We start from the raw sequence: 115,343 nt of genomic DNA, 5'->3' as shown, positions 1-115,343 counted from the left end.
ATGTTCTCGCCGTCGACGGTCGCGTTGATGACGGGGTACGCCTTCAGCGCCTCGGCGGCGGCCAGCGTGAAGAACGGCAGGAACGACAGCTTCGTTCCGGTGACGTTCTCGAAATCGCCCTTCACACGGTTGCGCAGCGCAGCGACCTTGGTCACGTCCACCTCGACGACGGTGGTGAGCTGCGCGGAGTTCTGCATGGACACGACAGCGCGGTCGGCGACGACCTTACGAAGGCGCGACATCGGCTGAACGGTTCCCCGCAACGGCGAGGTCTCGAGCTTCGTACTCGCCGCTGCCGCAGGAGTAGCGGCCCCGCCTCTTCCAGCGCTCAGCACGTCCTCCTTGCGGATGCGCCCGCCGACACCCGTGCCGGTCACTGTCGTCAAATCCACGCCCTGCTCGTTCGCGAGCTTGCGCACGATCGGCGTGACGTAACCCGATCCGGCGTGAGACCCGGATCCCTGTGGCGTCGGCACTGCTTCGGGCGCAGTCACGGCGGCAGCGGGCGCTGCGGCGCTCGCCGCCGTGGCCGGCGCTGCGGCAGGAGCCGGCTCCTCGGTGGCGGGGGCCAGCTGTTGCGGAACCGGTGCCTGTTCGACGAGAGCCGGAGCCGGCGCGGGCGTCTCCACCACGGTCGACGGCACCTCGGCCTGCTCGGACACCTGCGACTCCTGCACAGGCTCCGGTGCGGGCTGCTCAACGAGAGCAGCAGTCTGCTCAACGAGAGCAGCAGTCTGCTCAACGGGAGCAGCAGTCTGCTCAACGGGAGCGGCGGGCTGCTCAACGGGGGTCGCTGCTTCAGGTGCCGGTGCCCCGGCGCCCGCGCCTGAGCCGTCTCCGATGGTCACGAGCGCGGTCCCGACCTCGACGGTCTCGTCCTCCTGCACGAGGATCTGCTCCACGACGCCGGCGACGGGCGACGGAATCTCGGTGTCGACCTTGTCGGTCGACACCTCGAGCAGGGGCTCGTCGACCTCGACGCGGTCGCCCACCTGCTTGAGCCAGCGGGTGACCGTGCCTTCCGTGACACTCTCACCGAGTGCCGGGAGGCTGACGGATTCGCTCATGAGTAAGTCTCCTTCAGGAATGCGATTCGTTACGAAAGCTTATTGCAGTGGCTCGGGTGCGCCGCGGGAACTATCGCGGCATCGCCGCTCAGCGGTCCAATCGGATCGGACGCACGAGCACGCTCGCACGCCCCTCCCTCAATCGCCTCTAGAGGGTGTGCAGCGGCTTGCCCGCAAGGTAGAGGAAGGCCTCACCCAGCGACTCGTTCTGCGTGGGGTGCGCGTGGATGAACGGCGCGATGTCTTCCGGGTATGCCTCCCAGTTCACGGCCAGCTGCGCCTCGCCGATGAGTTCACCGACGCGCGCGCCGATCATGTGCACACCGACCACCGGCCCCTCGTTGACCCTCACGACCTTGACGGATCCGCTCGTACCGATGATCTCGCTCTTGCCGTTGCCGGCCAGGCTGTAGTCGTAGGAGGTGACGTTCTCCGTGCCGTACTCCGCCTCCGCCTTCGCCTGGCTGAGACCGATCGAGGCGACCTCCGGGTCGCAGTACGTGACCTTCGGGATGTTCACATCGTCGACCACGATCGGGTTCAGACCCGCGATCTCCTCGGCGACGAAGATGCCCTGCTGGAATCCGCGGTGGGCAAGCTGCAGTCCGGGCACGATGTCACCGACCGCGTAGACCCCGTCCACACCGGTTCGGAGCCGTTCGTCCGTGATGACGAAGCCACGGTCGACGGTGACGCCGGCCTCCTCGTAGCCCAGGCCGGCGGTCACCGGACCGCGACCGACGGCGACGAGCAGGAGCTCCGCATCCACTGTGTCACCGTTCTCGAGCGTGATGACCACGCCATCGTCGTTCTGGGTAACGCCCTGGAAACGCACGCCGAGCCGAAAATCAATGCCGCGCCTGCGGAACGCGCGCTCGAGCGACTTGCTGATGGACTCGTCCTCGTTCGGCACGAGGTGGGGGAGCGCCTCGATGATCGCGACCTCCGCGCCGAACGACTTCCACACACTCGCGAACTCGACACCGATCACGCCGCCGCCCAGCACGGCGACCTTCTTCGGCACGAAGTCGAGCTGCAGCGCCTGCTCGCTCGTGATCACGCGGCCGCCGATCTCGAGCCCGGGCAGCGAACGGGAGTACGAGCCCGTGGCGAGAATCACGTGCTCGCCTGCGTAGTCCACGTCGCCGACGCGCACCGTCTTCGGTGCGACGAGTCGCCCCTCGCCCTCGATCAGGGTGATACCACGCGCCTTGACGAGCCCCTGGAGACCCTTGTACTTCTTCGCGACGATGCCCTCGCGGTACGTCGTCACCGCCTCGATGTCGATGCCCTCGAGCGCAGTCTTCACACCGAACTTGGCCGCATCGCGCGCGGAGTCGGCGACCTCGGCGGAGTGCAGGAGCGCCTTCGTGGGGATGCATCCCCTATGCAGGCAGGTCCCTCCGACCTTGTCCTTTTCGATCAAGGCGACGGAGAAGCCGAGTTCGCTCGCGCGCAATGCCGCCGCGTAGCCTCCGCTCCCGCCTCCCAGAACAACGATGTCGAAGTTCTGCTCAGACACCCATTCACTCCTCGGGTCGGGATGGTGAACGGCACCATGCGAGCGTGCGTATCGGTTGCAAGGCGCCGTTGTATGGGCAGGCGTTCCTGCCCATACGACCCTACTACCGAGCTGCGAAGTCTTCGGTCAGCCCGACCAGCGTGCGAACCAGCACACCCGTCGCACCCTTCGGGTTGTAACCGTACGGCGTGCCGTCGTTCTGAGCGGAACCGGCGATGTCCAGATGAGCCCACGCGACGGCGGGCGCGTCCGGCTCGTCCGATGACTTGCCTACGAACTCGCGGAGGAAGACGCCGGCCAGCAGCATGCCTGCCGCACTGTTGCCGGGCGTCGCATTCGTCAGATCTGCAACCTCCGACCGCAGCCGCGCGCGAAGCTCCGACGGCAGAGGCATCGGCCACACGAGCTCACCAGCACGCTCCGCGGCATCCGTCACGCGCTTCACCACGCGCTCGTCGCCCATGGCCGCCGAATACCTGGTGCCGAGCGCGACGACCTCGGCACCGGTGAGCGTCGCGATGTCGATGACGACATCCGGATGCTCCTCCGTCGCCGCCCGAAGTCCGTCGGCAAGCACGAGCCTGCCCTCGGCATCCGTGTTGAGCACTTCGACGCGGGTACCGCCTCGAATCGTCAGCACATCGTTCGGCCGGATGGCTGATCCCGACGGCATGTTCTCAGCGATGCACATCCAGCCGGTGACGTGCACCGGCAGCTGCAGGCGAGCGGCCGCAATCACCACGGCGAGCACGGATGCCGCGCCAGCCATGTCGTACTTCATGCCCACCATCGAGGCAGGCGGCTTGAGCGAGAGGCCACCAGTGTCGAAGGTGATCCCTTTGCCGACGAAAGCGACATGCGCGGTCGCAGCAGCGGGTGCGTAATCGAGGCGCACAAGCCGAGGCGGCCGGGTCGACCCGCTGCCAACACCGAGGATGCCGCCGAAACCGTCGTCTGCGAGTTCCGTCTCGGTCCACACGCGCACATCGATGGGGAGCCCGGACGCCGCCGCCACAGCCGCACGGGCGAGTTCATCGGGGCTCTGCGCCGAAGGCGGAGTGTTCACCAGCTCCCTGGCCAGGCACACCGACCCGGCGAGCACCGTCGCACGGTGCTCGAGCGCTTCGGACGCAGGCGATGATCCGATGACGAGCGCCTCCGACGCCGGCGGGCGATCGCCATCGCTGCGTGGCCGGCCCTCGTACACGTAGCCGCCGAGCGCTGCGCCCTCCAGGAGCGCTGCGAGACGGCTATCGGTTGCGGCACCGGCCTTCCGACCAGAATCCGTTGCGGCCCCATCGATCGCCTCAGCGTGCGTGAAGGGCGCTTCGACGACGAGGCGCCGGTCTCCGGTCGACAGGCGAGCCGCCGTTCCGGCAGCCGCGCGAAGTGTGCTCTCGGTGACCTCGGAGCCCAGGCCCACAAGAACCACCGGCAGTTCGTCGATGATGCCGGCCGGGACCCGCACCAGCTGATCCGATGCGCCGGTGACCTTCAGCTGACCGAGCAGTTCGTCGTGCCCGCCATGCCCGAGCAGTTCAGGTCCCTCCTTGCCCGCACGCACGAACAGCACGAGCGCATCGCCGACTGCGGCTGCCGGTCGCTCATCGACGAGGTGGAGTCGAACGGCCGAGAACGGGAGCTGCGGTGCGGAGGACGAGTGCGCCGAGGTGCTGGACGAAGACATGGAACGAATCGTACGGCGCCGATCGACGCGTGTTCGCTACGGGCTTGCGCGACCCGCCGGGCCGGCCGGGACCCGCTGGCTAGCATGGATTTCATGCAGGATCCGCGTGAGCTCTACGACGTCCGGACGGCGCTCGACACCGTGCCGACCGGGCTCTACCTGGTCGCAGCCCTCACCGGCTTCGCCGATGCGGGCGGCGCCGTTTCGCAATTGAACTCCTACCTGCTCGAGACGCTCGACGCCGAGGAGATCGCTCGGTTCGACTCGGACGCCCTGCTCGATTACCGCGCCCGTCGCCCGATCATCACCTTCGAGCAAGACCATCTGACCGACTATCGGCCGGCGCAATTGAGCCTCTATCTCATGCGCGACGAGGTCGGTCAGCGGTTCCTACTGCTCACCGGATACGAGCCGGACTTCAAGTGGGAGCGGTTCAGCAGCGCCGTTCTCGACCTCGTGTCGCTGCTCAAGGTGCGTTCCACGATCTGGGTGCACTCGATCCCGATGCCCGTACCGCACACGCGTCCCATCGGTGTGACGGTGAGCGGAAATCGCGAGGGTCTCGCCGACGCCATGTCCGTGTGGCGTCCGACCACGCAGGCCCCCGCCACAGCGATGCACCTGATCGAGTATCGGCTGCAAGAGGTCGGCGCATCCACCATCGGATTCGTGCTGCTCGTGCCGCACTACCTGGGTGACACCGAGTACCCCGCTGCTGCAGTCGCCGCCATCTCGAACATCAGTTCAGCGACCGGCCTGATCTTCCCGACCGACAAGCTGCGCGAGAACGACAAGGAGTTCGTCGCGAATATCGACGAGCAGGTGGCCGGCAACCCGGAGCTGGAGCGCTTGGTCGGTGCGCTTGAGCAACGGCACGACGCCTACATGCAGGACAGCCCGCTCAAGTCCCCGCTCACCCACATCGACGGCGCCCTGCCCTCGGCCGACGAGATCGCGGCAGAGTTGGAGAACTTCCTCGCATATCGTCGCCGCGGCGACGAAGACGCTTGACGAAGTCCAGTCGCATCAGGGCCGAGTAGGCTGGTCGGCGCTCGTTTCGCCGATCGGATCCCTGCTTGCCCGCCACCTCGCCATCCAGCACGCAATCGTGGCGAGCGTGGCTGATCTGGGGCATCGGCGTCGCCGCATACATGCTTTCGGTCGCGAACCGCACCTCGCTCGCGGCCGTCGGCACGGATGCCGCCCATCGGTTCTCCGCTGATGCGTCGACGCTTTCGATGTTCGCCGTGCTGCAGCTCGCCGTGTATGGCGCCATGCAGCTGCCGATCGGCATCCTTCTCGACCGCCTCGGGAGTCGACCGATCATCACGGCCGGCATGGTGTTGATGGCCATCGGTCAATTGCTCATGGCAGTCTCGCCCAACGTGGGAATCGCCATCCTCGCCCGCATGGTGATCGGCGCGGGCGATGCAGCGGTCTTCCCGAGTGTCGTCCGTCTCATGGCCACGTGGTTCCCAGCACAACGCAACTCGCTGATGGTGCAGTTGACCGGCCTGGTGGGCCTTTCCGGACAGCTGCTCGCGCTCATCCCGCTCGCGGCGCTCGTGCATGCGACGACCTGGTCCATCGCCTTCGGCTCTGTCGCCGGCCTCTGTCTCCTCTTCGCCGTTCTCGTGTTCGCGCTCATTCGCAACCACCCGCCGGATGTCGCCGGCGACATCTCCGTCGACACGAGAACGGGAGCAGTACACGTTGTGACGTCGGCCGCAGACACGCGCGTCGGATTCCGTGCAGCGTGGTCGCATCCCGGCACCCGGTTGGCGTTCTGGTCGCACTTCACCACGGCGTTCGCGGGCAACGCGTTCATCTTGCTCTGGGGTGTTCCGTTCCTCACAGCCGGCGAAGGACTCAGCGCGCCGGCGGCCGCGGGCGTCACGACGGTCTACGTCGTCGTGGGGATGGTGCTCGGTCCGGTGCTCGGCGCGCTCTCGGGTCGGCTGCCGAACTCGCGTTCCCGCGCGCTGGTGCTGCCGTCGGTCTTCGCTCAGCTCGTGATGTGGCTGGTCGTGATCGCGTGGCCGACGCCGGCACCTGTATGGCTGTTGCTGCTGCTCGCAGTCGCCGTCGGGTCCGGAGGCCCGGCGTCGATGATCGCGTTCGACCACGCCCGCACGTTCAATCCCGGCCATCGACTCAGCACGGCCACCGGCATCACGAACACCGGAGCGTTCCTCGCTGGGCTCATCGCGATCTTCCTGATCGGTGCGACATTGGACCTGCAGGGCGCGGGCACCCCGTCGACGTACAGCCTCGACGCGTTCCGCATCGCGTTCCTCACCCAGGTGCCGTTGTGGCTCATCGGCATCTTCTTCATCGTGCGGGAACGCAAGCGCACGCGCATCCACATCGGCATGGATCAGCCGAGAGCGCCGCGGCGGCGCTGATGAGTGCTGGTGGGCCGGTGCCCACCGTCCATGGAGATGGCAGGGAGATAGCCGGGAATGGATGGTCGCAAAAGGGAATAGCCAGGGATGCGGGTCAGTTGAACCTAGTGCGCGTTGGAATCCTCGTCACCGTGGAGCCTTCCGGATGGTCATGGCTGGGCGGCGCTGAGTGCTTCGCATTCGTGCAATAATCGATGATTGGACCCGTTCATCTTCGGATTGCACCACCTGCACGATCGGCTGAGAGCCGACAGCGAGTAGTGGGCATAGCTTCCGGACTTGACATGGGTCCTCATAGTGTCCGCAAGCGACCCGCACCCCCTCGATCAGTACCGCACCGCGTGCCGCACGAGAGGGCTGGAAGGTGAACTCCATGGCAGCCAAAACCGCTGACACCCGTACGGTAGAGGAGCCCACGACCGACGCCGAGACGGCCAAGGCCGTGGCACTCGAGACGGCGTCCGCCAGGAACACGGCAGCGACGTCCAAGAGCACTGCGAAGACTTCCGCGGCGAAGCCTGCAGGCAGGGTGAAGACATCCGGCAAGGCGTCGGCCGCCAAGACGGCCGACGAAGGTGAACTCGATGGCGATGAGCCCGACGACGTCGAGCCGTCCGAGTTGGACGAGAGCGGAGCCGTAGACGAAGCCTCCGCGGGTGAGGCGGCCGAAGGCGGGACATCCGAGAGCACGACCACGCCCGAAGCCGCTGCCGAGACCACCGATGATTCCGGCGAGGCTCTGCCCACCGGCGCCATCGTGCTTCGTGCCGCCGACGAAGAAGACGACATCCCCGTCTACTCCGCCCAGATCACCGGCGCAACGGCCGACCCGGTCAAGGACTACCTGAAGCAGATCGGCAAGGTCGCACTGCTGAACGCGGCCGAAGAGGTCGAGCTGGCGATGCGCATCGAGGCAGGCCTGTTCGCCGAGGAGAAGCTCGGCGCGATGAACGATCAGGAGAAGCGCTCGCAGCTCGGCCGCGACCTCGGGTGGGTCGCCCGCGACGGCCAGCGTGCGAAGAGCCACCTGCTCGGCGCGAACCTGCGCCTCGTGGTGTCGCTGGCCAAGCGTTACACCGGTCGTGGCATGCAGTTCCTGGACCTGATCCAGGAGGGCAACCTGGGCCTGATCCGCGCAGTGGAAAAGTTCGACTACACCAAGGGCTTCAAGTTCTCCACGTACGCCACGTGGTGGATCCGCCAGGCGATCACACGCGCGATGGCCGACCAGGCCCGCACCATCCGCATCCCTGTGCACATGGTGGAGGTCATCAACAAGCTCGCCCGCGTGCAGCGGCAGATGCTGCAGGACCTCGGTCGCGAGCCCACGCCGGAAGAGCTTTCGCGGGAGCTCGACATGACCCCTGAGAAGGTCGTCGAGGTGCAGAAGTACGGCCGGGAGCCGATCTCCCTGCACACGCCGCTCGGCGAGGACGGCGATAGCGAGTTCGGCGACCTCATCGAAGACACCGAAGCGGTCGTTCCCGCGGATGCCGTCGGCTTCACCATGCTGCAGAAGCAGCTGGAGAGCCTGCTCGACTCGCTCTCCGAGCGGGAGGCCGGCGTCATCCGCATGCGATTCGGGCTCGGCGACGGCATGCCCAAGACGCTCGACCAGATCGGAGACACGTTCGGGGTGACGCGTGAGCGCATCCGTCAGATCGAGTCGAAGACCATGGCCAAGCTCCGGCACCCCTCGCGGTCGCAGTCGTTGCGCGACTACCTCGAGTAGGTCGCGCGTGAGGCGATTCTTCGCAATCCTGCTCGGCCGCCTCGCGCGGTTCGCCACACGGTTGAGGGGAGGCGGTTCAGCCTTCCCCGGATACCTCGTGCGCAAGGTGTGGCCGCGCTTCATCGAGGACGTCTCGGAGCAGTGGGGCCATGGCGTCGTCTTCGTTCTGGGCTCCAACGGCAAGTCGACGACCACGCACATGGTCTCCGAGTTGCTGCGCGCTCACGGGCTTCGCGTGTTCACGAATCCCAGCGGTGCGAACCTGCCCCAGGGGATCGCCTCGGCGATGCTCGCGGAGGTGGGCCTGACCGGCAGATTGCCTGCCGATGTGGCTGTACTCGAGGTGGATGAGGCGTTCGCCGTCGACCTCGCCAGGCTGCTCAGCCCGCGCACGGTGCTCATGCTGAACTGCCAGGTGGATCAGCTCTACCGCTTCTACGAGACCGAGCGCGTCGCGGACATGATGCTGGATGCCTCCGTGCTGGCGAGCGAGCACATCGTCACGAACCGTGAAGACCCGCTGCTGAGCCACGTGCAGACCCGTCTCGGGTCGAGGTCGGTACCCGATGTCTCGTACTTCGGGGCATCCGACGCCGTGCTCGCCAGCAGCAAACACGGCCTGTTGAACGCGCCCGACTTTCGCGACGGGGCGGCAGAAGCGCGACCGGCCGCGTTGGGCGAGGTGCGGTCGTTCGATGCACGCGAGGCGACCATCGCGATCGCGGACGATGTCGTGTCGGTGGAGCTTCCGGCGCGCGGGCTGCACTACGCAGTAGACGCGGCCGCCGCATCCGCCACCGCGTACCTCGTGCTGGGCGACGGGTTCGACCCGGACCGCGTCGTGCGAGCGTTCGGAAGCATGCGGCCCGCGTACGGCAGGGGAGAGGTCATTCCGTTCGGCGAAGAGTCCGTCGAGTTCATCATGTTCAAGAACGGGCCGAGCCTGCAGCTCAACCTGGACTCGCTGAGCACCCCGCCGCAGCAGGTCATGTTCGCCCTCGACGAGGGAACACCCGACATCTCGTGGATCTACGACGTCGACTTCGACTCGCTCGATCACGTGGACGTCGTCACGGGTGAGAAGGCCTGGCAGGTCGCTCTTCGGCTCGCGTACGCGGGTGTTCCGGTCACGACCGTCGAGCCGGATCCCGAGAAGGCGATCGAACTCATGCGCGCCCTGCCTGCACCGAGACATGACCGCAAGCTGTGGTTCGTGAACTACGAACAGATGATGCTGGCGCGCAAGTACCTCGGATTCCCGGACTTGGAGACCCGCCAGTGACGAACGCCTCCGCGGGAGTGCGGATTCTTCAGCTGTATCCCGGCGAACTCGGCGTGACCGGCGACGCCGGCAACGTCGACGTCCTCCGCGCACGACTCGAACGTTCTTGTGTGCCGGTCACGGTCGCTGAGCACCGTACCGGATCCGCTCTCGATCAGGAGCCGGACCTGGTCGTGATCGGCAACGGCCCGCTGTCGGCACTGCGCCGCGTGCACGAGGATGCCCGCGCACAAAGGGCGACGCTGTCCGAGTGGGCACAACACGTGCCCTTCTTCGCCGTGGGTGCCGGGCTGGAGCTCCTGTGCTCCCGCATCGAAGACGCCACCGGCACGCTCGATGGCATTGGTTTGATCGACGCCACCGCGCACCGCGGACGTGCGCGCCGCGTGGGCTACGCGATCGCGGAGGTCACCCACGGTGACGGAGCGACACGGCAGGTCACCGGGTTCGAGGATCAGGCGACGGAGTTCTCCGGCGTCGTCACGCCGTTCGCCACGATTGTGCGCGATGCGACGGGCACGGTGTCGCGCCCCGACGGTGTGCAGACACCGACGATCACCGGAACGCTGCTGCAGGGTCCGTTGCTCCCGCTGAATCCGTGGCTGGCGGACTGCCTCGCCGCAGCAGCAGCCCGGCACGCGAGAGTCACCTACACACCGGATGCATCGCTCGCCGAGTTCGACCGGCTCGCCGAGCGCGCCGCGGAGCGCATGCGCGCCCACGTATCGTCGGTGTTCACGACGATTCAGTGAACGGATCGATCCGCAAGCGGTACATCCGGCAAGCCCATCCGTCAAGCGAAGCGGGGAGCATCGAGTCCATGACGAAGATCACACTGCCGTGACCGCAGACTCCCGCCGCCTCTCAGTCCGCCTCGACACGCTCGCCGCCAACGTGCGCAGCTACCGCCTGGCCGCTCGCAGACTCATCGCGCGCGTCGATCACGACGGTTTCGGGCATGGGCTCGTTCCGATTGCCCGCGCCTGTCTCGAAGCCGGAGCCGATGTGCTGGCCATCGCAGATTTCGACGAGGCGCTTCGACTGCGGGACGCCGGAATCACCGCGCCGCTGCTGGCTTTTCGCGCCACGGGTGCGGCCGTGAACGGCCGCGGTGTGCACGCCGCGGTCGCCACCGGGCACGAGGTCGAGGCTGCCGCAACCCTCGGCGCGTCAGGCTCGCACATCGTGATCGACTGCGGGCGTGCTCCACGTGGCATCCGTCCCGATGACCGCGCCGCGTTCAATCGGATCGCCGAGGCACTGCCGCCTGTAGCACTCATGGGGCTGGCGGATGATCGCACGACGCACGACGAGGCATCCACGGCCCTTCGCGAAGCTGCGGCGCTCGCGCCCGGCCTGCCGGGTCACCTGCACGGCACCGAAGGCGTGCTCGCCGGATACGGCGCAGACGACGCGTATGTGCGGGTCGGGCGGGGACTGTACGGCATCCCGCTGCTCGACGGCACCCTGACGGGCGCGCCCGTGGCACGGTTGACGGGACAGGTCATGACGGTGAAACGCATTCTGGCCGGGGAGGGCGTCTCGTACGGCTACATCTACCGCGCCCCCGAGGACGGCACCATCGCGCTGGTCACGTGCGGGTACGCCGATGGTGTGCCCAGAAGCCTCGGCAATCACGCGACAGTGCTCGTCGGCGGATGCAAGGCCCGCGTGATCGGACGTGTCGCGATGGACGTGGTCGTGATCGACGTCGGCGACGCGGAAGTTCGCGCCGGCGACGAAGTGGTCTTCCTCGGCGACCCCGCGGCCGGGGAACCGAGCGTGAGGGAGTGGGCGTCGATCACCGGGTTCGATCCCGTAGAGATCGCTGCAGCAATAGGCCCCCGAGTGGTGCGGAGCTACACACGATGAGTGCAAGCCGAACGGACGTGGCTGCGCCACTGACGCACGCCAGGGTCGATCTCACCCGGTTCGATGCCAACCTGCGCGCGGTGCGTTCACGGGTGGCCCCCGCGGAAACGATGTTCGTGGTCAAGAACGATGCATACGGCCATGGCGCCGACGTGCTGGTGCCCCGAGCGGTCGAGCATGGTGTCCGGTGGATCGGCGCCCTTGATGTGGAGACGGCGCTGCGCGTGCGTTCCCTTGTCGGCGACAGATCACGGGTGTTCGCGTGGCTGCTCAGCTCTCGCGACGACTTGGCCGCCGCGCACGAAGCAGGGATCGATCTCGGTGTCGGCGATCGCGGCGTGCTCGAGGCGGCCGCATCGGCCGCGACGGCCCGACCGATCCGGGTGCACCTCAAGATCGACACGGGCCTCAACCGGAACGGCGTGCGCTTCGAGGACTGGCGACCGTTCGTCGTCAGGGCCGCCCAGCTGCAGGCGGAGGGACGGATCTCGGTCGACGGCGTGTGGAGCCACATCTCTGAAGCATCCGACGAAGACGACGATCAAGCCCGCGCCCGGTTCGACTCGGCGCTCGCCTCAGCCGAAGCCGTCGGGCTGGCTCCCGAATATCGGCACCTGGCCGCGAGTGCGGCGTCGTTTCTGCGCGCCGAATTCCGGTACGACCTGGTGCGCGTCGGCGCATTCGTCTACGGCATCGCGCCCGCTGGCGGCCCGCATGAGGCGGAGCTCGGCATCAGCCCGGTTATGTCATTGCGCACGCGAGTCGTCGACGTGCGCGATGGCGAGGCGATCCTTCCGGTCGGTGGGTGGCACGGTGTGCCTTCGAGCGTTGTCGGCAGCAGAGCCGCGAGGGTCGACGCCTCGACCGGTGCGGTCGGCGTCGGTATCCGGAGGAAGAGGCATCCGGTTCTCCGCATCGGGCGCGACTGGATGTCGGTTCAAGCAGGCGACGCGGCCACCGGCGACGAGGCGGTGCTGTTCGGACCGGGCGACGACGGCGAACCGACAGCGACCGAATGGGCGGAGTCGATCGACACCATCGGCGAGGAGCTCGTGCTCAAAGTGGATCGCCGCATCCCGCGCACCTATTGCGGCTGACGCCATGCGGAGCGACCACCGGCGCCCCGCGAGCGAACACCGACGCGGGCGAGCCGAACACGAGCACGGAGTCGAACCACGGAGTCCAGCACAGAGATGAAACGGGGTCCCCAGATCGAAGCGCCCTCACGCGGAAGCGGAGGGCGCTGTGGGTCGCCGGTGCGCTCTCAGGCGCGCTGATCTTCGAACAGACGTGACGTCTCGTCGTGCCAGTTCGTGGCGATGCTGGCGAGCTTCTCGTGGTGCTTCTTGGCGTGGTGGGCGCAGAACAGCAGCTCGCTGCCGTTCACGGTCACCCGTACGTACGCCTGAGCACCGCACGCATCGCAACGGTCTGCTGCGGTCAGCGCGGGACCCGTGGGGAGCTCGTCGGCACCGGGGGTGGCGACATGACCTGCGTAGTTCGACATGCTGAGCTCCTTTCTGAAAACCCGAACGCCCTGCGATTGGTTGTCTCCATACAAGCACGTCGACACCGTGAGCACGCTCCATCCGGGCCCATTTCGCTGTCCGCGTAGGCGGTCGACGACGATGACGTGCACAGTCGGGTGTCGGTGGCCGGAACGAGGATGAGCTCTCGATATTCTGAACGATGGCCTGGTACTCACACCCGTGGTATCCGGGCGCAACACGACAACTGGAGACCCCGTGGCGACGAACGACTACTCCGCCAGACACCTCTCGGTGCTCGAAGGCCTGGAGGCTGTCCGCAAACGCCCCGGCATGTACATCGGTTCGACGGACGCCCGCGGCCTCATGCACTGCCTCTGGGAGATCATCGACAACTCGGTCGACGAAGCCCTTGCGGGATACGGCTCCGGCATCGAGGTACTCCTGCATGCCGACGAGAGCGTCGAAGTGCGCGACGAGGCGCGAGGCATCCCGGTAGACATCGAGCCGAAGACCGGACTGTCCGGCGTCGAGGTCGTTTTCACCAAACTCCATGCCGGAGGCAAGTTCGGCTCCGGGTCGTACTCGTCATCCGGGGGGCTGCACGGAGTGGGGGCCTCTGTGGTCAACGCGCTCTCCGAACGACTCGATGTCGAGGTCGATCGCGCCGGCAAGACCTGGGCCATGTCGTTCCACCGCGGTGAGCCCGGCGTATTCGCCGACTCCGGAGAACCCAGCCCCAACTCTCCGTTCGCGCCCTTCGAGTCGGGCAGCGAACTGCGTGTCGTCGGGAAGGTGGCGAAGGGGGCGACCGGCACGCGCATCCGCTACTGGGCCGACCGGCAGGTCTTCGGCAGGAATGTCGAGTTCAGCGTCGACGATCTCGTCGGCCGGGCGCGCCAGACCGCCTTCCTGGTCCCCGGTCTCACGATCGGCATCACGGATGCCCGAACCGATGTGCCCGAACGCACCGACTTCACCTACGACGGCGGCATCAGCGAGTTCGCCGACTATCTCGCACCCGACACCGCGATCACCGACACGTGGCGCTTGACCGGATCGGGTACCTTCACGGAGACCGTACCCGTGCTGAACGACCACGGCGCCATGCTGCCCACCGAGGTTCAGCGGGAGTGCGAGGTGGATGTGGCTCTGCGCTGGGGTACCGGGTACGACACAGTCTTTCGAACCTTCGTCAACATCATCGCCACACCGAAGGGCGGCAGTCACCAGGCGGGCTTCGACCAGGGGTTGATGAAGTTCTTCCGTCAGCAGGTCGAGCAGAACGCGCGCCGTCTGAAGGTGACGGCGACGGAGAAGATGGAGAAGGACGACATCCTCGCCGGGCTCACCGGTGTTCTCACGGTGAGACTGCCCGAGCCGCAGTTCGAGGGCCAGACCAAGGAGGTGCTCGGCACGCCGGCTGTGCGCGCGATCGTCGCGAAGGTGGTCGGCGACGGGCTGACGGCTCGTTTCGGGTCGTCCAAGCGCGACGACAAGGCGCAGTCCGCGCAGCTGCTCGACAAGGTCGTCTCCGAGATGAAATCGCGCATCTCGGCCAGAGCGCACAAGGAGACGCAGCGACGCAAGAATGCTCTCGAGACCTCTTCTCTGCCTTCCAAGCTGGTCGACTGCCGCTCTACCGATGTCGCGCACAGTGAACTGTTCATCGTGGAGGGCGACTCGGCGCTCGGCACCGCACGCCGAGCAAGAGAAAGCGAGCATCAGGCACTTCTTCCGATTCGCGGCAAGATCCTGAACGTGCAGAAGGCATCGATCTCCGACATGCTCTCCAATCAGGAGTGCGCCTCGATCATTCAGGTGATCGGAGCGGGCTCGGGCCGCACGTTCGATCTCGATGCCGCGCGCTACGGCAAGGTCATCATCATGAGCGACGCGGATGTCGACGGCGCGCACATTCGAACCTTGCTTCTCACCCTGTTCTTTCGCTATATGCGTCCGATGGTCGAGGCCGGCCGTGTGTTCGCGGCGGTCCCGCCGCTGCACCGCGTGATCGTGATGAACCCCGGCTCGAAGCCGAACGAGACCGTCTACACGTATTCGGATCAGGAACTGCACGCGGTGCTCGCGGGCCTCAAGAAGAGCGGCAAGCGCTGGCAGGAGCCGCCGCAGCGTTACAAGGGTCTTGGCGAGATGGATGCCGACCAGCTCGCAACCACCACGATGGACCGCACCCATCGGCTCCTGCGCCGAGTGCGGCTGGACGACGTGGAGCGAGCCGCCGGTGTGTTCGAGATGCTGATGGGCAACGATGTGGCACCGCGCAAGGAGTTCATCATCTCCAGCAGCGACCAGCTGAGTCGGGAGCGCATCGACGCGTAGCCGGGAGCACACAGACACGTAGCCGGGAGCACACAGACACGTAGCCGGCAGCACCGGAAGCACGGCACCTGAAGCACCGGCAGCACATCACCGTGAGCACAGCACCGGCAGCACGTCACCGGCAGCACAAGACGCGTAACCGGCGTCAGCTCACCGCGGCTCCGATCGTCGCGATCACGGCGTCGAGCGGGACCCCGGATGCATCGCGCTTCGCTCCGCTCTCCGGCAGCGACCGTGGTGTGCCGTCGCCGGAGACTGCCAGCGCGGGGGCCTCACCCGCCCACGCCGCGGCAATCTGGTCCTCACCCTTCAGGAACCGCTGAGCACGTACACCGCCGGTTGCCCGACCCTTCGCGGGGAACTCCGCGAAGGACGAAACCTTCCCGGTTCCGGGGTTCGTGCCTGCAAGGGTGCTGGCGCTCGTGGCGATGGTCACGACCACGGCGTGGTCTGCAGCCTGCTGGGGCACGACATCGAACGAGATCGCACTCGCCCCGCCGGCAAGCTTGATGCCGGCCATGCCGCCGGCGCCTCGCCCCTGGGGACGCACGGAGGCTGCGGCGAACCGCAGGAGCTGCGCATCCGTCGTCACGAAAACAAGCTCGTCGGAGTCGGATGCCTCGCCCGCGCCCACGACGGAGTCGCCGGGTTTGAGCGCAATCACCTCGAACTCCGGCTTGTTCGCCCAGTCTCCAGGGGTAACGCGCTTCACGACACCCTGCGCGGTGCCGAGCGTCAGCGAAACGGCCGAGTCCGCCGCGACGACGGCCAGAACGCGTTCGCCCCGGTCTGTGAGGCCGATGTAGTCGGTTGCCCGCACCCCGGCACCCAACTGCACCGAATTCGGCGGCACGCCGGGAAGGTCGACGGGGGAGAACCGCACGATGCGGCCGCGATTCGTGACGGCGCCGATCTCGGAGCGACTCGTGGTCACGACCGAGGACCGCACAGCGTCATGCTTGCTGCGCCGAGACGGGGGAGTGATGCGCGGGACCGTTCCGTCGGCATCCGGCTGCAAGTCGACTCGCACGAGCCGCCCGGTCGCGGAGAGGAACACGCTGCACGGCACATCGGCCACCTCGAGAACGGCCTGTGCCTTTGCTCCGGTAGTCGCTCTCGACGGAGCGGCGGAGGTGAGCATCGTGCGCCGTGGCGTGCCGAACCGGTCCGCGACGTTGCCGAGTTCGGTCGAGACGACCTCCTTGATGCGGTCGTCGGACGCGAGTATCTGCTCCAGTTCGGCGATCTCTGCCAGCAACGTGTCCCGCTCGGCCTCGAGTTCGATGCGCGAGAACTTCGTCAGTCGGCGCAACCGCAACTCGAGGATGTACTCGGACTGCACTTGGCTGAGGTCGAACACCTGCATGAGGCGGCTGCGCGCCTGGTCGCTGTCGTCGCTGGTCCGGATGACCTGGATGACCTCGTCGATGTCGAGGATCGCAACCAGGAGGCCTTCCACCAAGTGCAGTCGCTCGCGCCTGCGCGCCAGCCGGTACCGGGAGCGCCGCGTCACCACCTCGATGCGGTGGTCCACGTACACCTGGAGCAATTCTCGCAGCCCCAGCGTGCGCGGGTTGCCGTCGACGAGGGCGACGTTGTTGATCGAGAAGCCGTCTTCGAGCGGGGTGTAGCGGTAGAGCTGGTCAAGCACCGCCTGCGGGCTGAACCCGGTCTTGATGCCGATCACTAGGTGAAGCCCTCTGCTGCGGTCGCTCAGGTCGGTGACGTCGGAGATGCCGGCGAGCTTCTTCGCGTTCACCCCGTCCTTGATCTTCTCGATCACCTTCTCGGGTCCTACGAGGTACGGCAGCTCGGTGACCACGAGCCCGGTCTTGCGCGCGGTGATCGGCTCGGCCGAGACCTTGGCCCGGGTTCGGAACGTCCCCCGGCCGGTGGCGTAGGCATCCTTCACTCCGTCCAGGCCGACGATGATGCCTCCACCTGGCAGGTCGGGCCCCGGCACGAATTCCATCAGCTCGTCCAGCGACGCATCAGGGTTGTCGAGGAGGTGTCGGGCCGCGCCGACGACCTCCACCAGATTGTGCGGCGCCATGTTGGTCGCCATCCCAACGGCGATGCCGCTGGCCCCGTTGACGAGCAGATTCGGGATCGCCGACGGGAGCACATCGGGCTGCGTGAGCTGGTTGTCGTAGTTCGGGACGAAGTCGACCTCGTCTTCGTCGATGCCCTCGGTCATCGTCAGTGCGGGGGGCGCCAGACGCACCTCGGTGTATCGGGCCGCGGCCGGTCCGTCGTCGAGCGACCCGAAGTTGCCGTGCCCGTCGATCAAGGGCAGCCGGAGCGTGAAGTCCTGCGCCATACGCACCAGCGCGTCGTAGATCGCGGCGTCGCCGTGCGGGTGCAGCTTGCCCATCACCTCGCCGGTGACGCGAGCGGACTTCACGTGTGCACGCTCTGGCCGCAGCCCCATCTCGCTCATCTGGTAGAGGATGCGGCGCTGCACAGGCTTCAAACCGTCGCGGGCGTCAGGAAGCGCCCGGGAATAGATCACCGAGTATGCGTATTCCAGATAGGAGCTCTGCATCTCGGTGGAGACGTCGACGTCTTCGATTCGCTCCGGGGTGGTGCTCTCCGCCGCAGCGGTTCGAGGCGATCTGTGGTTGTCTGCTGGGCTCATTCGTGCAATCTCGTGCGGGCGGAAACGGGGGACTCGCACACCGCCGGCGGGGAGGGATCCCAGTGCGCGCGGGTCTGCCAGACTGGCCGGGTGGGCTCAATGCTACCGGCCGGATTCCCGTCATCGACGAGCCTTGCCGATGTTCTGACCAGTTGCCTGTCCGCTGTCTCCGGAGCCCGTCCGACCATCCCTATTCCTCAGGTCGCCAGGGCGGCCGTGGTACTCGTCGACGGGCTGGGAGCCCAGTCGTTGCGGGCTCGCTCCGGACACGCACGCTTCCTCGGTCCGCGGCTCACCCGGGCAACCACCTTGGACTGCGGGTCGCCGACGACCACCGCCGCATCGATCGCCACCCTCTGCACGGGGCGGATGCCCGGCGAGCACGGCATCGTCGGCTACCGCGGTTACGAACCGACGACGGCGCGCGTGTTCAACCATCTCAGCGGATGGAACGGCGTGCCGACACCCGAGCGCTGGCAGCGCTGCGAGACGGTGTTCGAAACGGCTGCACGGCAGGGTGTCCCCTCGTACGCCGTCGGGCCGGAACGCTACCGTTCATCCTCGTATACCGCGGCCGTGCTCCGCGGCGCCGAATACGTCGCCGCCGACAGCATGGAACGCCGGGTGGAGGTCGTACGCGAGCTCTTCGATCGCGGCGGCAAGCGATTGGTGTACCTCTATGTTCCCGAGCTCGACGTGGCGGCTCATTCCAGCGGCTGGGAATCCGATGCCTGGCTCGTCGCGCTGGAAGAGCTCGACTCGGCGATGGCGCGGCTCGCCCGATCGCTTCGGCCCGGTGAGGGGGCGTTCGTCACCGCCGACCACGGGATCCTCGACGTGCCCGAAACATCGCACGTGCTCTACGACGCGGTCTCCCCACTGACTGAGGGAGTCCGACGGGTCGGCGGCGACCCGAGGCTGCTGCAGCTCTACCTGGGCCCGGATGCGACGGAGTCCGACGAGCAGGATCTGGCGGCCGCCTGGCGCCATGCGGAGGAGCACCGGGCCTGGATCGCCACCCGGTCGGAGGCGATCGACGCAGGATGGTTCGGCCCGATCGTGGACGCCGAAGTCGCACCGCGGATCGGCAACGTGCTGGTCGCTGCACGAGGCCGCATCGCGTACTACGACTCGACTCCGGAGGGAGCCAAGGGCCGGCGCATGGTGGGCCAGCATGGATCGTTCTCTCCCGAGGAGCGGAAGGTACCGCTGCTGCGTCTCGGTGCTTTCGAGTAGCCCGCGCTTTCGAGTAACCCGCCCTCTCGCACCGGCCTCAATAGTTCGGGTTTCGACCCTTCGAAAGGTTCAGGCCTGGCCACATTCGACCCGCGGTATCGACGCTTACGCCAGGTCGTCGTCCGTGCGCGCGCCGAAGACGATCTCGTCCCAGCTGGGCATCGACTTGCGGCCACGCTTCGCACCACGTACTGGACCCGTGCCTGATCGATCGACGGCCTGTGACAGCGGCGCGATCGGCGGCTCGACCAGCGACGGGACGCCCGTCGAGTCGAACGCGTCCAGCGGGATGTCGACCGCCTGTGGCTGAGAGTCGCGCTGGCCCGCCGCTTCTCGTTCGCCGCGTCGCTTGCGCAGCGCCTCGAGCAGATCCGCCGTCTGATGCACGTCTCTCGGCTCGTCATCGTCGGCGCGCTTGATCGCTTGGATGGTGATCGCGTTGTTCACATTCTGCGGCGTTCGTCCGGCAGACTGTTCTTGCCGCGTTCCGGAAGCGGGCGCATCGTCGAACGTGAAGGCCCCGCTGTCGAAGCGGGACTCATCAGGCACCGGCAGTACCGGTGAAACGGCGCGCAACCGCGGAATGAGCCCGGTCTGGAGTTCTCCCTGCTGGGAGAGGGTGTGCGCATCGGCGTTCGACGGCGCAAGCGCCATCTTGCGCGGCTCGAATGCCCAGCGTGCGTCGTGGTCGACGTCGTCGGCCACGAAACTGAGCTTGACCGTCCAACCGGTCTCCGGTTCCTTCCAACTGGTCCAGCGTTCACCCGTCGCGCCGACCGAGGCGAGTCGGTCCCGGATGACCGCGCCGAACGTGTCACCTTCGCTGAGCGGGTCGATCTCGGCGCCGGTGCGCACGGGAACGGCCAGCGCGGAGGCGACGACATGTTCGCGCTCGGCAACGATCGGGCCCTCGAAGCGCTCGACGTAGCCGATAGCCGCCCCGGTCAACGTCGCGACCTCTTCTGCCGACAGCCCCGAGCGGATGTGCGCCTGAATCTCCCGCGGCGACACCTTGGGCCCCGTCACCGGGTCGGGCTTGATCTGACGCAGCCGCGACTGCAGCATCTCGTCGATGGCGATGCGGAATCGCTCACCGCTGTCGTTCGCGGCGAGCAGTGCACCGTTCTCGATCCCGATGACCTTCAAATCCTGCATACGAAACGCCTCTTTCGACCTCGTTGCGTTCGAGCCAACCCTGCCATGGAACGGCGGCATTTCCTGGGAATAACCGGGGCGCGCCGCGAGTTGATCCGAGCGCACAACGGAAGGCCGAGAGAACCGGTCGTGGTCTGTTTGCTATTCCAGGACGACTGATGCAAACTATGCCCGCCGATTTCTTCGGATCGCATGAACAAGAAGTGGATGGGAATGGCAACCGATTACGACGCGCCGCGGAAGACCGACGACGACTCCGAGTCGATCGAGGCCCTCAAAGAGCGGGTTCCCGACAAGATGTCCGGGGTGGTTGACGTCGACGATGCCGACAACCCCGGCGGATTCGAGCTTCCCGGAGCAGACCTCTCCGACATCGATCTCGACGTCGTCGTACTGCCACCGCAGGCCGACGAGTTCACGTGCGTGAGCTGCTTCCTGGTGAAGCACCGCTCGCAGATCGATCACGAGACGAAGCTGGGGCCGATCTGCATGGAGTGCGCGGCCTGAGACTTCGTCAAGAATGAGGAGCCGGCGGCAGATTGTCGCCGGCTCTGTCGTTGAGCGCCCTCGCCAGTTCGGTCGGGCGCCGCGTGGAGAGCAGCCAGTACGGTGCCGGATCGTCCTCGTCGAGAATGGGGATGCGCACCACGTCGCTGACCCAGCCGCGGATCAGCAGCCAGGCACGGGCATCCAGCAGCCGTCCGCGCTGCATGGTGGCCTCCGTCCCCTCGAACGTCTCCGCCGCACCGAGGTAGCGGCGCTCGATGTGGGCACGTCCCGCCTTCAGCTCACCGGTCGTCACCTCGATCGTGGGTGATCCGGCGATCAATCCCGCCACGCATCCGGCGTAAAGCAGCACGGCGCACACGATTCCGACGGTCATGTTGATCGGGGCGAATACGATGATGCTGGCGGGGATCACGAGCGCTGTCGCGACGAAAAGCCAGGGGGCGGCCCAGAGCCGCTCTCGGTACACGGTCATACGTCTATTCGACCAGAGTTCTGCACTACCCTCGACACGTGATCGAATCCGTCGACGTGCTGACAACGGCGCTGGAGCCCCCGCGGTATGCGCACGACGACGACGCAGGTGCGGATCTCTGCTCAACGGATGCCGTGACGCTGAGCCCGGGAGAACGAGCGACGGTGGGCACCGGGGTCGCGATCGCACTTCCGGATGGCTACGCCGCGTTCGTGGTCCCTCGTAGCGGCCTCGCGGCACGGCACGGCATCACGATCGTGAACGCCCCGGGGACGGTGGATGCCGGCTATCGGGGCGAGATCCGCGTCACCCTGCTCAACACGGACCCGAATGCGGCGTACACGATCGCTCCGGGAGACCGCGTCGCCCAGCTCGTTCTGATGCCAGTGACGCGAGCCAGGTTCATCAGGGCGGAGGAGTTGCCGAAGAGCGTGCGCGGCGCGAACGGGTTCGGCTCCACCGGCTACACCGCACTTGAGTCAGGAGAGAACGCGTGAGCGACACAGGCGACATCGCCTCGGAAGAGTGGGAGAAGTCGGCGCCCGAAGACCGTGAGATCGAGGGTCCGTTCGACGACAGCGAGGCCAATCCGGTTCGTCCGTACATCGACCTCGGCGGCGTGAAGGTTCTGCCGCGCGAGGGTCTGCAGTTGCGGCTGGAGGTCGAGGAGGAGACGGGAAGAGTGGTGGCCGTCGGCCTCGACTACTCCGGCTCCACGCTGCAGGTGCAGCCGTTCGCCGCACCGCGGTCCAGCGGCCTGTGGCACGAGATCCGCGAGCAGATCGCCGACCAGATTCAGCACCAGGGCGGGCGCACCAGCGAACGGGACGGCGTTTTCGGACCGGAGCTCGTGGCCGAGATTCCCGTCGCCCAGCCGGGTGTTCCCGGAGAGACGCGCATCGCACGGTTCATCGGTGTGGACGGCCCACGGTGGTTCCTTCGAGGTGTGATCGCCGGTGACGCTGCGATCGATCCGGCCGCCGCGGCCGATATCGAGGACCTGTTCCGCAGCGTCGTCGTCGTGCGCGGGAATCAGCCCATGCCGCCACGCGACCTGATCCCGCTGCGCATGCCGGCGACACCGGGCGACTCCTGATCGTGAGCGAGCGCGACGATTCGGAGGTCGAGCGGGGGGACAAGGAGGCCGCGGCCGGCCTCGGCAAGGCGATAGCTCAGGCTGCGAGCGGGAGCGGGATCGGTGCCATCGCCGGAAACGATGCGCCGACCGGACGCGCTCTTTTCCGCGCGATGGGTGGTGTGCGCGGGCTCTGCGAGACCATCCTTCCCGGGCTGCTCTTCCTCGTGCCGTTCACCGTGCTCACGAGCATCCACGAGCCGTGGGCGCAGCAACTCGCCATGCCGGTCTCGCTCGGCGCCTCGGTGCTGGTCGCCGTCGTCTTCACGCTGATCCGCATCGTCACGAAGACGCAGATCACGCAGGCGGTCGCCGGGCTCATCGGTGTCGCCGCGTCGGCCATCCTCGCGTTGGTCACAGGCAACGCCGCGAACAACTTCCTGCTCGGCTTCGCCATCGACGCCGCATACGCGGCGGCGATGCTCGTGTCGATGCTCGTGCGATGGCCACTGCTCGGGCTCGTGATCGGGTACCTCATGGGCGACGGTGTCGCTTGGCGTGCTAACGCCGGCAAGCGACGCGTCATGCAGATTCTCACCGCATGTTGGCTCGCGCTGTTCGCTGCCCGCCTCGCCGTGCAGTTGCCGCTCTACTTCGCGGGCCTCACTGTGGCCCTTGGATTCACCAAACTGCTCATGGGCGTGCCGCTGTATGCCACGGTAGTGCTGGTTTCCTGGCTCGTTGCGCGCGCGCTCTACCCGCCGAAACCGGCGGCGGAATCCGCCGAATGACCCTTCACCCGCGACCTGTCCCAAGCATCCAGGAGCTCCGCAAACAACCTTGTGCTGGTGTTAGAGTTATCTCGACATCAAGATAGTTTTCCGCCGACGAAGGAGAGGTCAGCGTGTCAGCCGACAGCGTTTCCACAACGAACAGCTTTGGAGCACGAGACACCATCACGGTGGATTCGACGGACTACGAGATCTTCAAGATCGAGGCGGTTCCCGGCTACGAGAAGCTCCCGTTCAGCCTCAAGGTACTGCTGGAGAACCTGCTGCGCACCGAAGACGGCGCCAACGTCACAAAGAGCCAGATCAGCGCTCTCGGCAACTGGCAGCCGGAGGCGGAGCCCGACACCGAGATCCAGTTCACCCCGGCTCGCGTGGTGATGCAGGACTTCACGGGCGTTCCCTGCATCGTCGACCTCGCCACGATGCGCGAGGCCGTCAGTGCTTTGGGCGGCGACCCGGAGAAGATCAACCCGCTCGCGCCGGCGGAGCTCGTTATCGACCACTCCGTGATCGCGGATGTCTTCGGCACGCTCGACTCCTTCGAGCGCAACGTCGAGCTGGAGTACGAGCGCAACGGTGAGCGGTACCAGTTCCTCCGTTGGGGCCAGTCGGCGTTCGACGACTTCAAGGTCGTGCCGCCGGGAACAGGCATCGTGCACCAGGTCAACATCGAGCACCTGGCGCGCGTCACGTTCACCCGAGAGGTGGGCGGAAAGCTCCAGGCATACCCCGACACGCTGGTCGGCACTGACTCGCACACGACGATGGTCAATGGCCTCGGAGTTCTCGGCTGGGGTGTCGGAGGCATCGAGGCCGAGGCCGCCATGCTGGGCCAGCCGGTCTCGATGCTCATTCCGAAGGTGGTCGGCTTCAAGCTCACCGGGTCCATCCCGGCGGGCGTCACCGCTACGGACGTCGTGCTCACCATCACGCAGATGCTGCGCAAGCACGGCGTCGTAGGCAAGTTCGTCGAGTTCTACGGCGCGGGCGTCGCACAGGTGCCGCTCGCCAACCGTGCCACGATCGGCAACATGAGCCCGGAGTTCGGCTCCACAGCGGCGATCTTCCCGATCGACGACGTCACGCTCGAGTACCTGCGACTCACCGGTCGTTCCGAGGCGCAGGTGCGCCTCGTCGAGGAGTACTCGAAGGTTCAGCACCTCTGGCACGAGCCGTCCGCCGAACCGACCTACAGCGAGTACCTGGAACTCGACCTGGGCACCGTCGTTCCCTCGATCGCGGGACCGCGACGCCCGCAGGATCGCATCGAGCTCGATCGCGCCAAGGACCAGTTCAACACCGACCTGCACGACTATGCGCAGATCGACCACGACCTCGTCGACCTGACGATCGCCGAATCGTTCCCCGCGTCAGACCCGGGTGAGCTGTCCCCGGCCGATGCGTACAGCATCCACGCTCACCACCACCGCAGTCATGCACCGCACACGGCCTCGCATCCGACACCCGTCAAGTACAACGGGGACGAGTTCGTCATCGACCACGGCGCGGTCGCGATCGCCGCCATCACGTCGTGCACGAACACATCGAACCCCGAGGTCATGCTGGCCGCCGGGATTCTGGCACGCAATGCCTCCCGGAAGGGCCTGAAGGCGAAGCCGTGGGTGAAGACCACGCTCGCTCCGGGCTCCAAGGTCGTCACGGAGTACTACGAGAAGGCGGGCCTCACGGGATATCTCGAAGACCTCGGCTTCTACCTCGTCGGCTACGGCTGCACCACCTGCATCGGCAACTCCGGCCCACTGCCCGACGAGATCTCGGCCGCGGTCAACGACAGCGACCTCGCAGTGACCGCCGTGCTCTCCGGCAACCGCAACTTCGAGGGCCGAATCAACCCCGACGTGAAGATGAATTACCTCGCAAGCCCGCCATTGGTGATCGCCTACGCGTTGGCCGGATCGATGAACTTCGACTTCGAGTCGGATGCTCTCGGCGCCGATCAGGACGGCAACGACGTCTACTTGAAAGACATCTGGCCCGACGCCGCCGAGGTGCAGAAGACCATCGACGAGTCCATCAATCAGGACATGTTCACCCGTGAGTACGCGAGCGTCTTCGATGGCGACGAGCGCTGGCGTTCGCTTCCGACCCCGACCGGCTCGACGTTCGAGTGGGACGCCGAGTCGACCTACGTGCGCAAGCCTCCCTACTTCGATGGCATGACCGTGGAGACGACGCCGATCGCAGACATCACCGGCGCGCGAGTACTCGCAAAGCTCGGAGACTCCGTCACGACCGACCACATCAGCCCGGCCGGGTCGATCAAGGCGGACAGCCCCGCCGGTCACTACCTGAGCGAGCACGGAGTCGAGCGCAAGGACTTCAACTCGTACGGGTCACGCCGCGGCAACCACGAGGTGATGATCCGGGGAACCTTCGCGAACATCCGTCTGAGGAATCAATTGCTCGCGCAGTTCAACAACGGCAGTGGCGTGGAGGGCGGCTACACACGCGACTTCACCCTGGCGGATGGCCCCCAGTCGTTCATCTACGACGCCTCGGTGAACTATCAGAACGCCGGAACGCCCCTCGTGATCCTGGCGGGCAAGGAGTACGGATCGGGTTCTTCACGGGACTGGGCGGCAAAGGGCACGACGCTGCTCGGCGTGCAGGCCGTCATCGCGGAGAGCTTCGAGCGCATCCACCGGTCCAACCTGATCGGCATGGGTGTCGTACCGCTTCAGTTCCCGGCCGGGGAGTCCGCCGAGAGCCTCGGCCTGGACGGAACCGAGGAGGTCGCCATCGGCGGGCTCACCAGGCTCAACGAGGGCGCGACACCGAAGACGGTGCACGTCACCGCCATGCCGACCGCCCACTCCGCCGACGGCAAGCAACCCGTCGAGTTCGACGCGGTCGTGCGCATCGACACACCGGGCGAGGCGGACTACTACCGCAACGGCGGCATTCTTCAGTACGTACTGCGCAGCCTGGTCTGACCGCTCAGCACTGAGCATCAGCGAAGGGCCGGAATCCTGCGATTTCCGGCCCTTCGCGGTGCGTCTGACCCGGCGATGCTCCAGGGCGGTTGCGTAGACTCGTGGGTCAGAAACGAAAGGCGGCCGGCATGACCCTTCTCGAGACGATCCGAGGTCCACGCGACCTCGACGCTCTCTCGAAGGAACAGCTCGATCAAGTCGCGGCGGAGGTTCGCGAGTTCCTCGTCTCCAATGTTGCGAAGACGGGCGGTCACCTGGGACCGAACCTCGGGGTCGTGGAGTTGACGATCGCGATGCATCGTGTGTTCCATTCCCCGCACGATGCCATCGTCTTCGACACCGGGCACCAGGCGTACGTGCACAAGCTGCTCACCGGGCGCCAGGATTTCTCCACCCTGCGCCAAACCGACGGACTCGCCGGATACCCTCAGCGGTCGGAGTCCGAGCACGACATCGTGGAGTCCTCGCACGCCTCCAGCTCGCTTTCCTGGGCGGACGGCATCTCCAGGGCCTTCACGATGACGGGCCAGCGAGAGCGATATGTCATCGCCGTGGTGGGCGACGGAGCGCTCACCGGCGGCATGACCTGGGAAGCACTGAACAACATCAGCGACGACAACGACCGCCGCCTCATCATCGTCGTCAACGACAACGGCCGATCGTACGCCCCCACAATCGGTGGCATGGCGCGCTTCCTCAACACGGTGCGCACGCGCCGCGGCTACAAGAGCCTCTACCTCACGAGTCGGGCAGCGTTCGACAGGCTGGGCGCTCCAGGCCGCGCGGTCTATCGGGGAATGCGCGGCGGTCTGCACGGCTTCCTCTCCCGTTTCACCAACAACGAGGCTCTCTACTCCAACCTCGACATCAAGTACATCGGCCCCGTTCAGGGCCACGACATCGCCGCCCTGATGGAGGCGCTCGAGCAGGCGAAGAACTACGACGCTCCCGTCATCGTGCATGCGATCACGCAGAAGGGTCGCGGGTACGAACCCGCATTGCGCGACGCGGCCGACCAGTTCCACAGTGTCGCACCGATCGACCCCGAGACCGGGGAGCCGATCGCACAGGCCAGCGGTACTTCGTGGCCGTCGGTCTTCGCCGACGAGATCGTGCGGCTGGGGGAGAAGGATGCCCGGCTCGTCGGCATCACCGCCGCCATGCTGCGTCCGGTCGGGCTGCACCGCTTCGCTGAACGGTTCCCCGAACGCGTCATCGATGTCGGTATCGCCGAGCAGCACGCCGCCACCAGCGCTGCAGGAATGGCATTCGGCGGTCTGCACCCCGTCGTCGCCCTGTACGCGACGTTCATGAATCGCGCATTCGACCAGGTGCTGATGGACGTCGGGCTGCACAAGGCGGGCGTCACCTTCGTGCTGAGCAGCGCGGGCGTGACAGGGCCCGACGGGCCCAGCCACCACGGCATCTGGGACCTCGCGACGCTGCAGGTCGTGCCGGGTATCCGGATCGCGGCCCCGCGCGACGGCGAACGGTTGCGCGAAGAGCTCGGTGAGGCCGTCGCCGTGCAAGACGGGCCCACCGTGGTGCGCTACCCGAAGGGGACTGTTCCCGCGGAGATCGCTGCCGTGCGGCGCACCGCCGACGGCGTCGACATACTGCATGAGGACGACGCCCGCGATGTGCTCATCGTCGCTGTCGGCGCGATGGCATCCACGGGGCTCGACGTGGCACGGCGGCTGTCAGCGCAGGGCATCGGATGCTCCGTCATCGACCCGCGCTGGGTGGTGCCGGTCCCCCCGAGCGTCATGGAGTTCTCCGCGCGGCACCGTCTCGTCGTGTGCATCGAGGACGGCATCAGGGTCGGTGGCATCGGCACGCGCATCCGGCAGGATCTGCGCGAGGCGGGCGTCGACACGGCGGTCACCGAGGTGGGACTGCCGGACGAGTTCCTGGAGCATGGTGCCCGAGCAGACATCCTGGACCGCGCCCGGATGACGCCCCAGCACATCGCGCACGACGTGATGGGCATGGTGCTCGGCTCCAAGCTCCCGTACGCTCGCGGGGTCAGTGGGGACACCGGGGCGCAGCCCGTCGTGGTCCACGCGAAGGAGTGACGGCGTCGCGCGACGCGCATGACGTTCAGCGAACGACGTCGTAGCGCAGCCCGACCGCGCCGCTCGGGAAGTCGGTGCGCTCCTTGAGTCGCAGCCGGAGTACGTCGTCGAACGGCAGCAGCGGGGCACCGCCTCCCAGCACCACCGGCATGATCGTCACGACGAGCTCGTCCAACCTGCCGAGCCGCGCGAACTGTGCGACCACGTCGCCGCCACCCACCAGCCAGACGTCGCGGTCGCCCGCGGCAGCCGCGATGTCGTCGACGACGGATGCAGCATCGCCCGCATGGAAACGCACGTCACGTCCCGGCACGCCGGTCAGGTTCCTGTGTGTGAACACCCACGCCGGGACGTCGTACGAGTACGCGCCCGCTTCCTCGCCCAGGATGAACTCGTAGGTGGATGCGCCCATCACGATCGCACCCACATCGACGATGAACCGCTCGTAGCCCGCCGTGAACTCCTCGAAGCCGAACGCGGTCAGCCACCCGACCGCATTGTGCCGGTCTGCGATGTACCCGTCGAGGCTGGAGGCGACGTAGTAGCAGAAGCGTGTCATCCGCAGAACGTAACGCGGGCTCCCGACACCGGTTCGACAGGTGCCGCGAGCCCGCGTTATCGATGGATGACGCCCTACGCGCCGACGCCCTTGAGCACCGGGCGGTGGAACGTGCCGCCGAAAACCCGCTCGCTGGCACCCACCCTGTCGAGGTAGGGCGTGATCCCGCCCATCTGGAACGGGAAGCCGGCACCAAGGATCATGCAGAGATCGATGTCTTCCGCGGCCGCTACGACGTGGTCGTCCTCGAGCATGCGGTGGATCTCGTCCGCCAGGCCGTCCTGAAGTCGCGTCAGGATCTGTTCCTCGGTCAGCGGGTTGTTTCCCACGGTGATGACCTTCAGCGCTCCCTTGTCGAAGCCCTTCACGTTGCCCTTGCCGTCTTTCTCCAGCAGCTTGCCGTAGTCCACGAGCTTGTGCAGGTTATCGCTTCGATGGAAGCGGTCGGGGAATGCGGCGTGGTGCGTATCGAGCACGTGGGCACCCACCCGGAGTCCCACCAGGTCGAGCAGCACGGAGGGAGCCATCGGCAGGCCGAGCGGCGCGATCGCCTTGTCGACGGCCTCGAACGGCGTGCCACTGTCGACCGCGTACATCGCCTCACCGAGCAGCTTGGCCAGAACCCGGTTCACGACGAACCCGGGCGTGTCGGCCGTGATCACGGCGTTCTTCTTGAGCTTGGCCGCAGTGGTCATCGCTGTCGACAATGTGGCGTCATCCGTCTTCGACGCCTTCACGACCTCGATCAGCGGCATCACGGCGACGGGTGTGAAGAAGTGGAAGCCCACAAGACGCTCCGGATGCTCGAGCTTCGCACCGATCTGGTCGACCGAGAGGCTCGACGTGTTAGTAGCCAGCACCGCTTCGGGCGAGACGATCTTCTCGATCTCGGCGAAGACGTCCTGCTTGACGCCGAGTTCCTCGAAAACCGCCTCGATCACCCAGTCGCAGTCAGCGAACTCGCTCTTGTCGGTCGTGCCACGGACGAGTGCCCGCAGCCGGTTCGCCTCGTCGGAGTCGATGCGGCCCTTGCCGAGCAGCTTTTCGATCTCGTCGGTGATGTGGGCCACGCCCGTCTCCACGCGCTCCTGATCGATGTCGGTGATGACCACGGGCACCTGCAGTCTGCGCAGGAAGAGCAGAGCGAACTGGCTGGCCATGTACCCGGCGCCGAGAACGCCGATCTTGGTGACCCGCTTGGCGAGCTCTTTGTCGGGAGCACCGGCCGGCCGCTTAGCGCGCTTCTGCACCAGGTTGAAGGCGTAGATGGATGCCTGCAGCTGGTCCCCGGCGATGAGATCGGCCAGCGCATCGTCTTCCAGGGCGAAGCACGCCTGCTTGTCACCGCTCTTCGCCGCCTTCAACAAGTCGAGCGCTTTGAACGGGGACAGCGGAACCGTACCCAACTTGGATGCCACCTGGTCGCGCGCGATCTTGATGGCGATATCCCACTTCGCGAGGCGCTCCAGCTTGCCGGGCGTGTTCTTGCCCTCCACCTTCTCGGTGCCGTTCAGAACGGCGCCGACGAACTTGATCGAATCCTCCAAGAAGTTCACCGGGGCGAAGAGGCGGTCGGCGATGCCGAGTTCGAGGGCATCCTGCGCCCTCAGCATGCGGTTCTGCTTGAGCGGATTCTCGATCACGACTCGCAGAGCGTTCTCGATACCGATCAGATTGGGGAGCAGGAACGTGCCGCCCCAGCCGGGCACGAGGCCGAGGAAGACCTCGGGCAGGCCGATCGCCGCGGCGGAGGCGTCGATCGTGCGGTAGTCGGCGTTGAGCGGTAATTCCAGGCCGCCGCCCAGCGCGAGCCCGTTGATGAACACGAAGCTCGGCACACCGAACAACGCCTGCTTGCTGAGCACGAAATGGCCGAGCTGGGCCAGCCGCTTCGCGATGTCGCGGCTCGGCACCTCGGCGACCTTGGAGAGGTCGGCACCGGCCGCGAGGATGAACGGCTTTCCGGTCGTCGCCACTGCATGGATCTCACCGCGTGACGCACGCTGCGTCAGCTCGTCGTAGGTCTTGCCCAGTTCGAGCAGCCCGACCGGACCGAACGTGTTCGGGCGGGTGTGGTCGCGTCCGTTGTCGATGGTGACGAGGGCGAGCACCTTGCCGGATGCCAGCTTCACGTCGCGCACGTAGTTGTGCGTCACCACCTCGTCGTCGGCGAACGCCAGCAGGTCGGAGAAGTCGATCTTCGAATAATCGGTCACGCGCTTGCTCACTTTCCGTACTTCTTGTGGTGCGGGTTCTCCCAGATCACCGAGCCGCCCTGGCCGAGACCGACGCACATGGCGGTCAGGCCGTAACGCACCCCGGGGTGCTGTTCGAACTGGCGCGCGAGCTGGATCATCAGCCGCACCCCGCTGGCGGCCAGCGGATGACCGATCGCGATCGCGCCGCCCCACTTGTTCACCCGCGGGTCATCGTCGCCGATGCCGAAGTGATCGAGGAAGCTCAGAACCTGAACGGCGAACGCCTCGTTCAGTTCGAACAGGCCGATGTCGCCGATGCCCAGACCCGCGTTCTTCAGTGCGCGTTCCGTCGACGGAATCGGCCCGATGCCCATCACCTCGGGCTCCACGCCTGCGAAGGCGAACGACACCATACGCATCTTCGGCGAGAGGCCGAACTCCTTGGCCGCCCGCGACGAGACCAGCAGCGAAGCAGTGGCGCCATCGGTCAGGGGGGACGCGTTTCCGGCTGTCACGCGTCCGTGCGGGCGGAACGGCGTCTTCAGTGTCGCCAGACCCTCCATGGTGGTGTCGGGGCGCATGCCCTGGTCTTCGGTGGCCAGCCCCCACCCGGCCTCGCTCCGGTACGACACCGGCACCAGGTCCGCCTGGATGTCGCCGGTCGCGTATGCCGCGGCGAGCTTCTGCTGACTGCGCATACCGAACCGGTCGGATCGCTCCTTCGTCAGTTGCGGGAAGCGGTCGTGCAGACGCTCCGCGGTGTTGCCCATATTGAGCGCCGCCGGGTCGACAAGTCTCTCGGCGACGAATCGCGGATTCGGATCGACGCCTTGGCCCATCGGGTGATGACCCATGTGCTCGACCCCACCCGCGATGACCACGTCGTACTGGCCGAAGGCGATACCGGATCCGGTGGTCGTAACGGCGGTCATAGCGCCCGCACACATGCGGTCGATCGCGAAACCGGGCACCGTCGTGGGCAGCCCGGCGAGGATCGCCGCCGAGCGTCCGAGGGTCAGGCCCTGGTCGCCCTGCTGGGTCGTCGCGGCGATCGCGACGTCGTCAACCCTGTCCCTGGGCAGACCCGGATTGCGCTCGAGCAGTCCGACGATCGACTTCACCGCCAGATCGTCCGCACGAGTGTTCCAGTACATGCCCTTGTCGCCTGCCCGCCCGAACGGGGTACGTACCCCGTCCACGAACAGCACGTCAGCTCTTTCGGCCACTTCGCCTCCCCTTCCAGGTCACCAGAGGCCTCGCAGCAGGAGACACCTACGCCCGAAACCTCTTACGCAATAGATCCTAGAAACCGGGCCTGAGCACGGAGAATCGCTTGCGCGTTCCTACGAACCGGATTCCGACGACCCGACAGGGGATTGGCCCGCTTCGACAAACGCTGCGGCAACGATGCCCGCCGTGGCCCGCACCTGCCAGGGGCGGGCATCCGCGTCGCGCATCGCCGCGGCAATGGTCGCGGCGTCGACGCTTTCCGGCGGCGACCAGGCGAGGCGGCGAAGGGTCTCGGGGGAGAGGAGGTTCTCGACAGGCATCCGCAGTTCCTCCGCTCGTGCGATGACCGCGGCACGTGCCGCTCTCAGCCGCTCGTTGGCCTCCGGGTTGCGGTCGGCCCATGCACGGGGCGGTGGAATGCTGTCGCCGCCTGAACGCAGCACAGGAAGGTCGTCGGTGGTACGACCTCGGTTCACGGCATCCCACCACCGGTCGATCTCGGTGCGGCTGGCGCGCCCGGTGAACTCGCGCAGCGCCGCCAGGTCGCGCTTGCTCTCCGGCATGGCTTTGGCCACCGCAGTGATCGAGACATCCGGGAGCAGCCGACCGGGCGCGATGTCTTTGCTGCGGGCGAACTCGTCTCGGGCGTGCCAGAGCTCCCTTGCCACCGCGAGATTGCGCAGCCCGCGGATCGAGTGCACGCCCGACAGCCGCCGCCAGGGCTCGTTGCGTGCCGGCTTCGGCCCGCGCGCAAGCTCGTAGGCGAACTCCTCTGCCGCGATCTCCTGCTTCTCGTCCTTCAGCAGAAGCTCCTGCTCGGCCTCCATCAGGTCGACGAGAAGCTCCACATCCAGCGCTGCATACGTGAGCCATGGGGCCGGAAGCGGGCGCGTAGACCAATCGGCCGCCGAGTGCTCCTTCGCCAGATGGATGCCGAGCAGTTCCTCCACGATCGTGGCCAGCCCCACCCGCGGAAAGCCGAGCAGCCTGGCACCGAGTTCCGTGTCGAACACGGTCGCCGGGTCGAGCCCCACCTCACGTAGGCAGGCGAGGTCCTGGCTGGCGGCGTGCAGAATCCACGGCACGTCGCCGACCGCATCCTGCAGCGCAGAGAGTTCGCCGAGTGCGGGCGGATCGAACAGGAAGACTCCCGCTTGGCGCCGGAACATCTGTATGAGGTACGCGCGCTGCGAGTACCGGAATCCGGACGCGCGCTCGGCGTCCACACCCACAGGACCCGTGCCGGCACGCAGCGCATCCACCGCATGGCGGTATTCGGAAGGCGAGTCGACGACGTGGTACTCAGTCACGCGAGGTTCTCCGCTGGGTGAGGAGTCGAACCCCGTCAGGCAGCGGAGGGATGCCTGCGAGCATGCACAGCAGATCGCCCCACGCCTCGACGTGAGCGTGCATGTCGAAACCGCCGGGAGTCCACGATGCACGCAGTTCGATCTGTGCGCCGTCGCCCTGCGTGGCCAGTTCCCCGAAGCCGGTCGAGATCACCTTCGTCGCCGTACCCGACGGAGAGGTGTAATCTGCGCCACGCGTCTCGAGCGCATCGATCAGCCACGACCAAGCGACGTCGGCGAGGAACGGGTCGAGCCCGATATCCGTCTCGAGCGGAGCCTGTGCGAAGCAGACGACGCGAAACGTTCCGCCCCACTCTTCGGGTGCGGAAGGGTCGTAGAGCAGTACGAAGCGGCCGGTGCCGAGATCGGAGTCCCGGCCGTGCCTGACCGGGGCGATGTCGGCGGCCAGTGCGACGGCGTACGGCGCCAACCCTGCCGGCGCAGGGATCTCGTCGATACTCAGTTCCTTGCGAGCATCGGAACCACGCACGGAGTCGGCCGCGGCGGCGAACTCCGCAGGGATGCCGGGGGCCGCGGGTGTAGGGGACACCTTGGCAGACTAGAGTTTCGGCTCGGGAGTTGACCGAAGGCACGCCGCGTCGTTCGGCCACCTTCGCGCCGGAGGGAGAGTCGATGGGTCGGCCGACCAAGGTTCTGGTTCCGTTCGCAGTCGCCGGCGCCATCGGGGTCGCGGTCGCGGCCGGTTACGTCACGGCCGCGACGGTGGTGGCCAAGATGGTGGTGACGCCGACCAGGCGCAAACGCGACGATGTCGGCATCCGTGCCGTCGCATCCGATCTGTCCACACTCACGCTGACCGGCAGCGCGGACGCGCTCCGCGTTCCCGGTAGGTACGGGCTCTGGTTCTCGAGTGATCGCGGCTATGCGCGCATCGGCGACATCGTCGCGCTCGCAGACGACGGATCGGTCACGCGGAAGGTCGAGTCCGTCGTCTGGGGCGATCTGCACACGGCACGGAGCGGCCGGCTCAGCAGTTGGTACTACGCCTCACCCAGCGACCTCGGTCTTCCTGTCGAGAGCGTCGATGTGGCCGTCGACAACGGGACTGCTCCTGCCTGGCTCTTCCCCGCGGAGCGGTCGGCGGATCGGTGGGCCATCCATGTGCACGGGCGGGGCACTCAACGTCAGGAAACGCTCAGAGGCATCCCTGTGTTTCACGAGAAGGGCTTCGCCTCCCTCGTCATCAGCTACCGCAACGACGGCGACGCACCGGCCAGCCCAGACGGCCGCTACGGACTCGGGTCGACGGAGTGGAGGGATGTCGACGCCGCGATCGCCTATGCGGTCGCCCACGGCGCGCGCCACGTGGTTCTGGTCGGCTGGTCGATGGGCGGCGCCATCGTACTGCAGGCTTCCGTTCGCTCACCGCATGCGGACAGCGTGCGCGGGATCGTGCTGGACTCGCCGGTCGTGGACTGGTTGGAGACACTCGACTTCCAGGCCGGCCTGATGCGGCTGCCGCGTGGCGTTGCGCAGGGCGCGCTCGTGCTGCTCGACTCGGCGTGGGCGACCGGCGTGGTCGGGCAGGATGCCCCGGTCGGCCTCGCCGGACTCGACTTCACCGTGCGCGCCAACGAGTTGAGCACCCCGGTACTGCTGATGCACAGCGACGACGACGGGTACGTTCCGCCAGATGCTTCGTACCGGCTCGCCGAAAGCCGGCCGGACATCGTCACATTCGTGGGGTTCGGGCGGGCGAAGCACACCAAGCTCTGGAACTACGACCGCGATCGCTGGACGTCGGCTGTCTCGTCATGGCTCGACGAACTCATCGTGTCACTGGACCTGACGCAGGACCCGGCGTAACGCCGGTCCTGCGTCAGGCGCCGCCCTTCAGCCGCACCTGATGCTTGGTGCGGCCGAGCAGGGCGGTCATGCCGCGCACCCGCAGGGGCGAGACGGCTTCGGTGAGACCGAGTGCTTGCGGGTAGTCGTCGGGAACATCGAGCACCTCCGCGGCCGTGAGGCCCGCGAGACCCTGGGCGAGGATCGAGGCGAAGCCCCTCGTGGTCGGCGACTCCTTCGGAGCGGTCGCGAAGAGATGCACGATCCCTTCCTCGTCGACCTCGACGAAGATGAACACAGGGGACTGACACTCGACGACACGCTCGAAGAGGTCCGGATGGTCGCGATAGCGCTCCGGGAGCTCAGGCAGTTCGTTGGAGAACTCCAGCAGCAACTGCAGGCGGTCACGGAGTTCCAGCGCGAGGAACTCCTCCTTGATCTCCTGCAGCGTGGCGGGGAGCGTGGCGTTCGTCATCAGGCTTCTATTGTCTCAGACGGGTCCGGTTGTCGCAGTCGGGTCAGGCTGCCGGCGCTTCGCCGCGTTCTGCGCCCTTCACGATCGGCACTCGTACGGCGCTGCCCCATTCGGTCCAGGAGCCGTCGTAGTTGCGTACCTTGCTGAATCCGAGCAGGTGTGTGAGCACGAACCAGGTATGGCTCGAGCGCTCGCCGATCCGGCAGTACGCGATCACGTCATCGCCGTCCTTCAGGCCGGCTTCGCCCTTGTAGATCGCCTCGAGCTCGCCACGATTCTTGAACGTGGCATCCGGCGCCGCTGCGCGCGCCCACGGAACGGATGCCGCCGACGGGATGTGACCGGGGCGCAGCGCGCTCTCCGTGGGATAGCCGGGGATCTCGGTGCGTTCTCCCGTGTACTCCTCGGGTGAGCGCACGTCGATGAGCGGGCTGCTCCCGAGACGCGAGAGCACGTCTTCCTTGAACGCGCGCACCTTGGAATCGTCGCGCTCCACCACCGGATACTCCACCGCCTGCGTCGGCGACGCCTCGGTCGTGATCTCGCGGCCCTCAGCGATCCACTTGTCGCGCCCGCCGTCGAGAAGACGGACATCCTCGTGGCCGAACAGCGTGAAGATCCAGAGTGCGTACGCGGCCCACCAGTTGTTCTTGTCTCCGTAGATCACGACGGTGGTATCGCGGGTGATTCCCTTCTCTCCGAGCAGTTGGGCGAAGCGCTCGCCCGAGACGAAGTCGCGAAGCACCGGGTCGTTCAGGTCGGTGTGCCAGTCGATCTTGACGGCGGTAGGGATGTGTCCGGTTTCGTACAGCAGCACGTCTTCGTCGGATTCCACCACCGCGAGCCCCTCATCGCCGAGGTGATCTGCAAGCCACTCCGTGCTCACCAGCCTCTCGGGATGTGCGTACTCGGCGAACTTCGCGGAATCGTCGAATCCCAGGGTCATGGTTTCCTCCTCGTAGTAGGGATGCTGCATCATCAGGGCGGAAGCGCCTCGGGCTATCGCGGCTGCGCCGCTCAAAGGCTCAATCGGCTCGGCGATGCGAACAAGCTCGCATCACTCTCACCTCAATCGCCTCTATCCCGGCTGCGCCGCTCAAAGGCTCAATCGGCTCGGCGATGCGAACAAGCTCGCATCACTCTCACCTCAATCGCCTCTAGGCTTGACGCCACGTCCCTCACGCGAACTTACGCGCGACCGCCTGGCAACCGCAGGGGCTCTGTAAGACTTCGACACGTAAGGAACTGGATGGCCGCGCACGCGCTTCCCGCCGCCGATCGCCTCACCGAAGTGACGCCGTCGATCACGGGCCGCGAGATAGTCGCCGAGCTCGTTCCGCCGCCGCAGTTCCACACTGCCACGTTCGAGTCCTATCGTCCCGATCGGGACTTCCCTTCTCAGTCCGCCGCGGTGCAGACGCTCCGATCGTTCGCGCGCGCCTGGGAGCCGCCGCAGCCGGGCGGCTTCTTCGGCTGGGGTCGTAAGAAGATCCAGGAGCGCAAGCCGGGCGTGTACATCGACGGCGGCTTCGGCGTGGGCAAGACGCACCTGCTCGCCGCGTTGTGGCACGTCGCTCCTGCACCCAAGTACTTCGGCACGTTCATCGAATACACCGCACTCGTCGGAGCCCTCGGCTTTCAGCCGACGATCGACCTGCTGCGCGGCGCGAACCTGATCTGCATCGACGAGTTCGAGCTGGACGACCCCGGCGACACCATGATGATGACCCGCCTGCTCGGCGCGCTCGTCGGCACAGGTACGCGCATCGCCGCCACATCGAACACACCCCCTCAAGCACTCGGCGAGGGGCGATTCGCGGCTTCGGACTTCCTCAGAGAGATCCAGTCGCTGTCGTCGCACTTCGAGACGGTGCGCATCGACGGTCTCGACTATCGCAGGCGCGATGTCTCCGGTGCCGCTGCGACGGTCGATGACGGCACTCTGGAGCGGGTCGTCGAGGCGATCGCTGCCAGAGGGGAGAACGTGACGGCCGACCATTTCCGCGACGTCGTCGATCACCTGGCCACGGTGCATCCGTCGAAGTACCTCAAGCTCATCGCCGGTGTCGACGTCATCGCACTCGCCGACGTCGAGCAGCTTCACGACCAGATGGAGGCGCTGCGTTTCGTCGCCTTCGTGGACCGCGTGTACGACGCGGAGATCCCGATCGTCGCCAGCGGCGTGCCACTGAACGATGTCTTCGACGCCGAGATGCTGCAGGGCGGTTACCGCAAGAAGTATCTGCGTGCGGTTTCCCGACTCATCGCGCTGACCTCCGGCGAGCTCCCGCCGCACGACTGAATCCCCCCGTCTCACCGCGAGGACTGCGAAACACGCTGTTTACAACAGCACTTTCCCTGTAACGGGCGCGAAACACACGCACCTCTCTCACGAAATCTGCCGGCAGCAGACTGACGACACCTCACCTGGCATCCGGCACTCGGGGTCACGGTGATGGCGACACGATATTCGTTAGAGGGAGACCCCATGTTGTTGCACGCAGCGGCCGCCTACGACGCGCAGACGAGTGTCAACTCGCTGTGGCTGCTCGTCGCAGCAGCACTCGTTCTGCTCATGACACCCGGCGTGGCGTTCTTCTACGGGGGAATGGTCAAGGCCAAGAGCGTCATCAGCATGATGATGATGAGCTTCGGAGCCATCGCCATCGTGGGTGTTCTCTGGGTGCTGTACGGCTATGGGCTTGCGTTCGGCAAACCGCTCATTCCTGGATGGCTGGGCACTCCGGACTGGGGCCTGGCCAGCCTGCTCGGCAAGGACGGCACGACACCGGACCTGAACGGCCTCGCGTTCGCGGGATTCCAGGCCACATTCGCCATCATCACGGTGGCGCTGATCTCCGGCGCCATCGCCGACCGCGCCCGGTTCGGCCCGTGGATGGTCTTCGCCGGCATCTGGGTGACGCTCGTCTACTTCCCGGTGGCGTTCTGGGTGTTCAACCTCGGCCACGGCTGGATCGCGCACACGCTGCACGTCAACGACTTCGCGGGCGGCACGGCGGTGCACATCAATGCGGGCGCCGCGGGTCTCGCCCTGGCGCTCGTACTCGGCAAGCGGGTCGGGTTCCAGAAAGGCATGAGCAAGCCGCACAACGTTCCTCTCACCCTGCTCGGCGCAGCGCTCCTGTGGTTCGGCTGGTTCGGGTTCAACGCCGGTTCCGAGACAGCGGTCGATGGAGTCGCCGCACTCGCGTGGATCAACACGCTCGCCGCACCCGCAGCCGCGACCATCGGCTGGCTGATCGTCGAGCGCATCAAGGACGGCAAACCCACCTCGATCGGTGCCGCGTCCGGCGCCGTCGCCGGACTTGTGGCGATCACCCCGGCCTGCAACATCCTGACACCGTTCTGGGCGATCGTGCTCGGCCTCCTGGTCGGAGCGGTGTGTGCGTTCACGATCGAGATGAAGTTCAAACTGGGCTTCGACGACTCGCTGGACGTCGTGGGCATCCACCTCATCGGCGGCCTCATCGGAACGCTCTACATCGGCATCTTCGGCCTGACCCACGTGGACGGCGACCCGACGAAACCGTACTCGAGCCTGCTGTACGGCGGCAGCTTCCTGCAGCTCGGCGCGCAGGCCATCGGTGCGTTCAGCGTGATGATCTACTCGTTCGCACTGGCCTACGCCATCGGCTGGGCCATTCAGAAGACCATGGGCTTCCGGGTGAAGACCGCGGACGAGATCGCCGGCGTCGACACCATCGTGCACGGCGAGGAGGGCTACGTGCTCGAGAACGTGTGAGCGCGTGGACTACGCCCGACGAAGAAGAAGGACCCGCGTCTGCGGGTCCTTCTTCTTCGGTGTGGGTTACTTCGGTGTGGGCGATACCGGACTCGAACCGATGACCTCTTCCGTGTGAAGGAAGCGCGCTACCAACTGCGCCAATCGCCCGCGGGCATTCCATCGCCGGACGCCGCGGCTACCGATACTAGTCGACGATAAGGTCACCGCGCACATCGCCGAGCGCTCCGGGCGAGTCCCATTCGACGACACGCGCGACGGGCAACACGCGTCCCCGGTCGGTTTGAACATCGGATGGATGATCGGCTACAGTTTCAAGGCACGCAGAAATGCGGGCGAACGCGGATGTGGCGCAGTTGGTAGCGCATCACCTTGCCAAGGTGAGGGTCGCGAGTTCGAGTCTCGTCATCCGCTCGAGTGTGTGAGTCGGCCGCAGGCCGATGCATGGATGTGGGAAGCCACACACGAACCCACACGGTGGCGTGGCCGAGAGGCGAGGCAGCGGCCTGCAAAGCCGTATACACGGGTTCGAATCCCGTCGCCACCTCCACTCTCGACCTAGGTCGGATAAAGCAACAGCCTTCACAGGCGCGATTGGCGCAGCGGTAGCGCGCTTCCCTGACACGGAAGAGGTCACTGGTTCGATCCCAGTATCGCGCACTTACTAAATGCCAGATGAGGCCCGGTTTTCCGGGCCTCTCTTGGTTTCCGTGCCCACTATGTGCCCACTTCGGCGCATGTTTCCGTTTCCGCGCGCGGCGATCAGGCGGCCGGGAGGCTGTTCCGGAGCGATTCGAGGTCGACATGTGCCCACGGCTTGTCGCTCGGCTCGCAGCCGGTCACGCACCACGCCTGGAGGCCTCTGCCGATCGTCACCCGGTCGCGTCCGAAGTAGTCCGCCTGGCCGATCTTGACCGTGACGTTGAGGTAGTCGAACACCGCCCACTCGAGAGCGTTCTTTCCGAGGGCCGTCGCAGAGTGGCGCTCCATCGAGGCGCTGCACGCCGGGCAGAGGTACCCGCGCAGCGGCTCAGGGCGGCCTCTGCCGCCGAGCGTGGCAGCCTGACCGCTCCGCATCGTCCCCCACGGGGCAGCGTCCCTGTCGGTGACCCTCACGGCGCGCACGCCGCACAGCAGGCACCCCCGCATGGCCGCATGCACTCCTTCGCTCGCTGGTGGCTCCACGAGGGCGGCCGAGAACGACCGGGCGCGCAGGAACCGCGCGTAGGCAGCTCTCAGAGCGTCCATCCCGGCCTCTTCGAGGTGTCCCCAGCGCCCCACCGCCGTGGTGTCCGGCTGTACTCCCAGCCTGAGCACCGGCACGAAGCGGTCGGACCACTTCGCCGCTGATCCGATCGGCCCGAGGTTCTTCATCGCCAGGCGAAGCTCCCTGATCGGCGCCCGGTCGAGGTGGTCATCGATGCCCAGGGCCTCAAACACCATCAGCACGCAATCGATCACCTCGTCGCCATACGAGCGCGAGCCCAGGCTGTGCGCGAGCACCGGCCGGGCGTCCAGAATCGCCACGGCACGCCTCCGGCGCGCCTGGCAGGCGTCGCAGACCGCCATGGGAATCTCGACGCCGCCGAGTTCCCTCTCGAACACCTTCGTGCCCACTGGATACTCCATCCGGGTCGGCACGATCATCTCCGAGCGTGCCAGAGCATCCGTCACGTGTACCCCGCAGTCGCGGCAGGCAAGCACGGTGCGACCCGAGTCAGCCCACTTCCTCGGGGTGCCGATGCCGCCGATTCCACTGGTCTTCATCGCTGCTGGTGCCCTCTCTGGTGGTGCTGGACCTTCCGCCCCGGTTGAGCAGCCCTGAACGGCTCAGCGCTCCGAGGCGGAAGGGGCTTGTCCTGCGGCGTGAGCTTGGCTGCATCCGCGCTCTGCGAGCCGGACGGCTTCCGGGTCTGGCGGCGGCGGCTCTTCTTGCGGCTCATGGCTGCCTCACCACCACCGCTGTCCCGGCGCCAGCTTCGAGGCCAGCGCGTCGCCGACCTGGACGTTCTGCAGCGGCTGCTCCTGCTGCTCGTCGTCCGCCGGCGCGGCGGGCTGCTGCACCTGCGTGATGTCGCCATCCGCGACGATCCCGAGGATCTGGCCGTTCTGGTCGAACGCGAACTGCTCGCCCTTGCCGGGCTGCTGGACCTTCGCGGGGTCCGTCGTGCCGATGACCTGGCCCGCCTGATCAAACAGGACCAAGGGGGTGGCGCTGCTGGCTGCAAACCGCCCGCGTGTGAGGTGGACGCGGGAAGCGAGCGAGCGGGCCAGGTCATCGCTGGTCCTCCCACCCCGAGCGCCGTGGGCGGCGTCGGAGCCTCCACTCGGGGCAGGAGGAGTCGTGGACCTCCCACCGCGGGGGCCGGGCAAGTGGCTCCCCACGGCAGGAGGGGTCTGTGGAGCGCGGTTGTAGCTGCGCATGGTCATCTCCACTCGTGTGGGCTTCTGGATCGAGGAGAAGTCGGCAGGCTTGCCGCACCCGCAGTCATCGGAGGCAGCGGCGGAGAACGTCTGCGTGACAGAGCCGTCCCTGCCGACGCCGAGGTGCGCGGTGGGGGCCAGATGCTCCGGCACATCTGCCCGCAGACGGGCGTGGGCGCGCTGACGGGCCGCTCTGCGGCTCTCGCTCTCACCCCGGCGCACATCGTCCTCGTACACGCTCTCCAGGTCCTCCACGGCAGAGTGCGTGACACCCTGCGCGATCGTGGGGCGGGAGTTCGACGGGATTATCGGCTGGTCGTTGCTCATCAGGACTCCTCCGGGACGTGACGCGTGTACGTGCGCCGATGACGGTTCTGTGCATGGTGCAGCTCGACGTTGCGCACGGCACCGGCCCGGGAGGCAAGCTCTCCGAGCTCGACGGGCGGGCGCTGCTCACGAGCGGCCTGTGCGCCTGCCAGGGCGACGCCGAGGTCCCAGCGCGCGCCGCAGAAGCCAGCGACGGGCGGGTTGCAGTACTGATCGGGCGGTGTGCCGCAGACCGGGCAGGGGATCGAGAGCGTGGCGGCGATCCGGGCGGCCGAGTTGGTTGCGGACATGGGCAGGCCTCTCGTTCAGGCCCGGCCCTACTGCCAGCGGCGATCCTCACGCGCTCAGCCGTCGTCACGTGGTGCTAGTTGGCCCGATCCGGTATTACCCCGCCGAGAGCCCAGTGATTCCGTGGAGCGCTACGACTATCATATCTCAGAGGCGATACTGTTTTATGCCCGTTTCACGGAGGAGACCGGATGCCCGAGAAGGAGACCGAGGAGGCCGTGGAGCCTGCCGATCCTCGGCGCACTATGACCTTGACCGCAACGACGCAGAGCTTCAGCTACCAGCCGGCACTCCCGGTAGAGCATGGTCTATGGTCGCCCTCATCCCTTCGGGCGTTTGCCTCCTGGCGTCGAGTTCACTGACCAGTTTTCGTTCCCGTTTCTAAACGGAAAACGAAACGAACCGAGCTTCCGTTTCCGTTCGGCCGCAACACGTCGCTGCGCTCCGTGTCACGTCGCTGCGCTCCTGGATCACGCACACGTGCGGCGTCGTGTGGTGGTGCAGTGCAGTGCGGAGGTCGAAGACCGCAGCACGCACGCACCACCACACGCACGCCGTTCGTTTCGTGTGGGCCTAAGAAACGAAACGGCAAACGGACGGGCATCAGGTCTTGTTGGCGTTCATCCACGACTGCCACTGAGGACCCTTGAACCAGCCGTTCCCGCGCTTGACGATCACCCCGAGGTTCACGAGCGTGTCGCGCCGGTTCCCGAGGCTTGTGAAGTCCCCGCGCAGCGCGTCCCGTATGGCGGTGTACGACTTGCCCTCGTTGTCGGCGACCCACTGTGCCATGGCGATCATGTGATCCGTCTCCCTGACCACCCCGCGCCCGAATGCCTTCATCGGATCAGGAGCCTTCAAGAGCAGGGGGCCGCCACCTCCGAACTCGAAGTCCGCCACGGTTTCACCCTCATCGAGCTCGCCGTCCCGGTCCTTCGCTGCAGCGAGGTGGCCCTCGCCGGCAGTGCTCTTCGAAATCTTCGTGTCCCGCGACACGAGGAACATCGAGTCCGCAAGGGCGCCCTTCGCCTGCGAGCCGATGGGATCCATCGCCTTCGAGGGGTCGGCGCCGTGCGGAAGGTGGTCGATCATCGAGACCAGTGCGTCGGGCCACTGCTGCGCGAGCCGTCCGGGGAAGTGCTGGAACCACTGCGCAACGTCACTCATGTCGAGCGGATTCAACCGATAGGGTGCCATCGCAGCCTGCACGGAGTCGATCACAATAGCGGCCGGCCCCTGCATGCCGTAGAGCTCGATGAGTCTCCTCACTATGCCCTCGGAAAGCGGTCCGGTGGCCCTCACCCGCGCGATCAGCTTTCGACGAGGATCGTCAACATTGACCCCGAACTGATTGAACAGCCGATGCAGCCGATCCTTCGACCGGTCCTCGCTCATCTCGAAGTCGAACAGCAGGCTCGGGCGGCCCTGTTCGGCTAGTTGTACGAGCATGAGGTACTCGATCCAGGTCTTCATCGAGCCCCGACGGCCGAAGACGAACGAGACACCCGACCGGACGAGATGCTGCCCGGTGTCGAGCCGCAGGAATGCGGGCACGCGCTCGGGCTTGGTCGGGTCGTAGTCGGCCGCCGTGGAGAACTCCCACCGCGCGGCCTCTATCTCCGCGTCCTCCTCGGCGATCTCCTCATCGGCGACTCGCCTAATCCTGGCATCAAGCTTGCGCTGGTCCACCTGCTCCCTCAGTCGTGCGCGCTCGCGGTCGTGCTCGATCTCGTGCTGCCGCTCCCACTCGGACACCGCGTCGACCAGCTTGTATCTGGCCTCGCACTCCTCGTAGTCGTCGGCCTCGTTCACCCAGTCCTCGGGGTTGTTCCCACCAGCCCAAGACACGACCTCCATGGGCGGGATGGGGACACCCAGGTTCTTCAGCCGCTTGACGACGACGGAGTGAGCGAACGGGTCACCAGGCGCCTCACCTAGAGGGACGATCTCAGCGCTCATCCGTGCTCCACCCCTCAAGCTCATCGAGCGCGATCTCGTACGCCTCATCGTCGAGCAGGCGGCCCAGAGCGATGGTCTGGGACAGCAGCAGCAGCGCTTGAGCAGTCGACCCTGCGTCCGCGACCATGCTCTCGGGATCGGTTGCGATCGCGCGCAACCTCGAACGAAGGTCTCTCATCGGCTGCTCACCGCCTCAAGGTCATCGAGTACGGCCTGGTACGCCGTGCGCATCTCGTCGCGGATCAGGCGGGCTCTCGCCTTCCGGCTGAGGCGCGGCGGTGACGGCGGAGCGGGCCTGATCGAGTTGGCCAGCTCGATGGCGCAGTCCAGGCAGAACTTGGCGTTCGTAGGGACGCCGCACACCGCGCAGGTGCGCCGGGTGCGGGGGAGTGCGGCGCTCACAGGTCGCTCCCGTCGCTCGCCAGCCCCTCGTGGGCCTGTGAGGCGGGCTCGACCGGCACGTCCGCAAGCTCGGCCCGGACGCGCAGCGGCTGCGGCTCCGACAGGTCGACGATCCGCGCGTTCGGCCCGAACGGGGTCAAGGTGCGCGGCGCGACGGTCGGGATCATCTGCATGGCACGCATCACCTCGTCGAGGTCGAGGCGGACACCACGGGTGCCGGGGATGCGGTAGGCCGGGTAGAGACCACGGCTGATGTGGTTGCGGATCGTCCGAGGCGTGCAGGCGAGATAGTTCGCCAGGTAGGCAGGCGTCACCAGACGACGGCGCGGAGAAGGGTTGACAGTGGACATGGGATGACTCCTGAAGGAGCAGGCGCCCAACGAGGGCACGCTTCGTCATCCGTTCTGCTCAACCGGGTCCGGCTGCCGGTATCTGACCGGCGGCGACGTTAGCTGGCGAGGTCCACGCACCCAGACAACTGAACGGTCCGTCTCCGGGGGAGGTAGCGGCGGCAGTCCCTGACTCGCCTTCCGCTCGTTTCCAATTCTACCGGGTGGGCCAGGTGCCCGTCTACGGCTCTGAATGCCGCTGTGCGGCGTGCTGCCGCGCGTTTCCGAGCGGTGCAGCTTCCCGGCCGTCGGGTGGTTCACGAGCGCTCACGTTGCCGTTTCCAGTTCGGCGATCACGAAGGCCCAGACAGCACGATGCCCGTCCCTTCCAGGGGCGGGCATCGGATCGAGCGATCAGGCGTGCCAGTAATGGTTGGGGCTGACCGAGTAGTAGATCACCCAGATCAGTGGGATCACGAGCAGCACCGACGCGATGATCCAGCCAGTGAGGCTGTGGCCCTTCTGCTCACGGGTATAGCTGACCGGCATCTTGTTCGCCTTCCGGCCTGCATACTCGACCTGAACCGGTGCCTGCTGTGCCGGTGCAGGGGCAGCCGTCGGCGCGTAGCGATCAGTCCACTCCACGCCGTCCCACCACCGCTGGCGTCCTGCTCCGTCGTCGTACCAGCCTGCGGGCGTGCTCATGTATCTCTCCTTGTCGCGACCACCTGATGGGCAGGCCAGGTCGGGTATGAATCGCGATCACGATAGTGGTACACGGCCAGCCACAGCTACGACCGCACTGTCCCCAATACGGGTGCACCAGCACACCGAGCCCAGCCTCAGAGGAAGTCGAACAGGCCAGGCGCGGCCCAGTCGTCGGGCTCCGCCGGCTTCGCGTTCACGAGGACGAGCCCGGTCTGCATGATCCACATCGTCAGTCCGCCGAGCGTCACACCACGGAACGATCGGCCGCGCCACTCGCGCAGGTAGTGGTGGTGCAGGATCAGGCTGAGGAGCGCGTCATAGCCCGCCTCGCGGTGCCCGGCGGCGGCGTCCTTGCGCAGCGTGTAGTGGTGCGGGGCGCTCGGCATCGTGGAGGCGTAGACCCAGCGAGCACCGGCGACGAACTCGCGCGCGGTCGTCACGAGGGCGTCCGGCGCATCGAGCCGGTAGTGATCCGGTGCCCCTGCCATCGGCCTGAGCACCGGATAGCTCACTGGGCGTCCCTGCCCGCGTGATGCGCGTCGTACAGCGCTGAGAGACGGTTGGCGACCTCGGCGTCGCGGTCAGCCGCGATGTGCTGATACCTCATCGCCGCGCTCGCCGTGGAGTGCCCGAGGCGACCCATCAGCTCAGCCAGCGTCGCACCTGCAATCGCCGCGTTCACCGCTCCGGTGTGCCTGAGGTCGTGGAACCGCAGATCGGGCCGTCCGGCCTTCTCGCGGGCCGGGTAGAACACCCTTGCGAGGCTCGACTGCCGCAGATGCGCGGCCGGGTCGTTCTTCGAGGGGAACAGCAGGCCCTCGGCACCGGGCGCGGTGTGCTGCAGCAGGTGCTGGCGTAGTTGGGGGAGAAGGAACGGCGGCACATTGACGTCACGGACGCCGGCCGCCGTCTTCGGCGTGTCCACCACGAACTTGCCGTTCACGAGGGTGACGCCACGGCGCACGTGCACCACGCCGCGCTTCGTGTCGATGTCCTTGCGTCGAAGCTCGGTCAGCTCGCCGTAGCGCAGGCCGCACCATGCTGCCAGCAGCACGAGCATCCGATAGCGAGGCGGCATCGCGTCCGACAGGGCGTCGAGCTCGTCCAGCGTGGCAGGCTCGACGATGTGCTTGCGCTCGACGGCGCCAGCACCGCGGATTCGAGCCGGGTTCTGGGCGAGGCGGTAGTCGTCTACGGCGCTCGCGAGGATCGTTCGGAGCAGGCTGTACGCCTTCGCCCGGTACGTCGGCGTGTCCACGGCGGTCTTGTCGTACCAACGGTCAACGTCGTCCCGCTCGATGCTGTGGACCGCCCTCAGGCGGAACGTGGGGAGCAGGAAGCGATCGAGGAGGTCTTGGTAGCCCTCGCGGGTCTTGGGCTTCAGTGCCCGGCCCTTCACCTTGCGGTTCTTCAGCCACCGCGTGGCGTAGTCCTCGAAAGTCACCGCCATCGAGGCCGCGTGCTGCTGTGCCTGCCACACGCCGCGGCTGACGTCCGCCTCCTGCTGCGCGAGCCAAGCATTCGCGTCGCGCTTCGTCTGGAATGTCTGGGGCGCGGGGCGGCGCGTGCCGTCCGGAAACGAGAAACGTGCCTGATAGCGGCCGGATTTGAGCTTCCGGATGGTGCCCTCGGCGGCTCTCGGCATCGTTTCCGCTCCCTTCCGGCGTGCCCACTATGTGCCCGTTTCAGTTACACCTAGCTTACACCAGATGCCGCTAGATTCCATCTCAGAAATGGCCTCTGACCGGCTACTTCCGCACAATTCCGGGGGAGCGCAGATGACGCTAGATTCTCTTTCGATCCCAGTATCGCGCACAGAGATTCGCAGAAGAGGCCCGGAGTTCCTGGGCCTCTTCTGCGTTTCCCGCGTTTCATCCACGAGGCCGTTTTCATCCACGAGGCCCGCTCGAGGGTTGTCCCGCTCGGTCTCACTAACCCGGGATTCACTCGGAATCTGGATAGCCACCGATGATCGAACTCTCAGCCTGACTGACCGCGCCGCGCAGGTGAGCGCGACCGTCGGCGCATACCGTTGGATCCGACCACGAGGGGGAAAGCCATGGACGCACTGCTGACGACGCAGATCATCGGTGGGCCCGTTCCGTGGATCCTCTGCGTTCTGTCGGCCGTCTTCGTGCTTCTGCTCGTTCTGCGCCGACCAAGCTCACGCTGGATGATCCTCGCAGCTGCAGGCATTCTCGCGGGAGCGCTCATCGCGTTCGTCTTCGTGTTGATCGCCGACGCCACCGCGGCATTCGAGATCCCGCTGCCGACCGAGGTCGCCACATGGTGCATTGTGACCTTCGCCGCCGTGGGACTCGCCATCGTCAGTCTGTGGAAGACGCGGTGGAGGAGGCGGGCGATCGCGGTCGCGGCGATCGCAGTGTTCGCCATCACCGGCACCGTGCAGGTGAACGCTGTTTTCGGCCTCAATCCCACCGTCGGCGATCTGCTCGGCATCGTCGTGCGGCATCCGATCACGCTGCCCAAGGCGCACGCCACGTCGTCACCCACCAGCAACGAGCCCCTCGCCGCAACGTGGGTGGCACCGCACGACATGCCTGCCGTGGGAAAGGTGGGCACGGTCACCATCCCGGCTACCGTGTCGAAATTCCACGCCCGTGCGGCCGGGCTCTATCTGCCACCGGCGGCTCTGGTGAAAGACGCGCCGGCGCTGCCCCTGGTCATCATGATGATGGGATATCCGGGTACGCCGAATCCAGCCCCGATCTCCGCCGTCATGAACCAGTTCGCGAGCCAGCACAACGGGCTCGCACCGATCGTCGTGGTTGCCGACCAGATCGGACCAGGCGGCGACCCGGCCTGTGCCGATTCCGCAGCCCGCGGGAACGCCGCCACCTATATCAAGACCGACGTGCTCGACTGGGCCAAGTCGCACCTGCACATCATCCAGAACCCGCGATACTGGGTCATCGCGGGCTACTCCAACGGTGCTACGTGCGCCGTGAAGTTCGCGGCACAGGAGCCGGATGTCTTCCGCAATGTGCTCTCCGTGTCACCGGAGGAGTACCCCGGCATGCACTACTCGCAGACGGTCATCCAGTCGGTATATGCCGGTGACCGCGCCACATGGGAGGCGGAGAAGCCGGAGGCGATCCTCGGCGCGCATTCCGGTTCCTACTCCGGAGTCGATGCGGTGATCACGACCGGGGCTCTGGACACGGCCTTCGGCCCGGCGACCCGATCCCTCGCCGCCTCGGCAAAGGCTGCGGGAATGCAGGTAACGCTGTTGACCATTCCCGGAGTCGCTCACGTCGGCAAGAACCTCGCCGATGGGTTGACGGCCGGTTTCGCCCGACTCGCTCCGGTACTGGGCCTCGCGGCATCCTGCGACGGATGCTCCGAAGCTGCAGGCTGACGCCCAAGCGCGTGCGGGGGCTCGTCGGGCCCACCCCGATTCGCCCCTAAAGTGGAACGGCATCCCTTTTCACCCGCCTACCCATTCAGGAGTCGAAAGTGCCGGACGGTTTCGAGCTCTTTCCCGACCGTTCCGTTGTCGCCATGCGCGTCAACGGCGAGCTGAAGGACCTCAGCGTCACGCCGACGACGGACGACGTCGTTCCTGTGACCATCGAGTCGCCGGACGGCCTGAACATCCTGCGGCATTCGGCTGCGCACGTGCTCGCCCAGGCGGTGCAATCCATCAACCCAGAGGCGAAGCTCGGCATCGGCCCGCCGGTCACCGACGGTTTCTACTACGACTTCGACGTCGCCGAGTCCTTCACCCCAGACGACCTGAAGTCGCTCCAGAAGGCGATGGAGCGCATCGTGAGGCAGGGGCAGCGCTTCGTGCGGCGGGTCGTCACCGACGATGAGGCACGTGCCGAGCTCGCCGACGAGCCCTACAAGCTCGAGCTCATCGGGTTGAAGGGCGGCTCGGCATCCGCCGACGCGCTCGGGCAAGACAACGAAGAGGTCGAGGTCGGCGGCGGTGAGCTGACCATCTACGACAACGTCGATCCGAAGACCGGCGAGGTCGTCTGGAAAGACCTCTGCCGGGGCCCGCACCTACCGAACACTCGTCTGATCGGAAACGGCTTCGCCCTCACTCGGGTTGCCGCTGCTTACTGGCGGGGGAGCGAGAAGAACCCGCAACTGCAGCGCATCTACGGCACCGCGTGGCCCACCAAAGATGAGCTGCGCGCGTACCAGGAGCGCATGGCGGAGGCGGCACGGCGCGACCACCGCAAGCTCGGCGCCGAACTCGACCTGTTCTCCTTTCCGGACGAGATCGGCTCGGGACTGTCGGTGTTCCACCCCAAGGGCGGCATCATCCGCTACGAGATCGAGGACTACCTCCGCAAGCAGCTGCTGCGCAACGGGTACGAGCTCGTCAACACGCCGCACATCACCAAAGCGCACCTGTACGAGATCAGCAAGCACCTCGAGTGGTACGCCGACGGCATGTTCCCTCCCATGCATGTCGATGAGGAGACGGACGCCGACGGAACCGTCGTCAAGCCGGGCCAGGACTATTACCTGAAGCCGATGAACTGTCCGATGCACAACCTGATCTTCCGGGCCCGCGGACGCAGCTACCGAGAACTGCCCCTACGATTGGCGGAGTTCGGAACTGTCTACAGATACGAGAAGAGCGGCACGCTCTCCGGGCTCACCCGTGTGCGCGGACTCACACAGGACGACGCGCACGCCTATGTCGCGCCCGAGCATGTCAAGGCCGAGATAGCGACGCAGCTCGAACTGGTGCTGGACACCTTGCGCGGATACGGGCTCAGCGACTTCTATCTGGAGCTATCGACGAAGGACCCGGAGAAGTACGTCGGCGACGACGCGGTCTGGGAGGCAGCGACCGAGACCCTGCGTCAGGTCGCACTGGAGTCGGGGCTCGAGCTCGTGGACGATCCAGGGGGTGCGGCCTTCTACGGCCCCAAGATCTCCGTGCAGGCCAAGGACGCCATCGGCCGCACCTGGCAGCTCTCCACCGTGCAGCTCGACTTCTTCGAGCCCGAGTTGTTCGAGCTGGAATACACAGCGGCCGACGGCACGCGCAAGCGGCCGGTGATGATCCACCGCGCCCTTCTCGGATCGATCGAGCGCTTCTTCGCCATCCTGCTCGAGCACTATGCCGGCGCCTTCCCCGTCTGGCTGTCTCCGGTGCAGGTGATCGGAATCCCGGTCGCCGACGAATACACCCCGTATCTTGAAGAGGTTGCGCGCCGTCTTCGCGAGCACGACGTGCGGGTGGAAGTCGACCGTTCCGACGATCGCATGCAGAAGAAGATCCGGAACGCTACGACCCAGAAGGTGCCTTTCCAGCTGATCGTGGGGGAGCAGGACCGCTCTGGCGGTACCGTCAGCTTCCGGTTCCGTGATGGCTCGCAGCTGAACGGCGTTCCGATCGACGACGCGATCGAGCGCATCGTCCGGTCCATCCACGAACATGAGCAGGTCGTCACGGCATGGCCCGCCTGACGCTGGATTCGTATGATCCGGCGGAAGGCGATGACCTTCAGCGGGTTCAGCTGGACGATCCCTCGCTGCTCGCCGGTGTGCCAGACGAGTTCCAGCGCCTGTGGACACCCCATCGCATGGTGTACATCCAGCAGGGCCAGCGGGCACCGCACGCCGGCGAATGCCCGTTCTGCATGGCTCCCTCGCTGTCCGACGAACAATCGTTGATCGTGCACCGCGGCGTGCAGGCATACGCTCTGCTGAATCTGTTCCCGTACAACAGCGGACACCTGCTGGTCTGCCCATACCGTCACGTGTCGTTGTACGACGAGGCGACGCCCGAGGAGACCGACGAGATCGCGACCATCACGCAGACCGCGATGCGGGTCATCCGCTCCGTCTCACGGAACGATGGGTTCAATATCGGCATGAACCAGGGCGAGATCGCCGGCGCCGGCATCGCTTCTCACCTTCATCAGCACGTTGTGCCCCGGTGGCGCGCCGACGCCAACTTCCTGCCGATCGTCGCCAAGACGAAGGCACTGCCGCAGCTTCTCGGCGAGGTGCGGCAGGCCATCGCCGATGCTTGGCCGAACTGACACGGCAGACGAGAGCAGAGCACGCTGCGAGCTCTGCCGAGTCGATCGAGCCAGTTGAGCGCCCCGGGGGAGCACAGATGTCGGCTCGCCGGTCAGCGCACCTGCTGAACGCGGAACTGCATCCGAGGGTGTGCGAAGAACTCCTGCGATTCCACCAGTAGCAGCTCCCGGGAGCCTCGCTCGTTCGTGAGGGCGAGCAGGTCGTAGACGCTCGATACGGTGCGGCCGAGCGCATCGGCCGCACCCGCGCCCGATCGGTAGTGCGCGGTGAAGAGTGCGGCGGTCACGTCTCCGGACCCGTTGGCTTTCATCGGAATGAGCGGGGTCTGAACGATCCAGGCGCCATGTGCATCGACCGCGAGCATCTCGATCGTGTGCGGTTCCCGGTCGGGGCGCTCGACGCTGGTGACCAGCACGACGTGCGGGCCTGTCGCGCGCAGAGCGTCGACGGCGGCGAGTGTCGACTCAAGGGTGTCGGGCCGGGTGTCGGACAGGTATCCGAGCTCGAACTGGTTCGGTGTCACTATGTCGGCGGTGGGCACGACACGGTCGCGCAGCAGCACCGGAATCTCCGGTGCGACGAAGCACCCGGATTTCGCGTTGCCCATCACCGGATCGCATGAATAGATCGCGTTCGGGTTGGCGCCCTTCACGCGCGCGACGGCATCGAGGATGACGTCGCCGATCCCGTCGCTGCCCTGATAGCCGGAGAGCACGACGTCGATCTCCGGAAAAACTCCGCGGTCCTCGATGCCGGCGATGACCTCGGCGACGTCGGACGGAGCGATCAGCGGCCCCCGCCATGCACCGTACCCGGTGTGGTTCGAGAAGTTGACCGTGTTCACAGGCAGAACCTCGACGCCGATCCGCTGCAGAGGGAATACGGCGGCGGAGTTCCCGACGTGACCGTAGGCGACGGCGGACTGGATCGAGAGGGTCTTCACCGGTCGATCATGCCATGTCGGCGAAGGCCGGAAGCGCTCGGCAGGGCGGCAAAGGCGTTCGGTGGCCTTGCATAGAATGGACCCGATCTTTCACGAAACTTCAGGAGCACTGTGTCCGGGCATTCCAAGTGGGCCACCACGAAGCACAAGAAGGCGGTCATCGATGCACGCCGTGCCAAGTCGTTCGCCAAGCTCATCAAGAACATCGAGGTTGCTGCCAAGATCGGCGGCGCCGACCTCTCCGGCAACCCGACCCTGGTCGATGCCGTCCAGAAGGCGAAGAAGACCTCGGTCCCCAACGACAACATCGACCGCGCCATCAAGCGGGGCGCCGGCCTGACCGGCGAGAGTATCGACTACGCGACGATCATGTACGAGGGCTATGGTCCGAGCGGAGTCGCGCTGCTCATCGAGTGCCTCACCGACAACAAGAACCGTGCGGCGGCCGATGTGCGCACGGCGATGACCCGAAACGGCGGCACGATGGCCGATCCAGGATCGGTCTCGTACAACTTCCACCGCAAGGGCGTCATCGTGGTTCCCGGCGAAGGTACCACCGAAGATGATGTGCTGACCGCCGTGCTCGACGCAGGGGCTGAAGAGGTCACACCTCAGGGCGAGGGCTTCGAGGTGGTGACGGAGGCGAGCGACCTCGTCGCCACGCGCACTGCACTGCAGGATGCAGGCATCGACTACGACTCGGCCGACGTCGAGTTCGTCCCCCAGGTGAAGGTCGAAGGCGACGTCGAGACCGCCCGCAAGGTGTTCAGGTTGATCGACGCGCTCGAGGACTCCGACGACGTGCAGAACGTCTACACCAACCTCGACCTCAGCCCCGAGGTCCAGGCCGAACTCGAAGACGACGAGTAGAGCGACACCGTCTGCGGGTCGCGCGGACGGTCAGATGCGGAGAGACGCCGTGCGGGTGCTCGGGATCGACCCAGGGTTGACCCGGTGCGGCGTCGGCGTGGTCGACATCGCACCGGACAGACGTGCGACACTCGTCGCGGTCACGGTCATCCGGACCACGACGGATACGCCGCTCGAGCGGCGACTCCTGATCATCGGCGACGCTATCGCCGCGCTCATGGATCAGCATCGTCCCGACGCGATCGCCATCGAGCGCGTCTTCGCCCAGCACAACGTACGCACTGTGATGGGCGTGGCACAGATCAGCGGCGTCGCGCTGCACGCTGCGGCATCCCGCGGGCTTCCCGTCGGCCTGCACACCCCTACAGAGGTGAAGGCGGCGATCACCGGATACGGCACGGCGGAGAAGCGGCAAGTGCAGAATATGGTGGCCAAGGTTCTAGGGCTCGAACAGGTCCCCAAGCCGGCAGACGCGGCGGATGCCTTGGCCATCGCGATCTGCCATGCCTGGCGCGCACCTCTGGTCGCGGCCGACGCCGGCTCTTCGACCCTGACGCCGGCGCAGCAGGCGTGGCGCGCCGCCGAGAAGGCCGCGGGAGCCGCACCTAGGCTTGCGAGGTGATCTCCTCCCTTCGCGGAACCGTACTGCGGGCATCCGACGGCCTCGCCGTCATCGACGTCGGGGGAGTGGGATACGCCGTTCAGATCACGCCCGATCACGCCAGGGGGCTGCGGGTCGGCGAGGAGACGACGGTGCACACGTCGATGGTGCTGCGGCAGGAGTCCGTCGCGCTGTTCGGCTTTCCCGCCAGGGAGCACCTCGGGGTGTTCGATGCACTCATCGGCGTCTCCGGGGTCGGCCCGAAGTCGGCACTCGGCGTACTCGCGGCACTCTCACCCGACGAGATCGCGCTAGCTGTGGCCTCGGATGACGACGCAGCGTTTCGCAAGGTGAGCGGCATCGGCCCGAAGACCGCGAAGCTCATCGTCGTGTCGCTCACCGGCAAGCTCTTCGCGCCGGCCAAACCGGTCCAGACCGCAGCACAGATACCGCGCTCCGACGTGTCAGACAGCGTCGTCATCGCTCTCGTCGGGCTGGGCTGGCCGGAGAAGACGGCGACCGAGGTCGTGCGCGATCTGGTCGATGAACATGCCGAGCAGGAGCGCGACACGGTTCAGGCGCTGTTGCGGCTGGCACTGTCACGGCTCGGCCCGACCGCCAGGCAGCAGGCATGAGCGGCGATCTCACGGCTCCCGACGCGCAATCCGAGGCGGAACTGGCCTTCGAGGGGGCCCTGCGTCCGAAATCGCTCGCGGAGTTCGTCGGGCAGTCCAAGGTGCGAGGGCAGCTGCAGTTGCTGCTCACCGCCGCCCGCATGCAGGAGCGCACGCCCGACCACATCCTGCTCGCGGGCCCCCCCGGCCTTGGAAAGACGACGCTCGCGATGATCGTCGCACACGAGAGCGGCCGCACCCTTCGCATGTCGAGCGGGCCCGCCATCCAGCACGCCGGCGACCTCGCGGCGTTGCTGTCGTCGATCGTGCCGGGCGAGGTGCTGTTCATCGATGAGATCCATCGCATGGCCCGCTCGGCCGAGGAGATGCTGTACCTCGCCATGGAGGACTTCCGCATCGACATCATGGTCGGCAAGGGAGCGGGGGCGACCTCGATTCCGCTGGATCTCGCGCCGTTCACGCTCGTCGGCGCGACGACCCGCTCTGGGTTGCTGCCCAATCCACTGCGCGATCGCTTCGGATTCACCGCCCATCTCGAGTTCTACGACGACGCCGAACTCGAGCGGGTGCTCGAACGCGCCGCCGTGCTCATCGACTTCGAGATCGACAAGGACGCCGTGGCCGAGATCGCGGGACGATGCCGGGGCACGCCGCGCATCGCCAATCGCCTTCTGCGACGTGTGCGAGACTATGCGCTCGTTCACGGCGGGCAGGCGAACCGCGACGCCGTGCGCGCGGCGCTCGAGCTCTACGACGTCGACGAACTCGGACTCGACCGAATCGATCGAGCAGTGATGCAGGCTATCCTGACGCGTTTCGACGGCGGCCCGGTCGGTCTGAACACGCTGGCGGTCTCGGTGGGCGAAGAGGCGGATACGATCGAGTCGGTGGTGGAGCCGTTCCTCGTGCGGATCGGACTCATCACCCGCACGCCACGTGGCCGGGTGGCCACACCGGCAGCGTGGGACCACCTGGGAATACCGAGGAAGTCCCCTGCTGGCGCGCAGCAAGCCCTCTTCATCGATGACCTATAATCTTTAGTTAGCCTGCAGCCCCCATGCCAATGAGGTGGTTGTTACCCTTGCCCCTCATTTCCGGAAGGTTCCACGTTGGATCAGAACATCCTGACCATAGTCATGGTCGTCGTCCTGGCGGCCCTCATCTTCTTCATGTTCCGCAGCAGCCGCAAGCGGCAGAAGCAGGCATCCGAGCTGCAGAAGAAGGTCGTGCCGGGTGCCACCGTGATGACGAACTTCGGTGTCTTCGGCACGATCGTCTCCATCGACGAGGAGACCAACAAGGTCGAACTCGAGACGAGCCCCGGGCACATCCTCACCGTGCACCGTCAGACCATCGGCCGTGTGGAGACAGTCCCCGAGGACGCGAACGAGACCGCGACAGACGTTGCGGACACCGCGACCGAAACCCCCGCGGTCGAGACGAAGCCGCAGTTCGGGGAGCGGATCGAGGATGTCGACACCGCAGCGAAGAACGCCTCGTCGAAGAATATCGACGAGTAGTCCCTTCCTCCGTGCGGCGGCCGACGACGGCTGCCGCACGAGCATAGAAAGCTGAGTTCTCAGTGGCGAATTCGTCCCCGGTGAAGAGCGCCTCGCGGTCGCTGATCTGGCTCGGCGTGATCGTGGTCGCGCTCATGCTCGTACTCGGCGGCGGTGTGTTGTTCTCGAACGCGACCTGGCTGCCGAAGCTCGGCCTCGATCTCGAGGGCGGAACCGAGATCATCCTGACCCCGCAACTCGAGGGCGGTCAGTCGATCAGCAACGACGAGCTCAACCAAGCCGTCTCGATCATCCGGGAGCGCGTCGACGCGGCCGGCGTGTCCGAAGCTCAAGTGAGCACGCAGGGCAGCGACAACATCGTGGTCTCCATCCCCGGCACGCCCGACCAGGCCACGCTGAACCGCATCAAGTCCTCTTCGAAGATGGAGCTGCGGCCGGTGCTGCTCACGGGAGCCCCGACGAACACGTTCGTCGGTTCCAACGGCAAGACCACTCCGTACCCGTCGCCCGCTCCCACTCTGCAGGCCACGCCGACGGCGAAGCCCACGAACGGCAGCGATACTGCCTGGATCACTCCCGCCCTGCAAGCCCAGTACAACGCGTTCAACTGCTCGTCGCTGAAGGACGGCACCACGAACGTGGCTCCGGCCGACAAGCCGCTCATCACCTGCGACGACAAATCGTCGGCGAAGTATCTGCTCGGTCCGGTCGAGGTGCAGGGCTCTGAGATCACGAACGCCACGGCGGGGATGGCCACGGATTCGAGCGGCAACTCGACGGGGCAATGGGTCGTCAACCTCACATTCAACGGCCAGGGCACGAAGGACTTCGGCACGGTGAGCACCCGGCTGTACGGGTACTACAGCAAGAATGCCAACGACCCGCGCGCGCGATTCGCGTTCGTGCTCGACGGCAAGGTGTTGGAAGCGCCTGCCATGCAGGGCTCGATCACGAACGGCCAAGCGCAGATCAGCGGCAGCTTCACCCAGACCTCGGCGCAGACCCTCGCCGACCAGCTGAAGTTCGGCGCCTTGCCCGTCAGCTTCAAGGTGCAGAGTTCCGACACCATCTCCGCGACACTGGGCTCCACACAGCTCCTCAGCGGACTGATCGCCGGTGCGATCGGCCTGCTCCTCGTGGTCGTCTACACGCTCTTCCAGTACCGGCTGCTGGGACTCGTGACGATCACGTCACTGGTCGTGGCCGCGCTGCTCACCTATCTCGTGATCACGATCCTGTCGTGGCGCATCGATTACCGCCTCTCGCTCGCCGGCGTCGCCGGCCTGATCGTCGCAATCGGCTTCACCGCCGACTCGTTCATCGTGTATTTCGAGCGAATACGCGACGAGCTCCGTGACGGCAGAACACTCACCTCTGCGGTGGAGGCCGGCTGGAAACGCGCGAAGCGCACCATCTATGCGTCGAAGTCCACCAACCTGCTTGCCGCGATCGTGTTGTACGTGCTCGCCGTCGGCAACGTGCAGGGCTTCGCGTTCACGCTGGGCGTCACGACCGTGCTCGACGTGCTGATCGTCATCATGTTCACGCATCCAACCCTCCAACTGCTGGCACGGACACGCTTCTTCGCCAGCGGCAACAAATGGTCGGGACTGGATCCGGACGCGCTGGGTGCTGTCTATCGTGGAGCCGCGCAATTCCGCACGTCCACGACCGTCAGCGATACCAAACGCGCCGCGAGCAGCCGCGAGGCCACGAAGCGTCAGACGATCGCGGAGCGCAAGCAGGCCGAACTCGTCGCCGCCGGCGGCAGCAAGGCCGAAAAGGACGAGAAGGACTCCTGATGGCCGCCACACGCTTCCAGAAGTTCGGCAACGACCTCTATACCGGCGCACGCTCGATCGACTTCGTCGGCAAACGCAAGATCTGGTATGTCATCGCGGCCGTTCTCATCGTCGCGGCGGTGATCATTCCGATCGCCAAGGGCGGCTTCAACTTCGGCATCGATTTCCGCGGCGGTTCCCAGTTCACCGTCTCCGACGTCAAGACCACCGACCAGTCGCTCGCCGAGAAGGCGGTGCACGAGGTCAAGCCGAACGCCGTGGTGCAGGTCAGCGTCACCAACGGCACCGGCGGTCAGGGCATCCGCGTTCAGACCGATCAGCTGACGACCGGCCAGACGAGGTCCGTGACGAGCAACCTCGCGTCGGCCTACGGCGTTCCCGTCGCCGATGTCGCCTCGACCTTCATCGGCCCGAGCTGGGGAGCGGACGTCTCCAGACAGGCGATTCAGGGACTCGTCGTGTTCCTTCTGCTCGCGTTCATCGCGATGGCGTTGTACTTCCGAACGTGGAAGATGTCCGCCGCCGCGATCCTCTCGCTCTTCCACGACCTGATCATCACGGCGGGAATCTACGCTCTGGTCGGCTTCGAGATCACCCCCGCGACGATGATCGGCTTCCTCACGATCCTTGGATATTCGCTGTACGACACCGTGGTGGTGTTCGACAAGATCAGGGAGAACACCGGGCAGGACAAGGACGCGCTGAAACACACGTTTGCGGAGTCGGTGAACCTCGCCGTCAACCAGACTCTCGTGCGCTCGATCAACACCGCTGTCGTCGCGGCGCTCCCGGTGGCCGCGATCCTCTTCATCGGCGCGTTCGTTCTCGGAGCCGACACGCTGCGCGACATCTCGCTCGCGCTCTTCATCGGCATTCTGATCGGAACGTACTCGACGATCTTCATCGCAGCCCCCCTCTACGCGGACTTCCGACGTGGTGAGAAAGAGATCGTCAAACACGATCGCAAGGTTCTGGCGGCGAGATCGAAGTCACCGGTCACCGAGGTCGTCCCCGCCAAGTGACACACGAGCCAGGAGAGTCGGTCACGGCAGGCGAGGCGATCTCGCTCGTCGCATCCGGTGAACTGTGGCTGCTCGATGTGCGCGAGGACTTCGAGTGGAGCTCCGGGCACGCCTCGGCCGCCCATCACATCCCGCTCGGCGAACTGGGACCGCGGCAGGGCGAACTGCCCGACGACGTCACCATCGCGGTGATCTGCCACGTCGGTCAGCGCTCTCGGATGGTCACGGACGCCTTGGTCGATGCCGACTACTCGGCGATCGACATCGCGGGCGGCATGGTGGCGTGGCAGGCGTCCGGCGGCGATGTCGTCGGCACCGAAGCCGAGCAGGCACGGTAAGCGACGTGCGCTGTGGGCGGACCCGCCGACGCCGTCGGTATCGAGTCGCGATAATGAGACTCGGGAGGGGATGCTGATGGTCGATACGACAACACAGCAGACCGCCTCTCTGCGCCGCCTCGTGCCTCGGATCTTCTCCAGGGCCCAGCAGCCCGCTGGTGCGGTGGACACGCTCTTGAAGACCGTGCGGTTGCACCATCCCAAGGCCGATCTCGCCCTGATCGAACGCGCCTACACCGTCGCTGAACGTGCGCACGCCGGACAGACGCGGCAGAGCGGCGAACCTTACATCACGCATCCGGTCGCGGTCGCCCAGATCTTGGCCGACCTCGGCATCGGTTCGAAGGCGATCGCGGCGGCGTTGCTGCACGACACGGTCGAAGACACCGACTACGCGCTCGATGAATTGCGCGCCGATTTCGGCGATGAGATCGGCATGCTGGTCGACGGCGTCACCAAGCTCGACAAGGTCAAGTACGGCGAGAGTGCACAGGCCGAGACCGTCCGCAAGATGATCGTGGCGATGTCGAAAGACATCCGCGTGCTGATCATCAAGCTGGCCGACCGACTGCACAACGCGCGCACCTGGGGTTTCGTCCCACCGGCCACGGCGACCCGCAAGGCCACCGAGACCTTGGAGATCTACGCCCCGCTCGCGCATCGGCTCGGAATCCAGACGATCAAGTGGGAACTGGAAGACCTCTCGTTCGCGGTGCTGTATCCCAAGCTTTACGTCGAGATCGAGAATCTCGTCAAGCAGCGTTCTCCCGAGCGGGAACGAGTGGTGCAGCAGGTGACGGATTCCATCAACGACGACTTGAAGTCCGCCAAGATCCGCGGCAAGGTGGTCGGCCGGCCGAAGCAGTACTACTCGATCTATCAGAAGATGGTCGTGCGCGGACGCGAGTTCGATGAGATCTACGACCTGGTGGGCATCCGTGTCATCGTCAATTCGGTGCGCGACTGCTATGCCGTGCTCGGACAGATCCACGCGAGATGGACGCCGATGCCCGGCCGGTTCAAGGACTACGTCGCGACACCGAAGTTCAACCTGTACCAGTCGCTGCACACCACGGTCATCGGGCCGGAGGGCCGTGCGGTCGAGATCCAGATCCGTACCGAGGAGATGCACCAGCGCGCCGAGTTCGGCGTCGCGGCCCATTGGAAGTACAAGGAGCGCGTCGCCGGTGGCAAAGCCGACGACATCGGCAAGGTCGACACCGACATGGCGTGGCTCGCGCATATCTCGGACTGGCAGGCCGAAACGGCGGATCCGAGCGAGTTCCTCGACTCACTCCGATTCGAGATCGGTGCCAAGGAGGTCTACGTCTTCACCCCGAAGGGCAGGGTGATCGGGCTGCCCTCCGGCGCCACGCCCGTGGACTTCGCATACGCCGTGCACACCGAGGTCGGGCACCGCACGATGGGCGCCAGGGTGAACGGTCGTCTGGTGCCGCTGGAGTCACCGCTCTCGACCGGTGACGTGGTCGAAGTCTTCACGTCGAAGAACCCCGACTCCGGCCCGAGCCAGGACTGGCTCAATTTCGTGAAGAGCCCGCGGGCGCGCAACAAGATCCGGCAATGGTTCACGAAAGAGCGTCGTGACGAAGCGATCGAGCAGGGCAAGGATGCCATCGCCCGCGCCATGCGCAAACAGAATCTCCCGCTGCAGAGGTTGATGACGCAGGACTCGCTCGGCGAGGTCGCGGCGCAGATGAAGTACGACGACGTCTCCGCGCTCTACGCTGCGATCGGCGAGGGCCACGTCAGCACGCAGTCCGTGCTCGAGAAGGTCGTCGCATCACTGCAATCCGAGACGGAGAGCGACGTCACCGAGCTGCCGCCTCCAGCGCGGGTCCGCGGCCGCAGGCTGCGCAACAGCGACTCCGGCGTGCTTGTGCGCGGTGCGCCGGACATTCTCGTCAAACTGGCAAAGTGCTGCACTCCGGTGCCAGGGGACCCGATCGTCGGCTTCATCACCCGCGGCTCGGGAGTGAGCGTGCACCAGGCGGACTGCCACAACGTGCAGGACCTGATGCGCGAACCGGAGCGCATGATCGACGTCGAATGGGCCCCGTCGTCGAAGAGCGTCTTCCTCGTACAGATCCAGGTGGAGGCGCTCGATCGAGCCGGCCTGCTCTCGGATGTGACCAGGGTGCTCTCCGAGCACCACGTGAACATCCTCTCGGCGACGGTCTCCACCTCCAGTGATCGCCTCGCGCTGAGCCGGTTCGTCTTCGAGATGGGCGACACCACACACCTGGATCGGGTGCTCAACGCGGTACGCAGAATCGACGCGGTCTACGACGTGTACCGCGTCAGTGCCGGCTGAGATCGCACCTTCGATGTATGCGTCGGGCCGGTAGTCTGCCGGTCCCATTCCGCCAGCAGCCGAAGGGCACGGCCCTTGCCCGGCAGGTTCGGAGTCGTGGCGATCCGTCGTGCGCACTCGCCCGCGAGCCACGGATGACGATCGAGGATGCTCCGTGCCGCGACCCGGGCGTCCTCCCGCTCCACGAACGCCAGGTCGTACATGATGCGGGCCGGGACTGTGACACGAAGCCCTGCGATCTCCACGGAGTCGCCCGGCTCGTGCGTCATCTCCCGGAGCTCGAAGCGCGGTGACGGCGGGAACTTGACACGATCGGATCGCGGTACGCACATCGTGTGGATCGGCGGCGCAAGCGGCAGCAGCCCATGAACCCAAAGGGCGCTGTCGAGCTCGGCGATCATGCGTGTTCCGGCGACGCTCCGCAACGCTCTCGCTCGCAACCACGCGTTCTCGACCTCGTCGACGGGGGAGAACCGTTCGTCGATGGCGAACAACTCACCGTCGAGTCGGGCAGCGTGCAGCTCTGCCAGCGAGAGTGCGCCAGGGGCGAGTACGGATGCCATTGCGTGCGCCATGCCCCCATGGTCGCGCCACGCCGCCGACCATCGCCGTCGAACGCTGGCATCCGTGGAGAAGATGCAACGCTCGCCCTACGGTGGAGAACGCCGCGGCGGCAACTCAGGGTCGGAGAACGGTCAGTGCGGAATCACGCTCAGCGCAGTGCCGCCAGCCAGGCCTTGCGGGCGTCGAGCGCTTCTTGGGCCTGCGCGATCGCCCTGGCGTCACCGGATGCCTTCGCCGCTTCAAGTTCTTCTTCGAGCCTTGTGATGGCATCCGTCAACTGCGCAGCGAGTCCCTCGGAGCGTGCCTTCTTCTCCGGATTGCTGCGCTCCCAATGCTCGTCATCGAGCTTGCGCACGGCCGTCTCAACCTTGCGCAAGCGCTCCTCGACAGACTTCATCTGGTCACGGGGAACCTTGCCGATCGCGTCCCATCGCGTCTGGATGGACAGCAGCGTGGATCGCGCGGCCGTCCGATCCACGGCCTTCAGAAGCGGCTCGGCTTCCGTCAGCAGTGCCAGTTTCTGCTCCAGGTTGTGCTGGTATTCCTCGTTCTCGACTGCGTCGGACTCGGCCTTCGCCGCGTAGAGCACGTCTCCGGCAGCCTTGAACCTCGCCCAGAGTGCGTCGTCGTTCCGCTTGCCGGCGCGGCCCGCCCGCTTCCAGTCGTCGAGCAGCGACCGGTATTGCGGTACCCCGTCCGCCCCCAGCGGCGCGAGTGCCTCGGCGTGGACGATCAACTCCGTCTTACGTGCGCGCACGTCTCGGTGCTGCGAGTCCAGATCGGCGAAGAACGCCTTACGGTTGCGTTCAAGCGTCGTTCGCGCCGTTCTGAATCGCTTCCACAACTCGTTGGCGTCGCTCTTCGGAATGCGCGGGCCCTCGTGCTGGTGCTTCTGCCACGCCGAGAACAGCTCGTCGAGTCGCGCGCTCGCCTGCTTCCATTGCGTGGTGGCCGAATCTTCGGCCGCAAGCGCCTCGACGTGCTCGACGATCGCCGTACGCTCCGCGATGGCATGCTCAACGGCGGCCTTCGCCTCGGCCGACTGCTGCTCGGTGAGTTCCTCGACGGTACCGCCGAGCTTGGCGAGCCGCTCATCGAGTGCCACGAGATCGCCCACTGCATTGGCCGCTGCGACGGAGCCGCGCAACGTTGCGACGGCCTTCGCGACATCGGCGGCAGGAGCGCCACGGCGCGCCCGCTGCTCCAGGAGCCCGACTTGTCCGGCGAGGTCGGCATACTTGCGCTCGAAGTAGGCGATCGCCTCCTCCGCCGACGCATCCGGATACTCGCCGACGACACGCTCACCGTCCGCAGTGCGCACGTAGACCACGCCGGCCTCGTCGACACGACCCCACGGGTGCTGATCAGTAGTTGACACGAGCCTCACCTGTTCGAAGACGGCCGGGGGTGACCGTCGTTGCTGCCTATCAAGCCTATTGCACCGCTGAAGGCGCGCTCCTGGGTCGATACCAGGCCGTTACTGGAGCGTGAAGGAATCGATCTTCGGGCTGACGACGGGCTTGCCGTCGCTGCCGCCGCCCTGCACGCCCTTGTCTGTGACATCCGTCTTGAGCTCATCGAGTCCGCTCGTGACCGTGCCGATCACCGAGTAACCTCCTGCGCTGTCGTTCGGAATGGTCGTGTCGCCGTAGACGATGAAGAACTGACTCCCGTTGCTGTATGCATTGCCGCTCTGCCTGGCCATCGCGATGGTGCCGGCGGAGTACTTACCGTCGGCCGGCGCGTTCTCGATCGGGCCGAAGCTGTAGCCGGGGCCGCCCGTTCCGTCACCCTTCGGGTCGCCGCACTGCAGCACCTTGAACGTGGCACCGGTCGTGAGACGGTGACAGACGGTGCCGTTGAAGAAGTTCTTCTTGGCGAGCGAGATCATCGACGAAACCGCCTGCGGCGCCTTCGCCCCGTCGAGCGAGACGCCTAGCGGAATGCCGTTGACGGTGAGCGTTCCGGTCCAGGTGCGTCCATCGGCCAATGTCTTCGACGGCACGTCGCCCTCGTTCTTCCCGGTCGCGGCCGGAGTGGGCGTTGCGGTGGACGAAGCGGAAGCCTTCGGAGACGAGACAGGCTTGCCTGGTCCCGCCGCGAAGTAGGTCAGCTGAAGCACGACCGCCAGCGCGAGTACGACGACCACAACGCCTCCCGCGATCGCGTTGTCTCTCACGCGCCGCTTCTTCGTGTGCTCGTGCACGGCCTGACGCGCCTGATATGCGCGCAGGCGATCGCGCGACTGGCGCGCATCACGGTCGTTCTGCCTCTTCGGGGACACGGGCATCCTCCACTTCGGCGCGTCGGCAACGCCGAGTCAGGGTGTTCGGGGGCCGTGGCGGCCCGGGACCGAGGCCGGGCCGATCCCAGAAAGGAACTCTATCGCGGCTCCACGGCTCAACACACTCCATCGCCTCGGCCTTGCAAGCAAGCTTGCAGGGCTCTCGGCTCAGTCGCGTGTGATCGGCACCTTCTATCCTTGGACACATGCCGGGCACACAGCAGGGGCTTCGCGCGGGCGCCACCCCGCTGGCCGTGCGGATGCGTCCTCGCCGGCTCGATGAGATAGCGGGGCAGCGCCATCTGCTCACGCCCGGCTCCCCGCTGGTCGGCCTCGCCGGTGACACGACGGGGGAGCGCGGTTCGGTGTCGGTCATCCTGTGGGGACCACCTGGAACCGGCAAGACGACACTCGCTCAGGTCATCGCTCATTCCTCAGGGCGCCGTTTCGTCGAACAGTCCGCCGTCACCGCCGGCGTGCGCGACGTGCGTGCCGTGATGGAGGAGGCGAAGTCGAACCGCGACCTCTACGGCGTATCGACTGTGCTGTTCCTCGACGAGATCCATCGCTTCACGAAGGCCCAGCAGGACGCCCTTCTGCCTGGCGTCGAGAACGGATGGGTCATCCTTGTTGCGGCGACGACGGAGAACCCGTCGTTCTCGGTCATCTCTCCTCTGCTTTCCCGTTCCCTCCTGCTCACTCTCGAGCCGCTCTCCGATGACGACCTCGGAACGCTCATCGATCGGGCGGTGAGCGACGAGCGTGGGTTGAAGAATGCCGTGATCGTGGAGGCCGAAGCCCGCGCGGCCTTGATCCGACTCGCCTCGGGGGATGCGCGACGTGCACTGACAGCGCTGGAAGCGGCCGCCAACGCTGCCGTCGACAACGCACGCGGGAGCGAGGATGCGGAACGGGTCGATGAGGGGAAGGCCGCGGAGGACGCAGCGCCGGTGGTGACCGCGGAGCTCGTGGCATCCGCCGTCGACAGGGCATTGCTGCGTTACGACCGCAACGGCGACGAGCATTACGACGTCATCAGTGCGTTCATCAAGTCGGTGCGCGGGTCGGACGTGGACGCGGCGCTACACTACCTGGCTCGCATGATCGAGGCGGGCGAGGATCCTCGGTTCATCGCCCGCCGCATCATCGTGCTCGCCTCCGAAGACATCGGCATGGCCGACCCCGGCGCGCTCGGCGTTGCGGTGGCCGCCGCCGACGCGGTGCAGTACATCGGCATGCCTGAGGGGCGCATTCCACTGGCCCAGGCCGTGGTGCATCTCGCCACTGCACCGAAGTCGAACGCGGCATACATGGCACTGGATGCCGCGATCGCGGATGTGCGCGCCGGAAAGATCGGTCGTGTTCCGAAGCCATTGCGCGACGCGCACTACCCGGGCGCGAAACGACTCGGCCACGGCAAGGGTTACGTGTATCCGCACGACGACGAGCTGGGCGTGGTGCGTCAGCAATACCTGCCGGACGCATTGAAGGACTCGATCTACTACACCCCGACCGAGCATGGCCGTGAACGGGAGATCGCCGCGCGGCTCGCGAAACTGCGGCGCATCACGAAAGGCAAGTGACGCGACGCCCTGCTGGGCTCTGCTATCATTGTCGGGCCGAGAAGAAGGAATCCGTGCGGCTGCGGGCATCCTTCTCGACAGGGAAAAGCTCTGTAGCCGAGCATCCCCGGCCATCCCTCCCATTGCGAAAGCGACAGCGGCGTGCCTGGCAGCAGGTCGCCGTGGATGTCGATCTGACATGCGTCGCCGGATCAGCCAATGGCTGCCGCGGTTCACGCCGCTTCAGGCAGCACAAGCGAGAAGAACTACGAAAGGAAAGACGTGTCCTCACGTTCCCGCAGCAAGACCCGCCTCTCGCGGTCGCTGGGCGTCGCCCTGACCCCGAAGGCCGCTCGCATCATGGAGAAGCGTCCGTACGCTCCCGGTGAGCACGGTCGCACCAAGCGCAAGGCCGACAGCGACTATGCCGTACGTCTGCGCGAGAAGCAGCGCCTGCGCGCCCAGTACGGCATCCGGGAGAAGCAGCTCCGCATCGCGTTCAACGAGGCCCGCCGTACCCAGGGCCTGACTGGTGAGAACCTCGTCGAACTGCTCGAGATGCGTCTCGACGCTCTCGTGCTGCGCGCCGGCTTCGCCCGCACCACGTCGCAGGCGCGCCAGTTCGTAGTGCACCGCCACATCCTCGTGGACGGCCGGATCGTCGACCGCCCCTCCTTCCGCGTGAAGCCGGGCCAGCTCGTGCACATCAAGGCGCGTTCCGAGGGGACCGAGCCGTTCCAGGTGGCCGCTGCCGGTGGCAATGCCGATGTGCTCGCGAAGACTCCCGCCTACCTCGAGGTCGAGCTCGACAAGCTCCAGGCACGTCTGGTACGTCGTCCTAAGCGCGCCGAGGTGCCTGTGACGTGTGACGTGCAGCTCGTCGTCGAGTACTACGCAGCGCGATAGACGCGATTGGGCCGAGAGTCGAGCGAGTTCACTCGTTCGACCGAGGCGATTGAGCGTTTGAGCGGCGAAGCCGCGATAGCGCCGCGTGGTACGGCCGCGCTGCGGCCCGAAAGGGCACAGCCTACGCAGCAGGAACACAGGCGCGAGGCGACCGCTTCGGGCAACGTGCCGGTCGCACCTACTACGCTGGAGGGCGGGTCGTTCACGCGGCCCGCCCTTCACGTATATTCCCGAACAGGAATGGATGGTGCACCGTGTCAGGTGGAGACATCGCCGGCCTGATCGCCGCAGGCGTCTTCGCCGTATTGGTCGCACTGATGGCGATCCCGCTCGTGAAGCTGGGCAAAGTGTTCGATCAGACGACCGACTCCATCAAAGAGGTCAGTGACGGCCTCACGCCCATCCTCGAGGAGACGACGGAGACGCTCCGAGAGACCAACAAACAGCTCGCGAGGGTGGATGTCATCACCCGCAACGTGGAGGATGTCACCGGCAACGTATCGGCGCTGGTGGCACTCTTCGCTGCTACAGTCGGCGGTCCGCTCATCAAACTGGCCGGGTTCAGCGCTGCCGTGCGCGCTGCGTTCCGGTTCGGGCGGGGCGGTAAGGCCGGCAGCGACGTTCCGCGCTGAACTCCGGCGCCACGGTCCCGCCGATAACGCTCAATCCCGCTACCACGCTCACGACCACTAGGAGATCCGCAATGAAGAGCTTCCTCTGGTTCGTCGTCGGCATCGCCGCCGGCTTCGCGATCGCACACCAGGTGAACAAGACCGATCAGGGCAAGCAGTTCTTCGACGAACTGGACCGCAAGGCTCACGACTTCGGCGCTGCCGTCAGCGACGGCTATCGCAAGCGTGAGGCCGAGTTGCGCATCGCCATCGACCAGGCGGAAGACGTCATCTCCGACCTGTCCTGAGCACGCACCACACCGACCGAACGAACGGAACCATGCAGACCGCCCCACTGTCGACAGCCCCCCTGCAGACGGCAGAGATCCGTCGTCGCTTCCTCGACTTCTTCGCCGAGCGCGGCCACACGATCGTTCCGTCGGCGTCGCTCGTCAGCGACGACCCCACACTGCTCTTCACGATCGCCGGCATGGTGCCTTTCGTTCCCTATCTCACCGGCCTCGTTCCCGCACCGTACCCGCGTGCGGCCGACTCGCAGAAGTGCATCCGCACGCTCGACATCGACGAGGTCGGCAAGACGCCGCGGCATGGCACGTTCTTCCAGATGCTCGGCAACTGGTCGTTCGGCGACTACTTCAAGAAGGAAGCGATCCGGTACGCCTGGGAGCTTCTGACCACGTCGGAGGACGAGGGGGGACTCGGGTTCGACCCGAAGGATCTGTGGGTCACGGTCTTCGAAGACGACGACGAGGCGCGCGGATACTGGAAGGAGGTCGCCGGACTGCCGGATGACCGCATCCAGGGACTGGGCATGGACACCAACTACTGGTCGACCGGCGTCCCCGGTCCCGCAGGACCGTGTTCGGAGATCTTCTTCGACCGCGGGCCGGAATACGGCATCGATGGCGGTCCGGCCACCGACGACGACCGGTACGTCGAGATCTGGAACCTCGTCTTCATGCAGTACTTGCGCGGCGAGGGGAGCGGCAAGACCGACTTCGAGATCCTCGGCGAGCTGCCGAAGAAGAACATCGACACCGGCATGGGCCTCGAGCGAGTCGCATTCCTCAAGCAAGGTGTGGAGAACATCTACGAGATCGACCAGATCCGGCCGGTTCTCGACCGCGCCGCGCAGCTGTCGGGCAAGACCTACGGTGCACACCACGAAGACGATGTGAGAATGCGCGTGGTCGCCGACCACGTACGCAGTGCATTGATGCTGATGTCGGACGGCGTCACGCCCTCGAACGAAGGGCGCGGGTACATCCTGCGCCGACTCATGCGCCGCACCGTTAGGTCGATGCGCTTGCTCGGGGTGGAGACAGCCACCTTCCCGACGCTCTTCGCGGCGTCACGGGATGCGATGAAGTCCACCTACCCCGAGGTCGAGAACGACTACGCCCGCATCTCTCACCTGGCGTTCTCTGAAGAAGACACCTTCTTGCGCACGCTGGCCAGCGGCACCACCATCCTCGACACGGCGGTGGAGAACACGCGTTCCTCGGGCGAGTCCCAGCTCGCCGGCGACACCGCATTCCTGCTGCACGACACGTACGGCTTCCCGATCGATCTCACACTGGAGATGGCGGAGGAGGCCGGGCTGACCGTCGACCGTGCCGCCTTCGACATGCTGATGTCGCAGCAGAAGGCGAGGGCGAAGGCCGACTCGAAGGCGAAGAAGCGTCAGCTGGCCGACCTGTCGGTGTACAGCGAGCTGCGCGGCAAGGGCGAGACCGTCTTCACCGGATACGACGAGTTGCAGACCCAGTCGCGAGTGCTGGGCATCCTCGTCGACGGCGCACCCGTGCCACGGGCATCCGAGGGACAGCTCGCCGAGGTCATCCTCGCTGAGACCGCGCTGTACGCAGAGTCGGGCGGCCAGGATGCCGACCAGGGTGTCATCCTCGGCCCTGGCTACGAGCTCGAGGTGCTCGACGTGCAGAAGCCGGTCAAGGGGCTGATCAGCCACACCGTGCAGGTCACGCGAGGCGAGGTGGGTGTCGACGTGCCTGCGACGAGCGTGGTGGATGCGGACTATCGCAGGGGCGCGCGACAGGCGCACTCCGGTACCCACATCATCCATGCCGCGTTGCGTCAGGTGCTCGGGCCGAACGCGCACCAATCCGGCTCCTACAACAAGGCCGGCTACCTGCGCCTGGACTTCTCGTGGAATCAGGGCCTGTCCGCCGAGACACGGAGCGAGATCGAGGAGATCTCCAACAACGCGATCCGCGACGACCTCGAGGTGGTGACGCGGGAGCTGCCTCTGGATGAGGCTCGGGCGATGGGCGCGATGGCGCTGTTCGGTGAGAAGTACGGCGACGTGGTACGGGTCGTCGACATCGGCGGCCAGTGGTCGCGTGAACTGTGCGCCGGCACGCACGTGTCGTCGAGCTCCGAGATCGGCATGATCAACCTCATCAGCGAGTCGTCCGTCGGTTCCACCAACCGTCGCGTCGAATCGCTGGTCGGCATCGAGGCGTTCCGCGACCTCGCAGCAGAGCGCACCCTCGTATCGCAACTGAGCGGGATGCTGAAGACGCCGCGCGAACAGCTCCCGCAGCGCATCGACGACCTCGTCAGCAGCCTGAAGGCGGCAGAGAAGAAGATCGCGGGCTTCGAGGCGCGCGTCGTGCTCGATCGCGTCCCCTCACTCGTCGAGAAGGCGGAGCGCGTCGGTACCGTGCGCCTGGTCGCTCAGAGCGTCGGCACGCTCGGCTCCGCCGACGACCTGCGGATGCTCGCCACGACGGTGCGCGAACGCCTCGGCTCGGATGCGGCAGTCGTGGCGCTGGCGGCGGTGGCCGCCGAGCGTCCGATCGTGATCGTCGCGACGAACCAGGCGGCACGCGATGCCGGTGTGAAGGCCGGCCCCCTCGCGAAGCGCGCGGCATCCGTGCTCGGTGGCGGCGGGGGAGGCAAGGACGACCTCGCGCAGGGCGGCGGGTCCGATGCCGGCGCGGTCGAGGCGGCTCTGGCATCCGTGCATTCGGCGGTCGGATAACAGCGGCGTGCGCGCAGGGGTACGCGTCGGTGTTGACGTGGGGAGAGCGCGGATCGGCGTGAGCCGCAGCGATCCGGACGGGATGCTGGCGTTGCCTGTTGAGACGGTGCCACGCGCCGGCGACGGTAGCGACATCACCCGGATTCAGGAGCTTGCCACGGAATTCGGAGCCGTCGAGGCTATCGTCGGCCTTCCGCTCTCGCTCTCCGGCGCTCACACAGCGTCGACGGACGACGCGGTGGCCTTCGCCTCCCGGCTGGCCGACGTGTGCGGCATTCCGGTGCGGCTCGTCGACGAACGGCTGTCGACGGTCTCCGCCCAGTCCGCGCTCAGGGCGTCGGGGCGCAGCACTCGGAATTCCCGTTCCGTAGTCGATCAGGCGGCTGCCACGGTCATTCTGCAGCACGCACTCGACGCCGAACGTTCCACCGGCAGGCCCCCAGGCGAGCTCGCGGCCCCCAGCATTGGACCCTCATCGTGACGCAACCCCTCCCGCCAGGTACCCCTCCGTCGGAGCCGTCGCTCGACTCCGAGCGCGCTCCGCTGACCCGACGCGAAGCGCGTGAGCGCGAGGCCCGCGAGCGTGGCGCACAGGAGCGCTTGACTCGGGAGCCCGGTGCGCAGGAGCCCGGTGCGCAAGAACGCGGGGCTCAAGAACGCGGTGCTCAAGAACGCGGTGCTCAAGGGCAACAGGCGAGCTCAGAGCCGGAAGCAGCCCTCGAAGAGACCTTCTGGGGTGCGCTGGGCGACGACCGTGCCACCGATGACGACGAGGTGTCCGGCGGCGGACGCAGGGCACCCGGCCGAGGCGAGACGAAAGCATGGTCGAGCCTCGACTATCCGACGGATGCCCGTGGGCCACGACCCAGGAAGAAGCGCCGGCGGCTGGTCGTGGCCGTCGTCACCCTGGTCATCCTCGCTCTGCTCGGCGGCGCCGGCGCCTACGTCTGGAACGCATTCCAGCCCGAGGTGCGCAAGCTGCTGGCCCTGAGCGAACCGAACGACTACACGGGGTCGGGCACGACCCCCGTGGACATCACGATTCACGACGGCGACAACGGGTCCGACATCGCCGCGACCCTGGCGAAGGCCGGGGTGGTCAAGACCACCGACGCGTTCTACACGCTCCTGCTGCACACGAAGCCCGACCCGGTGTTCCAGCCGGGCGTCTACAAGGTGAAGAAGCAGATGAGCTCCAAGGCCGCACTGGCCGCACTGCAAGACCCGAAGAACAGACTGGAGCGCACCCTGACGATCGTGGAGGGTGACACCGAGGCGAGCATCCTTCCCGCGCTGGCCAAGACGACCGGCGTCCCGCTCGCCGACCTTCAGGCTGCCGCGAAGCCTGCAGACTTCGGGCTTCCTGCGCAGGCGCCGAACCTTGAGGGGTTCCTGTTCCCGGCGACCTACACGTTCGACCCTGGGGTCGACGCGAAGACCGTGATCAAGACGTTGGTCGATCGCTCGTTCCAGGCCCTGGACGCCGATGGCGTGCCGGCTGACAAGCGGTACAGCACCGTCATCCTCGCTTCCATCGTGCAGAAGGAGGCGGGCAGCGTCCCCGATATGGGCAAGGTGGCAAGGGTGTTCCAGAACCGTATCGACACGGGTATGGACCTGCAGTCCGATGCGACGGTGGCGTACGGCGCCGGCGTGAAGACTGTTTTCACCACGGATGCGCAGCGCGCGGACACCTCGAATCCGTACAACACCTACGCGCACCAGGGCCTCCCGGTCGGACCGATCTCGAACCCGGGAGACGATGCGATCAAGGCGGCGCTGAACCCGACGCCCGGACCATGGCTGTTCTTCGTGGCGGTGAACCTCAAGACCGGCGAGACCGTGTTCTCCCAGACCGAGCAGCAGCACGAGCAGGCCGTGCAGCAGCTCCAGGACTGGTGCAACGCGAGCCCGGCGAACGATGCTTACTGCAAGTGACGGGGGTCGCGAGCTGGCCGTGCTGGGCTCGCCGATCGCGCATTCGAAGTCGCCCGACCTGCACGATGCCGCATACCGGGTGCTCGGTCTGCCCTGGAGTTACGAACGGGCCGAAATCGCACCGGACGAGCTCGCCGACTTCGTGCACGACAGGCCGGATGCCTGGCGCGGACTCTCGCTGACCATGCCGCTCAAACAGTCGGTGCTGCCGCTCGTCGCCACACTCGATGAAACGGCACGGCTCACCGGCGCGGCGAACACGATCCTGTTCGATGCCGATGAGCATGGCGAGCGGATTCTGCACGGTTTCAACACGGATGTGGCAGGAATCGTGCGGGCGCTGGTCGCCGCCGGCACGTCGGCCGCGCGATCCGTGCTGGTCTGGGGAGGCGGCGCGACCGCAGCCTCCGCCATCGTCGCCTCCGCGGAACTCGGCGCCGCCGAGGCCATCGTTCAGGTGCGAGAGCCGGCTCGCGCCGAACATCTCGTCGCGCTGGGCAGAGCGGTGGGGCTCCGGGTGCTCATCGCACGCTTCAGCGATCGCGTTGCCAGACGGCCGGACCTGGTGGTCAGCACTCTTCCCGGGCAGGCCGGGGCCGGCGGAACGGCGGAGCGGCTGGTGCGTTCGAGCGCGGTGGAGCAGGCGGCACGGGAGGGCGTCCTGCTGCTCGATGTCGCGTACGACCCGTGGCCTACTCGAATCGTCGCGGAGTGGAACGCTGTGGCCAACGCCGCGCATACCCGGCCGAACGTGCTCTCCGGCCTCGCGATGCTCGTTCACCAGGCGCTCCTGCAGGTGCGGATCTTCGTGACCGGCGATCCGGAGCAGCATCTGCCCGACGAGCCGCGCGTACTCGCCGCGATGCTCGCGGCGGTCGGACTGGAGGCATCCGGTCGTCCCGTCTGAGGCGAATCCGCGCGTGGCGGCAGTGGCAGGCCGGCCGGTGCCTGCATGCCAGAATTGACGCATGCTTCGTTGGCTCACCGCAGGAGAATCGCACGGCCCTGAACTGGTGGCCATACTCGAGGGTCTACCGGCGGGCGTGCCCGTCTCGCTGGATGCCGTGCGTGCCGATCTCGCACGTCGCAAGCTCGGGTACGGCCGCGGCGCCCGCATGAAGTTCGAGCAGGACGAACTGGCGCTCTCCGGCGGGGTTCGTCACGGCTTCAGCATGGGCGGCCCGATAGCCCTGCGCATCGGCAACACCGAGTGGCCCAAGTGGGCTGAGGTGATGAGCCCCGAACCGGTCGACGCCGAGAAGCTGGCAACGGGCCGCGGTGCCGCACTGACCAGGCCGCGCCCCGGTCACGCCGATCTGGTCGGCATGCAGAAGTACGGGTTCGATGAAGCGCGGCCTGTTCTCGAACGGGCGAGCGCACGCGAGACGGCTGCACGGGTCGCGCTCGGCGCCGTCGCGAAGTCGTTCCTCGCCGAACTCGGCATCACGACCGTCAGTCATACGTTGGCGATCGGGCCGGTGCGCGTGCCGGAGGATGCGTCGCTTCCGAAGCCGTCCGACGTCGACGCCCTCGACGCGGATCCGCTGCGTTGCTTCGACGCATCCACCTCTGCACTCATGGTGGCCGAGGTGGATGCCGCGCACAAGGACGGCGACACCCTCGGCGGGGTCGTCGAGGTGCTCGCATACGGGGTTCCCGCCGGACTCGGCTCGCACGTGCACTGGGACCGCAGGATCGACGGGCGGCTGGCGCAGGCGCTGATGAGCATCCAGGCCATCAAGGGCGTCGAAGTGGGCGACGGGTTCGAGACGACACGACGGCGCGGAACTGCCGCTCACGACGAGCTCGTCACCGACGGTGAGACCATCTCGCGCACCAGTGACAAGGCCGGCGGAACCGAGGGCGGCATGACCACAGGGTCGCTGCTGCGCGTGCGAGCCGGCATGAAACCGATCGCGACGGTTCCGCACGCTCTGCGCACCATCGACGTCGCCACCGGAGACGCAGCGCCCGCACATCACCAACGCTCCGACGTGTGCGCGGTTCCCGCTGCCGGTGTCGTCGCCGAGGCGATGGTGGCGCTCGTGCTGGCGGACGCCGTGCTGGAGAAGTTCGGCGGGGACTCGCTGCCGGAGACGCAGCGCAACGTGCGCGCGTACCTCGACGCGATTCCCTCCGCCTTGCGTACCGAGACCGTGCGCGCGTGACAGTGGTGCTCATCGGTCCGCCTGCCGCCGGCAAGAGCAGGATCGGGAGGCGGCTCGCTCGTCGGCTCGACGTGCCGTACGTCGACACGGACTCGACGATCGTGCGAGATCACGGTCCGATCGCCCAGATCTTCGCCGATCGGGGCGAGTCGGAATTCCGTGCGCTGGAACGCGACGCAGTGGTTCGTGCGTTGGCCACCGGAGGAGTCGTCTCGGTCGGCGGAGGAGCGGTGCTCGATGAACGAACGCAGCACGACCTCGAGCGTGTCAGCGTCGTGCTGCTCACGGTCAGCGCTGAGGCGGTCGCCGCGCGTATCGACGATGGCAAACGGCCGCTGATACAGGGCATCGATTCATGGCAAGCGCTCGTGGCGGAACGGATGCCGCTCTACGAATCGCTCGCCGACTACCGGGCAGACACGTCACGGCGACCGATCTCCACAATCGTGGAGGAGATCGCTCGGTGGTGCGAACGAACGGAACGGAAGGACGCATGAGCGAGAACAGCGCGGCCCGGGATGCGGCAACGGAGACGACGATGCTGAAGGTGACCGGAGCGAACGAGTACGGCATCCGGGTGGGGCGAGGCATCCGTTTCGATGCCGACGAGTTGCTCGGCCCCGACGTACGTCGGGTACTGGTCGTGCATCAGCCGACGCTCGCCGCCGCCGCCGCAGAGCTGCGCGAGAGCCTGGCCGAGCGTTACGAGGTTCTGTTGGCAGAGGTCCCGGATGCCGAGGCCGCCAAGCGCGTCGAGGTCGCCGCGTTCTGCTGGCAGATCATGGGCCAGGCGGATTTCACGCGCAGCGACGCCGTGGTCGGCTTCGGGGGAGGGGCGGCCACGGATCTCGCGGGCTTCGTCGCCGCCACCTGGTTGCGCGGCGTGAAGCTGGTGCAGATTCCGACGACCGTACTCGGCATGGTCGACGCTGCCATCGGCGGCAAGACCGGCATCAATACGGCCGAGGGCAAGAACCTGGTCGGAGCGTTCTATGCGCCGGTCGGTGTGATCTGCGACCTCGACACACTCGAGGCTCTTCCCCGCAACGACGTGCTCGCCGGGTACGCAGAGGTGGTGAAGGCCGGGTTCATCTGGGCGCCGGAGATCCTCGGCAACGTGGAGCGGGACCTGGACGGCTCGACCGATCCGCACAGCCCGGTGTTCCGCCGCAACATGGAACTCGCGATCGACATGAAGGCGAAGGTCGTCAGCGAGGACTTCCGCGAAGCGGGGCTGCGGGAGATCCTCAACTACGGGCACACGCTCGGTCACGCCATCGAACACACCGAGAGGTACCAGTGGCGGCACGGAGCGGCCGTCTCCGTGGGCATGGTCTACGCCGCGGAACTCGCCAGGCTCAGCGGCCGGCTGCACGACGACGTCGTCGACCGGCACCGGAGCATCCTCACCTCCCTCACACTGCCGATCACGTATCCCACAGGCCGCTGGGAGACGCTGCTGGCGACCATGCGCCGCGACAAGAAGACACGCGGGAACACCCTGCGGTTCATCGTGCTCGACGACATCGCCCGGCCGACCATCATGCAGGCACCGGATCCCAGCCTGCTGTTCGCCGCTTACCAGGAGATCGGTTCGTGACTGCGCCGACGAACACCGCTCGGCGACTGCTACTGGTGAACGGGCCGAACCTCAACCTGCTCGGAGTTCGCCAACCGGAGATCTACGGCACCGAGACGCTCGCCGACGTCGTCTCGCTCGTCGAACGCACCGCCGCCGAGCACGGATTCGGCGTGCGGTCGGTGCAGAGCAACCATGAGGGCGTGCTGATCGACGCGATACACGCTGCCCGCGAGGACTGCTCCGGCATCGTCATCAACCCGGGCGGCCTGACGCACACCTCCGTCGTGCTGCGGGATGCCCTCTCCAGCGTCGCCTTGCCCGTCGCGGAGGTGCACATCTCCGACGTCAACGCACGCGAGGAGTTCCGTCGCTTCTCCTACGTTCGCGACGTCTCCGCCGTGCACGTGATCGGAGAGGGCGTGCCGGGGTACGCCACCGCCGTCGCGAAACTCGTCGAGGTGATCACGGGTCGCGCCGAGGGCTGAGATCCGTTCCAAGCGAACTCCCGCCGTCGCACCCGATAGAATCGGCTGATGGTCGGCACCTTCCAGGGTTCCTTGACCGTACGGCTTCCTCTTTCTCACCCCTTCGAAGGATCTTCACGCATGGCATCCGACACCGCCGACATCCGCAATGGCGCCGTCCTCAACATCGACGGCCAGCTCTGGACCGTGATCGAGTTCCAGCACGTCAAGCCGGGCAAAGGCGGAGCGTTCGTGCGCACCAAGCTCAAGAACGTCGTGAGCGGCAAGGTCGTCGACCGCACGTACAACGCGGGAACCAAGCTCGAGTTCGAGAACGTCGACCGCCGCGAGTACCAGTACCTGTACAGCGACGGTGACGGCTTCGTGTTCATGGACACCAGCGACTACGACCAGTTCACGGTGGCCGGCACGATCGTCGGCGATGCCGCCAACTTCATGCTGGAGAACCAGAACGTCACCATCGCGACGAACAACGGCAACCCGCTCTACGTCGAGATGCCGGCATCCGTCGTTCTCGAGATCACCTACACCGAGCCCGGGCTGCAGGGTGACCGCTCGACCGGTGGCACCAAGCCGGCCACGGTCGAGACCGGCTACCAGATCCAGGTACCGCTGTTCCTGGAGACCGGCACGAAGGTCAAGGTCGACACGCGCACCGGCGAGTACCTCGGCCGCGTCAACGATTAGGCACCAGCGACGGAATGAGTGCTCGAAGCAAGGCGCGCAAGCGCGCCATCGACATGCTGTACAGCGCCGATGTGCGCGGCATCCCGTATGCCCGGGCGCTCGCGGCCGAGGCAGAACGCGCCGCGCAGGAGCCGGCACGTGAGGCGTCGTGGCTGTACGCGCGTGAGATCGTCGATGGCGTCATCGATCACAGTGACGAGATCGACGAGCTGATCCAGACCTATGCCCAGGGCTGGACGCTGGACCGGATGCCCGCCGTCGACCGCGCGATCCTGCGGATGGGCGTGTGGGAGTTGCTGCACAACCCGTCGATCCCCGACGGTGTCGCGATCTCGGAGGCGGTCGAGCAGGCCACCATCCTCTCGACAGACGACTCCGCCAAGTTCGTGAACGGCCTGTTGGCCAAGATCGGGTCGGCCGTCGCGCACTGACGACCTCGGCCGGGCGGAGAACCCGTCGTTCGGCCCACGGAGCGTCGGTCCCCAGCGCATCGGCTCAACGGCGCATCACCCGGAGGAGAACTTCTGACATGAAACGCTCACTGGCACGGCGTTCGGGAGCAGCGCTGCTCATCATGGCCACCGGCATACTGCTCGCTGCGTGTTCCGCATCCGCACCCGCCGCGACGACAGGCGGCAGCCCGGAGCGTCAGACGACGAGCCTGCCCACCGGCGTGACCGGAGCCGCGGATTTCGACTCCGGCGCTCTCGTGGTGGGCGACGGCAAGACCACCGTCGACACGTACATCGACCCGATGTGTCCGTACTGCGGTGAGTTCGAACGGGCGAACGGTCGCGCGCTCGCGCAAAAGGTGAACGACGGCACGATCACGTTGCGCGTGCATCCGCTGAACTTCCTCGATCCGAACTCGCAGGGCACGAACTACTCGTCGCGGGCAGGGAGCGCGCTCACATGCGTTGCGGCATCCGACCCGAAGGCCACGCTGACCTACCTCTCGGCGCTCTACGATAACCAGCCGGAGGAGGGGTCGTCGGGCCTCACCGACGCGAAGCTCAAGTCTCTGGCGCACAGCGTGGGCGCGACATCCGCCGATTCGTGCATCACCTCGAATCGGTATGCGAGCTGGCTGACGCAGAACACGCAATCCGCGTTGAACGGCCCGATCCCCGGCGCAGACATTAAGACGATCAAGGCCACACCGACTGTGCTCGTGAACGGTCACAAGTACGGCGGCAGCATCACGGACACGAAGGCGCTGCTTGCTTTCATCGGCGACGGCGGCAAGTAGCGCAGTTCCATCGGAACGGCCGCTCCATCGCGCAGAGGACGAGCCCGCTTGCGGTCGGCCGGATTCATCGCAAGGGTCGTCGCGCCACGCGTGTGGATCCTCGACGCGCGCATGTCGGGAAGGGGAATGGCGGACCCAGCACCGGTTCGACAGAGGATCCAGCGTCCGTTCCAGGGCAGCTTCCAGCGGTCGCCCGAAGCACGTCGGACCTGGAATCGCTCTCGGCGACGTTCGTGTCGGAACCGAGTGCGTCACGTAGTGTCGGTTCGGTGATGGATGACCGGAGTGAGAAGGCCATGCTCGTCGGCTATCTGCAGTCGGCGCGGGATGCCCTGCTGTGGAAGCTCGACGGGCTCGACGAACGGCAGGTGCGATCGCCCATGACGCGCACCGGAACGAATCTGCTCGGCATCGTCAAGCACGTGGCCGGTACGGAATACGGGTACTTCGGAGAGGTCTTCGGCCGGAACGGCGGCATCCCCATGCCCTGGATCGACGAAGGTTCGGAAGACAACGCCGACATGTGGGCGACCGCGGATGAGAGCCGCGACTGGGTGCGGAATCTGTATCGCGACGTGCAGTCGTTCTCCAACGCCACGATCGAAGACCTCAGTCTCGACGCGCATGGCACGGTCCCATGGTGGCCAAGGGAACGCCGCGACGTCACCCTGCGCCAGATCGTCACGCACATGATCAACGAGACCGCTCGTCATGCGGGACACGCGGACATCGTGCGCGAGCTCATCGACGGCGCTGCCGGCCTGCGCAGCAACAACGCGAACCTGCCCGACCACGATGACCAGTGGTGGGCGCACTACCGGAGTCGACTACAGGCCGTCGCAGATGGATTCGGATCGTGACCACCGGACCCGAGCAACATCCAAACCAGTGCCGCCCAGAAGTTTGAACTGCAGAGTTGGTCACAAACCCCACCTCTTACAGCCACATCTGCAGTTCAACGCGGGTCATCTGGCGAAGCCCTGACGACTCGAGTGCTCAAGTGCGACCCGCACCACTGATAGGCTTGTGCGAGTTTGACAACCTTTAAGGCCGTCCTGTGAGGCGGGGAAGGGAGTCGGCATGAGCGCACGCAACGTGCTGCAGCAGGCTGACATCGCCCGGGCGTTGACTCGGATCGCACACGAGATCCTGGAGTCCAACCGGGGATCCGCCGATCTCGTGCTTCTCGGCATCCCCACCCGCGGAGTTGCCCTTGCCGAGCGCATCGGCGCCACGATCGCCCGCATCGAAGACCGCGCCGCGCCGCCGGTGGGGTCGCTCGACGTGACGATGTACCGCGATGATCTGTCGAAGCATCCGACTCGTGCGCCATCGCCCACGAGCGTGCCGGTCTCGATCGACGGCAAGACCGTCGTGCTGGTCGACGACGTGCTGTTCTCCGGACGCACGATCCGCGCGGCGCTCGACGCACTCAGCGACCTCGGCCGCGCCAGAGCCGTGCGCCTGGCGGTGCTCGTGGACCGGGGCCACCGCGAGTTCCCCATCCGTGCCGACTTCGTGGGCAAGAACCTGCCGAGCTCGACACGAGAGCGCATCAATGTGCGGGTCACCGAGGTGGACGGTGAAGACGCCGTCACCATCGACGGAGACATGACGCCGGATGCTGCACCCAGCGCAGACGAGATGGCACCAGGCCCCGACGACGCCCGCGCCGGCGACGCGGCCACGCCCGCCGCAGGCGCAGAGGGGGCGCGCTGATGCGACACCTGCTCTCCACGCGCGACCTCGACCGGGACACGGCGGTGCGCGTCCTGGACATCGCCGAAGACATGGCGGATGTCTCCACGCGCGAGGTCAAGAAGCTCCCGACCCTGCGCGGCAAGACCGTCGTGAACCTGTTCTTCGAAGACTCGACCCGCACCCGCATCTCCTTCGAGGCCGCGGCGAAGCGGCTGTCCGCCGACGTCATCAACTTCAGCGCGAAAGGCTCCAGCGTGTCCAAGGGCGAGAGCCTGAAGGACACGGCGCAGACGCTCGCGGCGATCGGCGCGGACGCGGTCGTCGTGCGGCACCCCGCATCGGGTGCGCCGCACACGCTCGCCTCCAGCGGCTGGATCGACGCAGGCATCCTCAATGCGGGCGACGGCACGCACGAGCATCCGACACAGGCACTGCTGGATGCCTTCACCATGCGCAAGCGCCTGTACGGCGCCGCCAGCCGCGGCAAGGACCTCGCCGGCCTGCGCGTGGTCATCGTGGGGGACATCCTGCACTCCCGAGTCGCTCGGTCGAACGTGTGGCTGCTCGACACGCTCGGCGCCCTCGTGACGCTCGTGGCGCCGCCCACCCTGCTGCCGGTGGACACGGCGCGGTGGCCGGTCTCGATCGGCTACGACCTCGACGGTGCGATCGCCGACGAGCCCGATGTGGTGATGTTGCTGCGCATCCAGGCGGAGCGGATGAACGCCGCGTTCTTCCCCAATACCCGGGAGTACTCGCGCACCTGGGGCCTCGACACCGAGCGTCTGGCCAGGTTGCGGCCCGATACGATGGTGATGCATCCGGGCCCGATGATCAGAGGTCTGGAGATCTCTGCCGCAGCCGCCGATTCACCGCGCTCGCTGGTGCGCGACCAGGTCGCGAGCGGCGTCTGGGTGCGCATGGCTGCGCTCTATCTGCTGCTGTCAGGCGATCGGGAGGTCGGTTAGGTGTCACGCGAACGGTTCTTCATCGAAGGCGCGATGCTGGTCGACGGCGACACTTCCCATGGCGACACCGCGCACGGCCAGCATGTGAACGGCAGACGCGCGGACATCCTCATCGCCGACGGAACGCTGATCGTCGGCGCGGATGCCCGCGCCGGATCGAAGGATGCCACGCACGTCGACGCCTCCGGGCTGATCGCCCTTCCCGGCCTGGTCGACCTGCACACCCACCTGCGCGAGCCCGGCTTCGAGCAGAGCGAGACGGTGCTCACCGGCACTCGTGCCGCCGCCGCCGGCGGTTACACCACGGTGTTCGCGATGGCGAACACGTCGCCGGTCGCCGACACGGCGGGCGTCGTCGAGCAGGAGCTGACGCTCGGGCTCGCCGCCGGGTATGCGACGGTGCAGCCGATCGGTGCCGTCACGGTCGCACTGGCGGGGGAGCGGCTGGCGGAACTCGGCGCCATGGCGGCATCCCGAGCACGGGTTCGCGTCTTCTCCGACGACGGCCTGTGCGTGGCCGACCCCCTGCTCATGCGCCGCGCGCTGGAGTACGTCAAGGCGTTCGACGGCGTGATCGCCCAGCACGCGCAGGAACCCCGGCTCACGATCGGTGCGCAGATGAACGAGGGCGCGCTCTCCGGCACACTCGGTCTCGCCGGCTGGCCTGCCGTTGCCGAGGAATCGATCATCGCCCGGGACGTGCTGCTGGCGGAGCACGTGGGAAGCCGGCTGCACGTGTGCCATGTGTCGACGGCGGGCTCCGTGGACATCATCAGGTGGGCGAAGGCGCGCGGCATCGACGTCACAGCCGAGGCGACGCCTCACCATCTGCTGCTCACCGAAGACCTCGTCGCCGGATACGACGCCCGCTACAAGGTGAACCCGCCGCTTCGCCGCGACGAGGACGTGCTCGCCCTGCGCGAGGCGCTCGCCGACGGCACGATCGACATCGTCGCCACCGACCACGCCCCGCACCCCATCGAGGCGAAGGACTGCGAGTGGGATGCCGCGGCCAACGGCATGGTCGGCCTCGAGTCCGCGCTCAGCGTCGTGCACCAGGCCGTCGTGGCCACCGGGCTGCTGGGCTGGGCCGACGTCGCCCGCGTGATGTCGCACACCCCGGCCAGGATCGGACGCGTGGATCGTGGGATGCCCGTGGCGACCGGATCGCGCGCCGACCTCACCTTGTACGACCCGAACCCGAGCGCGGTCTTCGGCCTCGACCGACTGGCCGGCAAGGGTGTGAACTCGCCGTACCTCGGCCGGGAATTGCCGGGCCGCGTGGTCTGGACGTTCCACGACGGCGCCGCAACCGTTCGCGACAGCGGCCTGATCGAGGTCGGCGAGGCGGCTCGGCTCGCCGCTGAGGCGGCGTCCCGAGCGAACGAGGCCGTCGCCGGCAGAGAGAGTGCCCTGCATGGATAAGCTCTGGCCCACCGCGCTGATCGCGATAGTCGTCGTGCTCATCTTCGTGGGGATGTGGGTCGGCTGGCGGCGCCGTGCCCGGCGCGACTCGGCGATCGAGGTTCCGACCGCGCTTGCCGAGCCGGGGGAGACCCTCCTCACGGTCAAGGCGCTGCACGTGGGAAGTACCCACCACGACCACCCGCTCGACCGCGTCGTCGGGCCGGGGCTGGCATTCCGCGCGAATGCGACGGTGACCGTGTCGGCCGGCGGCATCACCATCAGCGCACCGGGGGAGCGCAGCGTGGCGATCGCCGCGAACGCCATCCTCGGCGCCGGCACCGCCACGTGGACGATCGACCGCACCGTGGAGCGCGACGGACTCGTTCTCGTGGCGTGGCACAGCGGGGGTGGCAGCAGAGCGACGGATGCCGACGGCCCGGTCATCGACACCTACCTGCGCACCGCGGACGCGGTGGAGCAAGGGCGACTCGTGGCGGGCATCCACTCGCTCGCCGGCACTCCCGTGAACCCCGGCCAGAACGGCACACTCGGCGCCGACGACGTCGCCCCCGACACGACCACCGGAAGCGAGGCCTGACATGTCAGACGAAGAATTCGCCCAAGAAGGCGCACAGGACACTGCCGCGGAGGAGACGACGCCGCAGGAGGCGACCGAGACGACGCCGCAGGAGGTACAGGAGAGAGCAGCCGAGGAGACGGCGGCCGAGGAGACGGATGCGCAGGAGCGCAAGTCCGAACCGGCGCCCGCGTCACCGACCGGGGCTCCGAACGCACCTCACGTCGAGCCGGCCGCACCATCGGAGAGCGCCGTCGCCTCACGGCGCGAGCCTGCGGTGCTCGTGCTGGAAGACGGCACGCGCTACGAGGGCCGCGGATACGGCGCACTCGGCCGTACTCTCGGCGAGGCGGTCTTCGCCACCGGAATGACCGGCTACCAGGAGACGCTCACCGACCCGTCGTACGCGGGCCAGATCGTGCTCATGACCGCGCCGCACATCGGCAACACCGGCATGAACGACGACGACATGGAGTCGAAGCGCATCTGGGTCGCCGGGTTCGCCGTGCGCGAGCCGGCGCGTATCGTCTCGAACTTCCGTTCGCAGCGCAGCCTCGACGACGATCTGGCCGAGAACGGCGTCGTCGGGATCAGCGCCATCGACACCCGTGCCGTCACCAGGCATCTGCGATCGGCGGGCGCCATGCGCGCAGGCATCTTCTCCGGAGCGGATGCCGCGCTCAGCGCGCCCGAGCAGCTCGACCTGGTGCGCGGGGGCGCTGACATGCGCGGGCTGAACCTCTCCTCGGTCGTATCGACTCCGGAGCAGTACACGATTCCCGCCCAGAACGAGCGGATCGGTTCCGTCGCCGTGCTCGACCTCGGCGTGAAGACCAGCACGCTGAACTACCTCGCCGAGCGAGGCCTCGACGTCGTCGTGCTTCCCGAGAGCGCGACAGCGGACGACATCATGGCGCTCCAGCCGAGCGCACTGTTCTACTCGAACGGGCCAGGCGACCCGGCGGCATCCGATCAACATGTCGAACTCCTGCGCACCGTGCTGCGAAGCGGCATTCCGTACTTCGGCATCTGCTTCGGCAACCAACTGCTCGGCCGCGCCCTCGGCTACGGCACCTACAAGCTGCCGTTCGGGCACCGCGGCATCAACCAGCCTGTGCTGGACCGTGCGACAGGACGAGTCGAGATCACGGCGCACAACCACGGTTTCGCGGTCGACGCCCCGCTCGAGGAGATCAGCGAGTCCGCGGCCGGGTTCGGCCGTGTCGAGGTGAGCCACTACGACCTCAACGACAACGTCGTCGAGGGCCTGAACTGCCTGGACATCCCGGCGTTCAGCGTGCAGTACCACCCGGAGTCGGCGGCCGGCCCGCACGACGCGAACTATCTGTTCGACCGGTTTGCGCAGCTTGTGAGTGAGCACGAGCGAAGCACGTCGAGCAGCGGCGAAGCGGCGAATCGAGACCCGGCCGCACCCGGTGAGACCGACGACCAGGAGGAAGGCAACTGATGCCCAAACGCGACGACATCTCCAGCGTTCTCGTGATCGGCTCCGGCCCGATCGTGATCGGCCAGGCATGCGAGTTCGACTACTCGGGCACCCAGGCGTGTCGCGTGCTGCGCGAGGACGGCGTGCGCGTCATCCTCGTCAACTCCAACCCGGCGACCATCATGACCGACCCCGATTTCGCCGACGCCACCTACATCGAGCCGATCACCCCCGAGGTCATCGAGACGATCATCGCCAAGGAGCACCCCGACGCCATCCTGCCCACGCTCGGCGGCCAGACCGCGCTCAACGCCGCGATGGCGCTGTTCAAGGCGGGCACGCTCGACAAGTACGGCGTCGAGCTGATCGGTGCCAACGTCGACGCGATCGAGAAGGGCGAGAACCGTCAGATCTTCAAGGAGCTGGTGATCGAGTGCGGAGCGGATGTCGCGGCATCCCGCATCTGCCACACCATGGACGAGCTGCTCGCCGGAGCCGAGGAGCTCGGTTACCCGCTCGTGGTGCGCCCGAGCTTCACGATGGGTGGTCTCGGGTCCGGCTTCGCATACGACGAGGACGACCTTCGCCGCATCGGTGGAGCCGGCCTGCACGACTCCCCGACGCACGAAGTGCTCCTGGAGGAGTCGATCCTCGGCTGGAAGGAGTACGAGCTCGAGCTCATGCGCGACACCGCCGACAACACGGTCGTGGTCTGTTCCATCGAAAACGTCGACCCGGTCGGCGTGCACACCGGCGACTCGATCACGGTCGCTCCGGCATTGACCCTCACCGACCGCGAGTACCAGCGGCTGCGCGACATCGGCATCGACATCATCCGTGCCGTCGGTGTCGACACCGGCGGCTGCAACATCCAGTTCGCCGTGAACCCGGAGGACGGGCGCGTCATCGTCATCGAGATGAACCCCCGGGTCTCTCGCTCGAGTGCACTGGCCTCGAAGGCCACCGGCTTCCCGATCGCGAAGATCGCGGCGAAGCTCGCGATCGGCTACCGGCTCGACGAGATCCCGAACGACATCACGAAGGTCACGCCGGCGAGCTTCGAGCCGACCCTGGACTACGTGGTCGTGAAGGTTCCGCGGTTCGCGTTCGAGAAGTTCCCGGCCGCAGACCCCACGCTGACCACCACCATGAAGTCGGTCGGCGAGGCGATGGCGATCGGTCGCAGTTTCACGAGCGCCCTGCAGAAGGCCTTGCGCTCGTTGGAGAAGAACGGGTCGTCTTTTCACTGGGGAGAGGAGCCGAGGAGCATTCAGGAGCTGCTGCAGACATCCGTCACCCCGACCGACGGGCGCATCGTCACCGTGCAGCAGGCGCTGCGCAAGGGCGCAAGCGTCGAGGATGCCTACCTCGCCACCGGCATCGACCCGTGGTTCCTCGACCAGATCGCATTGATCAACGAGGTGGCCGACGAGATCGCCGGCGCCGGCATGCTCGACACCGAGACCATGCAGCTGGCGAAGGATCACGGCTTCTCGGATGCCCAGATCGGCCAGCTGCGCGGCTTCGGCGAGGCCGAGGTGCGCGAGGTGCGGCACATCCTCGGTGTGCGCCCGGTGTACAAGACAGTCGACACGTGCGCAGGCGAATTCCCGGCGCTCACGCCGTACCACTACTCGAGTTACGACCAGGAGACCGAGGTGGAGCCGAGCGAGAAGCGCAAGGTCGTCATCCTCGGCTCCGGACCGAACCGCATCGGGCAGGGCGTGGAGTTCGACTACTCGTGCGTGCACGCGTCGTTCGCGTTGCACGACGCCGGGTTCGAGACGATCATGATCAACTGCAACCCGGAGACCGTCTCCACCGACTACGACACCAGCGACCGGTTGTATTTCGAGCCGCTCACACTGGAGGACGTGCTCGAAGTCATCCACGCGGAGGCGCAGTCCGGCGAACTCGTCGGCGTGGTCGTGCAGCTCGGCGGCCAGACCGCACTGGGCCTCGCGAAGGGGCTCGAGGCGGCGGGGGTGACCATTCTCGGCACGTCGCCCGGCGCGATCGACCTCGCGGAGGAGCGCGGGCTGTTCGCCGAGATCCTGGAGAGCGCCGGCCTGCTCGCACCCCGTAACGGCACGGCCTACGACGTCGTCGGCGCGCAGGCGGTCGCCGCCGAGATCGGCTTCCCCGTGCTTGTGCGGCCGAGCTACGTGCTCGGCGGCCGTGGCATGGAGATCGTGTACGATTCCCCTTCGCTCGAGGACTACTTCGAGCGCGTCGCCGACCAGGCGATCATCGGCCCCGGCCATCCGCTGCTCGTCGACCGGTTTCTCGACGACGCGACCGAGATCGACGTGGACGCGCTGTACGACGGAGACGAGCTCTACATCGGCGGCGTCATGGAGCACATCGAGGAGGCGGGCATCCACTCCGGCGACTCCAGCTGCACGCTGCCGCCCGTCACGCTGGGCCGAGCCGAGATCGATCGGGTGCGCGAAGCCACATTGAAGATCGCCGAGGGCGTCGGCGTGCGCGGCCTGCTGAACGTGCAGTTCGCCATCGCCGCCGGGGTGCTCTACGTATTGGAGGCCAACCCGCGGGCCAGCCGCACGGTGCCGTTCGTGTCGAAGGCGCTGGGCATACCGCTGGCCAAGGCGGCCAGCCGCATCATGGTGGGCGAGTCGATCGCCGCGCTGAAGGATGCCGGTCTGCTGCCCGTGCAGGACGGCTCGGTGGTTCCGCTCGACGCTCCGATCTCGGTGAAGGAGGCCGTGCTCCCGTTCAAACGCTTCCGCACCCGCGACGGCCAGATGGTGGACTCGGTGCTCGGTCCCGAAATGCGCTCGACCGGCGAGGTGATGGGCATCGATCGAGACTTCCCGCGCGCGTTCGCGAAGAGCCAGACCGCTGCATACGGCGGGATGCCGTTGAGCGGCACCGTGTTCGTCTCGGTAAGCGACCGCGACAAACGGTCGATCGTGCTGCCCGCGCTGCGGCTGGCGCAACAGGGTTACAAGCTGGTCGCCACCGAGGGAACGACGGAGGTGCTGGCCCGCAACGGCATCGCGACCGAGAAAGTGCGCAAGTTCAGCGAGGCCGCAGACGAAGGGCAGCCGAGCATCGTCGACCTGATCAACCGGGGCGAGATCGACATCGTCGTCAACACCCCGAGCGGACGCTCCGCGCGTGCTGACGGCTACGAGATCCGCGCTGCTGCAGTCGCCGCCGACATCGCCCTGTTCACCACTATCGCCGAGCTCAGCGCGGCCGTCGCCTCGATCGACGCGATCCGCGAGGGCTTCGACGTCAGGTCGCTGCAGCAGTACGCGATCGACCGAGCGGAGCGGGCGTGACCGTCGCAGACGGCAACGCGGAGGCGACGCGGGAGGCCACAGAGGATGCTGCTACGAGTGGCGGTTTCGGCGCGCGCCTCAGCACCGCGATCCGGGGGCACGGCCCCCTCTGCGTAGGCATCGACCCGCACTCCTACCTGCTGGCCGACTGGGGGCTGAGCGATGACGCTGCCGGCGCGCGCGAGTTCGGTCTGCGCGTGGTCGATGCCGCCGCCGGCCGGATCGGGATCGTCAAGCCGCAGGTGGCGTTCTTCGAACGTTTCGGGGCGGCAGGCTACGCGGCGCTGGAAGACGTGCTGACCGCCGCACGGCGGACAGGGCTGCTGGTGATCGCCGACGTGAAGCGCGGCGACGTCGGAAGCAGTGTCGAGGCGTACGGCGAGGCGTGGCTCACGCCCGGCGCGCCGCTGGAGGTCGACGCGATGACGACCTCCGCGTTCCAGGGCGTCGGATCGCTCGCCTCGCCCGTCCGGCTCGCCGCCCGAACGGGCAAAGGGCTCTTCGTGCTCGCGGCGACCAGCAATCCGGAAGCGGCAGTCATCCAACGATCCCGCGATGCGGATTCGGGACGGTCGGTGGCCCGTGCCATCATCGATGATGTGACGGAGCAGAACGCGGCGATCGGCGAGGCGATCGGACCGATCGGCGTCGTCCTGGGCGCCACCCTCGACCTGCCCGCCTTCGGCATCGACGTCGCCTCCGCGGTCACGCCCGTGCTGCCCGTGCTCGCTCCCGGCTTCGGTCACCAGGGCGCCCGATACGAGAACGCCGCGCGAATCTACGGCGAACTTGCACGGATGCTCGTGGTCAGCGAGTCGCGCAGCATCCTCTCCGCCGGTCCCTCCGGTCTCACCGACGCCATCGCCTCCCGCGCAGCGGAGGCGCGATCCGCCCTTGTCTGATCCCGTCCACCTCGAACCCGTCGGCGCGGAACGCACGCGCTGCAGCAACCTCTGACACCATGCCCGACTCAGCACTCCGTCCCGCCCGCATCCGACCGCCCGAGGTCGACCGCGTCGCAGCCTCCCGCGCCGCCGTGGCCGCCCGCCGCGCCCGCGCCGCGGTGAAGTCCGACCTGTCCAAGGGTGCACGGTCGCCCGTCGAGGTGCTCGAGAAGGCGACAGCGGATCCCGCCGGCCCCGAGGGCACGTTGCGCATCACCGACTTCCTGATGAGTCTGAAGGCCATCGGCGCGACGAAGACGGCAGACATCCTGTCCCGGCTCGATATCGCGCCCGTCAAGCGTCTCGGCGGTTTGGGCAAACACCAGCGCACGAGGCTCCGCGAGTTCCTGGTCGAGCGTTTCGAGCGTGCCGCAGGCCATCGCACCCGGCTCACGGTTCTGGCCGGACCCACCGCCGTCGGAAAGGGCACCGTCGCCAGGCACATCAGGGAGCACTACCCCCAGGTGCTGCTGTCGGTGTCGGCTACCACGAGGCATCCGCGTCCGGGGGAGGTCGATGGGGTCGACTACTACTTCGTCGACGACGCCGAGTTCGATCGCATGATCGCCGAACACGAACTCCTCGAGTGGGCGAAGGTGCACAACAGCCATCGCTACGGCACTCCTCGCGCGCCGATCGAACGCGCGCTGGCCGACGGCCGCAGCGTTCTGCTGGAGATCGACCTTCAGGGTGCACGGCAGGTGCGGGCCGCGATGCCCGACGCCGTGCTGGTCTTCCTCGCCCCGCCGAGCTGGGACGAACTGGTGCGACGCCTCATCGGCCGGGGCACCGAATCGCAGGCGGAACAGCATCGCAGACTGTCCACCGCCAAGATCGAACTGGCGTCGCAGGACGAGTTCGACGCGCGGGTGGTGAACAGCACCGTGGCCGACGCCGCACTTCAGGTCGTAGACTTGATGAAGGTGCGCGCGCGCCGATCGCGTCGCGCCGCAACGTCATCCGGCCGCTGAACGTTTCTCAGTACAGCCCGCCTGCGCGGCGGGGCCCCAACGTCACGGCTCGGGTCCTCCTCGTGGGGAACAGGGCACGACCAGCGGCCGCAATCGAAGGAGTATTCATGTCAACAGCAGCCAAGGGCATCATCGACCCGCCGATCGACGAGCTGCTTTCGCGCGTCGAGTCCAAGTACGCGCTGGTGATCTTCGCGTCGAAGCGCGCACGTCAGATCAACGACTACTACGCCGATCTGCACGAGGGCAGCCTGTTCGACAACGTCGGCCCGCTCGTGGACTCCACGATCGACGACAAGCCGCTGTCGGTCGCCCTGCACGAGATCAACGACGACAAGCTCGTCAGCCGTCCCACGGGCGAGTGAACCGGGCCGAGCGGACGCGGCCGAGTGAACCCAGCACTGTGAACCCAGCCCGGTGAACGAGTGACGACAGTCGAGTGACCACAACCGAGAGTGCCGCCACGAGCACGCCGTTGACGATCGTCGTCGGCGTGACCGGCGGCATCGCCGCATACAAGGCGGTGTCGGTCATCCGCTCGTTCGTGCTTCTCGGACACGACGTGCATGTGATCGCGACGGATGCCGCGCTGCGCTTCGTCGGAGCGCCCACTTTCGAGGCGATCAGTCGCAACCCGCTGAACACCGACCTCTATGAAGGGGTCTCCGAGGTGCGCCACGTCGGGATCGGCAAGCGCGCCGATCTCGTCGTGATCGCCCCCGCCACGGCCAACACGATCGCGAAGCTCGCGAACGGGCTGGCCGACGACCTCCTGACGAACACCGTGCTCGCCACGGAGGCACCGGTGCTCATCGCGCCGGCGATGCACACGGAGATGTGGCGGCATCCCGCCACCCAGGCCAACGTGCAGACCCTGCGCCTGCGCGGCGTCGCCGTCGTCGGACCGGGTGTCGGCCGGCTCACCGGATCGGACTCCGGGCCCGGCCGCATGGAGGAACCGGACGCGATCGTTGCGGCCGCCATGGCGCTGACTGCCCGGCAGCAGGGTCGGCGCGACCGGACGGCATCCGGACAGGACTCGCGCAGCCATCGGGACCTCGCGGGGCACCGCATCGTGATCACGGCAGGTGGCACCAGGGAGCCGCTTGACCCTGTGCGGTTCCTCGGCAATCGCTCAAGCGGCAAGCAGGGCGTGGCGCTGGCTGTCGCGGCACGCGACAGGGGAGCGGATGTCGTGCTGATCGCCGCGCATCTGGACATACCTGCTCCCGACGGCGTCGAGACGCGCACCGCCTCGACTGCTCTCGAGTTGCAGCGTGCCGTGACGGATGCCGCCATCGACGCGGACGTGGTGGTGATGGCCGCCGCGGTCGCGGACTTTCGGCCAGAGACCACTAGCGAGGCGAAGATCAAGAAGGAGAACGTCGGCGACGGACTCGAGCTCTCGCTCGTCGCGAACCCGGACATCCTCGCCGAGCTCTCCGCGCAGAAGCAGCCCGATCAGACCGTCGTGGGATTCGCCGCCGAGACCGAACGCGACCCGCAAGCACTGATCGAGCTGGGCAGGCGCAAGCTCCAGCGCAAGGGCTGCGACTACCTGGTCATCAACAATGTGGGCTGGCACACCGGGTTCTCCACCGACCACAACGAGGTCGTCGTGCTCGATTCCGACGGCGATATAGTGATGGAGGCCTCCGGCACCAAGGCGTCGGTGGCCGATCGTATTCTCGACGTCATCACCTCCGCCTGACCCGCGACCAGAACGTGGATGGGGCGTGGGGCGCCGTTCCCGAGCGCTTCGCCACCAGCCAAGCGCGACAGCGCCCTGAGGATCAGCTGGAGCACTCATGACATCCCTACGTCTCTTCACTTCCGAGTCGGTGACCGAGGGGCACCCCGACAAGATCTGCGACCAGGTCTCCGACGGCATCCTGGACGCTCTTCTCGCGGTCGACCCGCACAGTCGCGTCGCCGTGGAGACCCTGGTGACCACCGGCCTGGTGCATGTGGCGGGAGAGGTCACCACCAGCGGGTACGTCGAGATCCCGACCATCGTGCGCGACATCATCACCTCGATCGGCTACACGTCGTCCGACGTGTGGTTCGACGGGCGCTCGTGCGGCGTCTCCATCTCGATCGGCGGGCAGTCGCCCGACATCGCCCAGGGTGTCGACGACGCCTACGAGGCGCGCGAGGAGGCATCCGTCGATCTGCTCGACCGTCAGGGCGCCGGTGACCAGGGGATCATGTTCGGCTACGCCACGACCGAGACGGCCGAGCTCATGCCGGTGCCGATCTGGATCGCGCACCGGCTCGCCGAACGGCTGGCCGAGGTGCGCAGGGCGGGCGAGCTGGACTTCTTGCGTCCCGACGGAAAGACGCAGGTGACGATCGGCTACGACGGCATCGTGCCGCGCACCATCGACACCGTGGTGCTCTCCACGCAGCACTCGCCTGCGGTGTCGACACAGCGGCTGCGCGCCGACGTGGCCGAGCATGTCATCCGTCCGGTGCTGGAGAGGGTCGAGCTCGATTCACGCGACGTCAAACTGCTGATCAACCCCACCGGCCGGTTCGAGATCGGCGGCCCGCAGGGCGATGCCGGCCTCACCGGGCGCAAGATCATCATCGACACGTACGGCGGGGCATCCCGGCACGGTGGCGGGGCGTTCAGCGGCAAGGACCCGTCGAAGGTGGATCGCTCCGGCGCGTATGCCATGCGCTGGGTGGCCAAGAACGCTGTCGCCGCGGGGCTGGCGGACCGTCTGGAGGTGCAGGTCGCCTACGCGATCGGCACCGCCTCGCCGGTCGGGCTCTATGTGGAGACGTTCGGTACTGGGCATCTTCCGGATCAGCGCATCACCTCGGCGATCCGCGAGGTGTTCGACCTGCGGCCGGCTGCGATCATCCGCGATCTCGACCTGCTTCGACCGATCTATGCCAAGACCGCAACGTACGGGCACTTCGGCCGGGAGCTGCCCGACTTCACCTGGGAGCGACTGGACCGCGTCGACGATCTGCGGTCGGCCGCCGGAATCTGAGAAGGGTTCCGATGGCCGACTCGCGCGTGGCGCGGGTGATCGTCGACACGCCGCTACCTCAGCTCGACCGGCTGTTCGACTACGCGATCCCTGAGCGACTCCGCGAGCAGGCTGTGCCCGGGGTGCGTGTGAGCGTGCCACTGCGGTCGGCGGGCAGGCTTGCCGACGGCTATCTGGTGGAGGTGACCGATCACGCCGACTTCGAGGGCGAGTTGAGCGAGCTGGACTCCGTGGTGTCCGCCGCACGCGTCCTCACACCGCAGACGGCACGGCTGGCACGACGCGTCGCCGATCGTTCGGCGGGCAGCGCCAGCGACGTGCTGCGGCTGGCCATACCGCCGCGAATGGTGCGTGTGGAGAAGGCGTGGCTGGCGAGCGAGCATCCGCCGGCCGCCGACTCGTCCAGCGCACCGAAGCAACCCGTTCGCGGTTACCGGAACGAGCTGGCGAAAGCCGTGGACGACGGTGGGCGCGTGGCGGTGGATGCCGTGCCTCGAGTGGTGCGCACGGCAGGCGGCGAGTGGGTGGGTGCGTGGGCGGTGACGCTGGCGGAGCTGGCCGTCCGCTGCCTGGCCTCCGGGCGAAGCGCCATCCTCGCGGTGCCCGACTACCGCGACCTCGATCAGCTCCAGGCAGTGCTGACCGAGCTGGTCGGACCGGACATACTGGCACGATCGGATGCCGCACAGCCCAAACAAGACAGATACCGGACATTCCTGCGGTGCCTCGAGCCACGTGCGGTCGTCGTGATCGGCAACCGCTCCGCCGTCTACGCACCGGCGCACCGGCTCGGCCTCATCGCGCTGTGGGACGACTCCGACCCGCTGCACGCCGAGCCTCTCTCCCCCTACGCGCACGCCAGGGACGTGGCGCTCGTGCGCGCAGAGGAGGAGGGCTGTGGCCTTGCTTTCGTCGCACACACCCGGAGCCTGGAGGTGCAGCGCCTCGTCGAGCTGGGCTGGCTGACCGCCCACTCGCCCGAGCCGCGTGTCGCCCCTCGCGTCGTGGTGACGGCCGCGCAGTCCGGTGACGCCGCGCCGTCGCGTGTCCCGGAAGGCGCGTGGCGGGCTGCCGCGGAGGGACTGAAGCACGGACCTGTGCTAGTGCAGGTGGCGCGACCGGGATACGCGCCGATGCTGGCGTGTGCGCAGTGCCGCGAGGCGGCCAGATGCAGGCGGTGCGGGGGGCCGCTGGGACTCGACCGCGCCGGTGCAGCGCCGTCGTGCCGCTGGTGCGGTGCCATCGCGACGGGGTGGGCGTGCTCGCACTGCGGGGGAACCCGGGTTCGGCTCGTGACCCGCGGCAGCTCACGCACGGCCGAGGAGCTGGGCCGGGCGTTCCCCGGCACTCGAATCGTGGTCTCCGACGGCGAGCGCAGGGTGACGGCCGTCGACGAGCGTTCCGCACTGGTCGTGGCGACCCGCGGCGCCGAGCCGATCGCGCCGGGTGGATACCGCGCCGTGCTGCTGCTCGACGGCGACCGGATGCTCGCCCGCGAGTCCCTCAACGTCGCGGAGGACTGCCTGCGCTGGTGGTCGAACGCGGCCTCGCTCGCCGCACCGGGGGCTCCCGTCGTCCTCGTCGGCGTGACCGGCCCGCTCGCCCAGACGCTGGCGACGTGGCGTCAGTCGACGTACGCGGGGGAGCAGCTCGCCGACCGGCGTGCGCTGCGGTTCCCGCCTGCCGTGCGGGTGGCGACCGTCACCGGTACGGCGAAATCCGTCGGCGAGGCGATCGCCGCGCTCCAGCCTGGAACTTTCGTCGACGTGCTCGGACCGACCCAGGAGCAGCAGGGCGTCGAGGGCGAACGCGGGGCGGCATCGCGGACGGCACGCACACATCCGGACGCCGTTCGAGCGATCGTGCGGTTCGACTACGCTCACGGGGCCGAGGTCGCAGCCGCCTTGCGGTCGGCAGTGGTGCGCGCTGCCGCGAAGGGGCGCAGACCCCGCGGCGATCGCGGGTACCGGCCCCCGCCTACACTCAGAGTCAGGCTCGACGACCCCGAAATCTCGTAGAGACGATGGAGGTGAGAGCCGCGTGAGCTTGCTCACGCGGCTCTACCGATTGCGTCTTCGCGCGGCGGAGCCGCGAGAGAACCAGAACCCGCGGAGCCGCAATCACCTAGCCGCGACCCGCGTAAGGAGCGCCCATCCGATGAGGATCGTGTTCGCCGGAACCCCGACCGCCGCGGTCCCCACGCTGCGCATGCTGGCCGCCGGGGCACACGAGGTGGCGATGGTCGTCACCCGGCCGGATGCCCCGCTGGGCCGCAAGCGCGTGCTCACACCATCGCCTGTCGCCGGAGTCGCCGACGGGCTCGGGCTCCCGGTGCTGAAGACTGCGCGGTTGGATGACGAGGCGACGGAGAGCATCCTGCACACCGGTGCGGAGCTGGGCGTGGTCGTCGCCTACGGCGGTCTTGTGCGCGAGCCGCTGCTTTCCGCGCCGCTGCACGGATGGATCAACCTGCACTTCTCGCTGCTGCCCAGGTGGCGGGGAGCCGCCCCGGTCCAGCGTGCTCTGATCGCCGGCGACGAGCGCACCGGCGCCGCAGTGTTCCGGCTCGTTCCCGAGCTCGACGCCGGAGACGTGTACGACACGCTGGAACGCCCGATCGGCGCCGACGAGACCGCTGGCGACCTGCTGAAGTCTCTCGCGATCGACGGAGCCGAGCTGGTCGCTCGCGTCGTCGACGAGATCGCGCACGGTACGGCCATCGCCTCCCCGCAGACCGGGGAGTCGACGCTCGCCCCGAAGCTCACCATCGACGACGCACGCATCGACCTCGCACGCGACGCATGCGAGGTGTACGCACGGCTGCGCGGTGTGACGCCGGAACCCGGTGCGTTCTTCACCGTCGACGGCACGAGGGTGAAGGTGCTGGCGGCCACTCGATCCGCGTCGGAGCCGCTGCCGCCGGGGGCGCTCCGGGTGCTCGGCGGTCGCGCGCACGTGGGCACGGGCACGGCTCCGCTGGAGCTCGTCACCGTGCAGCCGGCCGGCAAGCGCGCCATGGCTGCCGCCGACTGGCTTCGCGGCCTGCCAGTAAGTACGGGCGTCGACGTGGCCGCACCGGCCACCGGTGAGGAGGCGGCGTCGTGAACGACCGACCGACCAGGCAGGCATCCGCTCGCTCCATCGCCTTCGACGTGCTCAGAGCAGTCGACGAGTCGGATGCCTACGCCAACCTGTTGCTGCCGGTGCGCCTCGAGCGCGCCCGTCTTCCGCATTCCGACGCGGCGCTCGCCACCGAGCTGACGTACGGCACGCTGCGCCTGCTCGGCTACTACGACCGGGTCATCGAACTCGTCGCCGGCCGCACCACCGACAGCATCGACGGGCCGGTGCTCGACGCGCTCCGCCTGGGCTGCCATCAGTTGCTGACGTTGCGCACACCCAGCCACGCCGCCGTGAACGAAACGGTGGAGCTGGTGCGCTGGGCGGCGTCGCGTTCGGCCGTCGGCTTCGCGAACGGCGTTCTCCGCTCGATCGCGCGCGTGAGGCCGGATGTCTGGCGGCAGCGCGTCGCCGACCGTGCACGCAACGACGACGACCGCCTGTCCGCACTCGAGTCGCATCCGGCGTGGATCGTTCGCGCGTTCCGGCACGCGCTGGCAGCCGAGCACCGGGAGGCGGAGCTCGAAGAGCTGCTGACGGCGGACAACGAGGCGCCTCGAGTGAACCTGGCCGCACTGCCCGGACTCGCCGCGCGCCCGGAGGACTCCGACCTCGACCGTTATTCGCCGATCGGATTCGTCTGGAAGGGCGGGGACCCGAAGACGATCGTCTCTGCGACCGATGGTGCCATCCGCGTGCAGGACGAAGGCTCCCAGCTCGCCGCGCAGGTGTTCCTGCACGCGCGGGACATCGAGCCGGGGGAGCGCTGGCTCGATGTGTGCGCGGGGCCGGGAGGCAAGGCGGCCGTCCTCGCCGCTGCTGCGAAGGCATCCGGGGCCCGGCTCGTGGCGAACGAGCTCGTGCCTGCGCGTCTTGACCTGGTTCGGCGTGCTGTGGCCCCCGCCGCATCCGTCGTGACATTCACCGAGCACGACGGAACGACGATCGGAGCCCGGGAGCCGGAGCGGTACGACCGCGTGCTGCTGGACGCGCCTTGCACCGGCCTTGGCGCACTGCGCAGACGGCCGGAGGCACGGTGGCGCAAGACGCCCGGCGATGTGCCCGAGCTCACCAGACTGCAGGCAGCACTCATCGACTCTGCCGTGCAGGCGCTGCGCCCTGGCGGGCTGCTCTGCTACGTGACGTGCTCTCCGCATCTGGCTGAGACCCGCGTGCAGGTCAGCGACGCGCTGAAGCGGCATCCGGCTCAGTTGCGCGAACTGCCCACACAGGACGTCGTGCAAGGTCTCGCGGTGCATCCGCTCGAACTCGCAGGCGACCCGGCACAGGTGCAGTTGTGGCCGCATCGCCACGGAACCGATGCCATGTTCATCGCCCTGCTGGAGAAGCTATAGCGCGGCTGCGCCGCTCGCAGGCTCAATCGGGTCGGTCACACGAGCAAGCTCGCACGACGCTCCCCTCAATCGCCTATAGCGCGGCTGCGCCGCTCGCAGGCTCAATCAGGTCGGTCACACGAGCAAGCTCGCACGACGCTCCCCTCAATCGCCTATAGCGCGGCTGCGCCGCTCGCAGGCTCAATCAGGTCGGTCACACGAGCAAGCTCGCACGACGCTCCCCTCAATCGCCTATAGCGTGGGAGCATGCCGCGCATCAACCCCAGCATCCTGGCCGCCGACTTCGTGAACATGGAGCACGAGCTGGGCCGGATCGCCTCGGCCGACCTGGTGCATGTGGACGTGATGGACAACCACTTCGTGCCGAATCTCACGTTCGGTCCGCAGATGGTGGAGCGCGTCCACGACGTCTCGCCCATCCCACTCGACGTTCACCTGATGATCACCGATCCCGAGCGCTGGGCGCCCGGTTATGCGGAACTGGGCGCGTACTCGGTCACGTTTCACGCCGAGGCGACCTCCGAACCCGTCGCGCTCGCACGTCGGCTGCGCGACATCGGTGCGCGGGCGGGCATCGCCCTCAAACCGGGGACTGAGCCGGATGCCTACCTCGACGTGCTCGCGGAGTTCGACCAGGTGCTCGTCATGACGGTCGAGCCCGGCTTCGGCGGTCAGAGCTTCATGCGCGAGACGATGCCGAAGCTGCGCACGCTGAGGGATGCAGTCGCCGCGCGCGGTCTGGACGTCTGGCTGCAGGTGGATGGCGGCATCACGGAGGAGACGATCGTCACGGCCGCAGAGGCCGGCGCCGACACATTCGTCGCCGGATCGAGTGTGTTCCGCGCCGACCATCCGACTGCCCAGATCGACCTGCTGCGCGAGCGGGCCTCCCACGCGCACTATCGAGGCTGACGCCGTTCACTGGCGGGTTCGGCCCGGCGTGCGAAGCGGGCTCCCAACGCGCTCACCCCAATCGCCACTAACCTGGTGTGGTGAAGACCTTCGACGACCTGTTCGGCGAGCTCCAGCACAAAGCCGAGACCCGTCCGGAGGGGTCCGGTACTGTGCGCGAGCTCGACGCAGGCATCCACACCATCGGCAAGAAGATCGTCGAGGAGGCCGCCGAGGTATGGATGGCCGGCGAATACCAGAGCGACGACGAGACCGCAGAGGAGATCTCGCAGCTGCTCTATCACCTCCAGGTGCTCATGCTGGCCAAGGGTCTGACGCTGCAGGACGTGTACCGACATCTGTGACCGGCAGCCGCCCATGCCGATGACCGACACTCGACACACCACGAGGAAGACCTGCACTCCATGCTGAAGATCGCTGTGCCCAACAAGGGCTCGCTAGCCGACACCGCCGCCCAGATGCTGGCCGAGGCCGGCTACTCGGGCCGCAAAGATCCCAAGGAGCTCATCGTCGCCGACCCGGCGAACGACGTCGAGTTCTTCTATCTGCGTCCCCGCGACATCGCCACGTACGTCGGAAGCGGCGCGCTCGACGTCGGCATCACCGGCCGTGACCTGCTGCTCGATTCCGGATCGCCGGCCAGGGAGATCGACGAGCTCGGTTTCGCGTCTTCTACGTTCCGGTTCGCGGGTCCTGCCGGCCGGTTCACCGACCCGGCGGGTCTGGAGGGCCACAGGGTCGCGACCAGCTACGACGGCCTGGTGGGCGCATACCTGCGCGAGGCAGGCGTGTCGGTGACGCTCGTGCGATTGGACGGCGCCGTGGAGTCTGCGGTGCGCCTCGGCGTCGCGGATGCCGTCGCCGACGTCGTCGAGACCGGCTCCACGCTGCGCAAGCAGGGTCTCGAGATCTTCGGGCCGGTCATCCTGCAGTCACAGGCCGTACTGATCGCCGCCCCCGACGGCGCCGCGCGGGCAGAGAACGATGCCTCGGCGCAGAACGAGCGGGCATCCGGCCTCGGCACACTGCACCGCCGCCTTCAGGGCGTCATGGTGGCCAGGCAGTATGTGCTCATCGACTACGACCTGCCGTCGCACCTGATCGAGCGGGCGGTCGCCCTCACTCCCGGCGTCGAGTCGCCGACGATCTCGCCGCTGCGCGACTCGGGCTGGGTCGCGGTGCGCGCCATGGTGCCGCGCACCGCGACCAACCGTGTCATGGACGACCTCTACGAGCTCGGCGCCCGCGCCATCCTGGTGACCGCGATCCACGCGGCCAGGCTCTGAGGCGGGAGGGGACATGTCGCTGGCGATCCGCGTCATCCCATGCCTCGACGTGGCCGACGGGCGCGTCGTGAAGGGTGTCAACTTCGCGAACCTGCGCGACGCGGGCGATCCCGTCGAACTCGCGGCAAGGTATTACGAGCAGGGCGCCGATGAGCTCACCTTCCTCGACGTGACAGCGACCGTCGAGCGCCGTTCCACCACGTACGACATGGTGCGCCGCACGGCCGAGCAGGTGTTCATCCCGCTGACCGTTGGCGGGGGAGTGCGCTCGAGTGACGACGTCGCCCGTCTTCTCGGCAGCGGCGCCGACAAGATCGGCGTGAACAGCGCGGCGATCGCCCGGCCGCCGCTCATCGCCGAGATCGCACAGCGGTTCGGAGCCCAGGTTCTCGTGCTCTCGCTCGACGTGAAGCGTTCGCCGCTCACCGAGTCCGGTTTCGTGGTGACGACCCACGGCGGCCGTACCGAGACCACCATGGACGCCATCGCCTGGGCACGCCAGGCCATCGATCTCGGTGCCGGCGAGCTGCTGGTGAACTCGATCGACGCGGACGGCACCAAGCAGGGCTTCGATCTCGAACTGGTGCAGCGGATGCGTGAGGCCAGCAGCGTACCCGTGATCGCCTCGGGCGGCGCTGGAGCGCTCGAGCATTTCGCTCCAGCGGTGCGTGCCGGGGCGAACGCGGTGCTCGCCGCCAGCGTCTTCCACGATGGGCTGATGACGATAGGCGACGTGAAGGATGCCCTGCAGGCTGCGGGCGAGGAGGTGCGGCGGTGACCGATGGCGACGTCATGGCCCGGGGGGAGCCCGAGCAGGCCGATCAGCCGGAGCAACGCAGGCGACGGGCCTCCACGATCCTCGATCGCGTGCGCTTCGACGACAAAGGACTGCTGCCGGCGGTGATCCAGCAGTGGGACACCCGCGAGGTTCTCATGGTGGGCTGGATGGATCGCGAGGCGTTCCTCCGCACGATGAGCGAGGGCAGGGTCACGTTCTGGTCCAGGTCGCGGCAGGAATACTGGCGGAAAGGGGACACATCCGGACACGTGCAGTACGTGCGCGGCGCCGCACTGGACTGCGACGGCGACACGCTGCTGGTTCGCGTCGAGCAGGTCGGAGCAGCGTGCCACACCGGAACCCACAGCTGTTTCGACGCGGACCTCCTCGACCCGATGGTGATCGACGCCCCCGCCGATCACGTACGGCGGGCGGCCTCACCGAACGAGCGGAGTCGACCATGAGCATCCCAGGCACCACCACGCGCGAGCAGTTCGACGAGCTGCTCGGCACGCGGCGTGTCATCCCCGTCGCCCGAGAGCTCTTCGCCGACGGCGAGACACCGGTGGGCATCTACCGCAAGCTCGCAGGCGGCAGGCCCGGCACATTCCTCCTCGAGTCGGCCGAGCAGGGCGGAATCTTCTCCCGCTATTCGTTCGTGGGCGTCGCGGCGTTCGGCATTCTCACACAGAACGGCGACGACGCGCAGTGGCTGGACTATGGGCTGGCCGCCCCCGCCGCATTCGGGGCCGAGGCCGCCTCCCGCCTTTCAGCGACGCCATCGCTCGAACTGCTCGCGCTACTGTACGAGCGCTGGCGCTCCGAGCCTGTCGCGGGGTTGCCTCCGCTGACCGGCGGACTGGTCGGCTTCATCGGCTGGGAGGCCGTTCGGCAGCTGGAACGGCTACCCGACCAGCCGCCTGCCGAGTTCGACGTTCCAGGGCAAGCGCTGTGCTTCGTCGCAGACCTCGTCGCAGTCGACCACCGCTTCGGCACGGTACAGCTCATCGCGAACGTGCTCGCTCCCGAGGCGGACGCGGACGTGGCGGATGAGAACGGGGTGGATGAGAACCGGGCGGATGCGCGCTGGGCGGATGCGCGCTGGGCGGATGCGCAGGCAAGGCTGGACCGCATGCAGGCGGCATTGTCCAAGCCGGCCGAAGCGCATCTGGAGCACGCGGACTTCTCGGTCGAGCCGTCCGTGGTCTCGCGCACCAGGCGCGAGGACTTCCTCGCCTCCGTCGAGACGGCGAAGGAGCGCATCAGGGCCGGCGACATCTTCCAGGTCGTCGTGTCGCAGCGGTTCGAGCTGGCGACAGTGGCCGATCCGCTCGACGTGTACCGGGTGCTGCGCAGCCTCAACCCGAGCCCCTACATGTACCTGCTGCAGCTCGAACGGCCGGGCGGAACACCGTACACGGTCGTCGGGTCATCCCCGGAGGCACTGGTGAAGGTGCAGGAGCGGCGGGCTTACACGCATCCGATCGCCGGATCCCGGCCACGTGGAGCGACACCGGAGGAAGACGCCGAACTGGAATCGGAGTTGCTCGCCGACGCGAAGGAACGCGCCGAGCACCTCATGCTCGTCGACCTCGCACGAAACGACGTCGCCAGAGTGTGCGTCGCCGGCACGGTCGAGGTGACCGAGTTCATGCGCGTCGAGCGGTTCAGCCACATCATGCACATCGTCTCGTCCGTCGAGGGCGACCTGCGCGACGACGCAACGGCGGTCGACGTGTTCCGCTCGACGTTCCCGGCCGGCACGCTCTCCGGTGCACCGAAACCGCGCGCGCTGGAGATCATCGATGAGCTCGAACCGGCGCAACGCGGCGTGTACGGAGGTGTCGTCGGCTACTTCGGCTTCGGGGGCGACGCCGACCTGGCCATCGCAATTCGCACCGCCACCATCATGGACGGTGTGGCCCGCGTGCAGGCCGGTGGCGGCCTCGTCGCCGACTCGGTGCCGGAGAGCGAGTTCGTCGAGTCGCAGAACAAGGCGGCCGCGCCGTTGCGCGCCGTGGCCATCGCGAACGCATTGGAACGCGTGGTCTGACATGGCAACCAGCACCCGACTCGCAGGTCGCCTCAAGTACGGCACGATGCTGCTGGCCGTGCTCGTCTGCGGCCTGGTGCTCACGGCATCGACGCAGACCTGGTACACGCTGCACCTCACGGCGGCGTCCGGTCATGCCGGCACATTGACCGTGACCGGCTCGCAGGCTGCACCGGCGATCGCCGCGCTCTCCCTCGCCGGCGTCGCGTTCGCCGGCGCACTCGCGCTGGCCGGCCGCATCCTTCGCTACGTGCTCGCGCTGCTCGGCCTGGTGCTGGCCGCCGGCATCATCGGGTCGACGATCTCCGCGATGGCAGACCCGGTCGGCACAGGCATCAGCGTGGTGAGCAAGGCCACGGGCATCGCAGGCGATACCAGCGTGCGCGCGATCGTCTCCCACGCGGATGCCTCGCCCTGGCCCGCCCTCGCCCTGGCCGGCGGCATCGCGCTCGCGGTCGCCGCGCTCTGCGTCGCGGTGACCGGCCACCTGTGGCCGGTGACCTCACGCCGCTATGGCGCCACGGAAGACGCCGCACACCCCTCGACGAGCGGGTCAGCCGAACCGGATGCTCCCGAGGATGAGGACACGCTGTCCTCTGCGGATCGCCGCGCCAGGGCGCGCGACGCCGCGATCGACGACTGGGACGAACTCAGCCGCGGCGACGATCCCACGGAGGACGGGCAGGCGCCCCGCCGTTCGATAAGATGAGGGTGTCCCACTCGCCAGTACCGAAAGAGAGTCATGAGCGCTGAGTCCTCGGATCCGGGCCACGGCCACTCGCCTGCCGCATGGACGGCCGTCATCATCATGGTGATCGCCTTCATCGTCGGGGTGTTCGCCTTCTGGTTCGACCAGCCGTGGGTCGTCGTGGCCTGCGGGGTCGTGGTGGTCATCGGCCCGATCGTCGGCCTCATCATGGCCAAGGCCGGGTACGGCGTGAACGGGCCGAAGTATCAGCCCAAGGGTCACTGAGTGCTGCTGAACGAACTCGTCGGCGGATCGGTGGCGGATGCCCGCACTCGCGCCGCCGAGGTACCACTCGACGCCGTCGCTGCGGCCGCTGCGCAGGCGGCTCCGGCGCTCGACGCGCCGGCGGCGCTCGCTCCCGCCGAGCGGGTGAAGATCATCGCCGAAGTGAAGCGGGCGAGCCCGTCGCGCGGCCGGCTGGCGGACATCCCGGATCCCGCGGCGCTCGCGTCGCTGTATGAGCGGGGTGGCGCGAGCGCCATCAGCGTGCTCACCGAGCAGCGCCGGTTCCTGGGATCCCTCGACGACCTCAGAGCAGTGCGCCGGTCTGTCGGTATCCCTGTGCTGCGCAAGGACTTCATCGCCGACCCGTACCAGGTCTATGAGGCGCGTGCAGCCGGTGCCGACATCGTGCTGCTCATCGCGGCAGCCCTCGACCAGCCGACGCTCGTTCAGCTGCACGAACTGACGCTGGGACTGGGCATGAGCGCGCTGGTCGAGACGCACTCCGCCGAAGAGATCTCCCGCGCGGTCGACGCCGGTGCGGCGATCGTAGGCGTGAACGCACGAGACCTCGACACGTTCGAACTCGACCGCGACCTGTTCGGCTCGCTCGCCGACCGCATCCCGTCTGGCATCATCCGGGTGGCCGAATCGGCGGTGCTCGGTCCGTCAGATGTCGCCCACTACCGCGAAGCGGGAGCAGACGTAGTGCTCGTCGGCGAGGCGCTCGTCACGGGTGACCCGATGGCACGCCTCACCGCATTCCTCTCAGCGCCCATTCCCGACGGGAAGTGACCATGGCCCTACGCGAGACGAACGGTCCCGACTTCGGCGACTACGGCGGCAGGTACATGCCCGAGTCGCTCATCGCCACGCTCGACGAGCTCTCCGCCGAGTACGAGGCCGCCAAGCAGGACCCGGCCTTCGCCGAGGAGTTGGCGCGCCTGAACGCCACCTACACCGGCCGCCCTTCGATCATCACCGAGGTGCCGCGCTTCGCCGAGCACGCGGGCGGCGCACGTGTCATCCTCAAGCGCGAAGACCTCAACCACACCGGCTCGCACAAGATCAACAACGTGCTCGGCCAGGCGCTTCTCGTGCGCCGGCTCGGCAAGACACGTCTCATCGCGGAGACCGGGGCCGGCCAGCACGGTGTCGCCACCGCGACCGCCGCCGCCCTGTTCGGCATGACGTGCACGGTCTACATGGGTGAAGTGGACACGAAGCGCCAGGCGCTCAATGTCGCGCGTATGCGGCTGCTCGGCGCCGAGGTCGTTCCGGTGAAGACGGGTTCGCGCACCCTGAAGGATGCCATCAACGAGGCGTTCAGGGACTGGGTCGCCAACGCGGAGAACACTCACTACCTGCTCGGCACCGTCAACGGCCCGCACCCCTTCCCCACAATGGTGCGCGACTTCCACAAAGTGATCGGCGAGGAGGCCAGGCAACAGGTGCTGGATCTGACCGGCCGGCTTCCTGACGCCGTCGCCGCGTGCGTGGGCGGCGGCTCGAACGCGATCGGCATCTTCCACGCGTTCCTCGACGACGCCGACGTGCAGCTCTACGGTTTCGAGCCGGGGGGCCACGGCATCGCCAGCGGCAAGCACGGTGCCACGCTGAGCCACGGCACCCCCGGCATCCTGCACGGCACCAAGACCTACGTGCTGCAAGACGAAGACGGCCAGACGATGGAGTCGCACTCCATCTCCGCCGGCCTCGACTACCCGGGCGTGGGTCCTGAGCATGCCTGGCTGCGCGACATCGGACGCGCCAGTTACCTGCCCGTCACCGACGACGAGGCGATGCAGGCCTTCCGGCTGCTCAGCCGCACCGAGGGCATCCTGCCGGCCATCGAGTCGTCGCATGCGCTTGCCGGCGCGCTCGAACTGGGCAAGAGGCTGGGACCGGATGCGCTCATCCTGATCAACCTTTCGGGTCGTGGAGACAAAGACGTCGAGACCGCCGGAGCATACTTCGGCGTGCTCGACGACGCGGCCCTGCTCGACGAAGATGCCCGTCTCGCTGAAAACGCCCAGCACACGGATGACGACGCGAACGGTGCACAGCGATGAGTGCGGAGGCGACGCACTCGCGGGTGCAGACCGCGGTCGAAGCGGCGCGGGAGACGCGTGGCGGTGCCCTGATCGGATACCTGCCCGTCGGCTTCCCCGATCTCGACACGAGCATCGACGCCGCTGTCGCGCTCGCCGAGAACGGCGTCGACGTGCTGGAGCTCGGCCTGCCGTACTCGGACCCCGTCATGGACGGTCCGGTCATCCAGGCTGCGACTCAGCAGGCGCTGCAGAACGGTTTCCGCGTGCGCGACGTCTTCACGGCTGTGCGTGAGATCCGCTCCCGAGTGGATGTTCCGGCGCTCGTCATGACGTACTGGAACCCGGTCATGCAATTCGGCGTCGATCGTTTCGCCGACGAACTCGCCGCAGCCGGTGGCAGCGGGCTCATCACACCTGACATCACTCCGGACTCCGCCGCCGACTGGATCGCCACCAGCGATCGGACCGGCCTCGATCGCGTGTTCCTCGCCGCTCCCACGTCGAGCGACGAGCGGCTGCACCTGGCGGGCGACGCCTCCCGCGGATTCGTGTACGCCGTCTCCACCATGGGCATCACCGGGGAGCGAGCAGACGTGGATGCCGCGGCCCGCACGCTGGTCTCGCGCCTGCGCACCGCCGGCGCCACCACCGTGTGCGTCGGCATCGGCATCTCGACGGGACAGCAGGTGCGCGAGGTGCTGGGGTACGCCGACGGCGCCATCGTCGGATCGGCGCTCGTGCACGCGCTGGCCGACAGCGGAGTGGCAGGTGCGGCCGCCACCGCAAGAGCCCTTGCAGAAGGCACACGCCCCGCGAACTCTTAGACTAGGTTGGCGCGAGATCCGGGTGGACTCGCGCGCCGAACCGGACGACACCCGTCGTCTGAACGAAAGGGAACCCGACAGGTGATCGCACCGCTCAGCATTCCGAGCCCGCCGATAGCATGGCAGTCGATCCCGATCGACATCTTCGGTCTGCACTGGGACATCCGGCTTTACGCGCTGATCATCCTGGTCGGCATCATCATCTGCACCATCTGGACGTCTCGGCGTCTGACTCGACGCGGCGGCGAGCCGGGCGTCGTCATCGACTTCCTGATCTGGGCGGTAGTGCTCGGGCTCATCGGAGCCCGCCTGTACCACGTGTTCACGCACCCGCACGACTACTTCTACCCGGGCGCCAACCTCTGGCGGGTGTTCTTCATCTGGGACGGCGGAAACGCCATCTTCGGCTCACTGATCGGCGGCGCGCTCGGCGCGTTCATCGCCAGCAAGCAGACCGGTGTGCGCTTCCTCTCGTTCGCGGATGCCCTGGCACCCGGCATCCTGCTCGCTCAGGCCATCGGCCGTCTCGGCAACTACGTCAACCACGAGCTCTACGGCCTTCCGACCAACCTCCCCTGGGGGCTGCAGATCGAGAGCACCAATGCCGCGTTCCCGACCGGGCTCCCGGCCGGAACGCTCTTCGAGCCGCTGTTCCTGTACGAAATGATCTGGAACGTCGCCGGCGTACTGGTTCTGCTCGCTCTCGAGAAGCGGCTTCACTGGCGCTGGGGCAAGATGTTCGCCGGCTACCTGATGTGGTACGGGCTGGGACGCAGCTACCTCGAGTCCATCCGCATCGACCCGAGCGAATACTCGTTCCTGAGCATCCCGTTCAATGTGTGGGCGGCCTTCCTCGCGTTCGTACTCGGCCTGGTGCTGTTCATCGTGCAGTCCCGCAGGCATCCCGGCGTCGAGACGAGCGTGTACCTCCCCGGCCGTGAGTGGAAGCGGTCCGGTGACGCGGTAGACTCGTTCGACACCGATTCCGATGAGGACACCGTCGATGACGACGCCTCTGCGACGAGCAATTCGAGCGAATCGAGTGAAGCCAAGGCCGAAGCCACAAGCTCTGCCGGCTGACCCCAACGACAACTGACTGAACAGGTACCACGGCACACCCGTACAGCCACGTTTCGAGTGTCACCCCCACCACCGGAGGGCGACGCACGAACCCTCTCCCTGTCCACGGGCCGACGTCGTCCCTCTCCCCGATCGATGTGAGGACGGTATCCATGGCGCAGCGCACCCCGTTTTCCCGGTTCAGCACGGTTCCCGATGCCCAGGGTCTTTACGACCCGAGCGCCGAACGCGACGCGTGCGGCCTGGCGATGGTCGCCACCCTTCGGGGTACCGCCGGTCACGACATCATCGACAACGCGCTGAACGCACTGCGCCATCTCGAACACCGCGGCGCGGTCGGCTCCGACGCCGGAACGGGTGACGGTGCCGGCATCCTGACCCAGATCCCTGACGCCTTCCTGCGCGCCGTCGTCGACTTCGAACTGCCGCAAGCAGGCAAGTACGCAGTCGGCAACGCGTTCCTGCCGTTGGAGCACTCCGAGCGCACACCGGTCAAGTCCGCGATCGAGCGCATCGCAGACGAAGAAGGGCTGCGCGTGCTCGGCTGGCGCGAGGTGCCGGTGCGACCGGAGACGATCGGCACCCTCGCCCGTCAGGCGATGCCCGCCGTCGAGCAGCTTTACGTCGACACCGAGCGCACCACCGAGAACGGATCGCACCTGTCCGGTATCGCACTCGACCGCCTCACGTTCCGGCTGCGCAAGCGGGTCGAGCGAGAGCTCGACGTGTACTTCGCGTCGCTGTCGGCCCGCACGCTGGTCTACAAGGGCATGGTCACGACGCTGCAGCTGGAGCCCTTCTACCCCGACCTGAGCGACGAGCGGTTCGCCTCGAAGCTGGCGCTGGTGCACTCCAGGTACTCGACGAACACCTTCCCGTCGTGGCCGCTGGCGCAGCCGTTCCGAATGATCGCGCACAACGGTGAGATCAACACCGTGCAGGGCAACCGCAACTGGATGCGCGCACGCCAGTCTCAGCTGCACAGCGACCTGCTGGGCGAGTTGAATTCGCTGTACCCGATCGTGACCCCCGGAGCGAGTGACTCGGCGTCCTTCGACGAAGTCGTCGAGCTTCTCACGCTCAGCGGCCGGTCGCTGCCGCATGCCGTCATGATGATGGTGCCGGAGGCGTGGGAGAAGCAGACCGAGATCGATCCGGCACGCCGCGCGTTCTACGAGTACCACTCGATGCTCATGGAGCCGTGGGACGGCCCCGCCGCCCTCGTCTTCACCGACGGCTCGCTCGTCGGGGCGACGCTCGACCGCAACGGACTGCGCCCCGGACGTTACCTGATCACCGACGACGGGCTGGTCGTGCTCGGCAGTGAGACAGGCGTGCTCGACATCGATCCGAGCCACGTGGTGCGCAAGGGGCGGCTACGTCCGGGCAAGATGTTCCTCGTCGACACCGTCGAGGGGCGCCTCATAGAAGACGACGAGATCAAGTCGTCGCTGGCCTCGGCCCAGCCGTACGGGGAGTGGCTGGATGCCGGCCGCATCAACCTCAAGGACCTCCCGGAGCGCGAACACATCGTGCACACGCCCGCCTCTGTGACGCGCAGGCAACGCACGTTCGGCTACACGGAGGAGGAGGTGCGCATCCTGCTCACCCCGATGGCGAAGACGGGCGCCGAGCCGCTCGGCGCCATGGGCTCCGACACACCGGTCGCCGTGCTGTCGAAGCGACCTCGACTGCTCTTCGACTACTTCACGCAGCAGTTCGCGCAGGTCACCAACCCGCCGCTCGACTCGATCCGTGAGGAGGTCGTCACCTCGCTGAGCCTCGGGCTCGGGCCGGAGCGCAACCTCCTGGAGCCGGGGCCGGAGCACACCAGGCAGGTGGTGCTCGACTTCCCGGTGATCGACAACGATGAACTGGCGAAGATCCAGCACATCGACCCGACGCCGGGGCAACGTACCACCGTGACCGTTCGCGGCCTCTACCGGTTCGACGCCGGTGCCGATTCCATGCAACGCCGCCTCGACGAGATCTGCGACGAGGTCAGCGAGGCGATCCTCCATGGCGCCAAGTTCATCGTGCTCAGCGACCGCGACTCCAACAAAGACCTGGCACCCATCCCGTCGCTCCTGATGCTCTCCGCGGTGCACCACCACTTGATCCGCACGGAAGACAGGCTGAAGGTCGGCATCGTGGTCGAGGCCGGCGATGTGCGCGAGGTGCATCACGTCGCGCTGCTGATCGGGTACGGAGCGAGCGCCGTGAACCCCTACCTGGCGATGGAGACCTGCGAAGATCTCGTGCGCAGCGGCATGCTCACCGGTATCTCTGGCGAGAGGGCCGTGAAGAACGTGATCAAGGCACTCGGCAAGGGCGTGCTCAAGATCATGTCGAAGATGGGCATCTCGACCGTGTCGTCGTATGCCGGTGCACAGGCATTCGAGGCGATCGGGCTCGCCCAGCGGCTCGTCGACCAGTACTTCACCGGCACCACCTCCAAGCTGGGCGGGGTCGGCATCGACGTGATCTCGGCCGAGAACCGGGCACGCCACCGCTCTGCGTATCCGGAAGAGGGCGCGGTGGTCGCGCACGAACGCATGACCACGGGCGGCGAGTACCAGTACCGACGTGACGGCGCGCCCCATCTGTTCAACCCCGAGACCGTCTTCCGGTTGCAGCACTCCACCCGCACGCGCCGATACGACATCTTCCGCCAGTACACGAAACTCGTCGACGACCAGTCGGAGCAGCTCATGACGCTGCGCGGCATGTTCGCATTGCGCACGGGCATCCGTCCGGCGGTCCCGATCGAGGAGGTCGAGTCCGTCGCCTCGATCGTGAAGCGGTTCTCCACGGGCGCCATGAGTTACGGCTCGATCTCGCGCGAGGCGCACGAGACGCTGGCGATCGCCATGAACCGGCTCGGCGGCAAGTCCAACACGGGCGAGGGCGGCGAAGACATCGACCGACTGCTCGACCCGGAGCGGCGCAGCGCCGTCAAGCAGGTGGCATCCGGCCGGTTCGGCGTGACGAGCATGTACCTGACGCACGCGACCGACCTGCAGATCAAGCTCGCGCAGGGTGCGAAGCCCGGCGAGGGCGGCCAGCTGCCGCCTGCCAAGGTGTACCCGTGGGTGGCCCGCACCCGGCACGCGACCGCAGGAGTCGGCCTCATCTCTCCTCCGCCGCACCACGACATCTACTCGATCGAAGATCTCAAGCAGCTCATCTACGACCTCAAGCGGGCGAACCCGGATGCCCGGGTGCACGTGAAGCTGGTCAGCGAGACCGGTATCGGGGCGGTTGCCGCCGGAACAGCGAAGGCGCTGGCCGATGTCATCCTGGTCTCGGGGCACGATGGTGGAACGGGCGCCAGTCCGCTGAACTCGCTCAAACACGCGGGAACGCCATGGGAGCTCGGCCTCGCCGAGACGCAGCAGACGCTCATGCTGAACGGCATGCGCGACCGTGTCGTTGTGCAGGTCGACGGCCAGCTGAAGACGGGCCGCGACGTGATCGTCGGCGCGTTGCTGGGCGCCGAGGAGTTCGGATTCGCCACCGCACCGCTGGTGGTCTCGGGATGCGTCATGATGCGCGTCTGTCACCTGGACACGTGTCCGGTCGGGGTGGCCACCCAGAACCCGGTCCTGCGCAGCAGATTCAGCGGCAAGCCCGAATTCGTGGTCAACTTCTTCGAGTTCATCGCGGAGGAGGTGCGCGAGTACCTGGCCGCGCTGGGCTTCCGCTCGATCGAAGAAGCGGTCGGCCACGTCGAACTGCTCGACGTCGACCGCGCCGTCGACAACTGGAAGGCGTCCGGACTCGACCTCGCCCCCGTGCTGCACGGACCGCAGTTCCCCGAGGATGCCCCGCGCAGCAACCGCCGGAGCCAGAACCACGAGATCGAGAAGCACTTCGACAACCGGCTCATCGAGCGGGCAGCCGATGTGTTGGAGCACGGCGGTCATATCGAGCTGACGCTGCCGATCCGCAACACGGAGCGAGCGGTCGGAACCCTGCTCGGTCACGAGGTGACGGTGCGGCACGGCGAGCACGGCCTGCCCGACGGGTCGATCGACCTGACGCTCACCGGATCGGCCGGCCAGTCGCTCGGCGCATTCCTCCCCAGCGGGATCACCCTGCGGCTCGAAGGCGACTCCAACGACTACGTCGGCAAAGGCCTCTCCGGAGGGCGCATCATCGTACGCCCCGATCGATCGAGCGTGTTCCCGGCCGAGCGCAACGTGATCGCCGGCAACGTGATCGGCTACGGAGCCACGCAGGGCAGCATGTTCATCCGTGGCACCGTCGGGGAACGGTTCCTCGTACGCAACTCCGGAGCCACCGCCGTCGTCGAGGGTGTGGGCGACCATGCACTGGAGTACATGACGGGCGGGCTCGCGCTGATCCTCGGCACGACGGGCCGCAACCTCGGCGCCGGAATGTCGGGCGGCACCGCCTACGTGCTCGACCTGCGCGAAGAGCGCGTCAACCGCGAGGCACTCGCAGCGGGAGAGCTGGAACTCTCCATGCTCGGCAGCGGAGACATCGAGATCGTGCGCGACCTGCTCGAGCAGCACGTCGCCGAGACCGGCTCGAACGTGGCCAAGGCGCTGCTGACCGACCTGGAGGCGGCATCCGCTCGCTTCACGAAGGTGCTCCCTCGCGACTTTGCAGCGGTGCTCGAAACACGCAGGAACGCCGTCGACGAGGGACTCGACCCCGACGGCGACGTCGTCTGGAACCGGATCCTGGAGGTGACCGGCGGATGACGCTGTCTGACCCTCAGGGCTTCCCGCCCGCCTCGGAAGGGGTTTCTCATGGCCGACCCTAAGGGCTTTCTCAAGGTCACGGAACGGGAGCTGCCCAAGCGGCGGCCGGTCTCCGTGCGCCTGATGGACTGGAAAGAGGTCTACGAGGCGGGAGACCCTGCGCAGCTGCGCCGTCAGGCGGGCCGCTGCATGGACTGCGGCATCCCGTTCTGCCACCAGGGATGCCCGCTCGGCAACCTCATTCCGGAATGGAACGACCTGATGTGGCGCGGCGAGGGCCGCCAGGCCATCGAGCGGCTGCACGCGACCAACAACTTCCCGGAGTTTACCGGCCGTCTGTGCCCTGCCCCGTGCGAGGACTCCTGCGTGCTCGGCATCAGCCAGCCGGCGGTGACGATCAAGCAGATCGAGCACGACATCATCGACCAGGCGTGGTCGAACGGCTGGGTGCAGCCGCATCCGCCGCAGCGGCTGACCGGCAAGACGGTCGCCGTCGTCGGATCCGGCCCCGCGGGTCTCGCCGCCGCCCAGCAGCTCACCAGGGCCGGGCACACGGTGGCGGTGTACGAGCGCGACGACCGCGTCGGCGGTCTGCTGCGCTACGGCATCCCGGACTTCAAGATGGAGAAGAAGCACATCGAGGCGCGGCTGGCGCAGATGACCGCCGAGGGCACCCGCTTTCGCGCCGGTGTCGACATCGGCGTCGACATCAGCTGGCCCGACCTCAAGGCTCGCTACGACGCGGTGGTCATCGCAACAGGCGCCATGGTGCCGCGCGATCTGCCGATCCCCGGCCGTGACCTCGCCGGCGTGCATTTCGCGATGGAATACCTGGTTCAGCAGAACCGTGTCGGCGCCGGCGACTCGGTGCCCACGCAGATCACGGCGGAAGGCAAGCACGTCGTGGTTCTCGGCGGCGGCGACACCGGCGCGGACTGCATCGGCACCGCGCACCGGCAGAAGGCGGCATCCGTCACCAATCTCGCCATCGGCAAGCAGCCGCCCGACGAGCGCCCGGAACATCAGCCGTGGCCGACCACGCCAACGCTCTTCGAGGTGCAGACAGCTCACGAAGAGGGCGGCAGGCGTGAGTACCTCGCCTCGACCGTCGAATTCGTGGGCAACGAAGTGGGCGAGGTGGTGGGCATCAGGGTCGCAGAGACGGAGTATCTGGATGGCCGGCGCGTGCCCAAGGCAGGCACCGAAAGGGAGATCCCTGCCGACCTGGTGCTCCTGGCACTGGGTTTCACCGGCCCGGAGCAGGAAACGCTCGGCGAGCAGTTCGCCGTTCCGTTCGACCAGAGCGGCAATGTCGTGCGCGACGACGACTACCAGACGCAGGAGGCCGGCGTGTTCGTTGCGGGTGACGCGGGCCGCGGCCAGTCGCTCATCGTGTGGGCCATTGCAGAGGGCCGGGCTGCGGCGGCAGCGGTCGACCGGTATCTTGAAGGGGAGACCGCGCTCCCTTCGCCCACCAGGCCGACCGACCGCGGCATCTCGATCTGACGCTCGTCGCACCCGCACCGATCTCGGTGCCGATCAACTGCGCACGCGCAAGCAACCATGGAGTACGAAGAATAAGCATGAGACGAGCCAAGATCGTCGCCACGCTGGGCCCTGCAACGTCCAGCTACGAGAACATCCGCGCCATCATCGATGCCGGCGTCGATGTCGCCCGCATGAACCTGAGCCACGGCACCTATGACGTGCACGAGGCCGTCTACGCCAACGTGCGACGCGCGGCAGACGACTCGGGCCGCGCCGTGGCCGTGATGGTCGACCTGCAGGGGCCGAAGATCCGTCTCGGCAAGTTCGAGGGCGGACCGTACGAACTGGCCGAGGGCGACATCTTCACCATCACGACGGAGGATGTGCTCGGCGACAAGGAGCTCTCCTCGACCACGTTCAAGGGTCTGCCCAAGGACGTGAAGCCGGGCGACCCGCTCTTGATCGACGACGGCAAGGTCGCACTGCGCGTGCTGGAGGTCGACGGCCCTCGGGTGAAGACGCAGGTCATCGTGCCCGGGCCGATCTCGAACAACAAGGGCATCAATCTGCCCGGTGTCGCCGTCAACGTTCCGGCGCTGAGCGAGAAGGACGAGGCAGACCTGCGCTGGGGCCTGAAGCTCGGTGCCGACTACATCGCGCTGTCGTTCGTGCGCAACGCGGACGACGTGAGGCGCGTGCACGAGATCATGGACGAGGAGGGCCGGCGGGTGCCGGTCATCGCCAAGATCGAGAAGCCGCAGGCCGTCGACCACCTCGACGAGATCGTCGACGCCTTCGACGCCATCATGGTCGCCCGCGGCGACCTCGGCGTGGAGCTGCCGCTGGAGGCCGTGCCGATCGTGCAGAAGCGGGCCATCGAGATCGCACGTCGCATGGCGAAGCCGGTCATCGTTGCTACGCAGGTGCTGGAGTCGATGATCACCAGCCCGCGGCCGACCCGGGCCGAGGCATCCGACTGCGCCAACGCCGTGCTCGACGGGGCAGACGCCGTCATGCTCTCGGGCGAGACGAGTGTGGGGGAGTACCCGGTCGTCACGGTGCAGACGATGGCGCGCATCATCGAGTCCACC

At 67.1% G+C, this 115,343-nt stretch carries 102 protein-coding genes and 4 tRNA genes (1 of these 106 running past the window's edge); 78 read left to right on the top strand and 28 right to left on the bottom strand.

Annotated features, from left to right (window positions below; all coding sequences use genetic code 11):
- The 3 genes from sucB to ACYVDK_RS05050 all read right to left on the bottom strand — a co-directional run.
- Nucleotides 1–1,067, bottom strand: the 5' portion of a protein-coding gene (gene sucB, locus ACYVDK_RS05060) for a 2-oxo acid dehydrogenase subunit E2 (protein ID WP_460518850.1). 451 nt of this gene lie to the left of the window's left edge; only the first 1,067 of its 1,518 coding nucleotides appear in the window; the start codon lies at nt 1,065–1,067; its stop codon lies beyond the left edge, outside the window.
- A gap of 148 nt (nt 1,068–1,215) precedes the next feature.
- Nucleotides 1,216–2,589 (bottom strand): dihydrolipoyl dehydrogenase, encoded by a 1,374-nt coding sequence (gene lpdA / locus ACYVDK_RS05055; RefSeq protein ID WP_460518848.1) that lies wholly within the window; start codon nt 2,587–2,589, stop codon nt 1,216–1,218.
- Nucleotides 2,590–2,692: 103 nt separating this feature from the next.
- Nucleotides 2,693–4,276 (bottom strand): leucyl aminopeptidase, encoded by a 1,584-nt coding sequence (locus tag ACYVDK_RS05050; protein ID WP_460518846.1) that lies wholly within the window; start codon nt 4,274–4,276, stop codon nt 2,693–2,695.
- 93 nt (nt 4,277–4,369) lie between these two features.
- Between ACYVDK_RS05050 and ACYVDK_RS05045 the strand changes: the two genes are divergently transcribed.
- The 7 genes from ACYVDK_RS05045 (at nt 4,370) to ACYVDK_RS05015 (ending at nt 12,664) form a co-directional block, all read left to right on the top strand.
- Nucleotides 4,370–5,287 (top strand): proteasome assembly chaperone family protein, encoded by a 918-nt coding sequence (locus ACYVDK_RS05045; RefSeq protein ID WP_460518844.1) that lies wholly within the window; start codon nt 4,370–4,372, stop codon nt 5,285–5,287.
- A 140-nt stretch (nt 5,288–5,427) separates the two neighbouring features.
- On the top strand, nt 5,428–6,681 hold the full coding sequence (locus ACYVDK_RS05040; protein WP_460518970.1) for an MFS transporter: 1,254 nt from the start codon (nt 5,428–5,430) through the stop codon (nt 6,679–6,681).
- Nucleotides 6,682–7,054: 373 nt separating this feature from the next.
- Nucleotides 7,055–8,413 (top strand): RNA polymerase sigma factor, encoded by a 1,359-nt coding sequence (locus tag ACYVDK_RS05035; RefSeq protein WP_460518841.1) that lies wholly within the window; start codon nt 7,055–7,057, stop codon nt 8,411–8,413.
- A gap of 7 nt (nt 8,414–8,420) precedes the next feature.
- The gene (locus tag ACYVDK_RS05030) at nt 8,421–9,695 is read left to right on the top strand and encodes a MurT ligase domain-containing protein (RefSeq protein WP_460518837.1); all 1,275 of its coding nucleotides are present in this window, start codon (nt 8,421–8,423) and stop codon (nt 9,693–9,695) included.
- The gene (locus ACYVDK_RS05025) at nt 9,692–10,447 is read left to right on the top strand and encodes a type 1 glutamine amidotransferase (RefSeq protein ID WP_460518834.1); all 756 of its coding nucleotides are present in this window, start codon (nt 9,692–9,694) and stop codon (nt 10,445–10,447) included. Before ACYVDK_RS05030 ends, ACYVDK_RS05025 begins: the two co-directional genes overlap by 4 nt.
- A gap of 88 nt (nt 10,448–10,535) precedes the next feature.
- A complete protein-coding gene (locus ACYVDK_RS05020; RefSeq protein WP_460518831.1) occupies nt 10,536–11,567 on the top strand; it encodes an alanine racemase in 1,032 nt (343 codons plus the stop codon).
- The gene (locus ACYVDK_RS05015) at nt 11,564–12,664 is read left to right on the top strand and encodes an alanine racemase (protein ID WP_460518828.1); all 1,101 of its coding nucleotides are present in this window, start codon (nt 11,564–11,566) and stop codon (nt 12,662–12,664) included. The genes ACYVDK_RS05020 and ACYVDK_RS05015 overlap by 4 nt, the downstream gene beginning before the upstream one ends.
- Nucleotides 12,665–12,831: 167 nt before the next feature.
- Here ACYVDK_RS05015 and ACYVDK_RS05010 read toward each other — a convergent pair whose 3' ends face one another.
- Nucleotides 12,832–13,074, bottom strand: coding sequence for a DUF7455 domain-containing protein (locus ACYVDK_RS05010; RefSeq protein WP_460518825.1), 243 nt, complete (start codon nt 13,072–13,074; stop codon nt 12,832–12,834).
- Nucleotides 13,075–13,312: 238 nt separating this feature from the next.
- Between ACYVDK_RS05010 and ACYVDK_RS05005 the strand changes: the two genes are divergently transcribed.
- A complete protein-coding gene (locus ACYVDK_RS05005) occupies nt 13,313–15,397 on the top strand; it encodes a DNA gyrase/topoisomerase IV subunit B (RefSeq protein WP_460518823.1) in 2,085 nt (694 codons plus the stop codon).
- A 145-nt stretch (nt 15,398–15,542) separates the two neighbouring features.
- On the opposite strand, the gene ACYVDK_RS05000 is transcribed toward ACYVDK_RS05005, so the two are convergent.
- A complete protein-coding gene (locus ACYVDK_RS05000) occupies nt 15,543–18,035 on the bottom strand; it encodes a DNA gyrase/topoisomerase IV subunit A (protein ID WP_460518820.1) in 2,493 nt (830 codons plus the stop codon).
- Between the two features lie 99 nt (nt 18,036–18,134).
- On the opposite strand from ACYVDK_RS05000, the gene ACYVDK_RS04995 reads away from it, so the two are divergent.
- Complete coding sequence (locus ACYVDK_RS04995) at nt 18,135–19,271, top strand: alkaline phosphatase family protein (RefSeq protein WP_460518967.1); 1,137 nt, start codon at nt 18,135–18,137, stop codon at nt 19,269–19,271.
- A gap of 105 nt (nt 19,272–19,376) precedes the next feature.
- On the opposite strand, the gene sepH is transcribed toward ACYVDK_RS04995, so the two are convergent.
- Nucleotides 19,377–20,426, bottom strand: a complete 1,050-nt coding sequence (sepH, locus tag ACYVDK_RS04990) for a septation protein SepH (protein ID WP_460518817.1) — start codon at nt 20,424–20,426, stop codon at nt 19,377–19,379.
- A gap of 213 nt (nt 20,427–20,639) precedes the next feature.
- Between sepH and ACYVDK_RS04985 the strand changes: the two genes are divergently transcribed.
- Nucleotides 20,640–20,933, top strand: coding sequence for a DUF4193 domain-containing protein (locus ACYVDK_RS04985; protein WP_460518814.1), 294 nt, complete (start codon nt 20,640–20,642; stop codon nt 20,931–20,933).
- Between the two features lie 7 nt (nt 20,934–20,940).
- Here the strand turns inward: ACYVDK_RS04985 and ACYVDK_RS04980 are convergent, their stop codons facing one another.
- Nucleotides 20,941–21,408 carry a DUF3093 domain-containing protein gene (locus tag ACYVDK_RS04980; protein ID WP_460518811.1) on the bottom strand — a complete coding sequence of 156 codons (468 nt, stop codon included), beginning with the start codon at nt 21,406–21,408 and terminating at the stop codon, nt 20,941–20,943.
- 38 nt (nt 21,409–21,446) lie between these two features.
- Between ACYVDK_RS04980 and dut the strand changes: the two genes are divergently transcribed.
- From dut to dxs, 5 genes are all read left to right on the top strand, one after another.
- On the top strand, nt 21,447–21,905 hold the full coding sequence (dut, locus tag ACYVDK_RS04975) for a dUTP diphosphatase (protein ID WP_460518808.1): 459 nt from the start codon (nt 21,447–21,449) through the stop codon (nt 21,903–21,905).
- Nucleotides 21,902–22,504 carry a DUF3710 domain-containing protein gene (locus tag ACYVDK_RS04970; protein WP_460518805.1) on the top strand — a complete coding sequence of 201 codons (603 nt, stop codon included), beginning with the start codon at nt 21,902–21,904 and terminating at the stop codon, nt 22,502–22,504. The genes dut and ACYVDK_RS04970 overlap by 4 nt, the downstream gene beginning before the upstream one ends.
- 2 nt (nt 22,505–22,506) lie before the next feature.
- Nucleotides 22,507–23,274 carry a DUF3159 domain-containing protein gene (locus tag ACYVDK_RS04965; protein WP_460518802.1) on the top strand — a complete coding sequence of 256 codons (768 nt, stop codon included), beginning with the start codon at nt 22,507–22,509 and terminating at the stop codon, nt 23,272–23,274.
- A gap of 113 nt (nt 23,275–23,387) precedes the next feature.
- Nucleotides 23,388–26,228 (top strand): aconitate hydratase, encoded by a 2,841-nt coding sequence (gene acnA / locus ACYVDK_RS04960; protein ID WP_460518799.1) that lies wholly within the window; start codon nt 23,388–23,390, stop codon nt 26,226–26,228.
- A gap of 128 nt (nt 26,229–26,356) precedes the next feature.
- Nucleotides 26,357–28,303: a 1-deoxy-D-xylulose-5-phosphate synthase gene (dxs, locus tag ACYVDK_RS04955; RefSeq protein WP_460518796.1), complete on the top strand. Its 1,947-nt coding sequence runs from the start codon at nt 26,357–26,359 to the stop codon at nt 28,301–28,303.
- Nucleotides 28,304–28,328: 25 nt separating this feature from the next.
- Here the strand turns inward: dxs and ACYVDK_RS04950 are convergent, their stop codons facing one another.
- From ACYVDK_RS04950 to ACYVDK_RS04930, 5 genes are all read right to left on the bottom strand, one after another.
- Entirely contained in the window at nt 28,329–28,862 is a 534-nt protein-coding gene (locus ACYVDK_RS04950) for a dihydrofolate reductase family protein (RefSeq protein ID WP_460518793.1), read from the bottom strand.
- Between the two features lie 74 nt (nt 28,863–28,936).
- Nucleotides 28,937–31,078 carry a 3-hydroxyacyl-CoA dehydrogenase NAD-binding domain-containing protein gene (locus ACYVDK_RS04945; RefSeq protein WP_460518791.1) on the bottom strand — a complete coding sequence of 714 codons (2,142 nt, stop codon included), beginning with the start codon at nt 31,076–31,078 and terminating at the stop codon, nt 28,937–28,939.
- A gap of 8 nt (nt 31,079–31,086) precedes the next feature.
- Nucleotides 31,087–32,286: a thiolase family protein gene (locus ACYVDK_RS04940; protein WP_460518788.1), complete on the bottom strand. Its 1,200-nt coding sequence runs from the start codon at nt 32,284–32,286 to the stop codon at nt 31,087–31,089.
- A 117-nt stretch (nt 32,287–32,403) separates the two neighbouring features.
- Nucleotides 32,404–33,600, bottom strand: coding sequence for a ribonuclease D (locus ACYVDK_RS04935; protein WP_460518785.1), 1,197 nt, complete (start codon nt 33,598–33,600; stop codon nt 32,404–32,406).
- Entirely contained in the window at nt 33,593–34,189 is a 597-nt protein-coding gene (locus tag ACYVDK_RS04930) for a DUF3000 domain-containing protein (RefSeq protein WP_460518782.1), read from the bottom strand. Before ACYVDK_RS04930 ends, ACYVDK_RS04935 begins: the two co-directional genes overlap by 8 nt.
- Before the next feature lie 83 nt (nt 34,190–34,272).
- Between ACYVDK_RS04930 and ACYVDK_RS04925 the strand changes: the two genes are divergently transcribed.
- Nucleotides 34,273–35,466 (top strand): alpha/beta hydrolase family protein, encoded by a 1,194-nt coding sequence (locus tag ACYVDK_RS04925; RefSeq protein ID WP_460518779.1) that lies wholly within the window; start codon nt 34,273–34,275, stop codon nt 35,464–35,466.
- Nucleotides 35,467–35,479: 13 nt separating this feature from the next.
- Here ACYVDK_RS04925 and ACYVDK_RS04920 read toward each other — a convergent pair whose 3' ends face one another.
- Nucleotides 35,480–35,920 (bottom strand): SufE family protein, encoded by a 441-nt coding sequence (locus ACYVDK_RS04920; RefSeq protein ID WP_460518776.1) that lies wholly within the window; start codon nt 35,918–35,920, stop codon nt 35,480–35,482.
- Nucleotides 35,921–35,963: 43 nt separating this feature from the next.
- Nucleotides 35,964–36,866 carry a sulfurtransferase gene (locus ACYVDK_RS04915; protein ID WP_460518773.1) on the bottom strand — a complete coding sequence of 301 codons (903 nt, stop codon included), beginning with the start codon at nt 36,864–36,866 and terminating at the stop codon, nt 35,964–35,966.
- Between the two features lie 303 nt (nt 36,867–37,169).
- Between ACYVDK_RS04915 and zapE the strand changes: the two genes are divergently transcribed.
- The gene (gene zapE / locus ACYVDK_RS04910) at nt 37,170–38,222 is read left to right on the top strand and encodes a cell division protein ZapE (RefSeq protein WP_460518770.1); all 1,053 of its coding nucleotides are present in this window, start codon (nt 37,170–37,172) and stop codon (nt 38,220–38,222) included.
- Between the two features lie 186 nt (nt 38,223–38,408).
- The gene (locus tag ACYVDK_RS04905; RefSeq protein ID WP_460518768.1) at nt 38,409–39,683 is read left to right on the top strand and encodes an ammonium transporter; all 1,275 of its coding nucleotides are present in this window, start codon (nt 38,409–38,411) and stop codon (nt 39,681–39,683) included.
- Nucleotides 39,684–39,760: 77 nt separating this feature from the next.
- Here ACYVDK_RS04905 and ACYVDK_RS04900 read toward each other — a convergent pair.
- A tRNA-Val gene (locus ACYVDK_RS04900) sits at nt 39,761–39,833 on the bottom strand.
- A 191-nt stretch (nt 39,834–40,024) separates the two neighbouring features.
- Here ACYVDK_RS04900 and ACYVDK_RS04895 point away from each other — a divergent pair.
- From ACYVDK_RS04895 to ACYVDK_RS04885, 3 genes are all read left to right on the top strand, one after another.
- Nucleotides 40,025–40,097: transfer RNA gene (locus ACYVDK_RS04895), tRNA-Gly, on the top strand.
- A gap of 62 nt (nt 40,098–40,159) precedes the next feature.
- Nucleotides 40,160–40,233, top strand: a tRNA-Cys gene (locus tag ACYVDK_RS04890).
- Between the two features lie 38 nt (nt 40,234–40,271).
- A tRNA-Val gene (locus ACYVDK_RS04885) sits at nt 40,272–40,343 on the top strand.
- 102 nt (nt 40,344–40,445) lie between these two features.
- On the opposite strand, the gene ACYVDK_RS04880 is transcribed toward ACYVDK_RS04885, so the two are convergent.
- The 9 genes from ACYVDK_RS04880 to ACYVDK_RS04840 form a co-directional block, all read right to left on the bottom strand.
- Nucleotides 40,446–41,450, bottom strand: a complete 1,005-nt coding sequence (locus ACYVDK_RS04880) for a hypothetical protein (RefSeq protein ID WP_460518765.1) — start codon at nt 41,448–41,450, stop codon at nt 40,446–40,448.
- Nucleotides 41,451–41,633: 183 nt separating this feature from the next.
- Entirely contained in the window at nt 41,634–42,434 is an 801-nt protein-coding gene (locus ACYVDK_RS04875) for a hypothetical protein (RefSeq protein WP_460518762.1), read from the bottom strand.
- A complete protein-coding gene (locus ACYVDK_RS04870) occupies nt 42,434–42,724 on the bottom strand; it encodes a hypothetical protein (protein ID WP_460518760.1) in 291 nt (96 codons plus the stop codon). The genes ACYVDK_RS04875 and ACYVDK_RS04870 overlap by 1 nt, the downstream gene beginning before the upstream one ends.
- A gap of 601 nt (nt 42,725–43,325) precedes the next feature.
- Nucleotides 43,326–44,681 (bottom strand): AAA family ATPase, encoded by a 1,356-nt coding sequence (locus tag ACYVDK_RS04865; RefSeq protein ID WP_460518757.1) that lies wholly within the window; start codon nt 44,679–44,681, stop codon nt 43,326–43,328.
- Nucleotides 44,671–44,859: a hypothetical protein gene (locus ACYVDK_RS04860; protein WP_460518754.1), complete on the bottom strand. Its 189-nt coding sequence runs from the start codon at nt 44,857–44,859 to the stop codon at nt 44,671–44,673. The genes ACYVDK_RS04865 and ACYVDK_RS04860 overlap by 11 nt, the downstream gene beginning before the upstream one ends.
- Nucleotides 44,860–45,079: 220 nt before the next feature.
- Nucleotides 45,080–45,433, bottom strand: coding sequence for a helix-turn-helix transcriptional regulator (locus tag ACYVDK_RS04855; RefSeq protein ID WP_460518751.1), 354 nt, complete (start codon nt 45,431–45,433; stop codon nt 45,080–45,082).
- Nucleotides 45,434–45,826: 393 nt separating this feature from the next.
- The gene (locus tag ACYVDK_RS04850) at nt 45,827–46,117 is read right to left on the bottom strand and encodes a DUF2510 domain-containing protein (RefSeq protein WP_460518748.1); all 291 of its coding nucleotides are present in this window, start codon (nt 46,115–46,117) and stop codon (nt 45,827–45,829) included.
- Between the two features lie 137 nt (nt 46,118–46,254).
- Nucleotides 46,255–46,608, bottom strand: a complete 354-nt coding sequence (locus ACYVDK_RS04845; RefSeq protein WP_460518745.1) for a hypothetical protein — start codon at nt 46,606–46,608, stop codon at nt 46,255–46,257.
- 20 nt (nt 46,609–46,628) lie between these two features.
- A complete protein-coding gene (locus ACYVDK_RS04840; protein WP_460518742.1) occupies nt 46,629–47,765 on the bottom strand; it encodes a tyrosine-type recombinase/integrase in 1,137 nt (378 codons plus the stop codon).
- A 414-nt stretch (nt 47,766–48,179) separates the two neighbouring features.
- Here ACYVDK_RS04840 and ACYVDK_RS04835 point away from each other — a divergent pair, with 414 nt between their 5' ends.
- From ACYVDK_RS04835 to ACYVDK_RS04825, 3 genes are all read left to right on the top strand, one after another.
- Entirely contained in the window at nt 48,180–49,499 is a 1,320-nt protein-coding gene (locus tag ACYVDK_RS04835) for an alpha/beta hydrolase (protein WP_460518740.1), read from the top strand.
- Nucleotides 49,500–49,642: 143 nt separating this feature from the next.
- Nucleotides 49,643–51,574: a threonine--tRNA ligase gene (gene thrS / locus ACYVDK_RS04830; protein WP_460518964.1), complete on the top strand. Its 1,932-nt coding sequence runs from the start codon at nt 49,643–49,645 to the stop codon at nt 51,572–51,574.
- Nucleotides 51,562–52,152 carry an HIT family protein gene (locus ACYVDK_RS04825; RefSeq protein WP_460518737.1) on the top strand — a complete coding sequence of 197 codons (591 nt, stop codon included), beginning with the start codon at nt 51,562–51,564 and terminating at the stop codon, nt 52,150–52,152. Before thrS ends, ACYVDK_RS04825 begins: the two co-directional genes overlap by 13 nt.
- Before the next feature lie 92 nt (nt 52,153–52,244).
- Here the strand turns inward: ACYVDK_RS04825 and pdxY are convergent, their stop codons facing one another.
- Nucleotides 52,245–53,096, bottom strand: a complete 852-nt coding sequence (gene pdxY, locus ACYVDK_RS04820; RefSeq protein WP_460518734.1) for a pyridoxal kinase PdxY — start codon at nt 53,094–53,096, stop codon at nt 52,245–52,247.
- A gap of 111 nt (nt 53,097–53,207) precedes the next feature.
- On the opposite strand from pdxY, the gene ACYVDK_RS04815 reads away from it, so the two are divergent.
- The 9 genes from ACYVDK_RS04815 (at nt 53,208) to ACYVDK_RS04775 (ending at nt 62,216) form a co-directional block, all read left to right on the top strand.
- Nucleotides 53,208–53,966 (top strand): YebC/PmpR family DNA-binding transcriptional regulator, encoded by a 759-nt coding sequence (locus tag ACYVDK_RS04815; protein WP_460518731.1) that lies wholly within the window; start codon nt 53,208–53,210, stop codon nt 53,964–53,966.
- A gap of 34 nt (nt 53,967–54,000) precedes the next feature.
- Entirely contained in the window at nt 54,001–54,588 is a 588-nt protein-coding gene (gene ruvC / locus ACYVDK_RS04810; RefSeq protein WP_460518728.1) for a crossover junction endodeoxyribonuclease RuvC, read from the top strand.
- Entirely contained in the window at nt 54,585–55,202 is a 618-nt protein-coding gene (gene ruvA, locus ACYVDK_RS04805) for a Holliday junction branch migration protein RuvA (protein WP_460518725.1), read from the top strand. The genes ruvC and ruvA overlap by 4 nt, the downstream gene beginning before the upstream one ends.
- A complete protein-coding gene (ruvB, locus tag ACYVDK_RS04800; RefSeq protein ID WP_460518723.1) occupies nt 55,199–56,236 on the top strand; it encodes a Holliday junction branch migration DNA helicase RuvB in 1,038 nt (345 codons plus the stop codon). Before ruvA ends, ruvB begins: the two co-directional genes overlap by 4 nt.
- 75 nt (nt 56,237–56,311) lie before the next feature.
- Nucleotides 56,312–56,722, top strand: coding sequence for a preprotein translocase subunit YajC (gene yajC, locus ACYVDK_RS04795; protein WP_460518720.1), 411 nt, complete (start codon nt 56,312–56,314; stop codon nt 56,720–56,722).
- A gap of 62 nt (nt 56,723–56,784) precedes the next feature.
- A complete protein-coding gene (secD, locus tag ACYVDK_RS04790) occupies nt 56,785–58,524 on the top strand; it encodes a preprotein translocase subunit SecD (RefSeq protein ID WP_460518717.1) in 1,740 nt (579 codons plus the stop codon).
- Nucleotides 58,524–59,546 (top strand): protein translocase subunit SecF, encoded by a 1,023-nt coding sequence (secF, locus tag ACYVDK_RS04785; protein WP_460518714.1) that lies wholly within the window; start codon nt 58,524–58,526, stop codon nt 59,544–59,546. Before secD ends, secF begins: the two co-directional genes overlap by 1 nt.
- The gene (locus ACYVDK_RS04780) at nt 59,543–59,884 is read left to right on the top strand and encodes a rhodanese-like domain-containing protein (protein ID WP_460518711.1); all 342 of its coding nucleotides are present in this window, start codon (nt 59,543–59,545) and stop codon (nt 59,882–59,884) included. The genes secF and ACYVDK_RS04780 overlap by 4 nt, the downstream gene beginning before the upstream one ends.
- Before the next feature lie 76 nt (nt 59,885–59,960).
- Entirely contained in the window at nt 59,961–62,216 is a 2,256-nt protein-coding gene (locus tag ACYVDK_RS04775; RefSeq protein WP_460518708.1) for a RelA/SpoT family protein, read from the top strand.
- Here the strand turns inward: ACYVDK_RS04775 and ACYVDK_RS04770 are convergent.
- The 3 genes from ACYVDK_RS04770 to ACYVDK_RS04760 all read right to left on the bottom strand — a co-directional run bounded on the left by ACYVDK_RS04770 (nt 62,186) and on the right by ACYVDK_RS04760 (nt 65,070).
- Nucleotides 62,186–62,791 carry a hypothetical protein gene (locus ACYVDK_RS04770; protein ID WP_460518705.1) on the bottom strand — a complete coding sequence of 202 codons (606 nt, stop codon included), beginning with the start codon at nt 62,789–62,791 and terminating at the stop codon, nt 62,186–62,188. The two genes, ACYVDK_RS04775 and ACYVDK_RS04770, sit on opposite strands and share 31 nt — an antisense overlap.
- Nucleotides 62,792–62,928: 137 nt before the next feature.
- Nucleotides 62,929–64,158, bottom strand: coding sequence for a DUF349 domain-containing protein (locus ACYVDK_RS04765; RefSeq protein ID WP_460518702.1), 1,230 nt, complete (start codon nt 64,156–64,158; stop codon nt 62,929–62,931).
- A gap of 99 nt (nt 64,159–64,257) precedes the next feature.
- A complete protein-coding gene (locus ACYVDK_RS04760) occupies nt 64,258–65,070 on the bottom strand; it encodes a peptidylprolyl isomerase (protein WP_460518699.1) in 813 nt (270 codons plus the stop codon).
- A 200-nt stretch (nt 65,071–65,270) separates the two neighbouring features.
- On the opposite strand from ACYVDK_RS04760, the gene ACYVDK_RS04755 reads away from it, so the two are divergent.
- From ACYVDK_RS04755 to pyk, 45 genes are all read left to right on the top strand, one after another.
- Nucleotides 65,271–66,647, top strand: coding sequence for a replication-associated recombination protein A (locus ACYVDK_RS04755; RefSeq protein ID WP_460518697.1), 1,377 nt, complete (start codon nt 65,271–65,273; stop codon nt 66,645–66,647).
- A 261-nt stretch (nt 66,648–66,908) separates the two neighbouring features.
- A complete protein-coding gene (rpsD, locus tag ACYVDK_RS04750; protein WP_460518694.1) occupies nt 66,909–67,532 on the top strand; it encodes a 30S ribosomal protein S4 in 624 nt (207 codons plus the stop codon).
- 254 nt (nt 67,533–67,786) lie between these two features.
- Nucleotides 67,787–68,164 (top strand): DUF948 domain-containing protein, encoded by a 378-nt coding sequence (locus ACYVDK_RS04745; protein ID WP_460518692.1) that lies wholly within the window; start codon nt 67,787–67,789, stop codon nt 68,162–68,164.
- Between the two features lie 71 nt (nt 68,165–68,235).
- Nucleotides 68,236–68,451, top strand: coding sequence for a hypothetical protein (locus tag ACYVDK_RS04740; RefSeq protein ID WP_460518689.1), 216 nt, complete (start codon nt 68,236–68,238; stop codon nt 68,449–68,451).
- Between the two features lie 62 nt (nt 68,452–68,513).
- Nucleotides 68,514–71,168, top strand: coding sequence for an alanine--tRNA ligase (gene alaS, locus ACYVDK_RS04735; protein WP_460518961.1), 2,655 nt, complete (start codon nt 68,514–68,516; stop codon nt 71,166–71,168).
- A 7-nt stretch (nt 71,169–71,175) separates the two neighbouring features.
- Nucleotides 71,176–71,649, top strand: coding sequence for a RuvX/YqgF family protein (gene ruvX, locus ACYVDK_RS04730; protein ID WP_460518686.1), 474 nt, complete (start codon nt 71,176–71,178; stop codon nt 71,647–71,649).
- Nucleotides 71,646–73,106: an endolytic transglycosylase MltG gene (gene mltG, locus ACYVDK_RS04725; RefSeq protein ID WP_460518683.1), complete on the top strand. Its 1,461-nt coding sequence runs from the start codon at nt 71,646–71,648 to the stop codon at nt 73,104–73,106. The genes ruvX and mltG overlap by 4 nt, the downstream gene beginning before the upstream one ends.
- Nucleotides 73,090–74,013, top strand: a complete 924-nt coding sequence (locus tag ACYVDK_RS04720; RefSeq protein ID WP_460518680.1) for a shikimate dehydrogenase family protein — start codon at nt 73,090–73,092, stop codon at nt 74,011–74,013. Before mltG ends, ACYVDK_RS04720 begins: the two co-directional genes overlap by 17 nt.
- Nucleotides 74,014–74,074: 61 nt before the next feature.
- Nucleotides 74,075–75,274, top strand: coding sequence for a chorismate synthase (aroC, locus tag ACYVDK_RS04715; RefSeq protein WP_460518677.1), 1,200 nt, complete (start codon nt 74,075–74,077; stop codon nt 75,272–75,274).
- Entirely contained in the window at nt 75,271–75,771 is a 501-nt protein-coding gene (locus ACYVDK_RS04710; RefSeq protein WP_460518674.1) for a shikimate kinase, read from the top strand. The genes aroC and ACYVDK_RS04710 overlap by 4 nt, the downstream gene beginning before the upstream one ends.
- The gene (gene aroB, locus ACYVDK_RS04705) at nt 75,768–76,874 is read left to right on the top strand and encodes a 3-dehydroquinate synthase family protein (RefSeq protein ID WP_460518671.1); all 1,107 of its coding nucleotides are present in this window, start codon (nt 75,768–75,770) and stop codon (nt 76,872–76,874) included. The genes ACYVDK_RS04710 and aroB overlap by 4 nt, the downstream gene beginning before the upstream one ends.
- Complete coding sequence (locus ACYVDK_RS04700; protein ID WP_460518668.1) at nt 76,871–77,341, top strand: type II 3-dehydroquinate dehydratase; 471 nt, start codon at nt 76,871–76,873, stop codon at nt 77,339–77,341. Before aroB ends, ACYVDK_RS04700 begins: the two co-directional genes overlap by 4 nt.
- A gap of 120 nt (nt 77,342–77,461) precedes the next feature.
- Nucleotides 77,462–78,028, top strand: coding sequence for an elongation factor P (gene efp / locus ACYVDK_RS04695; protein WP_460518665.1), 567 nt, complete (start codon nt 77,462–77,464; stop codon nt 78,026–78,028).
- A 14-nt stretch (nt 78,029–78,042) separates the two neighbouring features.
- Entirely contained in the window at nt 78,043–78,459 is a 417-nt protein-coding gene (gene nusB, locus ACYVDK_RS04690; protein WP_460518662.1) for a transcription antitermination protein NusB, read from the top strand.
- Between the two features lie 98 nt (nt 78,460–78,557).
- A complete protein-coding gene (locus ACYVDK_RS04685) occupies nt 78,558–79,277 on the top strand; it encodes a DsbA family protein (RefSeq protein ID WP_460518659.1) in 720 nt (239 codons plus the stop codon).
- Between the two features lie 272 nt (nt 79,278–79,549).
- Nucleotides 79,550–80,137 carry a DinB family protein gene (locus ACYVDK_RS04680; protein ID WP_460518656.1) on the top strand — a complete coding sequence of 196 codons (588 nt, stop codon included), beginning with the start codon at nt 79,550–79,552 and terminating at the stop codon, nt 80,135–80,137.
- A 220-nt stretch (nt 80,138–80,357) separates the two neighbouring features.
- Nucleotides 80,358–80,996 (top strand): bifunctional pyr operon transcriptional regulator/uracil phosphoribosyltransferase PyrR, encoded by a 639-nt coding sequence (gene pyrR, locus ACYVDK_RS04675; RefSeq protein ID WP_460518653.1) that lies wholly within the window; start codon nt 80,358–80,360, stop codon nt 80,994–80,996.
- The gene (locus tag ACYVDK_RS04670) at nt 80,996–81,946 is read left to right on the top strand and encodes an aspartate/ornithine carbamoyltransferase family protein (protein ID WP_460518650.1); all 951 of its coding nucleotides are present in this window, start codon (nt 80,996–80,998) and stop codon (nt 81,944–81,946) included. Before pyrR ends, ACYVDK_RS04670 begins: the two co-directional genes overlap by 1 nt.
- 33 nt (nt 81,947–81,979) lie before the next feature.
- A complete protein-coding gene (locus ACYVDK_RS04665; RefSeq protein ID WP_460518958.1) occupies nt 81,980–83,371 on the top strand; it encodes a dihydroorotase in 1,392 nt (463 codons plus the stop codon).
- On the top strand, nt 83,364–83,951 hold the full coding sequence (locus ACYVDK_RS04660) for a PH-like domain-containing protein (RefSeq protein WP_460518647.1): 588 nt from the start codon (nt 83,364–83,366) through the stop codon (nt 83,949–83,951). Before ACYVDK_RS04665 ends, ACYVDK_RS04660 begins: the two co-directional genes overlap by 8 nt.
- 256 nt (nt 83,952–84,207) lie before the next feature.
- Nucleotides 84,208–85,398, top strand: coding sequence for a glutamine-hydrolyzing carbamoyl-phosphate synthase small subunit (carA, locus tag ACYVDK_RS04655; RefSeq protein ID WP_460518956.1), 1,191 nt, complete (start codon nt 84,208–84,210; stop codon nt 85,396–85,398).
- Nucleotides 85,398–88,685 carry a carbamoyl phosphate synthase large subunit gene (gene carB, locus ACYVDK_RS04650; RefSeq protein WP_460518645.1) on the top strand — a complete coding sequence of 1,096 codons (3,288 nt, stop codon included), beginning with the start codon at nt 85,398–85,400 and terminating at the stop codon, nt 88,683–88,685. The genes carA and carB overlap by 1 nt, the downstream gene beginning before the upstream one ends.
- Nucleotides 88,682–89,587 (top strand): beta/alpha barrel domain-containing protein, encoded by a 906-nt coding sequence (gene pyrF / locus ACYVDK_RS04645; protein ID WP_460518643.1) that lies wholly within the window; start codon nt 88,682–88,684, stop codon nt 89,585–89,587. Before carB ends, pyrF begins: the two co-directional genes overlap by 4 nt.
- 59 nt (nt 89,588–89,646) lie before the next feature.
- Nucleotides 89,647–90,600, top strand: a complete 954-nt coding sequence (gene gmk, locus ACYVDK_RS04640; protein WP_460518641.1) for a guanylate kinase — start codon at nt 89,647–89,649, stop codon at nt 90,598–90,600.
- Between the two features lie 107 nt (nt 90,601–90,707).
- The gene (gene rpoZ / locus ACYVDK_RS04635) at nt 90,708–90,965 is read left to right on the top strand and encodes a DNA-directed RNA polymerase subunit omega (RefSeq protein WP_460518638.1); all 258 of its coding nucleotides are present in this window, start codon (nt 90,708–90,710) and stop codon (nt 90,963–90,965) included.
- 110 nt (nt 90,966–91,075) lie between these two features.
- Nucleotides 91,076–92,311, top strand: a complete 1,236-nt coding sequence (gene coaBC / locus ACYVDK_RS04630) for a bifunctional phosphopantothenoylcysteine decarboxylase/phosphopantothenate synthase (RefSeq protein ID WP_460518953.1) — start codon at nt 91,076–91,078, stop codon at nt 92,309–92,311.
- A gap of 97 nt (nt 92,312–92,408) precedes the next feature.
- On the top strand, nt 92,409–93,602 hold the full coding sequence (gene metK / locus ACYVDK_RS04625; protein WP_460518635.1) for a methionine adenosyltransferase: 1,194 nt from the start codon (nt 92,409–92,411) through the stop codon (nt 93,600–93,602).
- A gap of 11 nt (nt 93,603–93,613) precedes the next feature.
- Complete coding sequence (locus ACYVDK_RS04620; RefSeq protein WP_460518632.1) at nt 93,614–95,620, top strand: primosomal protein N' family DNA-binding protein; 2,007 nt, start codon at nt 93,614–93,616, stop codon at nt 95,618–95,620.
- Between the two features lie 139 nt (nt 95,621–95,759).
- Nucleotides 95,760–96,707, top strand: a complete 948-nt coding sequence (locus ACYVDK_RS04615) for a methionyl-tRNA formyltransferase (protein ID WP_460518629.1) — start codon at nt 95,760–95,762, stop codon at nt 96,705–96,707.
- Nucleotides 96,704–98,077, top strand: coding sequence for an RsmB/NOP family class I SAM-dependent RNA methyltransferase (locus tag ACYVDK_RS04610; RefSeq protein WP_460518627.1), 1,374 nt, complete (start codon nt 96,704–96,706; stop codon nt 98,075–98,077). The genes ACYVDK_RS04615 and ACYVDK_RS04610 overlap by 4 nt, the downstream gene beginning before the upstream one ends.
- A 246-nt stretch (nt 98,078–98,323) precedes the next feature.
- Nucleotides 98,324–98,989, top strand: coding sequence for a ribulose-phosphate 3-epimerase (gene rpe / locus ACYVDK_RS04605; protein WP_460518624.1), 666 nt, complete (start codon nt 98,324–98,326; stop codon nt 98,987–98,989).
- 80 nt (nt 98,990–99,069) lie between these two features.
- Nucleotides 99,070–99,333 carry a phosphoribosyl-ATP diphosphatase gene (locus ACYVDK_RS04600; RefSeq protein WP_460518622.1) on the top strand — a complete coding sequence of 88 codons (264 nt, stop codon included), beginning with the start codon at nt 99,070–99,072 and terminating at the stop codon, nt 99,331–99,333.
- 60 nt (nt 99,334–99,393) lie between these two features.
- A complete protein-coding gene (gene hisG, locus ACYVDK_RS04595; RefSeq protein WP_460518619.1) occupies nt 99,394–100,275 on the top strand; it encodes an ATP phosphoribosyltransferase in 882 nt (293 codons plus the stop codon).
- Nucleotides 100,276–100,288: 13 nt separating this feature from the next.
- The gene (gene hisF, locus ACYVDK_RS04590; protein WP_460518616.1) at nt 100,289–101,053 is read left to right on the top strand and encodes an imidazole glycerol phosphate synthase subunit HisF; all 765 of its coding nucleotides are present in this window, start codon (nt 100,289–100,291) and stop codon (nt 101,051–101,053) included.
- Nucleotides 101,050–101,517 (top strand): phosphoribosyl-AMP cyclohydrolase, encoded by a 468-nt coding sequence (gene hisI / locus ACYVDK_RS04585; protein ID WP_460518613.1) that lies wholly within the window; start codon nt 101,050–101,052, stop codon nt 101,515–101,517. Before hisF ends, hisI begins: the two co-directional genes overlap by 4 nt.
- Nucleotides 101,514–103,106, top strand: coding sequence for an anthranilate synthase component I (locus ACYVDK_RS04580; protein ID WP_460518610.1), 1,593 nt, complete (start codon nt 101,514–101,516; stop codon nt 103,104–103,106). Before hisI ends, ACYVDK_RS04580 begins: the two co-directional genes overlap by 4 nt.
- 1 nt (nt 103,107) lies before the next feature.
- Nucleotides 103,108–103,815, top strand: coding sequence for a Trp biosynthesis-associated membrane protein (locus tag ACYVDK_RS04575; protein WP_460518607.1), 708 nt, complete (start codon nt 103,108–103,110; stop codon nt 103,813–103,815).
- A gap of 33 nt (nt 103,816–103,848) precedes the next feature.
- On the top strand, nt 103,849–104,079 hold the full coding sequence (locus ACYVDK_RS04570) for a DUF6704 family protein (RefSeq protein WP_460518604.1): 231 nt from the start codon (nt 103,849–103,851) through the stop codon (nt 104,077–104,079).
- A 3-nt stretch (nt 104,080–104,082) separates the two neighbouring features.
- The gene (gene trpC / locus ACYVDK_RS04565; RefSeq protein ID WP_460518951.1) at nt 104,083–104,871 is read left to right on the top strand and encodes an indole-3-glycerol phosphate synthase TrpC; all 789 of its coding nucleotides are present in this window, start codon (nt 104,083–104,085) and stop codon (nt 104,869–104,871) included.
- A gap of 2 nt (nt 104,872–104,873) precedes the next feature.
- The gene (trpB, locus tag ACYVDK_RS04560; protein ID WP_460518601.1) at nt 104,874–106,148 is read left to right on the top strand and encodes a tryptophan synthase subunit beta; all 1,275 of its coding nucleotides are present in this window, start codon (nt 104,874–104,876) and stop codon (nt 106,146–106,148) included.
- On the top strand, nt 106,145–106,954 hold the full coding sequence (gene trpA / locus ACYVDK_RS04555) for a tryptophan synthase subunit alpha (protein WP_460518598.1): 810 nt from the start codon (nt 106,145–106,147) through the stop codon (nt 106,952–106,954). The genes trpB and trpA overlap by 4 nt, the downstream gene beginning before the upstream one ends.
- Before the next feature lie 81 nt (nt 106,955–107,035).
- Nucleotides 107,036–108,034 (top strand): prolipoprotein diacylglyceryl transferase, encoded by a 999-nt coding sequence (gene lgt / locus ACYVDK_RS04550; RefSeq protein WP_460518595.1) that lies wholly within the window; start codon nt 107,036–107,038, stop codon nt 108,032–108,034.
- A 152-nt stretch (nt 108,035–108,186) separates the two neighbouring features.
- Entirely contained in the window at nt 108,187–112,764 is a 4,578-nt protein-coding gene (gene gltB, locus ACYVDK_RS04545; RefSeq protein ID WP_460518592.1) for a glutamate synthase family protein, read from the top strand.
- Nucleotides 112,765–112,812: 48 nt separating this feature from the next.
- Complete coding sequence (locus ACYVDK_RS04540; protein ID WP_460518589.1) at nt 112,813–114,270, top strand: glutamate synthase subunit beta; 1,458 nt, start codon at nt 112,813–112,815, stop codon at nt 114,268–114,270.
- Nucleotides 114,271–114,347: 77 nt separating this feature from the next.
- The coding region (gene pyk, locus ACYVDK_RS04535; protein ID WP_460518586.1) for a pyruvate kinase at nt 114,348–115,343 on the top strand (996 nt) is incomplete at its 3' end.

This window comes from Humibacter antri (assembly GCF_054777235.1).
This window is presented reverse-complemented; position numbering and strand designations above follow the sequence as displayed.

Excerpts from the sequence above, each read along its gene's own strand:
- ACYVDK_RS05050 (WP_460518846.1), bottom strand. The coding sequence starts at position 4,276 with ATGTCTTCGTCCAGCACCTCGGCGCACTCGTCCTCCGCACCGCAGCTC.
- ACYVDK_RS05045 (WP_460518844.1), top strand. The coding sequence starts at position 4,370 with ATGCAGGATCCGCGTGAGCTCTACGACGTCCGGACGGCGCTCGACACC.
- ACYVDK_RS05040 (WP_460518970.1), top strand. The coding sequence starts at position 5,428 with ATGCTTTCGGTCGCGAACCGCACCTCGCTCGCGGCCGTCGGCACGGAT.
- ACYVDK_RS05035 (WP_460518841.1), top strand. The coding sequence starts at position 7,055 with ATGGCAGCCAAAACCGCTGACACCCGTACGGTAGAGGAGCCCACGACC.
- ACYVDK_RS05015 (WP_460518828.1), top strand. The coding sequence starts at position 11,564 with ATGAGTGCAAGCCGAACGGACGTGGCTGCGCCACTGACGCACGCCAGG.
- ACYVDK_RS05010 (WP_460518825.1), bottom strand. The coding sequence starts at position 13,074 with ATGTCGAACTACGCAGGTCATGTCGCCACCCCCGGTGCCGACGAGCTC.
- ACYVDK_RS05000 (WP_460518820.1), bottom strand. The coding sequence starts at position 18,035 with ATGAGCCCAGCAGACAACCACAGATCGCCTCGAACCGCTGCGGCGGAG.
- ACYVDK_RS04995 (WP_460518967.1), top strand. The coding sequence starts at position 18,135 with ATGCTACCGGCCGGATTCCCGTCATCGACGAGCCTTGCCGATGTTCTG.
- sepH (WP_460518817.1), bottom strand. The coding sequence starts at position 20,426 with ATGCAGGATTTGAAGGTCATCGGGATCGAGAACGGTGCACTGCTCGCC.
- ACYVDK_RS04985 (WP_460518814.1), top strand. The coding sequence starts at position 20,640 with ATGGCAACCGATTACGACGCGCCGCGGAAGACCGACGACGACTCCGAG.
- ACYVDK_RS04980 (WP_460518811.1), bottom strand. The coding sequence starts at position 21,408 with ATGACCGTGTACCGAGAGCGGCTCTGGGCCGCCCCCTGGCTTTTCGTC.
- dxs (WP_460518796.1), top strand. The coding sequence starts at position 26,357 with ATGACCCTTCTCGAGACGATCCGAGGTCCACGCGACCTCGACGCTCTC.
- ACYVDK_RS04950 (WP_460518793.1), bottom strand. The coding sequence starts at position 28,862 with ATGACACGCTTCTGCTACTACGTCGCCTCCAGCCTCGACGGGTACATC.
- ACYVDK_RS04925 (WP_460518779.1), top strand. The coding sequence starts at position 34,273 with ATGGGTCGGCCGACCAAGGTTCTGGTTCCGTTCGCAGTCGCCGGCGCC.
- ACYVDK_RS04920 (WP_460518776.1), bottom strand. The coding sequence starts at position 35,920 with ATGACGAACGCCACGCTCCCCGCCACGCTGCAGGAGATCAAGGAGGAG.
- ACYVDK_RS04915 (WP_460518773.1), bottom strand. The coding sequence starts at position 36,866 with ATGACCCTGGGATTCGACGATTCCGCGAAGTTCGCCGAGTACGCACAT.
- zapE (WP_460518770.1), top strand. The coding sequence starts at position 37,170 with ATGGCCGCGCACGCGCTTCCCGCCGCCGATCGCCTCACCGAAGTGACG.
- ACYVDK_RS04905 (WP_460518768.1), top strand. The coding sequence starts at position 38,409 with ATGTTGTTGCACGCAGCGGCCGCCTACGACGCGCAGACGAGTGTCAAC.
- ACYVDK_RS04880 (WP_460518765.1), bottom strand. The coding sequence starts at position 41,450 with ATGAAGACCAGTGGAATCGGCGGCATCGGCACCCCGAGGAAGTGGGCT.
- ACYVDK_RS04875 (WP_460518762.1), bottom strand. The coding sequence starts at position 42,434 with ATGAGCAACGACCAGCCGATAATCCCGTCGAACTCCCGCCCCACGATC.
- ACYVDK_RS04870 (WP_460518760.1), bottom strand. The coding sequence starts at position 42,724 with ATGTCCGCAACCAACTCGGCCGCCCGGATCGCCGCCACGCTCTCGATC.
- ACYVDK_RS04865 (WP_460518757.1), bottom strand. The coding sequence starts at position 44,681 with ATGAGCGCTGAGATCGTCCCTCTAGGTGAGGCGCCTGGTGACCCGTTC.
- ACYVDK_RS04860 (WP_460518754.1), bottom strand. The coding sequence starts at position 44,859 with ATGAGAGACCTTCGTTCGAGGTTGCGCGCGATCGCAACCGATCCCGAG.
- ACYVDK_RS04855 (WP_460518751.1), bottom strand. The coding sequence starts at position 45,433 with ATGTCCACTGTCAACCCTTCTCCGCGCCGTCGTCTGGTGACGCCTGCC.
- ACYVDK_RS04850 (WP_460518748.1), bottom strand. The coding sequence starts at position 46,117 with ATGAGCACGCCCGCAGGCTGGTACGACGACGGAGCAGGACGCCAGCGG.
- ACYVDK_RS04845 (WP_460518745.1), bottom strand. The coding sequence starts at position 46,608 with ATGGCAGGGGCACCGGATCACTACCGGCTCGATGCGCCGGACGCCCTC.
- ACYVDK_RS04840 (WP_460518742.1), bottom strand. The coding sequence starts at position 47,765 with ATGCCGAGAGCCGCCGAGGGCACCATCCGGAAGCTCAAATCCGGCCGC.
- ACYVDK_RS04835 (WP_460518740.1), top strand. The coding sequence starts at position 48,180 with ATGGACGCACTGCTGACGACGCAGATCATCGGTGGGCCCGTTCCGTGG.
- thrS (WP_460518964.1), top strand. The coding sequence starts at position 49,643 with ATGCGCGTCAACGGCGAGCTGAAGGACCTCAGCGTCACGCCGACGACG.
- ACYVDK_RS04825 (WP_460518737.1), top strand. The coding sequence starts at position 51,562 with ATGGCCCGCCTGACGCTGGATTCGTATGATCCGGCGGAAGGCGATGAC.
- ruvC (WP_460518728.1), top strand. The coding sequence starts at position 54,001 with ATGCGGAGAGACGCCGTGCGGGTGCTCGGGATCGACCCAGGGTTGACC.
- ruvB (WP_460518723.1), top strand. The coding sequence starts at position 55,199 with ATGAGCGGCGATCTCACGGCTCCCGACGCGCAATCCGAGGCGGAACTG.
- secF (WP_460518714.1), top strand. The coding sequence starts at position 58,524 with ATGGCCGCCACACGCTTCCAGAAGTTCGGCAACGACCTCTATACCGGC.
- ACYVDK_RS04775 (WP_460518708.1), top strand. The coding sequence starts at position 59,961 with ATGGTCGATACGACAACACAGCAGACCGCCTCTCTGCGCCGCCTCGTG.
- ACYVDK_RS04770 (WP_460518705.1), bottom strand. The coding sequence starts at position 62,791 with ATGGCGCACGCAATGGCATCCGTACTCGCCCCTGGCGCACTCTCGCTG.
- ACYVDK_RS04760 (WP_460518699.1), bottom strand. The coding sequence starts at position 65,070 with ATGCCCGTGTCCCCGAAGAGGCAGAACGACCGTGATGCGCGCCAGTCG.
- ACYVDK_RS04755 (WP_460518697.1), top strand. The coding sequence starts at position 65,271 with ATGCCGGGCACACAGCAGGGGCTTCGCGCGGGCGCCACCCCGCTGGCC.
- ACYVDK_RS04740 (WP_460518689.1), top strand. The coding sequence starts at position 68,236 with ATGAAGAGCTTCCTCTGGTTCGTCGTCGGCATCGCCGCCGGCTTCGCG.
- ACYVDK_RS04720 (WP_460518680.1), top strand. The coding sequence starts at position 73,090 with ATGCTTACTGCAAGTGACGGGGGTCGCGAGCTGGCCGTGCTGGGCTCG.
- aroC (WP_460518677.1), top strand. The coding sequence starts at position 74,075 with ATGCTTCGTTGGCTCACCGCAGGAGAATCGCACGGCCCTGAACTGGTG.
- aroB (WP_460518671.1), top strand. The coding sequence starts at position 75,768 with ATGAGCGAGAACAGCGCGGCCCGGGATGCGGCAACGGAGACGACGATG.
- efp (WP_460518665.1), top strand. The coding sequence starts at position 77,462 with ATGGCATCCGACACCGCCGACATCCGCAATGGCGCCGTCCTCAACATC.
- nusB (WP_460518662.1), top strand. The coding sequence starts at position 78,043 with ATGAGTGCTCGAAGCAAGGCGCGCAAGCGCGCCATCGACATGCTGTAC.
- ACYVDK_RS04685 (WP_460518659.1), top strand. The coding sequence starts at position 78,558 with ATGAAACGCTCACTGGCACGGCGTTCGGGAGCAGCGCTGCTCATCATG.
- ACYVDK_RS04680 (WP_460518656.1), top strand. The coding sequence starts at position 79,550 with ATGGATGACCGGAGTGAGAAGGCCATGCTCGTCGGCTATCTGCAGTCG.
- pyrR (WP_460518653.1), top strand. The coding sequence starts at position 80,358 with ATGAGCGCACGCAACGTGCTGCAGCAGGCTGACATCGCCCGGGCGTTG.
- ACYVDK_RS04670 (WP_460518650.1), top strand. The coding sequence starts at position 80,996 with ATGCGACACCTGCTCTCCACGCGCGACCTCGACCGGGACACGGCGGTG.
- ACYVDK_RS04665 (WP_460518958.1), top strand. The coding sequence starts at position 81,980 with ATGCTGGTCGACGGCGACACTTCCCATGGCGACACCGCGCACGGCCAG.
- ACYVDK_RS04660 (WP_460518647.1), top strand. The coding sequence starts at position 83,364 with ATGGATAAGCTCTGGCCCACCGCGCTGATCGCGATAGTCGTCGTGCTC.
- carB (WP_460518645.1), top strand. The coding sequence starts at position 85,398 with ATGCCCAAACGCGACGACATCTCCAGCGTTCTCGTGATCGGCTCCGGC.
- gmk (WP_460518641.1), top strand. The coding sequence starts at position 89,647 with ATGCCCGACTCAGCACTCCGTCCCGCCCGCATCCGACCGCCCGAGGTC.
- rpoZ (WP_460518638.1), top strand. The coding sequence starts at position 90,708 with ATGTCAACAGCAGCCAAGGGCATCATCGACCCGCCGATCGACGAGCTG.
- metK (WP_460518635.1), top strand. The coding sequence starts at position 92,409 with ATGACATCCCTACGTCTCTTCACTTCCGAGTCGGTGACCGAGGGGCAC.
- ACYVDK_RS04620 (WP_460518632.1), top strand. The coding sequence starts at position 93,614 with ATGGCCGACTCGCGCGTGGCGCGGGTGATCGTCGACACGCCGCTACCT.
- ACYVDK_RS04615 (WP_460518629.1), top strand. The coding sequence starts at position 95,760 with ATGAGGATCGTGTTCGCCGGAACCCCGACCGCCGCGGTCCCCACGCTG.
- rpe (WP_460518624.1), top strand. The coding sequence starts at position 98,324 with ATGCCGCGCATCAACCCCAGCATCCTGGCCGCCGACTTCGTGAACATG.
- hisG (WP_460518619.1), top strand. The coding sequence starts at position 99,394 with ATGCTGAAGATCGCTGTGCCCAACAAGGGCTCGCTAGCCGACACCGCC.
- hisF (WP_460518616.1), top strand. The coding sequence starts at position 100,289 with ATGTCGCTGGCGATCCGCGTCATCCCATGCCTCGACGTGGCCGACGGG.
- ACYVDK_RS04580 (WP_460518610.1), top strand. The coding sequence starts at position 101,514 with ATGAGCATCCCAGGCACCACCACGCGCGAGCAGTTCGACGAGCTGCTC.
- ACYVDK_RS04575 (WP_460518607.1), top strand. The coding sequence starts at position 103,108 with ATGGCAACCAGCACCCGACTCGCAGGTCGCCTCAAGTACGGCACGATG.
- ACYVDK_RS04570 (WP_460518604.1), top strand. The coding sequence starts at position 103,849 with ATGAGCGCTGAGTCCTCGGATCCGGGCCACGGCCACTCGCCTGCCGCA.
- trpB (WP_460518601.1), top strand. The coding sequence starts at position 104,874 with ATGGCCCTACGCGAGACGAACGGTCCCGACTTCGGCGACTACGGCGGC.
- trpA (WP_460518598.1), top strand. The coding sequence starts at position 106,145 with ATGAGTGCGGAGGCGACGCACTCGCGGGTGCAGACCGCGGTCGAAGCG.
- gltB (WP_460518592.1), top strand. The coding sequence starts at position 108,187 with ATGGCGCAGCGCACCCCGTTTTCCCGGTTCAGCACGGTTCCCGATGCC.
- ACYVDK_RS04540 (WP_460518589.1), top strand. The coding sequence starts at position 112,813 with ATGGCCGACCCTAAGGGCTTTCTCAAGGTCACGGAACGGGAGCTGCCC.